Below are 111764 nucleotides of genomic sequence, written 5' to 3'. Positions count from 1 at the left end.
CTTGTGCGTGCGATTGGAGCCAAGCGACTATTCGGTCGTGCGTGACAAAGGCGAAGATCCCAGGCTCACCGACGGTTGTGGCCGAAGGGGGTACGGGCGACTTCGCCAAACCTCGAACCGGATGGCCATCCGGTTCGAGGTTCAGTCGCTGCAATCGCACAAAATCACTCTCGTGCAGATACAAGGGGGTGATGCCTTAGCGTCTCGCCGCAGGCGAGAAGCGGAGGATCATTCGTCAAGTCATAACACTGTCGGTGGCCGCCGACGTCCTCACCCCTTGAACGCCGGCAGCGTTAGTCCTTTCACGCCGACATCGAGCGCGAACAACCCGCCGGGATTCTTCTGGCCGGCGAAATGCTCGGCCGGGCGTTTCAGCACGGCTGTAGTGACATAGAGCACGTCGAGATCCTTGCCGCCGAACTCGCAGCAGGTCGGCAGGTCGGTGGGCAGCACCACGGTCTGCATCAGCTTGCCGTCGGGATCGTAGCGGCAGACTTTTGACGTGACCGGGATGGTGACCCAGTAGCAGCCTTCCGCATCGACCGTTGCGCCGTCGGCGACGCCGCCGGTGACCGTCATGTCGATGAAGGTGCGGCGGTTCTCGATGTCTCCTGTCGCGGGATCGAAGTCGTAGGCGTCGACGCGGCCGGAATGGCTGTCGGAGAAATACATGGTCTTGCTGTCGGGGCTGAAGGCAAGGCCGTTCGAGCAGCCGACGCCCTCGATCATCCTGTGGACCGACAGGTCGGGGTCCATGCGATAGAGCGAGCCGACGAACTCGATTTTTCGGCCTGGCACCTCGAACATCGAGCCCGACCAGAAGCGGCCCTGCCGGTCCGGCTTGCCGTCGTTAAAGCGGGTGTCAGGCATCGAGGCCTCCGGATCGGTGATCGCTTCGAACGTGCCGGTCTCGGGGTCGAAGAAGTGAAAGCCGTTGGCCATGGTGAGCACCAGCCCGCCTTTCTCGCGCAGGCCGATGCAGCCGAGAAATTCGGGAGTCTCGAACGTGTCGCTCTTGCCGGTCGTCGGATCGTAGCGGTGGATGTGCTTGCTCCAGATGTCGATCCACCACAGCACGCCGGCCTTCGGGTCCCACAGCGTGCCTTCGCCGAGTTCGGCTTTGGTATCGACGACGCAGGTGATCTCGACCATTCTTCAGCCCCTCATGTCTTGCGGGTGGATCGGCGCAGCGTGCCGGCGAGGCCGGCAAATGCCTCGCTGCCCAGCGAAACGGTGATCAGGATAACCGCGCCGTAGACGACCAGCAGCGCGCCGCTGGACAGGTTGAGTGCGGGCAGCAGCCCCGTCAGGATGGTCAGCACCATGGCGCCGGCGACCGTGCCGAGATAGTGGCCGCTGCCGCCCAGGATCGACGCGCCGCCAATTGCCACCGCGGCAATCGAGGTGAACAGATAGGCGTCGCCCATGCCGAGATAGGCGACGCCCGAATAGCCGGTTAGCAGCATGCCGGCGAGTGCGGCCGTGGTGCCGGAAATGACGTAGGTCAGCACCGTCGTGCGCGCCGTCGGCACGCCCGAAAATTCGGCGACGGTGGCGCTGGTGCCGAGTGCGTAGAGATGGCGGCCGAACGCCGCCTTGGACAGAAGCAACGTCGCGACCAGCGTCAGCGCCAGCCAGATCAGGGCGATGACTGGGATCGGCCCCAGCCTGCCGACCGACAGGAATTTGATCACCGCGGGTGCTGCCGGGCTGGGGGAGCCGCCGGTGACGACCAGGATCAGGCCCTGCAGGATGACGTTGGTGGCGAGCGTCATGATGATCGGCGGCACGCCGAACTGCGCGACGCCGAGGCCGTTGATCAGGCCGATCGCAGCACCCGCGGCGAGCACCATCGGCGCGACCCAGACCAGCGGCAAATCCTGGCCGGCGCAGAGCAGCGCCATGATGATCGCCGCCGAGTTCAGGACCCAGGGCACCGACAGGTCGATGCCGCCGCCGATAATGACAAAGGTCTGGCCGAGCGCAACGATGCCGACGAAGGCGGCGAGCACCACGGTCGAGCGCATGTTGGAGGCCGACAGGAAACCCGGCGAGAACAGCGCGGTGACCACGAGCAGCAGCACCATGCCGGCATAAGCGAGCAGGATCAGCCGGTTGCGGGCGAGGAAGGAACTCATGCCGACCTCCCGCGCGCCGCCTTTTCGGCAAGCGAGCTTGCCAGCACCGACAGCAGCAGGATGACGCCGGAGGCGACCGGCTGCCAGTAGCTGGAGATCTTCAGCACGAATACGAGGTTGCCGATGAGGGTGAGGATGAAGGCGCCGACCAGCGTACCGGCCAGATGCCCGCGCCCGCCGAATAGGCTGACGCCGCCGATGACGGCAGCCGCGACGGAGGGGAGGATGTAATCCTTGCCGATGGTCGGTGAACCGGCGCCGGTCTGGGTTGTGAGGTAGAGCGCAGCGCCCGCCGCGAACAGGCCGGAGAGGCCGTAGGTCAGCACGTTGATGCGGGTGATCGACACGCCGGACAGGAAGGCGGATTTCTCGTTCGAGCCGGTCGCCTGGATGGTGATGCCGAGCCGCGTCCAGCGGAACCACCACCAGAACAGGAGCAGGGCAAGCAGCATCCAGACCGGGCTGGAAAGGCCGAACAGGGTCAGGTAGCCGAAACCCAGCCACCAGCCCGGCACACTGCCGCCGTCGGTCGGCAGGATGATCATCGCCGTGCCGTTGAGGATGGACCATGTCGCCAGCGTCACCAGGAAGGGCTGCAATTTCAGCACGGAGATCAGCAGGCCGTTGAGCGCGCCGATGGCCGCTCCCAGCGCCAGCACGAGCAGCGACCAGAACAGCACGGTTGCCGGATCGTCGGTGAAGCGCGTCGCCGCGATCACGGTGCCGAGGCTGATCATGCCGCCGATGGAAAGGTCGATGCCGCCGCGCAAGAGCACGATGGTCTGGCCGGTCGCCGCCAGCATGAGCGTCATGGCGGCTGCGGTGTCGAGGTTCAGTTCGTCGAGCGTGAAAACGCCGGTCTGGTAGGACCCGTAGACGCCGACGATGACGGCAAGCATCAGGCAGGCGACGAGGAACGGCGCGCGGTCGAGCGCCCAGCCGCTCCAATCTCGCGTCGAGCTTTGTGTGGCGGCGTGTGGGGGCGCTTTTTCGGCGAGCAAGGTCACGCCGCCTCGCTCTCGAGCATGGCGGCGCCTAAAATGCCTTCCTCGGAGATGCGCTTGCCTTCCAGCGTCGCGGCGATGCAACCGTTGCGCATCACCATGACGCGGTCGGCCACGTGAACGAGTTCCGGCATATCGCTGGAATGGAAGAGGATCGCGTAGCCCTTGGCTGCGAGATCGCGCATCAATTGAAAAATCTCGCCCTTGGTGCCGACGTCGACGCCACGTGTCGGGTCGAACAACAGCAGCACGCGCGCCTCGGTGAGCAGCATCTTTCCGAAGATCACCTTCTGCTGGTTGCCGCCCGACAGCGTTCCGGCCAGTTGCTCCGGCGTCTGCGTCTTGATGCGCAGGAAATCGACCATCTCCTTGACCAGCGCCTCTTCCTTGCGGGCGCTGAGAAAGCCTTTTTCCGTGAAGCGCTTGATGACGGCCAGCGTCAGGTTCTCGCGCACGCTCTTGGTGAGCAGCAGGCCCTGGCCGCGCCGGTCTTCCGGCACAAGCGCGATGCCGTCGCGGCCGGTCAGCGCGGCGCGCGGATTGCGGATCGAGGCGGGTTTGCCCCAGAGTTCGATGCTGCCGCTCGCCTTGGCCGCGCCGAACAGGGCCTGGAACAGTTCGCGCTGGCCGTGGCCCTGCAGACCGCCGACGCCCAGCACCTCGCCCTCGCGGAGCGAAAAACCGACGCCGGAGAGCCGCCCGCTCGACAGGCCGTCGACGCGAAGCGCGATGCGGTCCGTGGCAGTGGGCACGCGCTCCGGATAGAGGCGATCGAGATTGCGGCCGATCATCTGCGTGACGATCTCGCCGTCGGAGACGGCGCCGGCGTCATGCGCGGCGACGGTGCGGCCGTTGCGGAAAATGGTGAGGCGGTCGGCGATGGCGCGCACTTCGGCCATGCGGTGCGAGATGAAGATGACCAGCCGGCCCTCGGCCGCCAGCCGCCGCGTCAGTCTGAGCAGCCACTCGGCCTCGCGCGCGGGCAGGGCGGATGTCGCCTCGTCGAGGATGAGCACGCGCGGCTCCTTGGCGAGCCCTTTCGCGATCTCGACGATCTGCCGTTCGGCGAGCGTCAGGCGGCGCAGTTCCTGATCGGGGCGGAGTGCGGGAAAATCGTATTTGCCGAGCAGGTCCAGTGTCTTGCGTCGCAGCACCGCGCGGTCGACCATGCCGACCAGCGTGCGCGGTTCACGGCGGAACCAGATGTTCTGCTCGACGCTGAGATCGGGGATGAGCGACAGTTCCTGGAACACCGCGGCGATGCCGCGCGCCTGCGCTGCGTCGGGGTTGGCCGGGCGATAATCCTGGCCGTCGACGAGAAGGGTGCCGCCATCATGGCGCACCGCTCCGGACAGGATCTGGATGAAGGTGCTCTTGCCGGCGCCGTTCTCGCCGAGCAGCGCATGCACCTCGCCGGCGCGGGCGCTGAACGCGGCCTCGCTCAGCGCGACGATGCCGCCATAGCGCTTCGACAGGCCGGTTGCGACGACGAGGTCCATGACTGTGCTCGAACCGAACGGAGTTACGAAAAACCTCCCGGCATTGTCATGCCGGGAGGTTTTGTCCGCAACCTGGATTACTTCGTTCCGGCGGCTTCCGCGGCGGTGATCTCCACCCAGTCCGGCGTGATCGGCAGCGTCAGGCCGGGCGCCTGGTCGGGGAAGGCGTTCTTGCCGACCTCGATGGTCTGCATCTTGGTGCCCGGGAAAAGCTTGCTCTCGAACGGCGTGGTGGTGACGAAATCGCCCTCGACCTCGATCGAGCGGTTTTCAGGCTTCTTGCCGGTGTCGAGGATTTCGACCGCGAGCTTGATCGCCTCGGACGAAAGATAGGCCGGGTTTGAGCCGAGAATGCATTTTGCGCCGCTCTCGACGCAGGTCAGTGCTGCGACATTGTAGGAGAAGCCGACAACCGGAACCATCGGCCGGCCGGCGTCCTTCAGCGCCTGGATCGCTCCGGACCCGTAGCCCTGGGTCAAAATACCGTCGACCTGCGGATTGGCCGCGAGAAGGGCCGCGACGCCGGCCTGTTCCGGGCCGAGCGCGTATTCGCCATTGTATTCGCCGACCACCTTGATGTCGGGATAGTTGGCGAGCACCTTCTGGTAGCCTTCCTGCAGCTGCGCCGAAATCGGCGCGCCGGCCAGCCCGCGGTCGAGCAGCACGTTGCCCTTGCCGCCGAGCTGCACGGCCATCCACTCGGCCATGACGGCCGGGATGCGCTCCCAGTTGGAGGCGAGCGTCAGCGCGCAGGGCTCGGTCACCACCTGGTCGAAGCTGATGACGACGATGCCGGCGTCGCAGGCCTTCTTGATGGTCGGGTTGAGCGCGGAATCGGACGCGGCATCGACCAGGATGGCGTCCGGCTTGGCGCGGATGATGTTGTTCAGCGAATTGATCTGCGCCTGCACGGTGCCTTCGGCGACCTCGATGTGCAGTTCGACCCGGCCCTTCAGCGGGCCCTTGTCGACCGACACCTGGGCGACGCGCTGCATCTGCTGGCGCCAGTCGTTGCCGACGAAATTGTTCGAGAGGTAGATGACGTAGGGTTTCTTGTCCTGGGCCACGGCCGGCGCCGTGCCGATGGCCGCGACCGCCGCGGCAAGCGCCGCGAAACCGGCGCACAAAGTCTTCAGTCGCATGGTTCTCCTCCTGCGTTTCCTCGACGCCCTCGGCGGACTGCGCCGCCTTGCCGGGCAATACATTGTATTGTTACCGGTACCAAAATCCAAAGTCAATTTCGCCCGGCGGCCGCGCTTTCGATCTCGACTCCCATGCGGCTGCAGCGGGTTGACGGAGCGTGTAGGCGCGCCAGGAGAAAGTCAAGATATAATGCTATTATAATTTTCAATACGTTTGATTTTGGCGACGTCACCTACCCTCGGCCTCGCATCCGGTTCTGGTCGGAGGCACCGGACGAGGGCAGCTAACCGGTTACGGCACTTGTCCCATTGGAAGTCGGATAGGGGATCCCGGTCACGGATGCATCGTTGACATGCCGTCGTTGACAGACAACTATGGTACCGGTAACAAGATCAAAAAAGACCGCTGGGAGGATGGTTTGTCGATTGCGGAAAACATCGCGCCGCGTGGCCGCGCGCTAATCACCGGGGCTGCCGGCGGCCTTGGCCGAGAGGTGGCTGCGCAACTGGCGGCGCGCGGCTGCCACGTCGCCATCGCCGACATCAACGCTGTGGGTACCGCCGAGACGGCACAACTGATCCGCGCGCATGGCGTCGAAGCCGAGGAGATCGTCGGCGATTTCACGCAGGAAGGCGCACCGGAAGCGGCGGTGCAGAAGGTGGTCGAGCGCTGGGGCGGCATCGACATTCTGGTCAACAATGCCGGCTACGGCGTGATCGAGCCGTTCCTGGAAGCCACGCATAAGGCCTGGACCCGCACGCTGGCGCTCAACGTCACTGCGCTCGCCATGGCCTGCAAGGCGGCAGGCCGCGTCATGCGCGACCAGCGGTCTGGCCGCATCGTCAACATCACCTCGCCGGGCTCGCGCATGGCGCTGCCGGACTACACGGCCTACACAGCGAGCAAGGCAGGCGTCGATTCCATCACCCGCGCCGCCGCCGTCGCGCTGGCGCCCTATGGCGTGCTGGTCAACAGCCTGGCGCCGGGCATGATGGACACGGAGATGCAGCGCTCGACCGAGATCGACCTCGCCCGCATTGCCGGCCGCAACGACATCCAGGCGTTCCTCGACGAGCGCACCCGCCGTATCCCGCTCGGCCGCCGCGCCGAGATCGCCGAAGTCGCCGAGGCGGTGGTCTGGCTGGCACTCGACGCCCCCGCCTACATGACCGCCGAACGGCTCAACATGTCCGGCGGCCTGGACAAGGACTGACGAACAATGCTGCGAAACTCTCCTCCCGGCGAGGCCGACATCGCCGCGCTGCGGCAGAAGGCGACACGACTGCGCCGCCATATGCTCACAATGGCCCGCGGCCAGGGTGCCGGTTACATCGGCCAGGGGCTCGGCATCGCCGACCTGCTGGCGGCGCTCTATTTCCACGAACTGCGCTACGATCCGGAAAACCTAACCTGGGCCGACCGCGACCGCTTCCTGCTGTCGACCGGCCATTATTCGATCGCGCTATGGGCGGCACTCGCCGAGGCCGGCATCATTCCGGTGGACGAACTTCGGACCTATGGCGCCGACGACAGCCGGCTGGAGATGTCGACGCTCGACACCACGCCCGGCGTGGAGGTGATCGGCGGCTCGCTCGGCCACGGGCTGGGGCAGGGGGTCGGCCAGGCGCTGGGCCTTCGCGTCCACCGGTCGGACGCGCGCGTCTTCGTCGAACTGTCGGACGGCGAAATGCAGGAAGGCTCGACCTGGGAGGCGGCCATGTCGGCCAGCCATTTCCGGCTGGACCGCCTCATCGCGCTGATCGACTGCAACGGCATCCAGGCTGACGGCCCGGTGGTGCTCGACATGGAACCGGTCACCGACAAATGGCGTGCCTTCGGCTGGGAGACTTTTGAGATCGACGGCAACGACATGGCGGCGGTGGTCAGCGCGCTCGCCTATGCCCGCCAGCGCAATGGAAAACCCAAGGCGATCGTGCTGCGCACCCTGCCCGGCAAAGGCGTGCCGCGCATCGAGACCAGCGAGAAGTCGCATTTCTTCCGCGTCGATATCGGCGAATGGGACGGCATCATCGCTACGTTCGAGCAGAGCGTGGGAGGCGCGGCATGAGCGGCAAACTGATGGAGGCGGGCCGCACGCTCGCCATGGGCGAGAACGAGGCGGCCGCGCGGGAGCGTGCGACGGTCGAGGCGCCGTTCGGCCGGGCGCTGGCGCGGCTTGGTCAGACGCGCTCCGACATCGTCGGGCTGACCGCCGACCTCGGCAAATACACCGACATCCTGCCGTTCCGTGACGCCTTCCCGCAGCGCTTCTTCAATGTCGGCATGGCCGAGCAGAACCTGGTGGCGGTCGCCGCCGGAATGGCGCGCACCGGGCTGACGCCTTTCGCTACGACCTACGGCGTGTTCGCCAGCCGGCGCGCCTTCGATTTCATCGCCATCGCGCTCGCCCACTCCAACCTCAATGTGAAGATCGTCGCCGGCCTGCCGGGCCTGACGACGGGTTACGGCGGCACGCACCAGGCGATCGAGGACCTCGCTCTCATGCGCATGATCCCCGGCCTGACGGTGATCGATCCCTGCGACGCCACCGAGATCGAAGCGGCGACCGAGGCGATCGCCGACCATCCCGGCCCGGTCTATATGCGCCTGCTGCGCGGCGTCGTGCCGGTCGTGCTGGAGCCGGGCCAAAAATTCGAGATCGGCAAGGCGCGAAAGCTGCGTGATGGCGCGGATGTCGGCATCGTCTCGACCGGCTTCATGACCGAGCGCGCGCTCGACGCCGCCGAGGTTCTGGCGGGTCGCGACGTGTCGGTCGCGGTGCTGCATGTACCGACGATAAAACCTTTCGACGCGCAGGCAGTAGCGGAATTCGCCGCAGGCGTCGGCCATGTGGTGACGGCGGAAAACCATGTCGTCGTGGGTGGGCTCGGCAGCCTCGTGGTCGAGACGCTCTTCGACGCGGGCGTGTCGCGAAAAGTGACCCGCATCGGCCTGCCCGACCGTTTCATCGAATGCGGCGCGGTCCCGACCTTGCAGGCGCGCTATGGCCTGACGACCGAGGCGGTGGTCGCGACAATCGCTGGATTGCAGTAGGTCGATATGAAAATCACCGAGATCGAAACCTTCACCGTCGGCGCCGGCTGGAAGAACTGGCTGTTCGTAAAAGTCCACACGGACAAGGAAATCCACGGCATCGGCGAGGGCACGCTGAACGGCTTCATCCGGACCACCGAAGCCGGGGTACATGAACTCAAGCATCTGGCGATCGGCCAGGACCCGCGCCGGATCAACGCGCTGTCGAAACGCATGCTGGACAGCGTGTCGCTCGATGGTGGCCATATTCACCGCACGGTGATCGCGGCGGTCGAGGTCGCCTGCTGGGACATTCTGGGCAAAAGCCTCGGCGTGCCGATCCATCAATTGCTGGGCGGGCAGGTGCGCGACACGGTGCTGGGCTACGCCAATGGCTGGTACCGCACCGAGCGCACGCCCGAAAGCTTCCTCGAAGCGGCGAAGGCTGTGCTCGAACAGGGCTTCAAGGCGTTCAAGCTCGACCCATTCGGCACCGCGCAGGGTTTCATCTCACGCGAGGAACTGGAGCTTTCCTACGAGATATGCCGCGCGTTGCGGGACAAACTGCCGGCCGACACGCGCATCCTGATCGACGTGCATGCGCGCTTCACCGAGATCGCCGCGTTGCAGGCGGCGCAAAAGTTCGCCGACCTCGACATCTACTGGTGGGAGGAGCCGACCTCGCGCGACCGGCAGGAGACGGTGCATGAGGTGGCGCATCGCTCGCCGATTCCTGTGGCGACCGGCGAGATGTACGACACGGTCGGCCAGTTCTACAGCCTGGCCGCCGGCGGTGGCGTCAACATTTTTCAGCCCGAACCAATGTCGCTCGGCGGCATCGCGCCGTCGATGCAAGTCGCGAACCTGGCCTTCGCCCATGGCAGTCACATCGCGCCGCACCAGAGCGGCGGCCCCGTGGCGACGGCGGTGTGCCTGCAACTGGCCGCGGCTGTTCCCAACTTCCTGATCCAGGAGCATTTCGACGCCTTCAACGACCCGTGGACACGCGATCTGGTCACCTGGCATCCGACCGTCGATGCGTCGAACGGTCATTTGTCGCTTCCCGACGCGCCCGGTCTCGGCATCGACCTGAACATCGACGCGATCAAGCAGCACCCCTACGACCCGCACGCCTATCTCAACGTGCATGCGGAGGGGTGGGAGAAGCGGCTGGGGACGCGGAAGGCGTAAAGTTGGCTCTCGGCCAATTCTTTGACGTGTTTACCACCAGGTAGGGTCATCCCCAGCCTGCGAAGGAGTCGATTGGCCGAACAGGCCGAGCCAGAACCCATTTCATTCGCCCGATCCATATCACGGCTGATTCCTACCGCTCCGCAAGGTCGTCTGCCTTCCTTTCGATAGCCGAACGAGGCATAGGAATAATTTCCTTGATCTTTATCCACTCTCTGTTATTGTCCTTGAACGGAGGACGGAATGAACAGCGGTGAGGTCGAGGAGGATCGGAAAAGGCTGAAGAGCATCTCGATCATGCTGCTTCGGCTGGCCGTTTTGGCCGAGCTTCTTTGCGTTCAGCCATTCTTTCTCCGCGTCTTGCTGCTGCCGCTCATGCGGCATGCCGAGGCCGTCGCGCGGGAATTTGCCATCCGGCGGGTCGGCGGTGTGCTTGCCATGCCTCCCGCGAAAGTCCATGCGCCGGATTTCGACGGTTGCCTCGAGGCGTTGCGGCTCGCGCGCTGCTTGCGTGCGCTGGCCGCATTTTTCGGCTGCTGGCAGGGTCTTGCTGGCCGGCTGTTTCGCGGCGGGCCGGACGAGCGTCATGCGCGGCGCGCGCCTGCGATTGGATGGGCCTGTCTCGTGACGTCTCAGCACGCAATCGCCCTCCACGCCGCGGGGCGAATGGATACGTCATGACCGCCGGACACGCTTTTGTCGGGGAATTGTAACGCCATGCGTCATGCGTTTGGCGATACAGGCGTTTTCGCGTTCTGATATCGAGGAAGGTCACGCTTGACCGCCACCGGTATCACTTGGCTTTTAAGTGATTTCATAGGGAGGCAATTTCAGGCATGCCGTCCTACGCACTCTCCCGGTCGACGATCTCGAACCCGAGACTGGTGATGGTCGGGACTTTTGCGTCGCCGGAAAGCCGGGCCAGCAGTTGGCGCACCGCGCGGCGGCCCATTTCGTAGCGGTTGACTTTTACCGTGGTGAGCGACGGCACGAGCTGCGCGGCGAGGTCCATGTCGCCGTAGCCGGCGATCGCGATGCGCTCCGGCACCGGCCAGCGGCGGCGGTGGCATTCCTGGATAGCGCCGACGGCAAGCGTGTCGCTGGAAAAGAAGATGGCGTCGATATCGGCGTGCCGGTCGGTCAAGGTGACCAGCGCTTCCGCGCCGCCCTGCGCGGTGATCGGCACCTCGACCTCCATGTCGCCAGAATTGTCGAAACCGAGTTCGGAGAGCGCTGCATGATAGCCGGTGCGGCGCTGTTGCAGGCGGTCGTTACCATGGATCGGCGTCGACACGAAGCCGATGCGTTTGTAGCCTTTGGCGGCAAGATGCATGGTCATCGCATAGGCGGTCTCGAAGTTGGAGACGCCGACGACCATGTCGAGCGGTTTTCGGCCCTTGATCTCCGAGATTTCCACGACCGGCGCGCCGCTGGAAAGCAGCAGGGCGCGGGCCGTGTCGCTTTGAACGAAACTCTGCAAAATCATGCCGGCCGGCCGCCAGCCGAGCAGGGTGCGGATCGCCTGTTCTTCGCCCTCCTGGGTGAACTCGCCTTGCACCAAGAGCATCGAATAGCCGCCTTCATGGCATTCGTCCGACATGCCCTGCACCTGCTCGGCGATACCGGAATTGATCAGCGGCGGGACGACGGTGCCGATCATCCGGCCGTTGCCGCGCATCGAGGAGGCCAGCCGGTTCGGCACGAAACCGGCTTCCTCGATGGCCTGCAGGACTTTCGAGCGCGTTTCGGCCGAGACGATGTCTGGATTGGACAGTACGCGCGACACCGTCATCGGCGCGACGCCGACGCGCCTGGCGATCTCGCGAACGCCAAGACGTTCGCCGGGTTTCCTGTCGCCATCGTCCGGTTTGCGAACCATCGCCGCCTCCCGCCTCAAGGCACCGTAGCGGCTGGCCCGCCCGGTTTACAGGCTATCGACGCGACGGCTTGCAAGGCGTCAGCCACGGTCGTTGGGCGCGTCATAGGTGATGGAAAAGCGATCGGCCGGGTGGCGGGCCACCGAGAGCTCAACGTTTCGGCCGTCGGACGCCTGGTAGAGCATCTCGACGATGAGCAGCGCCGAGCCCGGCTCGATATCCAGCACTTCCGCGGCGGTGGCGTCGGCCACTTCGGCGCGCACCGTCATATGCGCCACCGCCAGCCGCAGCCCGAACTTGCGCTGCACCGTATCGAAGATCAGCACGTCGGTGAAATCGCGGCGGCTCAGCCGCTCCCCGACCTCCGCGGGAAAATAGGTGGTGATGTAGACCTTTTTCTCCTCGCCCGACTTGAGCACCGAGCGAAGGCAGTATCCGGCCTCGCCCTTGCGGGCGCCAAAATACTGCTGGAGCAGGGGAGGGCTCTCTCGGCGGTAGGAAAGCACGTTGAGCGAGGCATCGCGCGCGAAGGCGGCGATGTCGGTGAAATTCGCCATATGCCAGACCGGGGCCTCCGCGTCGCGCGCCGCCACCACCGCCGGCTTGGCCGAGCGCTTCCTGATCAGGCCGCTGTCTTCCAGATCCCTCAGAGCGTGGCGCACCGTGATCAGGCTGACGCCGAAATGGTCGGCGATGCTGGCTTCCTTGGGCAGTTCCTCGCCGACCGCCAGCACGCCTTCCGCGATAGGCCGCCGAAGGATGTCGGCCAGTTGGCGATAGAGCGGTCCGCCCTCGCGGACGAGCGTGCGCCTGGGGAAGAGTTCAAGGAGCGAATTCGACTCGCGCATTTCCAGGTCCCATGACGCCTCGCGGCTTAACCCCATCACCCGTTTGTGACAAATCACGGAGGGAACGCAAGATCATAGAAGCGGCCGAAACGCCAGAAATATCGCGAAAATCTTGGGTGCCGGACGCTCCCACGGGCGTTTTTGGAGTGACTGGACGGTTGGCAGGCCACGGATCGGCATGGATTGCGGTTGGACGGGCCGGGGCGGCTGTATTCTCGACGGAGCGGCCGGCATGTGAGTCGCGATGACATGCCGCCGGCCTTGCATATTGGCCGGGCGGCATGCCGCAGCGAAGCGAAACCAGGGACACCTATGCGGCGCGCGGTTTCTGTCGCAGATACTCCTGGTTCACGCAGTTCATCAGAACGCCCTCACGCAGGTAGGTGACGATCACCTCGATCGCCTTGCGCTGCATGTCCTGCAGCGAGGACGGGCTGTAGAAAGCTGAATGCGGCGTGAGCGACAGTCTGCCCTCCGTCCACGGCTCGCGCGCCCGCCACGCCTTGATGAGCGGGTGGTCCGGATCTGCCGGCTCGCGCGGCAGCACATCGAGGCCCGCGCCCGCGATGCGGCCGGCCTTCAGCGCTTCCGTCAGCGCGTGGAGGTCGACGATCGGCCCGCGCGCCGTGTTGATGACGATCAGCTCGGGTTTCGCTTTGGCGAGCAGTTTTTCACCGACCAGCCCGCGTGTTTCCTCTGTGAGCGGCGTGTGAACGGAAAGAATGTCGGCGCGGGCTATGACCTCGTCGAGGCTGCGCACCCGCTCGTAGCCGACGGCGAGTTCCGTTCCGTTGGGCAGGTAGGGATCGTAGAAGATCACCTTCATGTCGAAGGCGGCGGCGCGCCGTGCAGTCGCGAGCCCGATGCGGCCGAGGCCAAGCACCGCAAAAGTCTGGCCGCGCAGGCGGCGTACCAGCGGTGCGGCGGCGTAGTGCCAGCCACCGTCCGGCCGATCGCGCACGGCTTCCTGGTAGCTGGTCGTGCCGCGCGTCAGCGACAGCAACAGGCCAAGCGCGTGGTCGGCGACTTCGGTGGTGCCGTAGTCGGGCACGTTACAGACCGGCACGCCGCGCGCGCCCCAGCCGGCAAGGTCGAGCGTGTCGTAGCCAACGCCCTCGCGCACCACGATCTTGCAGCGCTCGAAAGCCTCCACCGGAACGCCGATCTGCAAGGTCGCGGCGCAGTTGATGACGGCGTCCGCGGCGCGGCAGCGCTCCAGCGACGGCGGCTCCGTCGCTTCAGAGCCCGAGCGATGGATGTCGAAGACCACGTCCGGCCCGAACGCCTGGTAGAGCGCGGTGTCGGGGGCGTAGGTGTTGACTTTCAGGATGCGCATAGACCCTCTCTGCTTGCGGGGCCGACAGCGAAAGCTGGCGGATGTTTTTCGTTGATTGTATTCAATTGCCGATGAGCGACGATTCCTTCGATTTCTCGCCGACGCCGCGCCGCGTCCTGACCGACGACGTGGTCGACGCCATCCGCAACGCCATCCTCTCGGGAAAAATCCGTCCGGGCGCGCGGCTGATCGAGGAGGACCTGGCCGCCTCGCTGAAGGTGAGCCGGGGGCCTGTTCGGCAGGCGATTTTCCGGCTGCAGCAGGAAGGGTTGGTCGTCCACGAACCGCATCGCGGCGCCACAGTCGGCGAAGTCTCGGAGGACGACGTCGAGGCTATCTACAGTTTGCGCCTCGCGCTGGAGCGGCTGGCGATCGAGCAGGCGAGCCGCAAGGCTAGCCCCAAACAGCTTGCCGAAATCGAGGCGGTGCTGGAGCGCTTCAACGCGGTGCCGCGCGCCGAGGTGTCGCGCCGTCTGGTGGCCGACATAGACATCGAGTTCCACGACGCCATCTTTCGCGCCGCCGGAAGCTGGCGCCTCTACCGCGCCTGGGAGACGCTGCGCTCGCAACTGATGATGTTCCTGATGCTGCGCGACGCCTTGCCGGACGACTATCTCGACAGCTGGCATCGCGACCATGTTCACCTCATCGACGTGATCCGGGGCGGCGATACGGCAGTCGCGCAGGACGCCATCGAAACCCACATCAACGGCGCCAAGGGCCGGCTGCTCGCCAGCCTGCACGCCAGCGGCCTCGCATCTTCGACTTCGTGATTCCCGTTGCCTTGACATGTGCCTGCCTTGGACTCTACGCTGTGATTGTAAACAATAAACAGTTCTCGGCGCAACCGGTGTTCTTTGCCGGCGATGCCGGGGCAGCCAGGGAGGAGTGGCATGCCGAAGACACTGTACGGGTACCGCGGAGCAGTGGGCTTGAACGCCGGCATTTCGCGGCGTGGTTTTCTGGCGGGAGCAGCCGCGCTGGGCGCCGCGACGGTCACCACGACCAGGCGGACCTTCGCGCAGGACCGCGCGGTACTGAAGGTAATGAGCTGGGAGCAGTTCCAGCCGGGCGAGAAGGAGGGCTGGAACGCGCTCTTCGAAAAATTCAACCAGTCGCAGTCGAAATATCTGGTCGAATGGACCGGCTGGCCGGCCAGCCAGTTCGCCTCCAACGTCGTCATCCAGGCGCAGGCCGGCGGCATCGACGCCGACGTGCTTATGGCGATGCCCGACCTTGCCGCGCAAACCATCCGAAAATTCAAGCTGGCCGAGCCGCTTGACCCGATTGTCTCCGAACTTGGCATCACGCCGAGCGGCGGCCATGAATTCCTGAAGCAGGACGGAAAACTCTACGGCCTGTCGGCGATCGATGTGAACTTTGCGCTGGTCTACAACAAGAAGCTGTTCGCCGACGCCGGCGTGAAACCCGCGACTTCAGCCGACGGATGGGTGGAGACCACGGCCAAACTCACCAAGCGGCCGGAGCAGTTCGGCATCGCGTTGACCAACACCATCGCCGATGGCGGCGAGTGGTGGTTCCAGCTCCAGAATTTCTGCCTGCCCTTCGACGGCAAATGGGCAGAGGGCAAGACGCCGCTCGCCAATTCGCCGGAGACGGTCAAGGGTTTGGAACTGTGGAAGGCGCTGTACGAGGCCGGCGTGCCGCAGGGCACGGCGCAGGGCGCGATCATGAAGCTCGCCGCCGACGGGCGCGTCGCCCAGGCGTTCGGCGTCAACCCGACCGTGGTCGTGCTGCGCGCCACCAATCCCGACATCTACCCGAACCTCTTGTCGGCCGCGCCGCCATGGGCAAGCAAGCGCTCGCTCGACCGCATCCATCCGCTGATCGCGCTGAATTCGTCGAAGAACCTGGATGGCGCAATGGAATTCATCAAATTTGCCATGTCGCCGGACGTGATGGCCGACCTGATGGAGACCAATCTCTACGTCATCCCGCCCTACGACCTCACGGCGAAGTCGGAAAAGTTCAAGAATTTCCTGGCCGACAAGCCTTGGGTCACCGGCTACAACGAAGCAAAACAGGTGTCGCCGATCGACGTCATGGGCGAGTTCGCCTATGTCGACGACCAGTTTGGTCGCATCATCATGCAGAATTTCCAGCGCGCGCTACAGCCGGGAGGGTCTGTCAAGGACGCGATGGACGCGGCGCAGAAGCAGCTTGAGGCGCTGGCGGCGCGGATTTGAGGGGGGCAGTTCGCTCGATAAACCCGTAGTCGATGGATTCTTTCGCACCCCCCTCTGTCCTGCCGGACATCTCCCCCTCAAGGGGGGAGATTTCGCCGGCCGCTTGCTTTTCGCCAATCGCCAATGTCGAAGGAGTGTCGGCATCGCCGAAGCTGTCAATCTTCCCCCTTGAGGGGGAGATGTCCGGCAGGACAGAAGGGGGTGCGACAGACTACAAGCCTGACATTCTAGACATTCCCGTCGACTTCGGTTGACCGAGACCCGCGTGTCAGTCGCCGCCGCTTCCCCCGACACCACCCGCCCCTCGATCGTCGACGGCAAGGCGCTGCCTTATCTGCTGATCCTGCCGGCGCTGGTTCTGGAAATTGTCTTCATCCTCTACCCGATCGTCCGGGGCAGTCTGTTCAGCCTGGAAGGGCCTGCAGGCGATCTCGGCCTCGACAATTTCCGCTTCATGGTCGCCGATCCGTCCTTCTGGCAGATGCTGAAGGCGACCTTCATCTACGTGCTGTTCGTCGACGTGATCATCCTCATCGTGGCGCTTGCCGTCGCGCTGCTGATGAACTGGAGTTTTCGCGGGCGCGGCGTGGTGCGCTCCATCCTCACCGTTCCGTGGGCGATCCCCGACGTGCCGGTGGCCATCACCTTCGTGCTGATGCTCGACCCGACCTTCGGCGTCTTCAACCGGCTGGCGCGGCTGCTGCCCTGGGTCGGCGAAAACCAGCAATGGCTGCTTGACCCTACGCTGGCCATGGCGACCGTGATCATCGTCACAGTGTGGAAGGGTTTTCCCTTCTATTCGTTGGTTCTGCTGGCCGCCCTGCAGAATGTCTCGGACGAACTCTATGACGCGGCGCGGGTCGACGGGGCAGGGCCGATCGGCCAGTTCCTCCATGTCACGCTGCCCGGCATTCGCGACACCATCGCGCTTCTCGCCGTGCTCGCCTTCATCTTCTCCACCCAGCAGTTTACTCTGATCTGGCTGATCACCGGCGGTGGGCCGGTCGACGCGACGACCACGCTGGCGCCGGCGATCTATCTGCAGGCGTTCCGCTTCTACAATTTCGGATATGCAGGTGCTTTTGCCGTCATCGGCTTTTTCATCTCGGCGCTCGCGACACTGGCCTTCGTCGTCATCCAGCGGCGGCTGGCGAGGGAGGTGGATACGTGAGCGCGCTGCAGCACCCCCTCTCCGTCCGCTTCGCGGACACCTCTCCCCCCGTTCCGGAGGGAGAGGATGGGAGTCAAGCCGGACGCCCATCCTCTCCCCTCACGAAGTGGGGGAGAGGTGTCCGCGAAGCGGACGGAGAGGGGGTCTGCCGCCTTTCCAGAGAAAAGTCGGCACCCCGATGAGCACAACCTACCTTGGCGCACCGACTTCACGAGCAGCCGAATGGCTGCGCATCGCCACCCTGATCCTCGTCTGCGCGGTCGTCTTCTTCCCGGTCTACTGGATGCTGCTGTCGGCGATCCAGCCGGCGGAATTCTCGCTCTCCTATCCGCCGCCGCTCATTCCAAAAGGCTTCAACTGGGATGCCTATGCGCAGCTTTTCCGCGAGAAGCCGATCGCCCAGTGGCTGGTGAACTCCACCTTCGTTGCCGCGCTGGTGGTCCTTGGTACGCTCACCTTCGTCATCCCCGCATCCTACGCGCTGTCCGGCCTCAATTGGCGCGGCCGTTCAGCCTTCGGCCTGCTCCTGCTTTTCACCCAGATCATGCCGGCGGCGATCGTCGTGGCGCCGGTGCTGGCGCTCTACCGAGGCCTCGGCTGGACGGATAGCCTGCTGGCGCTCGCGCTGCTGCATGTCGCCTTCGTCGTGCCGCTCTGCGCCTGGGTGCTGAAGAGCGCCTTCGACGCGGTGCCGAAGGAGATCGTGGAGGCGGCGCTGATCGACGGCTGCAACCGGCTCAGCGTCCTGCCGCGCGTCTACCTACCGCTGGCGAGGCCTGGGCTGGTGGCCGTCAGTGTCATCGCCTTTTTCGCGAGCTGGAACGAATATCTGTTCGCCTCGACGCTGATCATCGACAATGATCTCTATACGGCCTCGCTCGGCATCGCGACGCTGATGACGCAGCTTGACACGCCGCTGTTCGTGCTGATGGCGGCCGGCGTGGTGTTTTCGGTGCTGCCCGTGCTTTTCTATATGGCGATACAACGGCACGTTCTGCGCGGCCTGACCGCTGGGTCGGTCAAGGGTTAGCAGCGGGAGGGGAGACGACATGAAGATCACCAAGATAGAGACCATCTGGTTCGAGGCGCTGCCGGCCGCCGAATGGCAGAAGCAGAACCCGAAGGCGCGGCAGGCGCTGCCCAACAATCTGTGGGTTCGCGTCCATACCGACACGGGCCTCTCCGGCATCGGCGAGACCTATTATCTGCCGCGCGCTGTCGCCTCGATCGTGCATGACGTCTATGCGCCACTGCTGATCGGCCGCGACCCGCGCGACATCGAAAACCACTGGCAGAACATGTTCGCGCTGACCAATTTCTGCGGCGTCATGGGCGCGGAGATGCGCGCCATCTCGGCGCTCGACGTCGCGCTGTGGGACCTGCTCGGCCAGATCGCCGGCCTGCCGATCTACACGCTGCTCGGTGGCCGCAGCCGCGACCGCATCCGCATCTACAACACCTGCGTCGGCTCGGGCCGCTATGCGGGTGATCTCGACGCCTGGCTGAGCGGCAAGGCCGGCGAACTGGCCGAGGACCTGCTGAAGCAGGGCATATCGGCCATGAAGATCTGGCCCTTCGACCAGTTCGGCACCGGGCTCGGCGGCCCCGGCAACGAGCGCGGCGACACCATGGTGTGGGGCGCAAAAACCGCCGCCGGCACGCGCGGGCTCGGCATCTCCAACGACGACCTCAAGGCCGGCGTGGCCATCGTGGAGGACATCCGGCGCGCCGTCGGCGACAGGATGCAGATCGCCATAGAAGGCCATTGCCGCTGGGACCTGCCGTCCTCGGCGAAGATCGCAAAGGCGCTCGAGCCGCTTGACGTGATGTGGCTGGAAGAAATCATGCCGCCCGACAATGTCGACGCCTTCGTGCGGCTGAAGGCCGAAACCACCGTGCCGATCTGCCAGAGTGAGCGCGTCTTCACACGTTTCGGCTTCCGGCCGTGGATCGAGAAGGCGGCGACCGACATCGTCATGATGGACCTGTCCTGGGGCGGCGGCCTGACCGAGGGCCGCAAGGTGGCTGCCATGGCCGACACGGCGATGCTGCCCTTCACCTGCCACGACACGATCGGCCCGGTGGCGCTGTGGGCTGCCACCCACATGATGGTCAACGCGCCGAACGGCCTGATCATGGAGATTGTGCGCGGCTATGTCGACGGCTGGTATGACGACGTGGTCGAGGACCGCATCGAAATCGTCGATGGCAATCTGGTCCTGCCCGACTGTCCCGGCCTGGGGACTAAACTGCGCGAGGATCTTTTCGCGCGGCCGAACGCGCGGATCGAGACGACCACGGAAGAGAGCTTGAAGGTGTGGTGATGAAGCCTTTTCGCCTCGCTCCCCCCTCTGTCCTGCCGGACATCTCCCCCTCAAGGGGGGAGATCGGCTATCAGCCGCGTTTGTACCAATCGCTAACGTTGAAAGGCGGCCGCCTCGGTAGACATCGCCGATCTCCCCCCTTGAGGGGGAGATGTCCGGCAGGACAGAGAGGGGTGCGAGGCCATGACACTCCGCTTGGCATCATATGACCCCCTTCACCGTCAACTACACTGGCGACTATCTCGACGAGCGTGGCAATCTCAGTGTTCCCGACATCGCGCTCGATCTTTATGCCGGCAAGCCGTTCCTCGCGCAGGGCTTTCTGACCGAGCAGAGCCCACGGCCAGGCGACGCGGCCTATTGGGACCGGCTCTATTCGCTGGAGGTCACGCCCGAACAGGTCGCCCGCTCCGAGGCGATCGTCATCTTCCGGCCGTGGGTGCGCGCCTCGGCCTTTGCACGGGGCGCGGAGCGGCTGGCCGTCATCGGCAGGGCAGGGGCGGGCATCGACAAGCTCGACCTCGCCGCCTGCACCGAAAACGACGTGGCTGTGTTCAACGCGCCGGACACGCTGACCCATGCCACGGCTTCCTCCGCCTTCCTGTTCATCCTGGCGCTGGCAAAACGCCTGACCGAGCAGGAGCGGCTGGTGCATCGCGGCAGCTGGGATCTGCAGCCACAGACCATGGGCATCGACCTGCCCGGAAAAGTGCTCGGCATTGTCGGGCTCGGCGCCAGCGGACGCGAACTGGCGCGGCTGATGCGGCCTTGGGGCATGGAGATCATCGCGTTTTCGCCGCGTGCCGGCGCGGATGACGCGAAGGCGCTCGGCGTGGCGCTGTTGCCGTCGCTGGACGAATTGCTGGAGCGATCGGACTTCGTCAGCCTGCATAACCGGCTCGACGCCTCGACGCGCGGCAGCATCGGCGCCGAGCATTTTTTGCGCATGAAACGCGGCGCCTATTTCATCAATGTCGCGCGCGGCGAGATCGTGCGTGAGCCCGAACTGGTCGAGGCGCTACGTAACGGCGTCATCGCCGGCGCCGGGCTCGACGTGTTCGAGCACGAGCCGATCCCGGCAAACCATCCGCTGACCAAGTTCGAGAACGTCGTCCTGACCCCGCACTGGCTGCCGTCGACGCGCGATGCAGCGCGGCTGACCATGGTGACCATGTCGAACGGAATTCTGCGCGCCGCTCAGGGTCTAGTGCCCGAGAACGTCGTCAACCCGCAGGTTCTCGACCGGCCCGGTTTTCAGGCAAAACTCGCCCGCTTCGCCGCCAATCGCTCATCCTGATCTCACCCCGAGGACAATCCAAAAATGTTTCGCCCCAACCGCCTAAAAGCCCGCGTCCGCGCCGGGGAAAAATCCATCGGCACATGGCTGCAGAGCGCCTGTCCGACCTTTGCCGAGATCGCGGCGGTGGCCGGCTTCGACTTCATCATCATGGATGAGGAGCATGGCGCCGGCGAGTTGCACCACGCCGTCGACATGATGCGGGCGGCGGCCTGCACCGACACAACCATGGTCATCCGCGTGCCCTCCGATAACCCGGTCTATCTGCGCCGGTTGGTCGAGTCGGGCTGCGACGCGCTGCTGGTGCCGATGGTGGAAAGCGCGAGTCAAGCCCGCGCTATCGTCGAGGCCGTGCGCTTCCCGCCACGCGGCAAGCGCGGCAATGCCTGGGACGCCGCGCGCGCCTCGAGCTTCGGCCTCTATCCGCATTATTACGAGGAGGCCGACGACAATCTGCTGATCATCGTGCAGATAGAGACCAAGGCGGGCGTCGAGAATGCGCGCGAGATCGCAGGCGTCGAGGGTGTCGACGTCATCTTCATCGGCCCGACGGACCTTTCCGGCAGCCTCGGCTTTCCCAACCAGACCGGCGCGCCGGAAGTCGACCGCGAGATCCGCCGCGCCATGGCCGCCGCGCGCGAGGCCGGAAAACCGCTCGCCACCGTGCCGCGCGTCGGCCGCAGCAGTTTCGAACTGTTCGATGAGGGGTTCTCGATGATCGCCTCGGGCAGCGAGCTTTATTTCTATCGAATGGGCATCACCCAGATCATGAAGGAATGGCGGGAGTATCAGGGCAAGGAGCCCGCACCCGTGGCGGTCGGCACGTCGTCCTACGGGCGCTAAGCGCCGCGGCCCACCTCCCCCTTGCGGGTCGCGCAGCGACCGGGTGGGGTCGCTGATGAAGTGCGCGACACCAAATACGCAGGCTATCGCTTCACGATGCCTGGAAGAAGAGACGTTGGCGAGGTGGGACCGACCCCACCCGGTCGGTGCGCGACCGACCTCCCCGCAAGGGGGAGGTGGGCGCTCGCGCTCAAAACATGAACCCGGCTGTCCAGCCGCCATCGACCATCATGAGATGGCCGGTCATGTAGGAGTTTTCCGGCGCGCACAGGAACAAAATACCTTCCGCGATTTCCTCGACATGAGCCGGGCGGCCGAGCGGGATGTGGTTCATGAAACCGGCCATCTGCGCCCGGAACGACCCATCGTCGCCGTAGAAGAGTTGCTTGGTGCCCTCGGTCAGCACCGAACCGGGGGCGAGCGAGTTGACCAGAATGCCTTTCGGCCCGAGTTCCAGCGCCATCGAGCGTGTCAGGTGGATCATCCCGGCCTTGGCGGCGACGAAGGCGCTTTGCAGCCGCATGGCGGTGACGCCGACCACCGAGGCGATGTTGACGATGCGCCCCTGGCCGCGCGCCACCATCGGCTGCAGCACCGCGTGGCTGACGATATAGAGACCATCGAGGTCGATGCCGACGATGCGGTGCCACTCGTCTTCCGGAAACCGGTCGATGTCGACACGGTCCTTGAACGTGTTGACGCCAGCATTGTTGACCAGCACGTCGATCTTTCCGAATTTTTCCAGGGCCAGATCGACGGCGCGTTTGGCGTCCTCGGCGCGGCGCACGTCCATGGAGACCGCGAGCGCGCTGGGTAGTTCGCCGGCGACGCGCTCCGCGCCGGCGGCGTCGATGTCGGCAACGACGATCGATGCGCCGTTGGCCGCCAGCCGGTGCGCGGTGGCGCGGCCGATGCCGCCGGCGGCGCCGGTGATGAAGATCACCTTTTCGCTGAGGTCAGTGCGCATGGGAGGGCCTTCCGAAGTGAAGCCTGGACGGAGGGAGAAGTGCCACCATCTCAGAAATTCCGCGCATAGCCGATCGCCCAGCCGCCATCGACGTTCAAAGTGTGCCCGGTCATGTAGGCATTGTCCGGATCGGCGAGGAACAACACGGCGGAGACGATCTCGTTCAGCGTGGCCGCCCGCTTGACGCCGGTATGGGTCAGGAAGCGCTGCGTCCGCACGTCGCCGTCGGCTTCGTATGCGCCGACCGCAACGGCGTTGACCATCACGGACGGGCCAAGTTCCATGCCCAGCGTGCGGGTTAGCGAGGCGAGCCCGGCTTGGTCGGCGGAGAAATCGGCAAACCCTTTTACCGGGACCTGCCCCGCCGCCGAAAACACCAGCACGACCCGTTTCAGCCTTGGCGCGGAATGCCGGATCGCGGCCACGAATTCGGCGCGCTCTCTGCCGAAGCCGGCGTCGGTCTCGGGCAACCCATTCGCGCCTTCGCTCACCAGCACAAGCACGAACGGCTCGCCCTGAGTTGCTCCTGCCGGCTCGGTTGCCGCAGGACTTGTCGGATCGATCTCGACGACGTTCGCGCCATTGTCGGCAAGTGCCCGGCGCAATGCCGAGGTCAATGCGCCCTCGGAACCGCCGACCAGTGCGAGCTTGCCGTCGAGGTCGATGTTCACGCCTTTGCTCCTGCGCTGCCGGACGTCTTGCGCTCTTCGGGAACGACTTGGCCGTAGCGCTGGGCAGCCTCCTTCAGCGCCGCCCAAGTCGTGCGGTCGATGGGAATGCCGTTCTTAGCCCGCCGCTCGGCCTCGGCCTTCTCGACATCGCCTGGCGCCATCACCTTCTGGCCCGGCTGTGACGGCTGCGCGCGAAGGTCGTGCAGGAAGGCGCCGACCCGCTCGTCGAAGGCGGCGAGCGCCTGGAAGATCACGGGATTCAGGATCAGGAAAAAATGGCCGATTGGGATCGGCTTGCTGTAGTCGCTTCCTGCCAGCGCGGGAATGGTGAAGCCATGGCCCATGCCGGAGAAGGCCGAGCACAATATGTCGACCACGGCGGCCAGCCCCGCGCCCTTGTAGCCAAAACCGGCGCCGCCGACCGGCAGCACGGCGGTCGCCTGGAACGGATCGGTAGTCATCACGCCCTCCGCCGTCATCGCCACTTCCGGCGGCAGCGGCTTGCCGGTGGCGCGGCGCAGGAAGATGCGGTTGTAGGGGATCGAACTGGTCGCCATGTCGAGCAGCATCGGCTCCTCGCCGGGTGCCGGCACCGCGAAGCTGATCGGGTTGGTGCCATAGAATGGTTTTGTGCCGCCGAACGGCACCACCGCCGGGTCCGCATGCGTCATGCTGATCGCGGCGAAGCCGGCGCGCGCCGCGGCCAGCGCATAGACGCCCGATGCGCCATGATGGGTCGAGTGGCCGACCGTGACAGCCGCGACGCCGCTTTCCTTTGCCAGTGTGATGCCTTCCTCGATGGCGCGGAACGAGGCCAGATGGCCGAACCCATTATCGGCATCGACATAGCCGACCGCCGAGGCTTTTTTCGCAAAGGTGACGTTCGGGTTCTTGTTGATGCGGCCGCCCTCCAGCATCTGGATGTACCAGGGGACGAGCCGCACGCCGTGGGTGTCGACACCGCGCGAGGAGGCGTCAACGACTGCCCTTGCCACGGCTTCCGCGCTTTCCTGGCTTGCGCCTCCGGCCTCGAGCAGACCGCTCACATAGGCCGCAAGGTCGGCCGCCGAACATAAAAATCCATCGATCGGCTCGATTGCCATTCAAACATCCTCCCATGGAGTTCCGCCGCGTCCCGGCCCTTTTACCGGCAGACCCTAGACCAGAAGGCGGAACGGCGTCTCCACCAGGTCGCGGAATTCAGCGAGAAATTCCTCTGCGCTTTCGTCGTCAACCCTCGCAGGATCGTAGCCGAGCAGGCACTCGGCGAAGCCGTCCTTTTCCTCCGCTCCGATGACCAGCCTTGCCGCGCCATCATCGATCAACCGCGCGGCGACCGGACGGATGCCGGCCCGGCCGAGGAAAGAGACCGCAAACGCGGCCGCGCCGTCCTCGCCGGCCGACAGCCGCAGTTTCGCAATGGCGCTAAGCGACGCATCCGCCAATCCATTGAAGCGCCGGCGCTTGCCGGAAGCGGTGAGCAGCACGAGCGCCTTGTCCGGGATGACGGAGGCAATGGCACCAGATGCGACGGCGGCCGCCTTGAGGCAGATATCCTCCCGCGACACATCCGGCCGGAGTTCACGGACCTGGGAAAGCAGCGCCTCCAGGGCTGAAAAGTCGACCCTGGCGACGATTGCCGAAGGCGCCGCCGCGACGGTGATTTTCAGCGGTTCCGCAATTGCCGGAGCGGGATCGGCGGAGACGGGGGCAAGAATTGCCGGCGCCGGCGGCGAAACGCTTTCGACTTGTGGGGCCCTGAAATTGATCAGGTCGTCGCCGGTGATGCGCCCGTTCGGCCCCGACCCGGTGATGGCCGAGAGCGAAAGGCCCCGTTCGCGCGCCAGCCGGCGGGCATAAGGCGTGGCGCGGATACGGCCCGACGGGGGCGCGGAGGCAATGGCAATCGCCATGGCGGGCCGCCTAGTGCACAGCGCCGATGCGGCCGCCCATCGGCACGACCGTACCGACCGCCTGCTCGATCGTCAGTTTTCCGTCCGCCGGTGCCTCGATCTCCACCACCGCCTTGTCGGTCTCGATCTCGGCTACCAGTTCGCCCGCTTTTACCGTGTCACCCTCGGCCTTGGCCCAGCGGATGATCGTGCCCTCGCTGACCGTCAGGTCGCCGAACGGCATTGTGATCGGTTCGCCGCCGCTGCCCGTCGCGGCACCGGGTGCTGGCGCCGGGGTGGGAACGTTCGTGTTCGCCGCGGGAACCGGCGCTGGCGTCGCCACTGCCGTTGCAACTCCAGCCGCCGCCGCGGGTGCGGCCGCCGCCAGCCCCGGATAGCGCCAGTGCCACGGCACCGGCGCGCGGCCGCCGAGCACGTCCTTGGCCGCCGCCACAATCTTCGCCGAATCGACCAGCATCATGCGCTCCAGCGAGGGCGCCAGCGGGTGCGACACCGGCTCGGTGTGCAGCCGCGCCACCGGCGCGTCGAGGTCGTCGAAGGCGATCTCGTTCATCGCTTGCCCAAGCTCCGCGCCGACGCCGCACATCGCCCATCCCTCGTCGACGATCAGCAGCCTGTGCGTCTTCGCGACGCTCTCAGCCACCGTCTTGACGTCCAGCGGCACGATGGTCCGGAGGTCGATTACCTCGCAGTCGATGCCTTGCGCGGCCAAGGTCTCCGCTGCCTCCAGGGTGCGATGCACGAGCTGCCCGGCCGAGACGATGGTCAGATCCTTGCCGGTGCGGGCGATGCGGGCGACGCCGAAGGGAACGAGGTGTTCGCCTTCGGGCACTTCTCCCTTGGTGGCGAACAGGGCCTTCATCTCCATCATCATCACCGGGTCGGATGCGCGCAGGGCCGTCTTCATCAGGCCCTTCGCGTCGGCCGGTGTCGAGGGGACGCAGACGATGAGGCCCGGCACGTGCGCCCAGACGGGATGATAGGCGCCCGAATGGTGCGGACCGGCGCTGCGCACCGCGCCGGCGCCGACGCGCACCACCATCGGCGCGTTCATCTGGTTGTTCGACATGTAGCGCAGTTTTGCCGCCTGCAGCACGATCTGCCCGCCGGCCTCGAACATGAAGTCGGCGAACATCAGGTCGGCCACGGTGCGCGCGCCGGTCGCCGAGGCGCCGACGGCGGCGCCGGTAAAACCCTGCTCGGAGATCGGCGTGTCGACCATGCGATTGGCGCCGAACTCCGCCCAAAGGCCCTTGGTGTGGGCAAAGGTGCCGCCCCGCTCGCCGGTGCCCTCGCCGAAATAGAGGATCGCCTGGTCGCGGCGCATTTCCTCGGCGATGCCGTCGCGGACCGCGTCGAGCCAACCGGTTACCGTCCCGCCTGTCTTCGGCTTCGCCGCCAGCGCCTCGGGCGGATTGATCGGCTCGGCGAAGACGTGGTGGTAAGCGGTGGCCGAGTCCGGCTCCGGCGAGCGCCGCGCGAACTCCAGCGATTCCTGCACGATCTTTTCGATACGCTCGTCGATCGCGTCGAGTGCGCCGGCGTCGGTCGCGCCGTATTCGTCGACCAGCGCCTCGCGAAACGTCTTGATCGGGTCCTTCTTCGCCCATTCGTCGACTTCCGCCTGGGTGCGGTAGGTGCCCGTCACCGGGTCGCCCTCGTGATGGCCGACCGTGCGGTAGGTTTTGGACTCGATCAGCGTCGGCCCATCGCCGCGCCGCGCCCGTTCCACCGCCTCGCGCATGACTTCATGGACGGCGAGCACATCGTTACCGTCGACGGCAATGCCGGGAATGCCGTAGGCGGCGGCGCGCGTGGCGATTTCCGGATTGAGTGTGGCAGTCTTCAGCGGCGTGGCCGTCGCGTAAAGATTGTTCTCGCAGACGAACACCGCGGGCGCCTTCTGGATGCCGGCGAAGTTGAGCGATTCATGGAAGCCGGCATGGTTGGTGGCGCCATCTCCGAAGAAGGCCACGCCGATGTCGTCGCGGCCCTGTGCCCGCGCGGAAATGCCGACGCCGGTGGCGTGGCTGATGCCGGCGGCGACGATGCCGTTGGTGCCGAAAAGCCCGACCGAGCGGTCGTAGAGATGCATGGTGCCGCCGCGTCCGCCGCAGCAGCCGTCACGCTTACCGAACAGCTCGGCCATCAGGATGTTGGGGTTCATGCCCTTGGCCAGCGCGTGGCCGTGGCCGCGATGCGTGGAGGTCACCCAGTCGGTGGGCCTCAGATGCGCGCACACGCCGACGGCGGTCGCCTCTTCGCCAATATAGAGATGCAGGAAGCCGGGCGTCTCGCCCTTGCGGCAGGCGATCTGCGCGACGCTCTCGAATCGCCTGAGCAGAACCATCTGCTCGTAGAGTCTCAGCAGCATGGGAACATCGAGGTTGCGCCTCGCGCGAGCGGAACCGTTGCCGGCGACGGCGATGTTTGAACGGGCCATTTCCCCACCTTTTTAGCGACATTGCGCCAAGCGCACTCTGTCGCATACTGTTATAATAGCATTATACTATCGAGATCGGTTTCGCAACGTTCGCCCGACCGGCAAAGGCTTCCTCGAAAACTTTGTAAACAGTTTCCAATGCGTGGACAACGGCAATCGATTATAATAGCATTCGTGTGCGACAGGGGGAGGACGCCTGCGCTTGGCGTTGTGCAAGCGCATCGAAAACTGACGCGAACAGACACGCCGCGGCCTCGTGCAGGATGCGGACGTAAGGCATCACATGCATGGGAGGAGACAACATGCGAGCATTGAACGGTCTGAAAAAACTAGGCGTCACGCTGGGCGCGTTGCTGCTGGTCGCCGCGACGTCGCTGCTGACGCCGGCCGCCGCGCAGTCGGTCGATGAGATCATCGCGCGCGGCAAGCTCATCGTCGCCATTGACACCACCACGCCGCCCTACGGCTTCCTCGACAAGGATTTGAAGCCCACCGGCTTCGACATCGAGGTCGCCAACAAGATGGGCGAGGCGCTCGGCGTTCCGGTCGAGTTCGTCACCGTGACGTCGCCGGGCCGCATCCCGGCGCTGCTCACAAAACAGGTCGACGCGGTCATCTCGATCTTCTCGATCACCCCGCAGCGCGCGATCCAGATCGACTATTCGATCCCCTATGCCGGCCAGTCGTCGGTGGTGATCGCGCCGAAGGGCACGGCGATCAAGGGGCCGGAGGATCTCGTCGGCAAGAAGGTCGGCGTCACCCGCGGCACTGGCGAGGACGGCCTGCTGACCAAGGCGGCGGAGAAGCTGACCGGCATCGAGATCCTGCGCTTCGACGACTATTCGTCGCTGATGCAGGCGGTGCTCTCCGGCCAGCTCGACGCGGTCGGCGGCGGCGACTACGGCGAGATTTATCTGAAGAAGAGTGCCAGCGGCGACGACTTCGAGCAGAAATTCATCCTCAAGTCCTTCTATTTCGGCATCGGCGTGACCAAGGGCAACGACAATCTGCGCCAATGGATCAACACCTGGCTGATGACCATCAAGGCCGACGGCACGCTGAACGACCTGTCGATGAAATACCGCAACCAGCCGCTTCCGGCGCTGCCGGTTTTCTGATCGGATGGAATTGCCGACATAAACGCCGGGGCCAGCGGATGGCCCCGGTTTCCCATTGCCACGCGACGGGATGTCCATGACGACCGCCCTGCAATTCGGCCCGGTTCTGGTGCATCTCGACAGGCTTCTATGGGGCCTGACGCAGACGTTGCAATATGCCGTGCTGTCCATCCTCTTCGGCACCATCATCGGCATTCTCGGCGCCGTCGGCCGCAGCTATGGCCCACGCTGGCTGTCCTGGCTGATCGCAGCCTATGTCGAGTTGATCCGCAACACGCCGCTGCTCATCCAACTCTACATCGTCTTCTTTTCGCTGCCGCTGATCGGGTTCAAGTTCACGCCGGGCACGTCGGCGGTCATCGCGCTTTCGATCCATCTTGGTGCCTACGCCACGGAAATCCTGCGCGCCGGGGTCGAATCCATTCCGGTCGGACAGATCGAGGCGGCGAAGTCCCTTGGCTTGAGCCCATACCGTATCATCCGCCATGTCGTGCTGTTTCCGGCCGTGCGCGCCGTCTATCCATCGCTCTCGGCGCAGTTCATCCTGCAACTGATGGGCACTTCGATCGTCGGCGCGATCGCGGCGGAAGAATTGACGGCCATCGCCAACAATCTGGTCATGCAGACGTTCCGCAGCTTCGAGGTCTATATCATCGTGGCCGTCATCTATTTTGTCGTCGTCCAGGCGGCGAGCCTGATGCTTGCCGGTCTCGGCCGCCTGCTGTTCCGGTGGAAGCAATGAGCCTGCGCGAATTCGGGCCGAACGAGCTCTGGTTCATCCTGCTGGCGACACGCTGGACGATCCTGCTTGCGCTGATCGCCTTTGTCGGCGGCGGCGTGCTGGGTATGGTCATCGCCGCCATCCGCGTCGCGCCGTCGAAATATCTACGCTGGTTGGCTGCGGCCTACATTCAGTTCTTCATGGGAACGCCACTGCTCATCCAGCTTTTCATGGCCTATTACGGCTCGTCGCTGCTTGGCTACCGGCCGGACCCGTGGACCGCCGCCGCCGTCACCTTCTGCCTCAACGGCGCGGCCTTCTTCGGCGAGATTTTTCGCGGCGCCATCGAGGCGATCCCGAAGGGCCAGTGGGAGGCATCGACGGCCCTCGGCTTCCGCTTCATCCGCACGCTGCGGCTTGTGATCGTGCCGCAGGCGGTGAGGCTGATGCTGCCGCCCACCGTCGGCTTCATGGTGCAGATCGTCAAGTCGACCTCGGTCGCCTCGCTGATCGGCCTGACCGAGCTTGCCCGCGCCTCCGTGCAGGTCAACACTGTCACCTTCGAGCCGGTTTATGTCTTCGGCACCGCATCGTTGATCTATTTTTCGCTGTGCTGGCCGCTGTCCCTCTATGCCAGCCATCTGGAACGGAAATTCGCGGTCGGCACCGTGCGCAAGCCGGAAACGCCGTTAATGATGACGGCTTGAAGCGGATCGGGGCAGGGTGCCGTCAGTTCCCGCCCGAAAGCAGTCCGCGCGCCACGACATGTGCTTGTATCTCGCCGGCGCCTTCGAAGATGTTGAGGATGCGCGCGTCGCACAGCACGCGGCTGATCTCGTATTCCAGCGCATAGCCGTTGCCGCCATGGATCTGCAGGCTGGTGTCGGCATTGCTCCAGGCGACGCGGGCCGCCAGCAGCTTCGCCATTCCCGCCTCGACGTCGCAGCGCCGGCCCTTGTCCTTCTCGCGCGCCGCGAAATAGGTCAGTTCCCGCGCCATGACGATCTCGGCGGCCATCAGCGCCAGCTTGTCCGAGACGCGCGGGAACTCGACGATCGGCCGCGCAAACTGCTGGCGCGCCATCGCATACTCCAGGCCAAGCTCGAAGGCGCGCCGCGCCACGCCGACGGCGCGTGCCGCCGTCTGGATGCGCGCGCTTTCGAATGTGCGCATCAGTTGCCGAAAACCTTCGCCCTCGACACCGCCGAGCAGCCCGTCCGCCGGCGCGGCAAAACCGTCGAAGGACAGTTCGTATTCGCGCATGCCGCGATAGCCCAGAACTTCGATCTCGCTGCCCTTCATGCCTTCGGCCGGGAACGGGTCCGCTTCGGTGCCGCGCGGTTTCGGGGCGAGCAGCATCGACAGCCCCGAATGCCCCTTCACCTCTGGTTTGGTTCGCACCAGCAGTGTCATCAAATCGCTGCGGCTGGCATGGGTGATCCAGGTCTTCGACCCGAACACTTGCCAGTCTCCTGTCGCGCTGCGGACCGCCCGTGTCGTCAAATTGCCGAGGTCCGAGCCCGTATCCGGTTCGGTGAACACGGCGGTCGGCAGGACCGCGCCGCTGGCAATGCCAGGCAGCCATTGCGCCTTCTGCGCGTCGGTGCCGGCCAGGCTGATCAATTCGGCGGCGATCTCGGAGCGAGTGCCAAGCGAGCCGGCGGGAATCCATCCCCTGCTCAGTTCCTCCGTGACGAGGCACATGGCCACCTTGCCGAGGCCCTGCCCACCATGCTTCAGGTCGATCGACACGCCGAATACGCCGAGGTCCGCCATCTCGTTGACAATCTCGTCAGGGATCAGTGCGTTTTCGAGATGCCATTTCTGCGCATGCGGAATGACGCGCTCGTCGGCGAAGCGCCGGAACTGGCCGCGGATCATGTCCAGCGTCTCGTCGCCAAGATCCTCGGTGATGCCGTCGCCGGATCGAAGTCCGGCGACGAGTGCGGTGCGGTTTTCGGCCGTGTTGCCGCTCCGGACCAGTGCATCGACATATTCGTCGCTCGCCAGCCGAGTCGCCGCCACCTCGATACCGAGATCAATCGGCCGCGCGATCTCGTTCTGGCTCATCGGCAGGCCGCCGATCAGTTGGGCGAAGTACTCGCCGACGCCGATCCTGAGCGCCAGCATCTCCATCTCGCCGAGCCGGTCGTCATCGGCCAACTGCTTCGCCCAGGCCACGGATTTTTCGATCGCGGTGACGGTCGTTGCGATCCAGGCAAAGCCATGCACAGCGCGCTGCTCGCGATCGAGGGCCGGAGCCGAAATCCGGCCATCGACGGTGACCCGTTCCGCCACCGCGCGGCCCGCTTCGGCGAGGTAGCGAGCGGCCGCCTCGCAAGCACCTGACAGCGTGTCGAGCAGAGCGGCGGGCTCTGACGTTCGCAACGGCGCGGACGCGGTCATGCCGCGTCATCCGCGCCAGCGACGATTTTCTTGTCGTGCAGCGTGCCGATCTCGGTTGCCGACAGGCCGAGCACCTCGGCAAGAACCTCGTCCGTGTGTTCGCCAAGCAGCGGAGAGCGTCCGGGCAGGTCACGCTCGGCGCCGCTGAAATTTGCCGCCGCCCCGGGCGTCAGATAGGCAGGACCGCTCGGATGTTTCACCTTTGCGAAGACCGGGTTTTTACTCGATAGGTCCGGATCGTCGGCGAGTGCCTGAGACAGCGTCCGATAGGGGCCCCAGCAAGCGCCGGCGGCATCCAGCGCGGCGGTGAGTTCGCCATGGTCGCGTCCTGCGATGGCGGCCGCCACCAAGGGATTCAGCGTCTCACGATGCTCGAAGCGCACCCCTTCGTCGCGGGCGAAGGATGCGCCCGCCGCCGTTTCGGCACGGCCGACCGCATCGCCGATGCCGAGCACTTCCACCAGCCCCGACCATTGCCGCTGGGTGATCGCCACGATCATGATCCGCTTGCCGTCGCGTGTCACGAAATCCCGGCCGAAGGCGCCGAACAATTCGTTGCCGTAGCGCGGCCTGTCGGCGCCGGAGAGCGCAGTCTCGGCGATCTGGCCGAGATGGCCGAGGCTGGCCATGGCGACGTCGCTCAGTGGTACACGGATCTCCTGACCCTGGCCGGTGTCGCGCCGATGGCGCTCGGCCGCCAGCAGGGTGAAGGCGCCGTAGGCTCCGGCCAGAAGGTCCCAGGCCGGCAGCACATGGTTGACCGGTTCGTCGCCCATCGAGGCCGGGCCTGTCATCTGCGGAATGCCGATGGCCGAATTCACCGTATAGTCGACGGCCGGCGTGCCGTCCGGCCGGCCCATGATGCGCAGCACGATCAGATCGTCGCGCTTCGCTTTCAGGCGTTCGTAGGAAAGGAACCCGGCTGCTGGGAAATTGGTGAGGAAAATGCCGCGCTCCGGGCCGGGCGCGGCGATCAGGCTGGCCGCCAGTTCGCGGCCTTGCGGGTTGCCAAGGTCGATGGCGATCGACTTCTTGCCCTTGTTCAGCCCTTCCCAATAGAGGCTGGCCCCGCCGGCGAGCGGCCAGCGATGAAAGTCCGGCCCGCCGCCGATCTGGTCGATGCGCACGACCTCCGCGCCGAGTTGCAAAAGGTGCAGGCCGCATGACGGCGCGGCGATGAACGACGCCGCCTCGACGATCCGCATCCCGTTGAGAAGTCTGTACATTTTCGTCCCCCGTCCGGTGTCCCGATCGAACGGCGCGGAGGGCCTTCCGTGATCGAGACGGTTTCCCACCCGGCGCGTCCAGACCGGAAAAACCGCCTGCGGCACAATGGCATCGAAGCCGCTGTCGGTAAAGTTTCCAAAGACCTCCAGCGCGGCGGCGCCCGGATGGAGGCATTGTCGTTGACTTGATGCGCGCAAAACGGGAACGTGGCACAGCCTAAAAATTTCGAACACGGGAGGGGGAGAAAGATGGCAAGCACCATTCGCGTCGGTGTCGTCGGTTGCGGCTTCTATGCGCAGAACCATTTGAATTCATGGCATGAATTGCGCCGGGAAGGTGCTGATCTGACCGCCGTCTGCGACGTCGATCCGGCCAAGGCCGAAGCGGCTGGCGGAAATTTCGGCGTCCCGCATTACACCGACGCGGCGAAGATGCTGGACGCGGAAAAGCTCGACGTGGTCGACATCGTCACCCGCCACGAAACGCACCGGCCGCTGGCGGAACTGGCGATCGGCAAGGGTGTCGCGGCCATCGTCCAAAAGCCGTTTGCGACAACCTGGGACGACTGTGTTGCGATCGTCGATGCCGCGGACAAGGCTGGTATCTGGTTGGCCGTGCACGAGAATTTCCGTTTCCAGACTCCCATGCGGCATGTCAAAAGGGTGATCGACAGCGGCGCCATCGGCCGGCCGACCTGGGCGCGCATCAATTTTCGCACCGGCTACGACATCTACAAGACGCAGCCCTATTTCTATAATGAGGAGCGCCTGGCGATTGCCGATGTCGGCATCCATGTGATTGATCTCGCACGCTTTTTCCTGGGCGAGGTGGCACATATCTCCTGCGAGACGCAGCGCCGCAACCCGAAGGTGAGGGCGGAAGAAACCGCCACCATGATGCTGCGGCATGAGAGCGATGCCGTCAGCGTGGTCGAATGCACCTACGGGGCGCGCAAATTGCCGGACCCTTTCCCCGAAACCCTGCTCGAGATCGAGGGCGAAACGGGCGCCATCGTCGTCGGCATCGGGCTCAGAATGTCGGTCACCAGCAATGGCCAAGTGTCTGAAGAATCAATCGGTTCTCCGCTGCGCTCATGGACCAGCGAGCCCTGGCATGCGAGCCAGGAAGGCGCCTTCAACGCCTGCCAGCATTTTCTCGACTGCCTGAAGCGCGGGGTGCCAGCGGACACGTCGGGAGAGGACAATCTGAAGACCTTCGCCCTGGTCGATGCGGCCTACAAGGCGGCCGAGGAAAAGCGCGCGGTCGAGCCGGAGAACTGGCGGCGCAAGGCTTGAGGGACGGCGTGCGCGAGACGGTCTCCCTGCGGCGGCATGGAAAACGCTGAACGATCAAAGGCTTAGACGTCCTCGGCAAAGCCGGCGCGGCGCCTCGCCAACCTGCGGCAAGTTCGGAAGATCGTTGTTTATCAAAGGTTTGGATGGAAAATAGCCTTCGGATTTCCGGTGTGCGCTGACGCGACCCCCTCGCGGACTTGCCGGAGCCACTGGAATCCGGCGACTATGGCTGACATGCCGTTCCGCCAGACTGCCGTTTCGGCGTTTGCCGGGACGGCCGAACTCTCGACGGGAATATTTGATGAGACGCTGGCAGCTTGCCCACGGAAGGCACCTCGACCTCGGGGACAAATCGATCCTGATGGGCATCCTTAATGTGACGCCGGACAGTTTTTCCGACGGGGGCGAATTCGACCGTCCCGAGCAGGCGATCGCCAAGGCGAAAAAAATGATGGAGGAGGGCGCGGCCATCATCGACGTCGGCGGCGAGTCGACCAGGCCGAACGCCACGCCGGTGTCGCCGCAAGAGGAGCAAAAACGCATTCTTCCGGTCATCGAGGCGCTGGCGGGCGAGGGGTTTCTGATCTCGGTCGACACCTACAGGGCCGAGACGGCGCGGCTGGCGGTGGCGGCCGGCGCCCACATCGTCAACGACGTGCACGGGCTGCAGCGCGAGCCGGACATCGCCAAGGTTGCAGCCGACACCGGGGCAGGGCTGGTCATCATGCATACCGGCCGCGACCGCGAAAAGCTGCCTGATGTCATCGAGGACCAGTTTTTCTTCCTCAGACGCTCGCTGGAGATCGCGGCGGCGGCGGGCATTCGGGACGACCGCATCGTGCTCGATCCCGGCTTCGGCTTCGCCAAGGATTATGAGGAAAACCTTCAGGTGATGGCGCGGTTCGGTGAGTTGAAAACGCTGGGCTTTCCGCTGCTGGTCGGCACCTCGCGCAAACGCATGATCCGCCACGTGGCTGGCGCCGACCGGCTGGCGCAGGACACCGGCACCGTCGCCACCAGCGTCATCTTGCGCATGAAGGGCGCACTGATCTTTCGGGTGCACAATGTGCCGATGAACCGCGACGCGCTGGCCTTCGCGGATGCGATGGTGGAGAGGGCTGCCTTTCACCCGTAGAGGCGATGTCTCGGGTCGGGATATCCCGACCCTGGTGGATGGAGATCAGCGGCAACCCCGTGGTCTTCGAAGACGAGTGCAGCGTCTCCAAAGCCGCCTTGATATTCCCTCAGTCTGGCCGGCAGTCATGCGGCGGCGATAGATGGCGAAAATGCCGCCAAAGATTCGCCGCCCGACTTGTCAATCCGAAGGGGCGCCGATTATTCCGAGATAGGCTCCGTTCTCTTCGAAGCGGCAGTCGAAGCCGGCGTCGCGGTCGTCGTCCTCGCTATCCACCGTGCCCAACACCAGAAGCTTTCCTTCACGTCGAATTGGCGGATCGGTCGAAATGTCCTCGGGTTGCGCCTCAAATTTCGCCGCTACCGCCTTCTGACAAAAGATAGTCATCTCGCCTTCGGGAACTATGGTTCCAAGCGCGGGTTCTTCGGCGGCGTTGCCGCTCCGAGCCATGACACAGCCAACGATCGCAAGCGTCAGCAGTATGCCCTTCGAGTGAAATGTCATCATCGTAGATCGCTCCTTGTCAAGACATGTCTCAAGCTTGCAATTGCTTTGCGAAGTCGGCGAGGGGACATTGCTCGCCTGACGTTACTTGATAGTGATCTTACGCTGGGGAAGCCATAGTGCTATTGTCCTTAGGTGAAGCTCGCCTTGAAATTTGAGATATCCTATCCCCTCGCTCGCTGCACCAGTTCCTTCTCCTCGCCACCGCTCCGATCCGGCGATTTACCAAGCTGCTCATCGCACCGGCTGGGCGGCTAGCTTGCTCGATGGGCGCCGCCAGGGGCATCGAGCGCAGGCCATGAAGGATATGGCTGGCGGCTACCGGGCGTTCGATGTCGGGGGGGAACATAGGTTGGGTTGGCGCAAAATGGATGGTTTCCGATCCGGACCTTGGGTAAGGATGGGTTGAGGGGCCGCACGGCCTGATTGCGGCAAAGGTGAGACCATGAGACGCTGCTTGAAGTTGACCACGCTGATCGCCGCTTTTGCCCTGCCTTCGGTAGTTGCCGTCGCGCAGGTGGCGCCGGAGACCGTCCAGTCTCTGGGCGCGCCAGACTCGGTGCGGACGCGCTTCGTCGGCTCGCTGGAGTTCAAGGACGGTGCGCCGACCGACGAAACCGCCCGCAAGATCTACGATACGCTCGATTTCACCCGCGCCCTCGACGTTTACAACAACAGCTTCCGGGGCGCATCGGCGCTGGCGATCGTCAAGGGCTTCGAGGGCATCGGCGCCAAGCCCGGCGATGTCGCGATCTTCTCCGAACTGATGGATGCGAACTCGCTGTTTCTGACGGCGAATGCCGACACGGTCTACTACCTGACCGCGCTCGATCTGAGCAAGGGACCGGTGGTCGTCGAACAGCCGTCGGACGCCGTCGGCACGATCAACGACATGTGGTTCTCCTGGATCATCGATATCGGCGCCCCGGGTCCGGACCGCGGCCTCGGCGGCAAGTACCTGATCGTGGGACCCGGCTATGACGGCCCGCTGCCCGAAGGCGGCTATTTCGTCGCGCATTCGAAGACAAACCTCGCCCTCTATGCCGCGCGGGCCTATCTCGTCGACAACGACCCCAAGCCGGCCGTGGAGAACGTCAAGCGCAACCTCAAGATCTATCCCTATCGTCCGGGCTCCTACGGGACGAGCATCGCACAGGCGCTCGATGGCACGGTGCGCATCGAAGGCGAACCGAAGATTCCAGAGACGAAATTCATGGAAGTCAGCGGGCAGTCGTTCAACACGATCCCGCCGAGCGATTACGGCTTCTTTGAACTGATCAACGAGAACGTGCAGAACGAGCCGGCCACGAGCTACGACATCGAGCTCGCCGGACAGTTGGCGGCCATCGGCATCGCGCATGGCAAGACGTTCGCGCCCGACCAGCGGATGAAGGATATCCTGTCGGAGGCTGCCATGGTCGGCCAGGCATCCGGCCGTGCGCTGAACTGGCGCTACGCGCTGAAACATCCGGATTGGGCTTACTACGAAGGCTCGCAATGGGGCAGCATGCTCTGGGAAGGCGGAGCGTTCTTCGAGACCCCGCCGCCGGTCTTCGAGAAAGGCATGTTCAAGCCGCTGCCGCCGACCGGCGCACGCACGCTCGATTCCCGCACGGCCTTCTATTACGGCTATACGCTGGACTCGCCCGGCATGATCATGCGCATTCCGGACGTGGGTTCGCAGTATCTCATGGGGTTCCTCGATGCCGAGGGAACGCCCTTCGACGGCGCCAAGACCTATAAGGTGACCTTGCCCAAGGATATTCCCGCCAGGGCGTTCTGGTCCTTCACGCTCTACGACAACCAGACCCGCTCCATGCTGCAGACGCCGCAGAAATACCCGCGCGCCGGCAGCCAGAGCTATCCCTCGCCGGCCGCCGAGACCGCGGCCGACGGCACGACGACGGTCTATTTCGGTCCGAAGCAGCCGGAAGGTGTCGCCCGCGGCAACTGGATTCAAACCGATCCCAACAAGGGCTGGTTCACGATCCTGCGCCTCTACAGCCCGCTGCCGTCGTTCTTCGACAAGACCTGGCGGCCAAGCGAGATCGAAGCGGTGAAATAGCCACGCCAGGCATGCGGAGATCGCGAGCGGGCGTGTTGGTGCGGCCTGCCCAGGCATTGCGGTGCCTGGGGCAGGACATAGGACTACGGCGGCCAGCGAGGGCCAGTCGCCGCTGCCGCTCGGTCAGGAACCCGGTCGGGTTGGTCGCCTCGTGCGAAATTCGCGTGGTCCAAGACCGGTCACCTTTCGGAAGGCCCGCGCAAATCCGGAGGGCGACGAGTAGCCCAGGTCTTGCGAAATGGTCGTGATCGACACGCTCATGTCTTGCAAAAGTTCGGTCGCGCGCTGAACTCTCACGACACCGGCGAGGCTGCGAAAATCTGTGCCCGCGTGATGAAGCTCGCGTTGCAATGTCCGCACGCTCGTGTCCAGAGATCGCGCGGCATCGTCGATCGAAACGGTGCCCATGAAAAGCTGGATACGGATCTGCTCGATCGCCACATCGAGCAGGCTTTGTGGGGCTCCGCCCACGCGGTCCCGCGCGACATCCTCGATGGTCACGATCGAGCGCGCCGGGCGCTTCGATACCGCCATCATGCAGTGCCGTTCAACGACGATGGCCACCGCGGGCGCGTTGAAAAGCACGGGGCATTGGAACACGTCTTCAAAACGCGCGCTTTGGCATGGCGCGGCCATGTCAAGCTCGACGCGGAGCGGCCGCCAGGTGTTGGGCAGATATGCCTTGAACAGGCTGAGCAGCACGCCGGCGGCCGCGATCGCGACGGCCCCATATCCCTTGGAACCAGCCAGGGCGAACGCATAGGTGTACCGGACTTCGTCGCCAAGATTTGCGGACGACAACCGGTCGCCGGTGCTATGATAATCCAGTGCGCCGATGCTGCGCCGGACGGCCTGGCCGAGGGTGTCGGCGCCAAACACGTAGCGTCCGAAACTGCCGTAACCTCCGAGGTTCATGGCGGGCGCGATGATAAGCCCGAGATCGGGCTCGCCAGCCTCTTTTGCCGCCGCTTCGAGAAAGTCGATCACCGACCGTTGAGGAATGAAGCAATGTCGCGCCTCAAGCAGTTCGACGTCGAAGCCCGCCGCGCGATTTGCGCGCTGCAGGGCCTTTTCCCCGATCCCGTCGCGGATGAATGTGGGCAGGCCTTGCAGGACGTGGCTGGAGATTACAGGAACTGCCACCATTTTCGACGGCGCTCCCGAACGCGGCCTTGGCGCAAAACGAGGGATTTCAGTATCGACTGCCGCCAAGCGGCGCAAGCGGCGTCCGTGAGCGCATCTCGTGCGACACGCGGCGAAGGACTTTGACTGCCGCTATCCTTGCACGCCGGGCGAACTGGACGGAGTCTGACCACGACGAAGCCCGGTCGACTGAAATAAGGCTTCAGGCAGGCTCACTCCACCAGTTCCCTCCGCCGCGCCGCCGCGCCGATGCGGCGGTAGACGAAAGGTTCGTCGCGCCTTACGCGCGCGCTCGCCTGTGCTTCTCCGATCAGACGGGCCATGCGGGCGTGCAGGGGTGATTTCGCGCAGGCGGGGTCTGTGGCGGCGGCGTCGCCGGCAATCGCCATGGCCTGGCAGCGGCAGCCGCCCCAGTCGATCTCGCGCCGCTCGCAGCTCTTGCAGGGGTTTTGCATCCAGTCGGTGCCGCGAAAGGAGTTGAAGGCGGGCGAATCGCGCCAGATTTCGGCGAGCGTGCGCTCGCCGAATTTTTCGAAGGTGAGATGCGGGATCGAGGCGGCGGCATGGCAGGGCAGCACGGTGCCGTCGGGGGCCACCATGAAGGCGTCGCGCGCCCAGCCGCCCATGCAGGGTTTCGGGTAGGTGGCGAAATAGTCGGGCGTGACCAAGTCGATGTTGAGGATGCCGATGAGTTTTTCGCGCGCTTCCTCGACGATTTCGGCCTGGCGGTCGACCGCCGCGCGGTCGGGCATCAGCGTGTCGCGGTTGACCAGCGCCCAGCCCGAATATTGCACGTTGGCGATCTCCAGCCGCTCGGCGCCCAGCGACAGCGCCAGCTCGATGAAGGCCGGCACCTCCTCGATGTTGTGGCGGTGGATCGGCGCGTTGACGGTGAGCGGCAGGCCGGCGGCGCGCGCCCGACGCGCTGTCTCCAGCTTCTTCTCATGGCTGCCGGCATGGTTGGATACGAGTTCGGTGGTGGCGGGTTTTGCGCCCTGGAAGCTGAGCTGGAGATGGTCGAGACCGGCCTCGGCCAGCGCCTCGATGCGGCCCTCGGCGATGCCGACGCCGGCGGTGATCAGGTTGGTGTAGACGCCGCGCGCGGCAAGGCCGGCGACCAACTGCTCGAGGTCGCGGCGCAATGTCGGTTCGCCGCCGGAGAGGTGGACCTGCAAAACGCCGAGATCGGCGGCCTGGCGGAACAGGTAGAGCCAGGTTTCGGTATCGAGCTCGCGATTTGCTTTGAGGAGCTCGGTCGGATTGGAGCAATAGGGGCATTGCAGCGGGCAGCGGTGGGTGAGTTCCGCCAGCATGCCGATGGGGGGCAGGAGCTCGGTCATAGCTTCACCAGAAGTTTGTCGGACCATTCCTGGAGGAAATTTATGACGTCGGCCGAGACGTCGGTTTCCGGAGCGTCGTATTCGGCGGCGAGGCCGGCGACGATCTGCGCGACCGTGGTGCGGCCGTCGCAGCGGCGCAGGATGTCGAGGCTGATATCGTTCGGCCAGAACACTTTTTCGGGCGAAAGCACCGCGTCGGCCTGGCGAACCGGGTCGTACTGTATGCGCACGTGGCGGGGCAGGGCAGGGATGGAGTGGAGCGAGACGAGAGCACGTCCGCGCGGGGAGGGCTGTTGGGGGATCATGGGAGGGGGCTCCCGTTTATGGTGGCATGCCCCCTCCACCGCCTTCGGAGGTCCCCCTCGCCCGTAAACGGGGGAGGATCAACCGGCACCGGCGGTTCCTCCCCTGCGAAGCGGTGGAGGGGGACCGCCGAAGGCGGTGGAGGGGGCGTGTGTCTCTCTATCACGTCCCATCCTCCCTGTACGCTCCCGGCGGGATGTGGCCGGCGCCGCCATAGGCGTGTTCCAGCGCGTCGAGCATGGCCCACAATATATCACATTTGAACACCAGCGCGTCGATCACGCTTTGCTGACGCTCCGGCGTGTCGGCGTGGCTGACGACATAGGCCAGCGCGAAGTCGGAATCGCGCGACGCCTGTTCGGGGCGTTTCTTGAAATAGGCGAGCGTGTCGTCCGTGATGTAGTCGTATTTCGCCAGCATCGCCGGCACGCGCTCGCCGATGATGACGGGGGAAAACAGTTCCGTCAGCGACGAGGCGACGGCCTCAAGCAGCGTGCGGTTGGCGCAGAAGGAGAGATAGGCGCCGACGGCGAAACGCGTGGCCGGCAGAGCCAAGCGCTCGCTTTTGACGGCGTCGGCGTCGAGGCCCAGCGAGGTGGCGAGATAGAGCCAGCGGGCGATGCCGCCGCTCCAGCCGTCGTCGCCGTCATGGTCCTCGATGCGCTTGCGCCATTCGGCGCGGAAGGCGGGGTCCTCGGCGCGGGCAAGAATTGTGGCGTCCTTGCGCGGGATCACAGCCTGGTAGCAGTAGCGGTTGAGCGCCCAGGCCCGCATCTCCAGTTTCGACAAGGCTCCGGAGGTCATCTTGTGATGGAAGGGGTGGCGGTTGTGGTAGCGCTCGGCGCCAACCTGGCGAAGAACCGTTTCGAGTTGGGCTGGTGTGAGGCCGTCCGTGGCGGCGTCGTGGAAGCTGCGGGGCGCGATGGTCATGACGTTCATGTGGACCTCCGCGCGCGACTCGGCAGGCGCACGTGCCGGGGACGGTTTGCTTTTTTCGGCCCGCGCCAGATCTGAACCGCTACCGCCTTTCGGCCGAAAGAAAGTAATACCCGGTCCACTCGGAAACCCGAAAACCGTTCGCGCGTGGCCGATGCTCGAAGGGTAGCCGCAGGGGACAGTCTACTTTCTTTCGGCAGAAAGGCCGCAGCAGTCCAGAAGTCGCGCGGGCCGAAAAAAGTAAACTGTCCCCTGCACTTGTGCCTGTTCGGCCGCATATCTCCCAGGCCGTTTTCGGGTTTCCGAGTGGACCGGGTAAAACTGTCCCCTCCGCCGATACTCACAGCACGATCTCCATGCCGTCGTGGGCGACGCCCCATCCCGCGGCGCGGAGCGCGGCGCGCTCGGGCGAATGGTCGTCGAGCGCCGGGTTGGTGTTGTTAATGTGGACGAAGACGCGCCGCCCGATCTTCAGCCCGGAAAGCGCGGCGACCGAACCATGTTCGCCCCACATGGCGAGATGGCCCATACGCTGCCCGGTTTTCTTGCCGACGCCCGCGGCGATCATCTCGTCATCGGTGAAGACGGTACCGTCGAACAGCAGGCAGGCAGCGCCGTCCAGGCGGATGCGCAGGCGCTCGTCGATGCGGGCGCAGCCGGGGATGTAGAAGGCGGACGGACCGGGGCCGTTCGAAACGCGCACGCCGATCGTGTCGCCGTCCTGCGAGCCGAAATCCGCGTCGGGACGGCTGATGTCCTCCAGGTAAAGCGCGATCTTCCCGGGGACCGAAAAGCTCTCGACGTTCACGCCCGTCTCCCGGTTCTGGGCGTCGCGGATGGGGACGGTCTCGTCGGGCGGCAGCAGCCGGCGCGGCACGATCTTCGGATCGAGCACGTTGAAGACGGAATTGGCGGCGAGCACGTCAAGCACCCGCCGGCTGGCGTAGATTGCGAACGGCTCGCGCTCGCGCAGGCTGAGCAGGCCGGCGACATGATCGACATCGGCGTTGGTAAGCACCACCGCACGGATCGGGGTCGAGCGCAGAGGCGCTTCCGGCGCGGGCTGAAGCTCCGGCGTGGCGGCGATCTGCTGGCGGACGTCGGGGGAGGCGTTGAACAACACCCAGCCGTTGCCGTCCGCCGAGGCGGCAAGGCTGGACTGGGTGCGGGGGACAAAACCCTGTTCTCCCGCGCGCGCGGCCCGGCTCAGACGAAAATTGCAGTTCCATTGCGGAAACCCGCCGCCTGCCGCCGATCCGACGATCTTCAGGCGCATGGCCGAAATCCATTCTCAGCTTGTGAACCGGCCAAAAACTCACGCCCCGCGAAAATATCGCGAGTTCATTCCTTGAACCAGTAATGCGGTAGTGGACGGCGCGTGGCCCTGCCGACAGGGCCACGCGCCGCAGCGGCTTATTTCTTGGGAGCGATCTCGGCAGGCAGATACCGCGAGATTTCCATGCCGGCGGCTACCTGGCACATTGTGGGCTTCTTCCAGCTTTTCTTCATGCGTTCCTCCTGTTGTTCCGGCCCAAGGGCCGGACCTCGCCATACTTGCCGCCGCGAGGCACCGTTACGCGGCGACCCGTCCATCAGTCGAAAATGGACAAACGAATAATTACGTGAGTGCAACTACGAAAACATACAAATGTGGCGTGTTTCAGTCTACTTTAGTTCCTTGATCTCATAGGGCCTGTTTTCCTCCAGCGGCAGGTTTGCGCCCTCCCATCCGTCCGAACCGGACGGATACCAGAGCACCGAAGCGTATCCCCATTCCACCGCCCGCTTCGCTGCGTTCCAGGACATCCAGCAATCGGTCATGCAATAGAACAGGATGGGCTTCGACTTGTCCGAGCCGGCATTCGCCTCGATTCCAGAGCGGAAATAGGCGGCCGTCTCCGCGTTGATCGCGCCGTAACCGACATTGGCCAGCCAGATGCTGCCCGGTATGTCGCGCCTGACCTTGTCCCGCCAGATCGTGCCTTTCGGAAGATTGGCCGGCTTGGGCGCGTTCGGCATGACGTCGAAGAACACCGCCTTCTTTTCCCGCCACAGCGTCTCGGCCTCTTCGGTCGTCACGACCTTGGCCCCTCGCAGCGTTTCCGGCACGGGCCCGCGATAGTCCTCCATCCGGTAGCCGGCAGGCTCCGGAACGCCGTCCGCATGGGATGGAGCGGCCCAGCCGAGGAGGCCGGCCGCCACGATCAGAAACGCCTCCTTTCTCCATCCTTCGCTCCTCATGCCGATCGGTCCGCCGCGTCTATTGCGTGATCGGTTTGTCCTGTTCGTCGATCAAAGGCACACCGTAGCCGAGCAACAGGGTGTTGATCTCCGCCTGGTTGTCCTTGATCAGCCGGTTTAACGTGCGTTTCCATTCCTGATCGGAGGGGCGCACGCCCATGGTGATGCGGTAGGCCATGCGCGAGCCGGCCTTGTCCTTGATCAGCGGCACCACGGCGATATCGGGATTGGACCTAGCGTAATAGCCGCCCATCGGACCCCACACCACAGCGGCATCGATCTCGCCGGACATAATGTCCTTGATCATCAGTTCGGCCGGCGAGTCGGTAAACCGGGTGTCGACCATCAGCCCGTACACCTTGGCCTTCTTCATGAGATGGGCCTTGGCCATGTTGGAGGCGGGCGGCGTGCTCTGCACCACGCCGACACGCTTGTCGGCAAGTTTCGGGTCCTCGAGCGTTTCGACGCCCTCGAGGCCGCTGCCCTTCTTGAACATCAGGACGTAGGCCGAGCGGTAGTAGGCGTTGGTGTTCTGCACCTGCTCGTCGCCCTGGGCGTAACCCATGATGATGTCGCAGCGGTTGGCGCGCAGCGTGTTGCGCACAAAACCCATCACCATCGGGAACCATGTGTAGGAGACGGATTTGCGGCCGGTCTTGGCGGCGACCAATTCGGCGAGCTTGTTCTCGAAACCCTGGCCGCTCTGGTCGGTGAAGGGCATGTTGGATGGATCGGCGCAGACGCGCAGCACATCGGGATCGACCAGTTCGCCGGCGGCGCCCACGCCCGCGCTTTGAGCGAACGCTGAACCCGGCACGGCCATCGCTGCGCTGAGCGCGAGCGATGCGATGAGCTTGGTGGCGCCGCGGAATGTCATTTCATCCACCCATGCAGGATGCTTCCGCATCCTTGGCCGCCTGCGGCTTGTCGGCCTTCTTGGCCGGCCGGCCGCGCGGCAGGTCGCCCACGGCGCGTGCGCGCAGGTAGATGTAGAGATCGTCCATGTAGCAATAAACGTTCTTGTTTTCACCGAAGGCCGGCATGACGTTTTCCTTGCCGCCGCCGACGTTCTTGCGGCCCTCCGCGACGATCGACAGGAATGTGCCGTAATCCATGACCTTGATGGATTCGACGAGGGCGGGGGCGTAGGTAGAGCCGACGCCGTCCGGCCCATGGCAGACGTGACAGTCGGAATTGAAGCGCCGGTAGCCGCTGAAGGTGTACCAGTCGACCGTGCCGTCGTCCTGGATCTTGAACGTCGGATTGCCGTTGGCGTCCGTATACTTGCCGCCGTCGTCGCCGACCGCCGCTGCCTTCTCCTTGGTATCGGGTTCGCTGGTGCTCTGCGCGAAGGCATGGCCGGCGACGGGCAACAGGAGACAGGCGAAGAGCGCGGCACGAAACTTCATTACGAACCTCTGAGTTGGTTTCGCCACGGACACAGCTTGGCTGTCGGAGTGCGGCGGTGACAGGTGCGTTGTGGTTGGCGAAATCGAGAGCCCGACCCATGGTCGTATCGAGCCGGGCTCTCGTTTCTCTGGCCTCAACCTTTACAAGGTGCAGGCGTGGTCATGGTTCCCGCCGAAGATCAGTCCGGGAGACCGAAGACGGTGAGCTGGCCGCCCAGCGTCGTGTATTCGGCGAGACCGGCGTAGCCGCCGACCGCACCCAGACCTGCGGTGCCGACCGATGCGGCCTCGTCGCCCTGCTCGCGGCCCTGGTCGACCGCGCCATGCCATGCGGCGGCGTTCTCGGGAGCGAGCAGACCGCCCGCAAGACCGATGCCTGCCCAGCCGCCGACACCCGACAGAATGGCGATGTACTGCTTGCCGCCATGTTCGTAGGTGTTGACGTTGCCGATGATGCCGGACGGAGTCTTGAACTTGTAGAGTTCCTTGCCGTCCTTATCGACCGCCTTGATGTAGCCTTCCAGCGTTCCGTAGAAGACGACATCGCCATCGGTCGCCAGAGCGCCTGACCACACCGAGAACAACTCGGGTTTCGACCAGACGATCTCACCCTTGGCCGCGTCCCAGGCAATGAAATTGCCCATGCCGCCATGGCTGTTCGGCGCCGGATACATGGCCACGGTTGCGCCGACATAGGGCTGGCCGGCCGTGTAGCTCACCTTGTACGGCTCGTAGTCCATGCAGACGTGGTTGGTCGGCACGTAGAACAGGCCGGTCTTCGGCGAATAGGTGGCCGGCTGCTGGTCCTTGGTGCCGAGTGCCGCCGGGCAGACGCCGGTGGTGTTCACGTCCTCGCCGTTCTGCTGGGTCGAGTATTTCGCGACGACCTGCGGGCGGCCATACTGGTCGCTGTTCTTGTCCATCACGACTTCGGTCGCCCAGTTCACGGCCGGATCGTATTTCTTGGCGACGAGCAGTTCGCCGGAGTTGCGGTCCATGGTGTAGGCGAAGCCGTTGCGGTCGAAGTGGACCAGAACGTCGTGCTTGGCGCCGTTCACTTCCATGCCGTCGACGAGGATCATCTCGTTGATGCCGTCATAGTCCCACTCGTCGTGCGGGGTCATCTGGTAGACCCACTTGGCGACACCGGTGTCCGCATCGCGGGCGAAGATGGTCATCGACCACTTGTTGTCGCCAGGACGCTGCACCGGATTCCAGGTCGACGGGTTGCCGGAGCCGTAGAACACCAGGTTCGACTTCGGATCGTAGGCATACCAGCCCCAGGTGGCGCCGCCGCCGGTCTTCCACTGCTCGCCTTCCCATGTGCCGGTGCCGGAGTCCTTTCCGACCGGCTTGCCGAGGCTGGTGGTCTTCTCGGGATCGAGAAGCGTATCGGCGTCCGGGCCCATCGAATAGCCGCGCCACACCTGCTTGCCGTCGGCCAGATTGTAGGCCGCGACCCAGCCGCGCACGCCGAACTCGCCGCCGGAGATGCCGACGATGACCTTGTCCTTGATCACGATCGGAGCATGGGTCGAGGATTCGCCCTTGCCGCCGTCGGTCTGGTCGCCGTTCTTGATCGACCACACGACCTTGCCGGTCTTGGCGTCGAGCGCCGTCAGCATCGTGTCGGCTTGGTTCAGGATGATCTTGCCGTCGCCATAGGCCACGCCGCGGTTGACGGTGTCGCAGCACATGATCGGGATGACGTTCGGATCCTGCTTGGGTTCATATTTCCAGAGGATCTTGCCGTCGTTGTTGAGGTCCAGTGCATAGACGATGTTGGGGAACGGTGTATGGACATACATGACGTCGCCGATCACCAGCGGCCCACCCTCATGGCCGCGCAGGACGCCGGTTGAGAACGTCCACTTGACCTGCAGATTCTTGACGTTGTCCTTGTTGATCTGGTTCAGCTTCGAGTAACGCGTATTGGCATAATCGCCTGTCGGCATCGCCCAGTTCTTGGGGTCAGAGGCAAGCTTCTGCAAGTCGTCGTTCGCCCACGCGCCAAAGGCCGAAGCGCTGCAAATCAGCGCCGCGGTCAATGGAACGAGGGTGGCTTTCTTAAGTACACGCATCGAAAATCCTCCCGGGGTTCACATGCAGGAATCGGTTGTCTTGCCACAAGGGCTCGCCCAAGCGATTCAAGTAGTGGGAAGTATTTCCGGCAGCGTGTCACGACCTAAGCCAATGAACAGAGGGCACCGTTACTGCCCATCCGCTTGGCCTACGAAAGACGGTCACCGCTCCCTATGACGGTGACGCCCTTTGAAGCCGGAAACACGAAAAACCTATGTCATTTGGATGAGGCAGGCAAGCAAAAAGCCCCCTGTTGGTGTTGCACTGCAATATCGGTGATTGTGCAGCGCAATATATGTCGAATAAAATCTAAAATTGTTTCGTTGTACTCTATCTCCACTGATGATGAGCTCCGGAGCGTATAACGCAAGTCCGAAACAGGTCTGGCTGCTGTATCTTGAACACTATCAAGGGACGGGTGGGCCTCCCGATTTCTTGGTGTTGCCTGGAAGCGTGGAGGATCACCGCGACGATGATTTGGACTGTATCGGGAAAGGCTCCGCAAGGACGTGTTCAACAGAGGCTGGCGCGCCAGCGCCGGCAGGAAAATTGGAAGCTGCGCCATTCCTCCTTTGGTCCTATAGCCTTTCGTCCTATCTGCCCCACATCATTGCCGCGGCGTTCCAGCGGCGAGCGGAAGCCGCTTCGCCGTAGCGATCCGCCCCGTCCCGCCCGGCGGCACGCCACGCAGTCCAAAGTGGAGGAATTTTCATGCGCTGGCCAGCAAAGCCCCTGTCGCTCTGCCTCGCGGCGAGTGTCCTTTGGTGCGTTCCCGCGGGCGCCGCAGGCGACTATCCGACCACCGCGCTTGCCGACTATGTGCTGGGCTGCATGCAGTCCAACGGCCAGACGCGCGATTCGCTGGAGCGCTGCTCCTGCTCGATCGACGTGATCGCCTCGATCATGCCCTACGCGGATTACGAGCGGGCGGAGACTTTTCGGCGCATGGCCCAGTTGAACGGCGAGGCCGGCGGGCTTTTCCGCGAGAGCGCGCCGGCCAAGGCGGCGGGCTCGGAACTGCGCCGGGCGCAGGCGGAGGCGGATGTGAGGTGTTTTTAACCGGCGCTCGTGCCGGATAGCTTTCTAGCCGTTCATCCGGTCGTCCTGAACTGGCCGATCGCGGTCAAAGGCCAGCCGCTTCCAGCGGCCACTCGTCCTTAAAAACCTTGCCGTCGGTGTCGACCGCCTCGACGCGGATATCGCCGGTTCCTTTGACGTCGAAGTCGAAGCGGAAGTTGGGATCCTCGGAGATCGAGATGCCGCCCTCCATCGACAGGATCGGCCGATCCTCCTGCGAGATCGACAGTTTCTGGACGAAATGGGCCGGAATGAAATATTGCGTCAGCGGGTCGCGCTGCAGTCCCGAATTGTTGGGGTGGCGGATCATCAGTTGCAGTTCCTCGGCCTTCGACATGGCTTCTTCAGCCGGGAACTGGCGCAGCTTCATCTGTCCCATCGAGGCCAGCGCCTCCTTGGAATTCTTCACCGCGGGCGCCGAACAGCCGCCGGAAGCCTTCACGAAAGTCTGCGCCATGTGTAGTTCGCCGCCGCCGGTCTCGGCGATGGCGCGGATCCACGAATAGTCGTTGACGCGCACGCGGGTCGACAGATGCGTGACGCCGGCATCCTTGCCGAAAGTGAAGGTCGCCGCCACGGGCGCGGGGTTGACGTCGATGATCATGGTGACGGCCTTCACGCCTTCGGGCGCCTTCGCTGGATCGATATAGATGTCGACCGGCACGAGGGCGGCGTCCTGCGCGCGCTTCGGCGCCTCGATGCGCACCAGGCCGGTGTCGGCCAATATGGCGCGGTCGCCGAACACGTCGCCCTTCAGGCCCGACCAGATTTTGTCGGAGGAGGCCATGGTCTGCTGGGCGGATGCCTTGCCGGAAAGGCCGGCCATTGCCAGAATGATCGCCGCGAGCAAAGAAAGCCATCGGAACCCGGAACGCCGGTCCGCGAGAAGTTGAAAGCGCATCTCATGCCTCCACCGGGAGAAAGGTGGTGCCCAGGCCGGTTTGAATAATAGGCCTCGGCGGCGGGATTGGCAAATCAGGGGAACGAGAGAGGGAGAGAGAAGCCAGGAGGTTCTTCTACTCCCACTCCAGTTCCGCATAGGCTGCTGTGGCGTTGCGGCCGTTGTAGTCGTCGAACAGCGCCCAGTTGCCACGCTCCGAGAGTCCGGCCGTCTCGACGGCCTCGGCCAGCGGCACGCCGTTTTTGATCGCCTTGCGCAGATCGGTCGCCAAAGCCTCGAAATAACGGCGCTCGGCGTCCAGCGCCTGCGGCCACGCCGACGGCACCGGCCCGTGGCCCGGCACCACGGTTTTGGCGCCGATGGTGGCGAGCGTATCGAGCTGCCGCATCCAGCCGAGCAGCGAGCCGTCGAGCGTCGGCAGGTGGCCGAGAAAGACGAGGTCGCCGGCAAACAGCGTGCCGGTGCTGACGTCGAGCACGGTGAGGTCGTTATCGGTATGCGCGGCCCCCCAGGCGCACAATTCGAGCGTGCGGCCGCCGAGGTCAAGCTCCAGCCGGTCCTGCACCAGCAGCGTCGGCGGGATGATCTCGATGCCTTGCATCAGTTTTTCGCCAAGCTGCTCGCGAAAACTGTGCAGGTAGAAGGCGCCGCGCGCTTCCAGCGCCGCCGGCAGGTTCTGGTGGCCGACCACGGTCGCGCCCGTCCTGCGGAAGGCGGCGTTGCCGAAAATATGGTCGGGATGCATGTGGGTGTTGATCAGGTAGCGGATCGGCTTTTGGGTGACGCCCTCGACCGCCTTGAGCAGCGCCTCGCCCTCGACAAGGCTGCCACCGCTGTCGATGACGGCTGTCGCCTCTGCGCCGACTACCACGCCGAGATTGGCGATTGCCCCGCGGTTTTCCGGCGTGGTCAGTTCGTTGACGCCCTGTGTCGCGAAGACGCCGTCGCCGAGCTCGACCAGCGCCAGGTCGCCGCTGGCCGCGCGTGCGCCAAGGCAGCAGGGCGGCAGCATCGCGCCTGCGGCGAGGCAGGCGAAGCCGCCCAGCAATTTGCGGCGGAGCGGATCGATGCGGGCGGCGAGCATCAGGCGCGCCCCGGAAACTTTTCGTAGAACGACCGCACGAGGTCGGTCATCACCGTCGGATTGCGAAAATTGCGCGGCAGGCGCACGTCGAAATAGCCTAGGACATGCGCCGGGCGCTGCGACAGGACGATGATGCGATCCGACAGCGTCAGCGCCTCGCGCAGATTGTGGGTCACCATCAGCGCCGTCGTCGGCCGTTCCGACCAGACGGAGAGCAGCAGGTGGCGCAGCCGCTCGGCGGTCGGCTCGTCGAGCGACACGAAGGGCTCGTCGAGGAACAAGATGTCCGGCTCCGTGGCGAAGGCGCGCGCAAGCGCGGCGCGGCGCGCCAGCCCGAGCGACAGTTCGCTCGGAAACAGCTTTCGCATTGCCGACAGGCCGAGCGTGTCGAACAGCGGCGTGAGATCCTTGCCGCGCAGCGGCTTCGGCAGGGCGAGACGCACATTGTCCCCGACGCTGCGCCAGGGCAACAGCGTCGGCTCCTGGAACACGGCCGCGATGCGGCCGCCCTCCGGCAGGCGGATAGAGCCGGAAAAGTCGCGGTCGAGCCCGAGCAGGATGCGCAAGGTCGTGGTCTTGCCGCAGCCGGAGGGGCCGAGCAGGCAGGCGAACTCGCCGGCGCGAACCTCGAAGGACAGATCTTTCAGGGCCGGCAGCGCGACGCCGTCCGTCGACACAAAGGTCTTGTCGGCGATGTCGACGGTGAGCGACGGTTTTGCCGCGGCTTGCGCATCGCCTCCTGTCTCGTCGTCTTCGCGGCTGAAATTCAACATCGTGCTACGCCGGCCGCCTGCGCCAGCGGGTGGCGTGGCGCTCGAAGGGCTGCACCAGCAAAAGTTCGATCAGGAGCATGACCGCCACGAAGGCCAGCGTATAAGCGAGGATGGCGGCGACGTCGAAGAGCTGGAAATAGAGGTAGATCTGGAAGCCGACGCCGTTGGAGCGGCCGAGCAGTTCCACGACCAGCACGATCTTCCAGATCAGCGCGATGCCGGAGCGTGACGCGGCGGCGATATAGGGCTGCAGCTGCGGCAGCAGGATGTGGCGCACTCGCTCAAGCGGGCTGAACCGGTAGACCGACGCCATTTCGGCATAACGCGGGTCGAGCGCCCGCGTGCCTTCGCGCAAGGTGACGATGACGTTGGGGATCTTGTTGACCGCCACCGCGCCGATTGCCGCCACCTCGTTCAACCCGAACCAGATATAGGCGAGCACGATGACGACCAGCGCCGGCACGTTGAGGAACAGGATGACCCACGGGTTGAAGAACCGGTCGGCGCGGCGGTGACTGCCGAGCAGGATGCCAATGACGGTGCCGACGACCATTGCGACGATGAAGGCGGCGGCGACACGCAGCAGCGTCATGCCGAGATGGAAAGGCAGCTCGCCGTTGATCGTGTCGTGGACGAACACCTGCCAGACGGCCGAAGGCGGGGGGAAGGCGCGGCTTGGCCAGAGTGTCGCGGCGAGTGCCCACAGCAGGCCGAGTCCGATCAACGAGACGGCGACCGTCAAGGCCGGCGTGAGCGCCGACCCTACGCCCGCCGCTGGTTTTCCGCCGCCGCCGGCCTGTGCAATCGTCATTTCACAAGGCCCGTCCAATAGGTGCCGGGCGCCATCTCGGTCGCCTTGCCGACCAGCTTTTCGCCGCCGATCTGTGCCAGAACGGCATAAAGCCTGGCGGCGTCCGCCATCTCGTCGGCAACAGGCCGAGTGGGAATGCCCTGCCGGTAGCGGTCGCGCAAGACTTCCAGTTCCTTGCCCTCGGCACGCATGACGGGCGCCAGCCGCAGCCACTCCTCGTCGGACGTGGCCATCAGTTTTTTCGCGTCAGCCGACGCCTTCAAGAAGCCGCGCACCGTATCGCCGTTGTTCGCGGCAAACTGGTCATGGAAGATGTAGCCGAGCGCGGAGACCGGCCCGGACGCGCCGAGCGCCAGCGCCGCGTCGTTGGCGCCGATCAGGCGGCGAAATCCGTTTGCCTCCAGCCGGGCGCAGAAATGCCAGAAATTCAGCACGGCATCGAGTTCGCCCTGCATCGCCTTCTCCGCCAGCAGCGGCGGCGCGCCATAGGCGACCTCGCAGGCGGTCGCGAGGTCGATGCCGTGGTCGCGGCTGGCAAGCGCCCGGATCAGCAGCCAGCTCTTGTCCAGCGGCCCGCCGGCGACGCCGAGTTTCTTGCCCTTGAGGTCGGCAAGGGTTTTGATCGGCGAATCCTGCCTCACCATGATCGCGCCGACGGCGGTCGAGTAGGGCGCCAGCGTCAGGTCGGTGCCTTCCGAGCGCAGCCGCGACACCCATAGCCAGTCCGATACGATCACGTCGATCGCGCCGCCGAGAATGGCGACGTTGGTGGCGTCCTCGCCGGCGAAGGGCAGGACGTCGAGCTTGACGCCGTTGGCGGCGTCGAAGCCGTGATACTTGATGGTATCGAGTTCCCAGCTCACGGTGCCGAACTTCAGCACGCCGACGCGGATTTTCGGGGCGGCGAGGGCCTTTTGCGCGGGCATGGCGGCGAGCGCGGCAATGCCGAGACCGGCCAGATGCAGGACTTTGCGGCGGGACAGGTTCATCGCGTTTGATCCTGCGCGATGGCAGGCAACGGACGGCGCCTCATATTTCCTTGCCCCTTTCGGGGAAGACGCATTTCCAGCGCACCACCTTGAGTTTCGGATGGCCTTCGGACCATTTAGCGATCTCGGGCGGGGCGAGAAACGTACACTGTATGAGGCCGCCGCGGCGCTCGAAATAAAGATGCTCGTCGTGGCAGGTGTCCGGATTGGTTACCAGGCAGACCGTGAGAATGAGATCGACAAGATCCATAGAGGCACCTCCCACCGCGTTCCCGCTGATATCGTCGGGCTGTCGACTCCGCCGGTCGGAGCTGTCAGCCGGACACCGCTTCCCGTAGGTGCCCGAACGGGAAGTTTTGAAAAGCTACGCGTTCGACGGTAGGGCGTCAACAAAGACGAGGGATCGGAGGGCGCTCATCCCATCACCTTTCCATCAGTCGGCGTGAAGGAACCGGCATACTGGACCTTTGTACGGTTGACATATGGCGGGCCGCATCTAGCTTCGGCGGCGGTCACTCAGGGCACTTTGAGGATCAACGAGGAAATGCCTATGCGCTTCACCCAAGTTTTGATCGCCGGCTCCCTGCTGGCTCTGGCAACGGGCCAGTCGTCCGCGCAGGACGCCGCCGCCGGGGAAAAAGTCTTCGCCAAATGCAAGGCCTGCCATGTCGCCGACACCGACCAGAACAAGGTCGGGCCGACGCTGAAGGGGCTGATCGGCCGCACCGCCGGCACGCATGAGGGTTTCAAATATTCGCCGACCATGATCGCGGCGGGGAAGGGCGGCCTGGTCTGGGACGAGGCCCATCTGGCTGACTACCTGACCAATCCGCGCGAGAAGGTGAAGGGCACCAAGATGGCCTTTGCCGGTCTCAAGAATCCCGACGACATCGCGAATGTGATTGCCTATTTGAAGCAGTTTCCATAGTGGCGCGGCGGCATCCGGCCGCCGCCAAGTCTCACGCCGCCGTCGGAAGCCGCTGCAGCGCCGCTGGCAGATCATGCAGCGTGTCGCAGACGAGGTCGGCACCGAGCTCCTCGACCGGCGTTTCCGTATAGCCGCCTCGGATCAGCGCCACCGGCATGCCGGCGGCGCGGGCGGATTTGACGTCCGAGATGCTGTCGCCGACCATCAGCGCGTCGGCAGGCGCGACGCCCAGTTTTTCCAGCGCGAAGAACAGCATGTCCGGCGCCGGCTTCGGGTTGGTCACCGCGTCGCCGCCGACCAGTGCGCCGAGCCGCTCCAGCAGGCCGAAATACAACAGGATTGTGCGTGCCGCCACCTGCGGCTTGTTGGTGGCGACCGCCATCGGGATGCGGTTGCCGTGGAAATGCGCGATTGCCTCGCGCGCGCCGGGCAGCAGCCGGGTCAGGCCGGTGAGATGGCGCAGATAGATCGGCCTCATGTCGCGATGCGCCTGCTCGAGCGCGGCGGGCGTGAGCGATGTGCCGGAGGCGGCAAAGGCGCGCTCCACCAGCTTGCGCACCCCGCCGCCGATCATCTTCGTCACCTGCGGCACCGCCAGCGGCGGGAGATTCGAGCCGGCGAGCAGTTCATTGACGGCGGCCGTTATGTCCGGCGCGGAATCGATCAGCGTGCCGTCGAGGTCGAACAGGATGGCTTTTGGCATCCGTACCGGCTTCGGCGTGCTGGCGTCCATGAATCGTCTCCTTAAAACCGTCACGCTCGTCGTTGAATCTAAAGAAATTTCCGGAAAGATTATGCGGCCTTGCTCAAGACCCCGTCAGCCGCTGCGCGGATGGCTTCGATATTGGCACGGTAGGCCGCTTCGGTTCCGCCCTTGAAGACAGCCGAGCCGGCGACCAGCACGTCGGCGCCGGCCTTGGCCACCAGCGGCGCGGTGTCGGGCGCGATGCCGCCGTCGACCTCGATGTGGATCGGCCGGCGGCCGATCAGCGCCTTGACCTTGGCGATCTTGCCGAGCATTTCGGAGATGAACGCCTGGCCGCCAAAACCGGGATTGACGGTCATCACCAGGATCAGGTCGAGCTGGTCGAGCACATTCTCGATCGCTGCAACCGGCGTCGCTGGATTGAGCGAGACGCCGGCCTTCTTGCCGAGATGCTTTACCGTCTGCAGCGAGCGGTGGAGATGCGGGCCGGCCTCTGCATGCACGGTGATGACGTCGGCGCCGGCTTCCGCGAAGGCGGCGATATAGGGATCGGCAGGCGAAATCATCAGATGGCAGTCGAACACCTTGTCGGTGCGGTCGCGGATGGCCTTCACCACGGGCGGGCCGAAGGTGATGTTGGGCACGAAATGGCCGTCCATCACGTCGAGATGCACCCAGTCGGCGCCGGCGCGAACCACCGTCTCGACCTCGTCGCCGAGGCGGGAGAAATCGGCTGACAGGATGGATGGAGCGATGATTGTCTTCATTGGTCGCCTTTCCCAAGGCCGGCTGCCTTGTTGCCGGGCATGGTGAACACCCGGCTTGCCAAAATATCCTCCGCCGAGATCGTCGACAACGCCTCGGCGTCGAGCGGCCCGTTGGCCGTTTCGAACAGTCGGTTTGCCTGCCTCAGCCGTGCCCGGTCAAGAGCGTTGCGGATCGAGCGTGCATTGGCGAAATGCGGCTGCGTCCGGCGTTTTGCGATGTAGCCGACCATCGCATCGGCGGCGGGCCTGTCGAGATGGTAGTTCTGGTGGCCCAGCATGGTCTCGGCGATACGGAACAATTCGTCGTCGGTATAGTCCGGAAAGTCGATATGGTGCGCAATGCGCGAGCGAAAACCCGGATTGCTTTCAAAGAAGCGGTCCATGCGCTGTGCGTAGCCGGCAAGGATGACGACGAGGTCGTCGCGCTGGTTTTCCATCACCTGCAGCAGGATCTCGATCGCCTCCTGGCCGTAGTCGCGCTCGTTTTCCGGCCGGTAGAGGTAGTACGCCTCGTCGATGAACAGCACGCCGCCCATCGCCTTTTTCAGGATCTCCTTCGTCTTCGGCGCGGTGTGGCCGATATACTGGCCGACGAGGTCGTCGCGCGTCACCGAGACGAGGTGGCCCTTGCGGATATAGCCCAGCCGGTGCAGCAGGTCGGCCATGCGCATGGCGACCGTGGTCTTGCCGGTGCCGGGATTGCCGGTGAACGACATATGCAGCGTCGGCGTCTCGTGGGCGAGCCCCATGCGTTTTCGCGCGCGCTCGACCAGCAGCAGGGCGGCGGTCTCGCGGATGCGTTTTTTCACCGGCGCAAGCCCGATCAGGTCGCGGTCGAGTTCGGCGAGCACATCCTTGACGCCGGAGGATTCGAATTCTTCGCGCAGGTCGATCGCGGTGGGGACGGGCTTGACCGGCTTCTCGGCTTCGATGGTAACAGACTGCGACATGGTTGCCTCACGGCCTCATTTATCATTTCGGTTGGAGGCCTGGCGCCCTCGCACCCCCCTCTGTCCTGCCGGACATCTCCCACTCAAGGGGGAGATTGGCCTTCCGCTTTGGTTTCGCTAACCGCCAGCGTTGCAGGACGAGCGGCAGCGGTGAAGCTGCCAATCTCCCCCCTTGAGGGGGAGATGTCCGGCAGGACAGAGGGGGGTGCGAAGGGCGAATACGTTCACCCGTACCTGTTCCCCGCTGGCCGGTCTGCCGCGTAAGGCGTGGTGGTGTAGTGCACCAGCCTCCCGGCGCCTTCCTGCCGCGACAGGCGGAAGCCGGGTTCGTCGACCGGGCGGTTGACTATGAAGGAGAGTTTCACCGACTCCCAGCCATGGCTGGCGTCGAAGGCGACGACGCGGATGTAGCGGTCGCCATAGACTTTCCGGCATTCCCGCAGTTCCAGCATGAGGGCGGCGGCGTCCGGATTGTCGAACATGGGATGGCCCCACATGTCCCAATAGGTGTTGCGCGGGTGGGGATCGTCGGTGAATTCGAGGCTGACGGCCCATTGATTGTCGATGCAGTACTGGACCTGCGAGCGGATCTGGTCGTCGGTCAGGTCGGGCAGGAACGAAAAGGCTCCCTGGGTGATGCGCATGGTGGTTGCTCCTGGTTGCGCCGTCTACCCTCCCCCTTGCGGGGAGGGTCGGCGAATGAACGGAGCGAAGCGGAGGTCATGGAGCCGGGGATGGGTCGGTGCGGGCGGCCTCAACGTTGCTAGGAACGTCGAGCACTGCCGCGATAACCCCACCCCGATCCGCTTCGCGAATCGACCCTCCCCGCAAGGGGGAGGGTAAGCGTTGGCGCTATTCCGCCGCTGTGGCCACCGGCACGAAGTCAGGCGAGTCGGTGGAGGCGTAGTTGAAGGTCACGTCCTTCCAGATATCCAGCGCCTGCTTCAGCGGCATGCAGTGGCGGGCGGCCTCGGCAAGGATTTCCGGCCCCTCGCGGACGTAGTCTCGCCCGGCGTTGCGCGCGAAGATCATGGCTTCCAGCGCGACGCGGTTGGCGGTGGCGCCGGCGGCGATGCCCATCGGATGGCCGATGGTGCCGCCGCCGAACTGCAGCACCGTGTCCTCGCCGAGCAGGTCGATCAACTGGTGCATCTGGCCGGCATGGATGCCGCCCGAGGCCACCGGCATCAGCTTGTTGAGCGAGGCCCAGTGTTGGTCGAAGAAGATCCCGTTCTCCAGCCGCATCGGGTTAAAGTCCTCACGGCAGACGTCGTAGTAGCCTTTTGTCGTCGCCGGGTCGCCCTCCAGCTTGCCGACCACCGTGCCGGCATGGATGTGGTCGACGCCGGCGAGCCGCATCCACTTTGCAATGACGCGGAACGACACGCCGTGTCCCTTCTGCCTTGTATAGGTCGAGTGGCCGGCGCGGTGGAGGTGCAGGATCATGTCGTTCTGCCGCGCCCAATGGGCCATCGACTGGATCGCCGTGTAGCCGATGACCAGGTCGATCATGACGATGTTGGAGCCGAGTTCCTTGGCGAAGTTGGCGCGGTTGTACATCTCCTCCATCGTACCGGCGGTGACGTTGAGATAGGTGCCCTTGATCTCGCCGGTCTCGGCCTGCGCCTTGTTGACGGCCTCCATGCACCACAGGAACCGGTCGCGCCAATGCATGAAGGGCTGCGAGTTGATGTTCTCGTCGTCTTTTGTGAAGTCGAGCCCGCCCTTCAGGGCCTCGTAGACCACACGGCCATAGTTCCGGCCCGACAAGCCGAGCTTTGGCTTGACCGTAGCGCCGAGCAGCGGGCGGCCGAACTTGTCGAGGCGCTCGCGCTCGACCACAATGCCGGTGGCCGGCCCCTGGAACGTCTTCACATAGGCGACGGGCAGGCGCATGTCTTCGAGCCGCAGAGCCTTCAGCGGCTTGAACCCGAACACGTTGCCGATGATCGACGCCGTGAGGTTGGCGATCGAGCCCGGCTCGAAGAGGTCGAGGTCGTAGGCGATATAGGCGAAGAACTGGCCGGGTGCGTTGGGCACCGCGTCGACCCGGTAGGCCTTTGCGCGGTATTTTTCCTTGGCCGTCAGCCGGTCCGTCCACACCACCGTCCAGGTGGCGGTGGAACTTTCGCCGGCGACGGCGGCCGCCGCTTCGATCTCGTCCACGCCGTCCTGCGGCGTGATGCGGAAGAGGGCGATGACGTCGGTGTCCTTCGGCTCGTAGTCGGGCTCCCAATAGCCCATCTTCTTGTATTCCATGACGCCGGATCTGTAGCGGGCGGCGCCTGTCACGGTCATTGACTTGGCCATTGCTCTGGGTCCTTTCCTTGTTTCTGGACCGCTTGTCAGGCGGCTTTGGCGGTGGCGATCAGCGGGTCGAGCTTTCCGGCGGCGTAGCGTTTCGCCATTTCGTCGAGCGGGATCACCTTGATCTTCGAGGCGTTGCCGGCAGTGCCGAAACGCTCGAACCGGTCGCGGCAGAGGTCGCGCATGGCGTCCATCGCCGGTTTAAGGAACTTGCGCGGATCGAACTCCTTCGGAGTCTCCGACGCGATCTTGCGGAACTGGCCGGTCATGGCCATGCGGCAGTCGGTGTCGATGTTCACCTTGCGCACGCCGTGGCGGATGCCGCGGACGATCTCGTCCACCGGCACGCCATAGGTCTGGGGCATCTCGCCGCCATAGCGGTTGATGACGTCCTGCAATTCCTGCGGCACCGAGGAGGAGCCATGCATGACCAGATGGGTGTTCGGCAGTTTTTCGTGGATCTCCTCGATGACGCGCATGGCCAGGATGTCGCCGTCGGGCTTGCGCGTGAACTTGTAGGCGCCGTGCGAGGTGCCACAGGCAATCGCCAGCGCGTCGACCTTGGTCCTCAGCACGAAGTCGACGGCCTGGTCCGGGTCGGTGAGCAACTGGTCGTGCGACAGCGCACCTTCGGCGCCGTGGCCGTCCTCGGCCTCGCCATGACCGCTCTCCAGCGAGCCCAGCACGCCGAGTTCGCCCTCGACCGACGCGCCGACCCAGTGGGCCATGCGCGCCACGCGCTCTGTCACTGCGACGTTGTAGTGGTAGCTCGCCGGCGTCTTGGCGTCCGCCTCCAAGGAACCGTCCATCATGACGGACGTAAAACCGTGGCGGATGGCGGACATGCAGGTGGCTTCGTTGTTGCCGTGGTCCTGGTGGATGCAGAGCGGTATCGCCGGATAGATGTCGGCCAGCGCCTCCATCATCTTCGACAGCATGATGTCGTTGGCGTAGGAGCGGGCGCCGCGCGAGGCTTGGATGATCACCGGCGCGTCGCAGTCTTTCGCCGCCTCCATGATGGCAAGGCCCTGTTCCATATTGTTAATGTTGAAGGCCGGCACGCCGTAGCCATGGTCGGCGGCGTGATCGAGCAACTGGCGCAGCGTGATTTTTGCCATGGCGCTTCAGCCCCTTTCGTTCGTGGTCTGCGTTGCGTGGTCGCCCGGCTTGCCGGCCTCCTTGCGCTCGCCGTCCGGCTTGGCGGCAGGCTCGGGCTTCTTCGGGGAGGGGCGTCCAATGCCAGTTTCACCGCCATACATGGCCAGTCTCCTCAGATGAGTTTCAGCGCGGTCGCCGCGACCGCCTCGGGCGTGATGCCGAAATGTTTGTAGAGGTCAGGCGCCGGCGCGCTGGCGCCGAAGCCGGTCATGCCGACGAAGGCGCCGGTCTCGCCGATCCAACGGTCCCAGCCCATGCGCGCGGCCGCTTCCACCGCGACACGCGGGACGTTGCCGAGGACGGCAGCCCGGTAGTCCGCGTCCTGCTCCTCGAACAGTTCCCAGCAGGGCATCGAGACGACAGCCGCCGCAAGGCCGTGATCGGCGTGGAGGATTTCAGCCGCCGTGACCGCGATCTCGACCTCAGAGCCGGTGGCGATCAGCGTCAGGTCGCGCCGGCCAGCGGGCTCGCGCAGCAGATAGGCACCGCGCGCCGAGCGGTTCTCCGCAGTATGCGCAAGACGCAGCATCGGCAGGTTCTGGCGCGACAGCACCAGCACGCTCGGGCGGTTCTCCGATTGCAGCGCCAGTTCCCAGCACTCCGCCGTCTCGACGATGTCGCAGGGGCGGAAGACGTCGATGTTCGGTGTCGCGCGCAGCATCGCCAGATGTTCGACCGGCTGGTGCGTCGGGCCGTCCTCGCCGAGCCCGATGGAATCATGCGTCATGACGTAGATGACGCGCTGGCCCATCAGTGCCGAAAGCCGCATCGCGCCGCGCGCATAGTCGGTGAAGCACAGGAACGTGCCGCCATAGGGGATGAAACCGCCATGCAGCGCGATGCCGTTCATCGCTGCCGCCATGCCGTGCTCGCGGATGCCGTAGTGGATGTAGCGGCCGGCAAAATCGTTGGGCGCGATGCGGCCAAGTCCCTTGGTCAGCGTCAGGTTCGAATGGGTGAGGTCGGCCGAGCCGCCGACGGTCAGCTCCGTCGCCGCATTGATGACGCCGAGCGCCATTTCCGAGGCTTTTCGCGTTGCGACTTTGGTCGCCTTCTCGACATGCTCCTTGCGGAAGGCGGCCAACGCCTCGACCAGGCCGTCGGGCAGTTTTGCGGCGATGGCCTCCTCGAAGGCTTTTGCCTGCGGCGAGGCTGCCAGCCGAAGCTCCCAGGCGCGCCGCGCGGCCTTGCCGCGCGTTGCGACCTCGCGCCAGGCGGCGACGATCTCGTCCGGCACCTCGAACGGCCCATGCGCCCAGCGGATGTTTTCGCGGGTTGCGGCGATCTCAGCATCACCGAGAGGCGCGCCGTGAGTCTTTTCCGTACCCTGCAAGGTGGGCGCACCCTTGCCGATGATGGTCTTGCAGGCGATCAGCGATGGCTTTTCCGACTGCCGCGCCTTCTCGATGGCCTCGGCCACCGCCTCCGCGTCGTGGCCGTCGACCGAAAATACCGCCCAGCCGGCCGCCCGGAAGCGGGCCGGCTGGTCCATCGACGTGGAGAGGGAGGTCGGGCCGTCGATGGAAATCGAGTTGTCGTCCCAGAACACGATCAGCCTGTTCAGGCCGAGATGGCCGGCGAGGTCGATCGCCTCGTGCGAGATGCCTTCCTGCAGGCAGCCGTCGCCGGCGATCACATAGGTGAAGTGGTCGACGAGGTCAGTGCCGTGGCGGGCGGCGAGCATGCGTTCCGCCAGCGCCATGCCGACGGCTGTGGAAATGCCCTGGCCGAGCGGGCCGGTGGTCGTCTCGATGCCTAGCGCATGGCCGTATTCGGGGTGGCCGGCGGTGCGGCTGCCGAGCTGGCGGAAAACCTTCAGCTGCTCGATCGGCATGTCCTCGTAGCCGATCAGATGATGCAGCGCGTATTGCAGCATCGAGCCGTGGCCGGCCGACAGCACGAAGCGGTCACGGTCGGGCCAGTCGGGTTTCGACGGATCGATGTTGATGAAGCGGTTGAACAGCACCGTCGCGACGTCGGCCATGCCCATCGGCATGCCGGGATGCCCGGAATTGGCCTTCTGCACCGCGTCCATCGCAAGTGCGCGGACGGCATTGGCCATGTCGCGCTCGGAGACGGCGGGCAGGACGGCATGCTTGATCGCGGCCTGGCTCATGAATTCCTCCCAACTTGGATGAAGGCACCCCCACCCCTAACCCCTCCCCACAAGGGGGAGGGGGACTTTGCGGCAGCGTTGACTGGCACCAGCCCATGAAGGTTGCCGCTGGGAAGGCGGCCACCTAATTCGCCTCCCCCTTGTGGGGATGGGTTAGGGCTGGGGGTAAAAACCTTCAGCAAGAACAACAGCATCATCTCCTCCTCACGAAACCCGCCGCTTGCGCTCGATGAGCTGCAGGATCAGCGGCGTCAGGATGAGCTGCATGGCGAGATCGAGCTTGTTGCCGGGCACGACGATGGAATTCGGCCGGGACATGAACGAGTCGTGGATCATCGACAGCAGGTAGGGAAAATCGATGCCGCGTGGATTGGCGAAGCGGATGACCAGCATCGATTCGTCGGGCGTCGGAATCCAGCGCGCGATGAACGGGTTCGACGTGTCGACGATCGGCACGCGCTGGAAGTTGATGTTGGTCAGCGCGAATTGCGGGACGATGTAGCGGACATAGTCCGGCATGCGGCGCAGGATCACGTCCACCACCGCCTCCGTCGAATAGCCGCGCGTCGCGCGGTCGCGATGGATTTTTTGGATCCATTCGAGATTGATGACCGGCACGACACCGATCTTGAGGTCGGCGTGCTTGGCGAGGTCAATGTCGCCGGCGACGGCGCAGCCATGCAGGCCTTCGTAGAACAAAAGGTCGCTCGGCGCGAAGTCGCGCCAGTCGGTGAAAGTGCCGGGCGGCGAGCCGAAAATTTTCGCCTCGTCCTCGTCGTGCACGTAGCTCCGCGTCTTGCCGCTGCCGCGCCGGCCATATTCCTCGAACACGCTTTCGAGAATGGCGAGTTCGTTGGCCTCCGCGTTGAAATGGGTGAAGTTGGGATTGCCCTTCTTCTCCTCCTCCGCGACCTTTTCCTTCATGCCGGCGCGGTCGTAGCGGTGGAAGGCGTCGCCCTCGATGAAGGCCGCCTCGATCTTCTCGCGGCGGAAAATCTGCTCGAAGATGCGCTTCACCGAGGTGGTGCCCGCGCCGGACGAGCCGGTGATCGAGATGATGGGGTGCTTGGCGGACATGGGACCGGTCCTCAGGCTCGGAACAGGCCGCGATTGCCGAACAGCGGCGCGCGTTCGCCGATGTTCGACGGCTCGGTGTGGTAGCGGCCGATGCGCTGAACCTCGCGCGCCGAGCCGAACACCAGGGGCACGCGCTGGTGCAGGCTGTCCGGCTCGATATCGAGGATGCGGCCGACCGTGTCGGTGGCGGCACCGCCGGCCTGCTCGACCAGCAGTGCGATGGGGTTGGCCTCGTAGACCAGCCGCAGCCGGCCCTGGCCGTAGCCGCGCCGCCGGTCGCCCGGATAGAGGTAGACGCCGCCGCGCATCAGGATGCGGTAGCAGTCGGCCACCAGCGAGGCGATCCAGCGCATGTTGAAGTCTTTTTCGCGCGGGCCTTCGCTGCCTTCCAGGCAGTCGTCGACATAGAGCCGCACCGCCTCGTCCCAGTGCCGGTAGTTGGCGGCGTTGATGGCGAATTCCTGGGTGCGCTCCGGGATGGCGCGGCTTTCATAGGCCTGCACGAAGGTGCCGAGGCGCGGCGAGGGCACGAAGATATGCGTGCCGCTGCAAAGCGTCAGCACCAGCGCGAATTGCGGGCCGTAGATGAAGAAGCCGGCCGCGAGCTGCTTCGATCCTGCCTGGAAAAAGGGGGCGGCCGGATTTTGGTCCGGCGCGCCAGTCGCAGGGAGGAGCGAAAAAATCGTTCCGATCGAAACGTTGACGTCGATGTTGGAGGAGCCGTCCAGCGGGTCGATGGCGATGGCAAGCGGGGCGGCCGCGTCGAGCAGCACCGGCTGGTCCAGTTCCTCCGAGGCGTAGAGAGCCACGGGCGCATGCCGCATGGCATTCAGAAAAATGTCGTCGGCAAAGACGTCCAGATCCTTTTGCTCGTCTCCGCCGGCATTGGCGCTGCCGCGTGTGCCGGCGAAGGCATGGCCGAGCACGCCCTGGTTGATCGTGCCGCGCACCGTCGTCGCGGCCTGCACCAGTTGCCGAATGGTCTCGGCCACGGCCGCACGGATCGGGCTGTCGGTCCCGGCATAGGAATTGAGAAACGCGTCGAGCGTTGCCGCAGTCATTGGATTGTCCTCCCGGACCGCCGACCTCCTCATGGTCGACGAGGCGATCACAACAGGCAGCGCGAGCTAAGTAAACTTTAATAACTTTACTTCCGAGCTAAATATCCCTTAGCATGCGCCATGCGTAACCTGACCCTCAAGCATCTGCGCGCCGTCCAGGCGATCGTTTCCAGCGGCAAAATCGTCAATGCCGCCAATGCCTTGGGACTTTCTCCTCCGGCGGTGACCATCCAGTTGCGACAACTGGAGGAGGAGATCGGGCTGGCGCTGTTTGACCGCACGACGGACGGCATGCGTCCCACTGCCGCAGGACTGGCCTTCGTTGAGACGGCGCGGGTCATCGACGAGCGGCTACGCATGCTGGAGGACCAGGTGGACGCCATAAAGGGCCTGCGCGCCGGCAGCCTGCGGCTGGGCGTGGTGTCGACGGCGAAATATTTCGCGCCGCGGCTGATGGCGGCCTTCATGAAGGACTATCCCGACATCGACATGCGGTTGCTGATCGGCAACCGCGCCGAGACCATCGCCAACCTGAAGAACCATGATGTGGATGTCGTTCTGATGGGCCGCCCGACCAAGGACGTGCCGGTGCGCGCCTCGGCCTTCGGCGACCATCCTCTGGTGATCGTGGCGCCGCCCGACCATCCGCTGGCGACGGTGCGCGACATCTCCAAGGAACGCATCGCGGAGGAACATTTCCTGATCCGCGAACCGGGGTCGGGCACGCGCATCTCGCTGGAGATTTTCTTTAGCGAGATTCCCGGCCGCATCGACGATCTCGGCGTCGAGATGGGATCCAATGAGACCATCAAGCAGGCTGTGATGGCGGGGCTGGGGATCGCCTTCATCTCCGCCCACACCATCGCGGCGGAGGTTGAATGGGGCCGGCTGGTGGTGCTCGACGTGGCCGGCATGCCGATCCGTCGGCAATGGTTCGGCGTGATGCGCGCCGACCGGGCGGTGTCGCCCGCCATGCAGACGTTCCATGATTTTCTGATGCGCAAGGGCGCAATGTATCTGCCGCTGCTGGGGAAGCTATATCCGGACAGCCTGAAGTAGTGGCTGGCTAGGCCTTCAAGGCAACATCCCAGGACGTCAAAGGCGTCTCGGGATGTTGCCTTGCCGTCTGAAGTCGGCCGCCTGCGAGCTCAAGGCCGCCGGATCGACAGGATCTCGTAGAACTGGCCACCCATCATCCCTCGCTTGGGATAGCTGGATATCCGCACCCGATTGCTTTGATTGCCGCCGAGAATAGACACATGGCTGGTCGTCTCTGACAGCCAGAATGCGACGTGACCTCCGGCGACCGGGCCGCTGGCCGAGCCGTTGCGGCGACGAAAGACAACGATGTCGCCATCTCTCGGATTGTTGGTCACCTCGGCGCCCCAATCCATTTCGTGCCATGACATGGCCCATTTGCTGTTGGTGCCAGTCATGCCCGCCTGCTCGACGCAATAGTTCATGAAGGATGAGCACCACGCCACCTCGTCTCCTGCGGCGCCGGTGCTGGTCGTGGCGTGGTACATGACGATCCTACGGTTGCTCCCCGAACCAGGAACCTCCCTTACGTCCAGAGCCAGTTCCTCGCGCGCAACGTCGATTGGCCGTCGGGTGCCCGTACCCGGTCCTTCCTGTGGGAAACCGCCAGAAGTGACTTTCAGGAAGTCGCCATGCACGAAACCGTCGGCAGCACCATCGCTTTCCAGGTCGACGCGCACCCAGCTTCCGTTCCGGCTCAGTGCGGTCACCAATGTTCCGAAAGGCAGGGTTCTCACCACGTCGAATTCTGTGCCGGGACCCCGCCGTACGTTCAGGCCCGACCTGGCGATGACGGTCATTATGGTCGTAGCCGGCACCGGTCGTTCGTGAATAGCCGCAGGACCCAAGGTGAATTGGCCGAAATCGGCGAAGCGCGGGTTGAGCACGTTGCCGTCATAGGTGAATTCTCCGCCCGGCCAGGTTTTATCCAGTTCTTTCTGAAACAGCGCCCAGGCATCGGTTTCGAGCATGTCGCGGGTGCCCGACCAGCCGGTCGCGCCGGCGAGCCAGATCAGGTCGACGAAGCCGGCGCGGACCATGGCCCCTCCGACAGTACCGGAGCCGTAGCAGCCCACCCGGAACGCACCGTTGACGGTCTCTCTGACCGCCTGGAAATATGGGGTGATCCTTGCGATCTCGGAATTCCGGAAATAGTCGTGATCGACGGCGAAATAAATGGCCGAGCCATGCGGCTGCCCCAGTTGCTGGGCCAATTCCAGGGCTCGCCTTGCGTCCGCCAGGCCGTTTTCGCGGTCCAGGTCCTCGATATGGCCCTCCGCTCCGCCGCGCTGCTGAAAGACGACGGCCAGGGACATCCCGGCTTCCGTTATGGCCTCCGCTTCAGCAGGTTCAATGCGTTTGGTCGGAAGGCGCGTACTGTTGCGATGATTGTAATATCGGAAGATAGTCCTGACGCCTGACTGGCGAATATCCCTGGCATGATCACTTACATTGGATGGGACGTCGATTATGCCCTGCATAATTTACCTCTCTCGTTCCAATTTTGATGAAAACCTGAAAATATTAGATCAACATATAAAAATATGTCAATAGATATTATGTAAAAATGATCGTCTAGCTGCAACAATCTACAGGATAATCTTTTCATAGTCGGAAAATGGAGGGTTGGTGGAGATCAAGTATAGAGGATTATTTTCCACTGCGGTCCGCGCCATCTTTCTCAGGCACATCAGCTGGTTGTCCGGCAGGTTTGGTTCATTCGCGACATTCTTGATGTCGCGGCGATGGAAGCCTTGTGCCCTCTCGAACTTGCGCGAAAAAAAGCGAAGCGATTTTTGCGCGCCTCTTCAAAGTCTTGCCGGTGACGGCAGAAAAAATGATCGTGGCTTGACTGTCCCTCCCTCCGGGCGTCTTTCACGATCCTCTGCGGTTTCTGATGAGGCCGCCATCGCAAGGGGGATCTGCGGCGGGGGAACGGCGCGTTCCAGGCAAGGATCGTTTTTATGCGCGATCCTTGTCCGGATGGGACAAACAGGGCATGGCGCCGACGAGGCCGCGTGCATGAACGGTTCACTCAAGAAGGCCTCGGCCACGAACAGGTTGGCTTGAGGAGATAGAAGTGAGCTGTTCCGGGGCGAACCCTGATGGGTCTACTTTTCCTTCATCTCCTCCGCAATCACCTTCGCCAGCGCATAAAGCCGTTGCTCGATCAGCGTCGGCACCTCGCAGACATAGGTCAGCGACTGAACCCGCTCCTCGAAGATGCGGGTTTCGAACACCAGCCGGTCGGTCAGCCGCGCGATCTCGGCATGATCGGCGTCGGGTTTGGCGCTGAGCGCGTCGACCTCGGAGCCTTCCTTGCGCAGCCGCGCGGCAAGCTGCACCTGGTTGCGCGCGTAGCGGCCGATGCCGGACATCACCTGCGCGCGCTCATTGTTCATATGGTCGAACAGGCCCTGGAACAGTTTTGCGAGTTGCTCCTGTGCCCTGTCCTTTGGCAGCGCGGCGGCGAAATCGCGGATCTCCTGCTCTGCCTCGGGGATCGGCACGCGCCGCGCGGCCAGTTCGCGCACGAGGTCGGGAATGTCGGGGTCTGTTGACCAGTCGGCGGCGGAGGCCGGTAGGTCCGGACCATTCCAGATCTGGCCGAGCGACAGTTCCGGCACCTTTCGCTGGACACAAGGCCAGTCGGGGTCCTGGTTCTGTGCGGCGAGGGCTGAGGCGGGAAGAGCGAGCAGGATGATACTGGCGACCACCCGAGCGCCAGCCCATGTTGCGCCGGCACTGCCCCTCACCCTTACCCGTTCCTGGGCGAGCCACTGGTCTCGCCCGTCCTTAGGACCCCCGTGAAGAACGGGGAGAGGGGGGCGCCGATGGTGCAGGCAGCCCCCTTCTCCCCGTTCTCCAAGGGGAGAAGGTCCCGGCAGGGGGGACCGAAGGACGGGCCATCTTCCGATCTTTCTCATCAGCCGTTTCCTCCCGTATCCTGTTTGCGGATGACCAGCCCTCGCGAAGGGTCGTAGGCGACGATCGCCGCGGCGAGGAAGACTGCCGTAAAGCCGACGACAACGGCCAGCGAGGTCCATTCGATCTGGCCGTAGAAGGCGAAGCGGATCAACTCGACCGCGTAGGTGAACGGGTTGAGCTGACAGATCTTGTGAAGAAGCGGGCTGGATTCCTGCACCCGCCAGAGCGGATAGAGCGCCGGCGAGGCGAAATACATCGGAAAGATCACGAAATTCATGACGCCGGCAAAGTTTTCGAGCTGCTTGATGACCGACGACAGCAGCAGCCCCAGCGCACCCAGCATCAGCCCCGCCAGGAACAGCGCCGGCAGCACCATGAGATAACCGATCGGCGGGGCCTTCACGTCCCAGAACCAGGCGACGGCGAGGAACACATAGACCTGCGCCAGCGATACGACTACGCCGGCGAGCAGTTTCGACACCAGCAGGAACCAGCGCGGAAAAGGGCTGACAAGCAGCGTGCGCATGTTGCCCATCTCGCGGTCGTAGACCATCGACAGCGACGACTGCATGCCGGAAAACAGCAGGATCATGCCGCACAAGCCCGGCGTGATGTAGACCTCGTAGAGCACGTAGGTCTTGTAGGGCGGGATGATCGACACGCCGAGCACCTGGCGGAAGCCGGCCGCGAAGATGAATAGCCAGAGCAGCGGTCGCACCAGCGACGAGATGAAACGTTCGCGCTGGTTGAGGAACCGCAACCCCTCGCGAACCAGAACGCCCTTCAGGCAGACGAGGTAGTTGTAGAAGCCGAAGGCTGGCGCCTCGACGGGAGTGGCGGAGAGGGTGATGGATTCTCCGGTTGCCGGCGCGTTCATGCTGCGGCTCCCGGTGTAACTGCCGACGCCTTGCGGCTGAGCGTGGTAAACGCCTCGCCGATCGTGGCTGTGCACGTCTCGCGGATGACATCGGCGACGAGGCCCTTTGCAACGACCTTTCCGTCCGAAAGCACCACGACATGGTCGCTCATGTCCACTTCGTCGATGAGATGCGTGGCCCAGAAGGCGCTGATGCCTTCGGTCGCCACCAGCCGGCGGATATCGGCAAGGATGCCTGCGCGCGACTGAACGTCGAGCCCGACGGTTGCCTCGTCGAGCAGCAGCAGGCGAGGGTGGTGCAGCAGGGCGCGCGCGATCTCGACGCGCCGCATCTGGCCGCCCGACAGGCTGCGCGCCTTGTCGTGCAGGCGGTTCGTCATGTCGACGGTCTCCAGCACCGCATCGATTCGTTTTCGCGCCTCGCGCGCCCCGATGCCGTGCAGCGAGGCGTGGTAGGAGAGGTTCTGGTGCACGCTGAGGTCGAGGTCGAGCGTGCGTGCCTGGAAGACGATGCCCAGCCTGCGCAACGCCTCGCCGGAGGCCCGCGTCACATCATGGCCGAAGATGCGGATCGCGCCCTGGCGGGTGTCGTAGAGATGGCTGATCAGCGAGAACAGCGTGGTCTTGCCGGCGCCGTTGAGGCCGAGCAGCACGGTGAAGGTGCCGGGCGCGATGGCAAAGGAAACGTTGTCCAGCGCCTTCTTCGGTCCATAAGAATGGCTGACGGCGGCGACGTCGAGCGCCGCGACCGTATCGCCGCCTGTCTTCACATGCTGCACGCCGGTTTCCTCCCTGCCGCGACCACAGACATAGCGCGGCAGGCTGCCTCGCGTAGTTTCTACTTTATGGTGATCGTGCCCTTCATGCCCTTGTCTGCAAGATCGGGGACCGACCAGGTGTAAGTACCCGGGCGCACCGTGGTGAACTGCACCTGTATGGTGCCGTCGGCGTCGAATTCCAGCCAGGCCGGCGCGCCGTTCATGTGCACTTCGAGGTCGTTGATGACGATCTGGTTGTTCCAGACATTGCGGAACAGGTCGGTGTTGAACTTGTATTCGAGCCCGCCGGCGGCGGTGATCTTCCAGCGGTAGCCTTGGCCTGCGATGAGGTTAAAGTCCTTCTGGTTGACAATGAACTGGTCTTCCTTCGAGCCGAGGATGAGTTCCGGCACGTCCTTGCTGGCGCGCGTCGGCTTTTCGGCGGCGGCAGGCGCAGCCTGTTCGGTGGCTGCCTCCTTGTCGTCGTCATCGTCGTCGGTGTCCTGCGCCCAGACCTGCCCATGCGCGAATGCCAGCCCGATCAGCGACGCGAATGCGACTGCCCGAAAATTCCTCATGATTTCCTGCCCTTTTGCTCTTTGCTTGATTCTTTTTGTCAGTTCGGTGAGACGACGACGCCCCATGGCAGCGCCCCCACAGTAACCGACTGCACCGGCTCGTCGGTGGCGACGTCGATGAAGGTGATGTCGTTGGACACGCCGTTGGTGCTGATGATGATCTTCTGGTCCGGCGTGAAGGCGAGCTGCCAGACGCGCTGGCCGACCAGCACGTATTTTTCGACCTCGTAGGTCTCGGTGTTGATGACGGCGACGCGGTTGGCCGGCCCCAGCGCGACATAGGCCTTCTTGCCGTCGGCGGTGATGCGGATGCCGACGGGCTGGATCGCCTCGGCGCGCAGGCCGGGAATCTCGAACATGATCTTGTGCTTCACCTCGCGCGTCGCATTGTCGATGACCGACACGGTGCCGCCGATCTCAGCGCTGACCCATGCCTCGGAGCCGTCCGGCTTGAACTCGACGAAGCGCGGCCTGGAATCGACTAGCACGTTGTCGGTGATCTCATGCGAGGACGTATCGATGAAATGCGCCATGTTCGTCGTTTCCGACGTGTTGACGATGGTCTTTCCGTCGGGGCTGACGCCCATGCCCTCCGGCTCGACACCGACCGGAATTTCCGTCACTACGGCTTTCGATTCCAGGTCGATGACCGTGACGAGATTGTCATCCTCGTTGGCGACGTAGAGCGTCTTGCCGTCGGGCGAGAGCACGAACAGTTCCGGGTCTGGGCCGGAGGGAAGTGTGTCGACGATCTGCAGAGTTGCCGTGTCGATCACCTCGATCGTGTCGTCGTCGCTGGCGCAGAGATAGACGAATTTTCCGTCATGCGAGATGGTGATGCCGCGTGGCCGCTGCCCCACATTGATGGTCTTGGTGACCTGCATGGTCGCCGAGTCGAGCACGGTGACGGTATTGTCCTTTTCGTTGGAGACATAGACCGTGTAGGCCGATGCCGGACTGGCCAAAAATCCCAGCCCCGCCATGAGGGCGATGGCGGAAAGGCTTCTTCGCATCAAATTCCTCCCGTTAGTCATTGTTATTTCAGAACGCACTTGGTCTCTGGCTGATCGACGCCCAGCGTGTCCAGCTCGGAGAACTGGTGCAGAAAGCCCTCCTGCGGCGAGGTCGTCACCACCGAGCGGCCATCGCCCAGAAAGATCGGCTGGCGCAACTGCCAGTTCCATTTGCGGAAGGTCAGCCTCTGGCCCTTGAAAGCGGCGATCGAGAATTTGTCGTCGCGGATGAACGCCTCGATCTTCTTCTCGTCATTGCTCTGCGTGCGGGTCGCGGCGTCGCCGATGATGCGCGCCGCCGTCCACGCCGCCATGTCTTTCGACAGCATGCGCCGGCCGCTGGCTTTCGCAAAACGGTTCTGAATCTGCGAGCCGCCCCATTGCTCGCTGGCCGGATGCCAGCCGGACGGGGTGAGCCCCGCCGTGCCGGCCACCGGCCGCGGTATCCACGTCCGGAACGGCACATACGTGCCGAACACCTCGCTTTCGTCGGCGACCAGCACCACATCGTGGTCGGGCAAGTCCTGCATGAAGACGGGCAGTTGGCGCTGGATCTGCACCACGCCGGAATCGGTGCGCCGCGCCGTGCCAGTATCCTTGAACTCCTTCTCGGCGACGATCTGCCCGCCGAAACGGGTGGCGGCGCGCCGCAGCGCATCTGCAAAAAGCTGATCGCGCTCATGTGAGCCAAAGACCAGCACCCATCGGGGCCACTGCTTCCAGATCAGGTACTGCGCCAGCCCGTCGGCCAGCATGCTGCGGGTTGGCGCGGTGTGAAAGACGTTCACCCGGCAGTCTTCCTCGCGCAAACTGTCGTCGGTGGCGCCGACATTGAACAGCAGCACGCCATTGTCGCGGGCGATGTCGGCGATCGACAGGAGCTGCTTTGCCGACAGGTCGGTGAGCACGTAGCGGTCGCCCTTGGCGACCATCTCGCTGAAAACTGGCACCACGTCGGCGTCCGGCTTTACCTCCGTCACGTCCAGCGTGAACTTCTGGTTGAGAAATTTTCCAGTCGTGTTGTTGTCGTTTATGGCTACGTTGGCGCCGGCGACGCCCTGGTCGCGCGGCGGAACATCGAGGACCGACAGCGCCAATTGCGGCTCGTAGGCGCGCAGGTAGCCGAGCTTTATGTCGAGTGCAGGTTTCTCTGTCTTCTTCGTCGGGCTGTCAGCCTTGGGCTGCGGCGCGGCTTCCTGGGCCGCGACGGCGCACACATTGACGCTGGCTAAAAAAAGGCCGATGAAGACCGCGAGAGTGTTTGGCACCATGCTCTTCATAGTTCCGCGTTCTTTCCGCGCGCTCCGCCTCCCCGCCTAAGTGGGGCAAAAACGTTGCGAAATTTCGGTGCCGTCATGACCTTAACCAAGCTTCATACAATCGCAACCCTGAAAACTTCACTTTTTGCGGCAGCTTTCGTCATCGCAGGAGGGGCTGGAGTGCAAGCTGCCGGGAAAGCGGCGGTCTTCCCCTTCGAACTGCAACGGGGCGACGTCGTGCCCGGGGCGCCAGACAAACACGAGGCGGAACAGAAACGATTGGCCGAGGTCACCCGGAGCTTGCGCGATCTGCTGGCTAAGTCGGGCTTCGAGGTCGTCGATGTTTCGCCCGTGGCCGAAAAGGCAGCGGCCGCCAATCTGCAGTCCTGCGGCGACTGCGCCGACGAGTTTGCACGCCAACTCGGCGCCGACTATGCGGTAACCGGCGTCGTCTTTAAGGTTTCGGAACTGGTGCTGAGCATGAACGTTCGCGTCCATGACGCCGCCGATGGCAGGCCGCTGACAAGCGCTGTCGTCGACATGCGCGGCAACACCGACGAGTCCTGGCGGCGGGCTATCAGCTACCTATATCGCAATGTGCTGTCGCCCAGGCTGGAGAAGCTGACGAAATGACAAAGATGCTGGCCAGCGTCACCGGCGTTGCCGAAGCGGAGATCGCAATCTCCGGCGGCGCCGATATTATCGATCTGAAGGACCCGAAGGCCGGCGCGCTGGGCGCGGTGGCGCTGGACGAGATTCGCAGAACCGTCGCCGCCGTCGGAACGCGCGCCGAGACCAGCGCGGTCTGCGGCGACTTGCCGATGCACCCCTATACGATCCGCACCTGTGCGGAGGAGATCGCCGCGACAGGGGCCGGCTACGTGAAGGTAGGTTTCTTCCCGTCCGATGAGGCCGCGGCATGCGGCCGTACGCTTGCACTTCTCGCACGGCACACGAAGTTGGTCGCTGTTCTGCTCGCCGACCGCGCGCCGGATTTCGACCTGCTGCCCGTCTTCGCACAAAGCGGCTTTTTCGCCGTGATGATGGACACGGCCGGCAAGCGCGAAGGGCGCTTACTCGATCACATGCCGCCTGAGCGCATTCCTGCCTTCATCGCGGAGGCGCGCCGCCTCGGTCTGAAGGTCGGCCTTGCCGGTTCGCTGGAGGCACCGGACATTCCCCGCCTGTTGCCATTTGGGCCAGATTTTCTCGGCTTTCGCGGCGCGCTGTGCGATCAGTCGCAGCGCACCGCCGCTATCGACGCCGAGGCTGTCGCCGGTATCCGCGCGCTGATCCCGGAGGAACGGCAACTCGACCGCTCGGCGTCCGTCGACTACCGCCTGCTGGCGGCCCGTGGTTACTCGCCGGGCGCGGGCGACCCGGCGCTCGGCACCGACAAGATTTTCGTGCGCGACTTTGTCCTTCCGGTGCAGATCGGCGCCTACAGTTTCGAGCATGGCCATACGCAGAAGGTCCGCTTCGACGTGACCGCCGACGTGCAGCGCGTCACCAGCAATCCCGAAGACATGCGCCATGTCGTCTCCTACGACCTGATCACCGACGGCATCCGCGCGATCGTGGCGCGCGGCCATGTGCAGCTCAGCGAGGCGCTGGCCGAGCAGGTGGCGGCCGTTGTGCTGGAGGATCCGCGCGTCGTGAAGGTCACGGTCAGCGTGCAGAAGCTGGAGCTTGGGCCAGGTGGCGTCGGCGTCGAGATCGAGCGCAAGCGGGCGAAGTCGTCCATCCTCGCGCCAAGCGGAACGTCGGGTGGCATGGCCGGTGACGACAAGGCGTTTTCCGGTTTCGGCCAGAAAGGCATCGGTTCGTGAAGCCAGCCGTCGTCAAGCTCGGCGGCAGCACGGCGGGGGCGGCGGAACTCGACCTCTGGATCGCCGCCCTGGCCGGCAACGCGATGCCGCTCGTCATCGTGCCCGGAGGCGGCCCTTTCGCCGACACGGTGCGGAAAGCGCAGCGCGAGATGGGGTTTTCCGATACGGCCGCGCACAGAATGGCGATCCTCGCCATGGAACAGTTCGGGCAGGTCATCCTCGACCGCCATCCGCGTTTCCTTGCCGCCCGTTGCGAGCGCGACTTCGATGAGACATTGGCTGCGGGGCGTATCCCCGTCTGGCTGCCGTCGGAACTGGCGCTGTCTGTGCCAGAAATCCCGCAATCCTGGGACGTGACATCGGATTCGCTCGCCGCGTGGCTTGCAAGCCGGCTTGGGGCGGAGACGCTGCTATTGATCAAGCAGACAGACGATTTTTCCGATTCGGACAACGTTGCCAGCCTGTCGGCGCGTGACATGGTCGATGCGGCGATTCCATCGATGCTGCCACAAAACGTAGCACTTCGGCTTGCCGGACCGCGCGACGCGACGACCGCCGCGGCGGATTTTGGGTCGGGAAAACTGCCCGGCACTTTGGTCGCTCTTGCATCCGGGGCGCTTCGCAGGACAGCTTAGCGCATGACCAAACTGCATATCCCGCGCTGGGCCTGGGTGCTGACCGGCTCCGGCCACTTCTTCACCGAGAGCTTTCAGATGATCCGCGATCTGGAGCATTGCGACGTGTTCGTGTCGAAGGCCGCGAACGAGGTTCTGCGCATGTACAAGCTGAAGCTGGATTTTCCGGACACGATGCGCGTGCTGCACGACAAGACAGCCAGCGCCATTCCGGTCGGCGAGTTCTATCACGGCGTCTACCACACGGTGGTGGTGGCGCCCGCAAGTTCCAACACGGTGGCGAAATGCGTCTGGGGCATTTCCGATACGCTCGCCACCAACGTGTTCGCGCAGGCCGGAAAGTGCCGCGTGCCGTCGATCGTCTTTGCCTGCGACACCGCGCCGGAACTGGAGACCATGGCCCCGCATGGGCTGGTAAAAGTCTATCCGCGCAAGATCGACCTCGACAACACCGAGCGGCTGAAAGCGTTCGAGCGCACGCAGGTGGTGGAATCTCTGGCCGAATTGCGGGCGGCGGTGGAGCGACGCAGGGCGGAACTAGATGCCGATGGATAGGCGGTGCTCGGTGCTGGGGGACAGTTTACTTTTTTCCGCCCGAGCCAGCCTTGAAGCGGCCGGGCCTTTCTGCGGAAAGAAAGTAAACTGTCCCCGGCGCTCTTCCTCCCGGCTCACCTATGCCTGAGCGGCTGGTCTTTATCACCGGCCATCTGGCCAAGGCGCGGCTGGAGCGGCTGCTGACGGGCCTCGGCGAGACGGCGTTCTCTTGGGAGATCATCGACATCGGCGTGAAGGTGGCCGCGCTGATGACTGAAGAAATCATCAAGCGCCGGCTAAAGCTGCCGGAGGGCGCGGACCGCGTCATCCTTCCAGGCCGCTACCGGGGCCATCTCGACGCGCTGTCCGCGCATTTCGGCGTGCCCTTCTTGCGCGGCCCCGACGAGATCGCCGACCTGCCGGCATTTCTGGGCCGCGCCGGCCAGCCGCCTGATCTCACGCGCCACGCCATGCGCATCTTTGCCGAGATCGTCGACGCGCCTAGCCTGACGCTGGAAGCGCTGCTTTCGCGATCGAGAAAACTCGTGGCCGCCGGCGCGGACGTCATCGATCTCGGTTGCCTGCCGGAAACGCCTTTCCCGTTGCTGGCCGAAGGCGTGCGCATGCTGAAGGGCGCAGGTTTTTCGGTCAGCGTCGATTCCGCCGATATCGAGGAACTGCGTATCGGTGCACAGGCCGGCGCTGATTTCCTGCTCAGCCTGGACGAGAACACGCTGCCGCTCGCCCTGGAGCATCCCGTCACGCCCGTGCTGATCCCTGCAATCCCCGGCGATCTCGATTCGCTCGGCCGGGCGATAGAGGCTGCGCAAGACGCTGGACTAAATTTCATCGCCGACCCGGTGCTCGACCCCATTCATTTCGGTTTTGCCCATTCGCTCGGACGCTTCATTGAGGCGCGGCGGCGCTGGCCGGATATCGAACTCCTGATGGGCACCGGCAATCTGACCGAACTGACCGACGCCGACACGTCAGGCATTACGGCGGTGCTCGCCGGCATCTGTTCCGAACTCGGGATCCGCAACGTTTTGACGGTGCATGTCAGCCCGCACACGGTGCGCACGCTCGAGGAACATGACCTTGCCCGCCGCGTCATGTTCGCCGCGCGTGCCGACGGCGCGCTGCCGCGCAGCTACCATCCCGGTCTGCTGCAGGTTCACGACCGAAAGCCGTTCCCGGCGACCGTCGCCGACATCGAGGCGCTGGCCGCAGACGTGCGCGACGCCAATTTCCGCATCCTCACCGCCGAGGACGGCATCCACATCTTCAACAGCAAGGGCCACGCGGTCGCCACCGACGCCTTTTCGCTGTTTTCCGGCCTGGGCGTCGAGGCAGACGGTGCGCATGCGTTTTATCTCGGCGCGGAACTGATGAAGGCCGAGATCGCGTGGCGGCTGGGAAAGCGCTATGTGCAGGATGAGCCGCTGGCCTGGGGTGTCGCCTCGCCCGCGCCGGAGGAGGACCGGACGCGGCTGGCGGAAGCGGGTCATACGCTGAAGGCGAAGAAGGAGCGTTAGGCGTGCCCTATATTCGCGAGTCGATTATCACCACCGTCGATCTTGTTGGAAAGGTCCATATCGCGCCGATCGGCATTATCGCCGAGGCCGACGGCTGGGTCATCGCTCCGTTCCGCCCCTCAGTGACGCTTGACAATCTGACCGCTGTCCCTTTCGCCGTCGCAAGTTACACGGACGACGTGCGCATCTTCGCCGGCTCCCTGACCGGCCGCCGCGACTGGCCGCTGGCACCGGTGGAAGATTGCCCGGTGCCGCGCCTCGAAGCCGCGCTCGCCCATTCCGTGCTGAAGGTCGAGACCGTGTCCGACGATCCCGTGCGCCCCCGCCATTTCTGCCGTGTCCTGGGCCAGGGCACGCATGCACCTTTCACCGGCTTCAACCGCGCAAAAGCCGCTGTGCTGGAACTGGCGATCCTTGTCAGCCGGCTGCATATGCTCTCGCGCGAAAAGATCGAGGCCGAGATCGGCTACCTGACCATCGCCATCGAAAAGACCGCGGGACCGGAGGAGCGGGAGGCATGGGGCTGGTTGATGGAAAGTGTGACAAAGCATCTTGCCGGCGAGGAGCACGGAAAGCCAGCCTCTTCATAGAGCAGGCGCCGCTTCTTTCACCCGCCCGACTTCAGGAACTCGACGATCACCTTCCTTTGTGCGGCATCATTGATGCCGCCATAGGGCTTCATCGTATTTCCGTTTACGACCTGCTCGGGATTGGCGATGAACTTGTCGAGATAGGCCTCGTCCCAGGTGATGCCGGATTGCTTCATCGAAGGCGAATAGTTGAAGCCTGCCGCCAAACCGGCCTTGCGGCCGAAGACGCCGGCAAGGCTGGGGCCTTGGCGGTTGTCGCCTTCCTTCATCGTGTGGCACATGCGGCAATTGGTGTTGAAGGCGGTCTGGCCGTCATCCTGCGCCATGGCGGGAGCGGCGGCTGCGGCAGCCAAGAACGCGACAGCGAAACGTTTCATATCCGTTCCTCCTGCCGCTGCAACGCAGGCGGCGAAGTCCTGTTCCGTTACCCTGACATGCCCGCAAGCAACGCCACCGCCATTGCCGGGCCGGCATTGCTGGATTCGCCCCGCACGGATTTGTCGGCCGGGATGATTTCGGCGAGATCGATGAAGCGGCGCTCCATGCGTGCCGCCAGCCGCGCGATCTGCCAGCGGCCTGTGCCCGCGGCGACGATGGGCGCATCGTCCGGCAGCGTGCTCGCAACTCGGAACGCTGCGTCGTGCATCATGCGCAATTGCTGTTCGCTGAACCAGCGGGCGATGTCGCGCCATTCGCGCGGCGAAAGATCCCCGGCGTCGCGCCCCACCATTCGTGCCAGCCGGGCGGTCGAGCCGGCGACCGTCTTCTCGCGGCCGTCGGCGGAAGAATGTTTGTCGCTCGCCTCGTCGAGCACACCAAGGATGCGGTGCGCATCGGCGATCGAGGCGAAATACTCATTCATCAGCGGCGTCATCTGTCCGCGCACCGGCGCCGACGATGCCACGCCGAACAGGAAGGTGCGGGTGAAGCCGGTATAGACAAGCTCGCCGGTCAAGAGCCGCTCGGCATCGGTGTAGCCCCGATTGACGACCGCGCCTTGGCGGATCGGGATGATGTCGGTGGTGGTCGAGCCCATGTCGACGAACAGAGCGTCGCCGGCGAGCCGCCCCACAAGCGAGGCGGTCGCATGCCAGTTGGCCGAAGCGACGTCGCCCGGCAGTGTAGCGGCGCGGTTGACGCCGACGAAGCCGGAGCGGCCGGCATAGATCAGCTTCTCGCTATCCGGGAAATGCGCGGCGATCTCGGCAAGCAGTGCCCCCACGCCCTCGTCGCGCGACGGAAAAATGTCCACGAGTTCGCCCGTCATGGTGATGGCCAAAGCATCGCTGCCCGCACAGAGCGGCGCAATCTCGTGCAGCGCCCGATCAAGCTTGTCCAGCCCTTGCCAAAGCGGCATGGCGACGGTTGCCGCCGCAACGATGCGGCCATTCTCCGCGCGCGCCACTTTCAGATGCGCGCCGCCGACATCGAAGCCGGCGACGACCTTGCTTGCTTTTGCCATGCTTCAGGCTTTCATGCGGAAAATTGATCGGACATAAGGTGGGAAGGCTTTGCGTATCATTCCGGTTCTGGACTTGAAAGGCGGCTTGGTCGTACGCGCTGTAGGCGGGCGCCGCGATGAGTACCGGCCGATCGTCACACCGCTGAGCATCGGTCCGGACCCCGTAGACGTGGCCGCAGGACTGCGCACGCTTCATCCATTTTCCACCTTCTACATAGCCGACCTCGACGCGATCGAGGGGCGTCCTTCGAACGCGGCGGCAATCGACCGGCTTCGCGCTATGCAAGACCCGCCGGAACTCTGGGTCGACGCAGGTCTCGCAGGCGAAGCAGCGCTTGCGGCGGCACTTGGCGAGCCAGGCGTATGCGCAGTGGTGGGTTCCGAATCGCAGCAGGACGACACTCTCTTGCGGCGCTTCCGCCACCGTCAAAATCTCATCTTGTCGCTGGATTTCTTCGCCGACGGTTTTCGTGGGCCGCAGCAAATCCTCGATCGGCCGGAAAACTGGCCAGCGCGCGTGATCGTGATGACGCTGGCGAAGGTCGGCGGGGGTGGCGGCCCGGATTTCGACCGGCTGCGAGAGGTGCAAGCGAAGGCTGGAGACAGAATCATCATTGCAGCCGGCGGCCTCCGCGACGCCGCCGACATCGAACATCTGAAATCGCTTGGCGTGGCGGCCGCGCTGGTCGCCACCGCGCTTCACAACGGAAAACTCAACGCCAAACGGCTGGCGCCGTTCGGCGATTGAGATCGACATCAAATCCATCCAGAGGCGTTGCGCGCCTCCGGATGGCATTCACAGGCCCAAGAGCTTTTTCAACCGACGCAGCAGACCCTCCGGCTCCGCTGGGGGTTTTACCTGTGCGGGGTTGTCTCTTGTCTAGGCGCCGAACGGATGCTTGACCTTGTCGCGTTGGGCAGTCGCCTCGGCGGCGGTCGGCTTGCCGGTCACGGCGCGCTGGATCGCCTCCTTGGTGGCGCGATAGTTGAAGTCCTGGATTTTTGCGTCGTCGTTGGCTTCCCAGTGGATGAACACGCCGACGCAGATGAACACGTCGTCGGCTTCCTCGGCGGGGATCGTGCCATCCGCGACGCTGTCCTGCACCGCCTTGGCGACCGCGAACTGCGCCGGGCCGAACATCTGCACCGCCTGCTTGGCGCCCTTGATCGTGACCTTGTTGAACATCACGGTGTTGGGCTTGCACTGAAGATTGGGTGCGATCACTGCGAGCAGGGAGGTAAAGCCGTCCTTGTTGTTGGTCAGCGCGTTGCAGAACGCCGATTCGACCGCGCTTCCCCGCGGGCCGATCAGAAGGTCGATATGGGCGACTTCATTGCCGTCGCCAATAAGCGACTCGCCGACCAGAACTTTAGAGATCTTTGCCATGCCAGTTTTCCTCCAGGACATAATTTTTGGAGTCCAAAGACGCCGCAACCGAGCGGGCGCTCGATGGACGACTATCCTTGTTGGCAGCATCCGGACGAGCCGGACCGGTTGGCTAGATAGCCGCGAAGGGATATCCCCCGCTGGCAAAATTCAATCATCAACCCTGTGCTTGTGCAAGTTGGTGAAAGGCAATGTGGACTAAAAGACTAGCCACCGTGAGGTCGGCGGAGGTGCCTGGATTGATGCCACGCGCTTTGAGGTAGGCATCGAGCGTCATCAGCCGTTGAATGCGCGTGTCTTCATCGGGGTCGGTCTCGAGCGAAGCCTGGAAGGCGGCCGCCTCGTCACGCAGTTCCCGCGCGGTCTGCTCGCCATGCTTGCGGGCGACGTGGCTGTCCGGAAATGTCGTCAAGAAAGCCATGTAGGCGCGAATCGCCGGCCACATTCCCGTCTCGCCCGCTGCTCGTGAAGCTTCTATTGCCGGCAATCCAACCCCGAAAACGTCCGAAAAGCCGTTTGCATACTGCCGGGCAATCAGATCGCGTCCCGCCGCCTCGCGCATCGCCTCGACCAGCGGGGTCTTCGGTTCTTCGCGCACGTCGTTGCCGTCGGCCGAGCCGAGCCCCCCGGGCGAAGCTGCGACGATCGCCTCGAACACCGCGTGCGTGTCGTCCATGTCGAGGCCTGCCAGCACCGAGTTCAGGCCGGCGCGAAGATCGTCGGGCGACAGCTCGGCGGCCTTGATGATGGGACCGCAAAGCAGGACGATGCCGAGATTGGTGTTGGTGGCGACCGCCCGCCGCGTGGCGCGCACAGCCCCCAGCATGCGGCGCCCGACCGGAAGGGTGGGATCGGTCAGCGGGCTGGAAGAGACGCGGGCGCTCTCCAGGAACTGGGCGGCCGACATGCGGTGGCCGCCGGCGAAGACATGCACGTTGCCGGGTTTCAGCGCCTCGATTTCGAGGCGGCACGCATCTTCGTAGGCTTCCCGCAGTGTCTCGCGCGAAAGTGGCATTTCAGGAGTTCGCGGGCGAGGCAAAACGGTAGGGCCGCTGCGCAGCCGTCTGTTCGGCACGGTCGGCGAGGAACTTCAGCAGCGCGGAGGCAATCGCGTCGGCAATATCGACGCTGACCACCGATTGCAGGCCCGACCAGGCCGGCATGCTGTTGACCTCCAGCACGGTCAGTTGGCCCTCGGCGGCGCGCATGATGTCGATGCCGGCAAAATCCGCGCCGACAGCAGTCGCTGCCGCGACCGCGAGATCAGCCAGATCCGCCTTGTCCGATCCTGGGATCGACTCAGGAATAGCTCCCCGATTGACGTTGGTGATCCAGTCGCCGCCGCGGCGGCTCATCATCGCCACGGCCTCGCCGGCGCAGACGAAAACGCGGAAATCGCGAAAAGGCGGGCCGGGACGCGGCACGTAATGCTGGAGATAAAAGACGTCGCCCACTTCTTCCGACACCGGCAGATCGGAAAGCGCACGGATCAGTTTTATGCCACGGCCCTGCGCGCCGAACAGCGGCTTCAGCACCAGCGGATTCATCGGCAGTTCACGTTGCACGATTGCTTGCGCGGCTGCCATCCCCTCGACCGCGAAAGTTTGCGGCGTCGGCAAGCCGGCGGTCTTCAAAAGGAATGTGGTCATCGACTTGTCGACGCAGCGCTCGATGGCTTGTGCCGAGTTCCAGACAGGCACTCCCAGTTTGGCGAAGGCATGCAGCAGGCCCAGCCGCCGCGTCACCGCCTCGAACGAGCCGCCGTCGATCGAGCGCACCAACACGGCATGCGGCAGCGCGCCGCTGAAGGCGGGGATGGCGAGGCCGGCGGGCGCCTGCGTGTCGAAGCCGATCGCGGCTAGCGGCACGCTACGGACGATCGCGCCGCGCCGGCGCAGTCGTGAGGCCAGTCCCTTGGAGCGCGCGCCCGAACGGTCGCTGACGATGAGGATGCGGGGGATCATATGGTGATTGCCATAGGAGGAATGCGAAGCGCTGCCGGCAACCTTCCAACAGTTCCCATCCTACCCAAGGCTTCGCTCCAGCATTTCCGCATCGATCCGACCCGTCCGAAACGTCTCGCCGCTGTCGATAGCCGTGACGATCGCCCGCGCGGGACTGAACAGCAGCGGGTCGATGGCATAAAAATCGCCCTTGAACTGCTTGAAGATTTCCTTGAACGGCTTTCCATGGTCGCGCGAGGTATGGCTGGGCAGCCGCTTGGCCAGTTCGCGTGCCGCATCGGCCGAGCCGCGCACGAAAAGCTGGACGCTGCCGCCGTAGATGATGGCGTCGTTGGTGCGGCCCATCGCGGTCAGAAAGTCCGGATGCGGCGCGGGCAGGGGAGCCGCCGCAATCCCGTCGACGATGTCGGCAATCGGGAATTTCAGGTCGTTGGCCTTATGCAGGGCGACTTCCAGCGAGCGGGCGACGATCTGCACGGTGCCGGCGAGGCTCTGCGTCGGCGCGTAGAGGAAGGTCAATTTGTCCGTTGGCAGGCCCGTTGCCTTGGCCACCTTTTCCACCACCGTCTGTGGCGGCGGCGAGGCGGTCTCGAGGATGAGCACCGCGGACGCTGCTTCGTCGCGATAGGCCAGCGTCTCATAAAGCGGCTCGACCCGAGCGAGCGCCCGCGCCGGGCCGGAGCCCATGGCGAAATAGCCATCGGTGGACAGGTTCCAGCCGGCATATTGAGCGCCGAGACAGGCGATCACCGGCTGCGACGAGCGCACCTCGATCGAGTAAGGCCAGCGCTCGGAATTCCGATCCATCAACGCCGTGATCGTGCCGAGCCCACCCATCGAGGCCTCGGCCATGCGCAACCCGGCCTCGATGCTGCCTTGCGTCTTGGCCCCGGCATCGATCAGCGTCTCGCCCAGCGCACCGGTCGAGACGGTGACGCGCAGCCGCTCGGCGTCGCGGATCATGGTTTCGGCGATGCGTCGCGCATTGTCGTTCAGGAAAGCGGTTCCGTCGTTCATCTCAGAACTCCTTCCCAATGACGGCTCAAACCTGCGGCCTGTGCCTCGGCGGCTCGCCGCGTGGCCGTGGCGCTGGCGCCTCGGGCAAAGACGGTGCAGACCGGGTCGCCGGCAGCCAACGCAGTGCCGGCCGGTTGGCGATCCGCCGTCCAGTCCGGCCATACGAATTTCGGAAACCCTTCGATCGCACGTGACGCATAGGTGACAAGCGCGGCCGCGCAATCGTCGAAACGCGGCACACGAAACGGCTTTTTGCGGCAAGCGTCGATATGAGCTTTCAACAGCGGTGCCTCCGGGCTGTCGAAAATGTCGAGCGTCGCACCGGGCCGAGGGTTGATCTCGACCAGATGAAAGCCGGCTTCGTTGGGAATGAAGTCGGCGCTGTTGAGGCCGATGAGGCCGGCACGCTCGGCCAGACCGGAGAGCCATCGCCCGATACGCGTCGCATCCTGCCGGCCGAATCGCCGCAGCCGCACCGCGCCGCCGTAACGGTAGGGCGCGCCGGGCGCGGGCGAGGCCCACTGCCGGCTGAAGCCGACGACATGTGCTCTCTCTCCGTCGGCGAGGAAGAGCGCCGAGACGCTTTGGCCTCGAATGAAGCGCTGGAAATAGCGGCCCGGCTTTGCGGAGGCGCCATTCGCCCGAGCGACATGCCCGCCGCCGGCGCCACCGGCCGACTTCGTCAGCCAGTTTTCCGGATCGGGCGGTGAATCCCAGCGGAGTTCCGGATGCGAGATGCCGAGTGCGGCGCAGTCCTCGGCCAAGCGCCGCGGGTCCTTGACGCGGGCGACCGTTACCGCACTGTTGCCGGCGAGTGGAAAATGCCGTGCGAGGTCGTCGACGATAGCGGGATCGTGCTCGAACCCCGAGCCGAGCACCAGCGCCTCGACGGGCTCGCCTGCCGCCAGTTCCAACAAGGCTTGCGGCAACCGCTTGTGGTCGATGCCTTTTCGCAGGTCCCCGGCCAGCATGGTCGCGCGCTCCGACAGCGCCACCATGTCGTTGTCACAGAACAGGTCGGCGACAAGCGGCCGGTAGCCGGCACGCCTTGCGGCGGCGGCAAGGGCGCGTCCCGAGATCGCGGCGATCATGACGGCGCCGGCGTTATTTGGCCAACTCGCGGGCAAGGGAGAATGCATCCTGGAAATCGTAGGTGACGGTCTTTTCGGCTTCTATCATCCTTTTGAAAAGACCGGATTCCACCTTGTATTTCACATTGCCGATGGCGAGCGGCCCGATGCCGAGCGCCGTTCCGCCGTCGATGGCCTCGCCATTGGCATGCACGCCGAGACCTTCGACTCCGGCCGGCGGCACGGCGTTGACGTCGGCCGCGATCAGCAGGCTGCCGGCCTTCGCCAGTTGCGCCTTGGATATCACCTGCACGCCGGCTTTGGCCGCGGTGAGGATCACTTCGGCAGTCTCCACCAGCACTGCCTTTTTCGCCTCGTTCGACCCGTCGGCAGGTTCGACCGTGACGCCAAAACGGCTTTTCATCTCCTTGGCCACCTTGCCGACCCGCTCAAGCCCGTCATGGCCGGCAATGGTGACTTTTGCGCCTTCCTTGGCGGCGATTACCGCCGTGCAGAAGCCGACTACGCCGGTGGCACCGAAAATCGCAATCTTCGTATCCTTCAGCCCGCGCGAAAACGTCTTCGCCAGCGCCTTCTCGACCTTCGCCACCATTGCCGCCGCCGTGGTGAACGAGCCGGCCGGGTCGGCGAACACCGAGACCTGGAACGGCGGTACCATGGATTTTTTCGCCGCATCGAACATGTCAAGCGCCAGCGATACGTCCTTGCCGGCGATGAAGATGCCGGTGTCGGACCCGGCATCCGGCGGCCGCGAGAAGATTGCGTCCTGCACCAGCCCTGTCACCTCGTCGAGACCGACCCCGACATAGGGGACGACCGCGTCGAAGCCCGCGTCGAGCGCCATGTTCACGTCGAACGGGCTCATATGCCTGAGCGGCGTGATCATGTGAAGGATGTGTTTTCGCGCCATGTTTTTCTCCCAGACTGCGGGATGTGTCGTCAGCTGCCGACGAGGTTGAGGCCGGTGGTGCTGATCGTCGCACCGGCGTTCCTGCCGCGCACGATCCGCATCTCGACGCCGTCCCTCGCGAGCGGGGCGGCTGCCGCGACCATCTGTTCGGCGGCGGCCTGCGACGGAGCGAAGGCAAATCCCGTCGGCCCCCATGAACTCTGGCCGATGCCGACCGCGCCTGCTTCGGCCAGCGCATGGATGACCGCTTCGACGCGCTTCGAGGTGAAGACGCCGCCTTGAGCCGGAGCGAAATGGCTGCCGACAAGCTGCTGGATCGACGAAATGCCCGCGCCGAATCCTCTTATGTCGTGATCGAGCAACGCCGGCATGACTTCTGTCAGCACAAGCCGGCAGATTTCGCCGGTGTCGGTGATGGGGAAGGGCGGCAGCATGCGGAACGCCTGCATTTCCGCGTCGCCATGCAGCCCGTCGAGGGCGTCGTCGAGCACCAGTATGGCGCGCCATGTCTCTGGGAAGGGTATGCGCGCCACCACCGGCGGCGGCCGGCCGCTGCCGTCATTGCCGGCATCGACGATCAGGCCGCCGGTGTCGAAACTGGCGATGCCGATGCCGGAGCGTCCGCCGCGTGCCAGCAGGACCGCGTCGTCCTCCACATCGAGCGGCATGCCGTGCAGCGTGCGCAGGGCCGCCGCTACAGCCAGCGCTATCTGCGTGCCAGAGCCGAGCCCGGCATGGCGTGGAATGGCGTCCAACACCACCAGTCGGTGCTGGGCGCGGATGGCGAGCCGTTTTGTCAGCGCCGCCAGATGCGAAGCCGCGCGCTCGCTCTCGGGACCGATGACGATGGTCTCGACGGCTCGCGACAGAGTGATCACGGTTTCCGGCTCGCTCAGCGGCAGGCCGATGCTGCCAAACCGGCGCCCACCGGCGCCGCTGGGATCGAGAAAGCCGAGATGAAGGCGCGCGGGCACCCTTATGGTAACAGAATTCGACATCCGCCCCTCGATGGGTGCATGATGCATGCATCACGGAAGTTTAGGTGCCCGCGACCATGATAACCGCTTTCGCCCGCCGGGCAAGCGGCAGGGAGCCGACAGGGCTCCCCTACTTTGGTGCCGGGCACCACGCCGCAACGCGGGAAGAGGGAGGCGAATATGAGCGAAACGTCGAAGGAAAAGGTCTACACGGAGGCGGAAATCGCCGCGCGGCTGGAAAAGGATCTGCCGAAATGGCGCTACGAAAACGGCTGGATCAGGCGAAAGTACAAGACGCATAGCTGGAAGGGTACGTTGATGGTGATCAACACCGTCGGGCACCTGGCCGAGGCTGCCTGGCACCACCCCGACATCGCCGCGTCCTATGCCTTCGTCGAGGTCAAGCTGCAGAACCATGCGGCGAAAGGGATCACCGACAAGGATTTCGAACTGGCGAAGAAGATCGACGAGGTGGTGTTGTGGCAGCCTGCCAAGGAAGCCGGCGCACTGGAAGGCACCCCGCCGACGGACCAGCGGTTTGCGTATATCAAGTATGATTGAGCTCCTGGCTTGAACTGCGGCTCGTGACTTTTTGGGGAAAAATGATCAAGATTTCGCTTGTAGGTTAAGCATCGGCTCAAACGCCGATCATACAATTGCAAAATGGTATGGTGGATTGGATTCTGGGCCGCCGCCGGTAGTCTTTATGCGCTGGCGCTCGACTATCGAGGCCGCAAACAAACCGGTCGCCCTTGGCTGCCTGAAGGATACGGGACGAGACTGCCATTCTATGCCCTCTTTGGTGGGGCATCCGGCGCACTACTCGGGTGCATTCCGGTCATGGTGTTCGATTTCGGCGAGGCCATCGTCCGCCTTGTCATTGATCCGCCACCACCCCGTTTGCTGCTGGGTTTGCCGCCTATCGCCGCAGGCGTTGCCGCAGGTCTTGTTCTGGTCACTGCAGCCAAAAAAAAATGGCAAACAGGTATTCATTATCTTCGATCTGACAGGGCTGCCCAAGGAATTGGAAATCTGACGCTTGCGGCGTGTCTCTTTGCCCTCACCATTTTGGCCCTATGGCTGGGCACCTTCATGAGCTTCCATATCATGCGGGATGTGTGACAGCTCTCAATTATCCGAGATCGAAGCGGAGCCGCCTCGCAGCTCGGCAAACTCGCGCCTGCCACCCGGTGTCAAGTTTTGATAGCCTGCCTTATGGTGGGGGTTTTCGGCTCGGTGGCTTTCGTCTAGAGTCCGGTTGGCACCAGAAAGTAGCGTAGTGAATGGCGGTTGCGTGGATCGGCAACCGGGAAGCGCAATTGCAGGACGCGGCCGGGGAGACCGCGAAACTTCTGCAATCTAGCCGGTGCCCGGTTTTCAGTTTTGACACGGATGTGCACGGCACGCGGGCGGCGATAGCGTTGGCCGAGCGCGTGGGTGCGGCTTATGACCATATCGACGGCGCGGTGCTGGCGCATGAGACGGCGCTGTTCACCGACAGGGGCGGCATGACGGTCGCGCCCGGCGAGGCGCGCCGGCGTGCCGATGTCGTGGTTGTCGTCGGCGAATTGCCGAAAGCCTATGGCCGCTTCTTGCTGGAACTCGCCGCGACCAAGCCGGACTTGCCCGTTGCGGGCGAACGCGCGTTCTTTTCGGTCGGCGATGTCACTCCGGCGCTCGACGGCAAGCGCGAAGCGACGCCGCTTGTCTGCGAGGGCCAAGGGCTTGCCGCGACGCTCGCCGCGCTGCGAGGCCGTTGCGCCGGCCGGCAGGTCTCCGCGCCGGTCAAAAACTTCGAAAAATTTGCCGCCGCGCTGGCGAAGGCGCGCTATCCGGTCTTCTTTTATTCCGGCCAGTCCGCCGCCGCGCTGGCGCTGGAAATGCTGCAGGGCCTGATTTCCGACCTGAATGCCACTGGACGCGCTTCCGGCCTGCTGCTGCCCGCCAGCGAGGGCGGCTGGGGCGCGGCGCTGGCGTCCGGCTGGATGACCGGCTTTCCGCCGCGCACCGGGTTCGGGCGCGGCTTTCCCGAACACGATCCGTGGCGCTTCGACGTGGCGCGCATGATCGCCGACGGCGAGGCTGATTGCCATGTATGGATTTCTGACGATCCGCAGCGGCGGCCGCCAAAGGCGACAAACGGCTGTGCCTTGATCGCCTGCGTCCGCACGGACGGACCCGTGGCTGGCGCGGCCGTCACCATCGGGATTGGCCAGGCCGGCCTCGACCATGATGGCGTCGTCTATTCCGCGCAGGTCGGCACTTTGATCGCCGTCGACGGCAGTTCGCGGTCGGACAGCGTCGCGGCTGCCGATATCCTGCGCGCGATTGCGGCCGGCGTTGAGGCCGAGGCGGCGCTGCCATGCTGACCAAAATCGCCGGCGGCGACATTATCGATCCGGTCAATGGCCGCTCCGGAAAAGGCGACCTCTGGATCCGCGACGAAGAGATCGTCGAGCCGCCTTCAGGCGGCAAGGCCGACAAGATTTTTGACGCCTCCGGCTGCGTCGTCATGGCCGGCGCCATCGATATCCATTCCCATATCGGCGGCGGCAATGTGAACACGGCACGGCTGCTGCTGCCGGAACAGCATGCCGCCCACCTGCCGCGCCCCTCGGCCACGCCGCTGTCCAACGCCGGGTGGTCGACCTTCGAGACCGGCTGCCTCTACGCCAAGATGGGGTTCACCACCGTGGTCGAGCCGGCGATGAATCCGGGTGCCACACTTCACACCCATCTGGAACTCGCCGACATCCCGATCATCGACAAGGCGACGCTGGCCATCCTCGGCAACGACGATTTCCTGCTGTCGCTGATCCGCGACGGCGCGTCGGAGCAGATGATCGACGACTATGTCGCCTGGACGGTCGGCACCACGCGGGCGCTTGGCGTCAAGGTGATCAATGCGGGTGCGGCGGCGGCCTTCAAGGAGAACGTCCGCAATTTTTCGCTGGACGATGTCGTGCCGTCCTACGGGGTGAGCTCGCGCAATATCGTCAAGACCTTGCAGGCCTCGGTCGGGCGGCTGGGTGTGCCGCATCCACTGCATGTCCATTGCAACAATCTCGGCGTCGCCGGGGCCGCCGACACCGCCGCCGCGACGATTGCCGCCGCCGAGGGGCGACCGCTGCATCTCGCGCATCTGCAGTTCTACGGCTATGGCAAGGAGGGCAAACGCGGCTTTTCCTCGGAGGCGGCGCGGCTCGCCGAACTGGTGAACGCCACGCCGGAAGTCACCATCGACATCGGCCAGGTGATGTTCGGCCAGACCGTCACGGTCTCGTCCGACGTGATGCGGCAGTTTTCGGCGCGCGGCTCGGCGCATCCGAAGAAATGGGTGATCTGGGACGGCGACGGCAATGGCGGCGGCATCGTGCCCTACCGCTACCGCGAGGATTTTTACGGCACGCTGCAATGGGCGATCGGCCTGGAACTGTTCCTGCTGATCACCGACCCGTGGCGGGTTTTCTTCACCACCGACCATCCCAACGGCGCACCCTTCACTGCCTACCCAAAGCTGTTCGAACTGCTGATGCGCCGCGATGCGCGCGCCGCCATGGCGGAGGGGCTGTCCAAGCCGGCGATGGCGCTGTCGACGCTGTCGTCCATCGACCGCGAATACACATTTGACGAGATCGCCATCATGACGCGCGCCGCGCCGGCGAAACTGCTGGGGTTGAAAGATCGCGGCCATCTCGGCGCCGGCGCGCTGGCCGACGTCGCGGTCTACCGGCGCGGCGAGGATATCGCGAAGATGCTTGGTTCGGCCGCGCTGGTGTTCAAGAACGGCGACCTCGTCGTGCAGGATGGCGCGGTGACCCACTATCGCTGGGGCAAGGCGCTGCGGCTCAACCCGACGCCCGACAAGGCGATCGTCAAGCGCCTGGAGGATTTTCACCAGAGCCGCTACGGCCTGTCGCTCGACTGGTTTTCCTTCCCCGATTCCGCGATCGCGCGCGAAAATCCGTTCGCGGAGGTCGCATGAACACGCTGGAGGTCAACGGCGTCACGATCGACGACACTTTTGCCGAGGCGTTCGGCATGCGCGCCACGGCGATCATCATCACAGGCCCGAACCGCAAATGGGCGCGGCAGGCGGCGGTCACCATGACCGGCTTCGCCACCTCGGTCATCGGCTGCGGCTGCGAGGCGGCGATCGACCTCGACCTTCCTGCCTCGGCGACGCCGGACGGAAGGCCCGGCTGCCGTGTGATGATCTTCGCCGTCAGCACCGACGAATTGCAGAAACAGTTGCAGAACCGGCTCGGCCAGTGCGTGCTGACCTCGCCCGGCAGCGCCTGTTTCGCGGGCATGGAGGGCGCGAACCAGCTCAATCTCGGCTCGGCGTTGCGTTATTTCGGCGACGGATGGCAGATATCGAAGAAACTTGGCGGCAAGCATTTTTGGCGCGTGCCGGTGATGGACGGCGAGTTTTTGTGCGAGGCGACCACCGGCATGACCAAGGAGGCGGTCGGCGGCGGCAATCTTCTGTTGCTCGCCGGCAGCAATGCGAAGGCTCTTGCAGCGGCCGAGGCGGCGGTCGCAGCGATCGAAAAGGTGCCGGGCGCGATCATGCCGTTCCCGGGCGGCATCGTGCGCTCGGGCTCGAAGGTCGGCGGCAAATACAAGGGCATGATGGCCTCCACCAACGACGCCTTCTCGCCGACGCTGCGCGGCGTGACCCGCACCGAATTGGGGCCGGACGTCAACGCGGTGCTGGAGATCGTCATCGACGGCGAGACAAGCGACGCCGTCGCCGCCGCCATGCGCGCCGGCATCAAGGCTGTCACCGGGCTCGGCCCGGAGAACGGTGCGAGCCGCATCAGCGCCGGCAATTACGGCGGAAAACTCGGAAAATTCCACTATCACCTGAAGGAGCTGCTGCCGTGAAAGCGCTGACCTTCAGGCTGAAGGAAGAACCGCCGGAGCGGCTCGATCTCTCGCCGCTCACTCCGCAAAAACTCGCCGGCATGGCGCGCGGCGACATCGAGAAAATCCGCATCGGCATGTCGAAACGCGGCCTGCTGGTCGGCGACGTTTTCAAACTGTCCGGCTCGGATGCCGGTGCCCTTGTCTTCGAGGGCGGCAGTGGGCGTTTCGACCGCGTCGGCGCGGATTTGACCGAAGGGTCCATGCGCGTCGTCGGCGATGCCGGCGCGCAGGCGGGACGGCTGATGCAGGGCGGGATGCTGACGGTCGAGGGCAACGCCGGGCCGCATGCCGGATCGGGCATGCGCGGCGGCCGGTTGGAGATAACAGGCGACGCCGGCGACGGCCTTGGCGCCCCGCTGGCCGGCGAAATGGCCGGCATGAAAGGCGGTGTGCTCGTCGTGCGCGGCAAAGTGGGCGCCCGCGCCGGCGACCGCATGCGGCGCGGCCTGATCGCGGTGCTGAAGGGCGCCGGCGACTATGCCGGCTGTCGGATGATCGCCGGCACGCTGGTCGTCACCGGCGGCGTCGGCGACCTGCCGGGCTATTTGATGCGGCGCGGCTCGATCCTGCTCGACCGCGCGCCGCAAAACCTGTCGCCGAGTTTCGTCGAGAGCGGCGCGCCCGACATCAGTTTTGCCGGAGTGCTCGACCGCCACCTGATCGCCGAAGGAATCTTGAGGCGCCCGCTGCTCGGCCGCGCCCCGCGCAAATATGGCGGCGACAATGCGGTGTTGGGGCTGGGGGAGATTCTTTTTCCGAGGTGAGGAATTTCATCGGAATACCTGCCGATGAATCTTCTGTCGCCACTAATCACGACGGGATGTGTTGGAGGTGGTATCCGAAGCGCGCTTCGGGTCACCGACAAGTAATCGCAACTCTTTTGGCGTTGGCCAACCGCGCCCACCTTTTCTGCCTTCAAGGTCAATCAGATAGTACAGCCAGGCTAGGTATGCCGGAATTCCGACGCCTGCGACGAGAAAAGCAGGTGCGATCCCGAACCAGCGATATGTCGCCAGGGCAAGCCCAGGAAGCAAAACCAGCCCGGCGATACTGACGATAGTAGGCATGTCGTTTTCATAGCAGCGTTACTGCTCGATGTAACGTCCTTTGGCTACATATATATCGTCGGTAGAAAGCGTCAGAGAATAGGCGCAAACTCGGCGATGTCCGCCCTTGGACCATCGCTCAACATCGTTCGCCGCAGGCGCACTGCATTGCCCCAAGACTCACCCATTCCGCGCGACAATCTCCTTCAGCGCCACCTCGAACCGCAAAATCTCCTCGACCGTATTGTAATGCACCAGCGAGGCGCGGATGCAGCCGCTGTCCATTGAGAGGTTGAGCCGCTTCATCAGGCGCGGGGCGTACATATGGCCGTCGCGGATGCCGATGCCGCGCGCGGCCATTTCTTCGACGACCAGTTGCGGCGACAGCTTGCCGATATTGAAGCAGAAGGTCGGCACGCGCTGGCCGACACGTTTTTCGTCGCCGATGCCGTAGATCGTGGCACCCACGCCGCTCAGCACGCGCAGCATCTCGCGGGCCAGAAAGATCTCGTAGGCGCGGATTTCGGCCATGCCCGCAACAATGTTTTCGCGGCGCGAGCGGTTGTTGGCGGGCGCGAAATTGCGGCCGATCGATTCGAGATAGCGCACCGCCGCGTCCATGCCGGAGACGTTTTCGTAGACGAAGGTGCCGGCCTCGACCTTGTAGGGCGGCTCGTCGGGAATGAAATCCTCGCGAAAAGTCGGCAGGCGCTTCAGCGTTTCGAAGCGGCCCCACAGGAAACCCATGTGCGGAGAAAAGTTCTTGTAGCCGGAGCAGACGAGGTAGTCGCAGTCCCACATCTGCACGTCGATCAGCCCGTGCGGGCCGTAATGCACGCAGTCGAGAAAAACTTCGGCGCCCGCCGCGTGGGCGATTGCCGCCACGGCCGCGACGTCGACGATCGAGCCGATCGAATGCGCCGTCACCGTGCAGGCGACGAGGCGCGTCCGCTCCGACAGCAGCGGCGCGAGGTCGTCGACATGCAGATTGCCGTCCTCGCGCATGCGCCACCACTTGAATTTCGCCCCCGCCGGTTCCAGCGCCAGCCAGGTGGCGATGTTGGCGTCGTGGTCCATGTCGGTGACGATGATCTCGTCGCGCCCGTCTTCTTTGGCATTGGCCAGCATCTGGCCGATGCCCAGGCTGACCAGACGGATGAAGGAGGTGGCGTTCATGCCGAAGCAGATTTCCTCCGAACTGTAGGCGTTGATCAGCAGCGCGACGCTCTCGCGCGCCTGCGCCACCGACTGGTCGACCGTAACGCTGCGCCCATAGCGGCCGCCGCGCTGCACGTTGTGGCCGACCAGATGGCCGGTGACGGCATCGAGCACGCTTTGCGGAATCTGCGCGCCGGCGGCATTGTCGAAGAAGATGAAGTCGCCGGCCTGCTTCAGCGCCGGAAACATCGCGCGGATGTCTTCGACGGGAAAGGATGCGGCGCTGTCCGCTTTGGCGGTCTGGTGCTGGTTCACGGGATTTCCTCGATATCGTTAAGGCAGGGAGAAAGACTTCAGCGCGCGGCGGCCTTGGCGCGTTTTTCGACGTAGCCGACGAGCCGGACCATGGGCCACAGGAAGGCGAGATAGACGAGTGCCGCGCCGATCAGCGGCGATGGGTTGGCGTAAAGCGCCTGCGCGTTGTTGGCCTCCTTGAGCAGTTCCGGCAAGGCGACCACCGAGGCCAGCGAGGTGTCCTTGAACATCGACACGCAGTTGCTGGTGGTGGGCGGGATGACGAGGCGCACCGCCTGCGGCAGCACCACCTTGCGCAGCGTCAGCAGGAACGGCAGGCCGAGCGCCTGCGCCGCCTCGAACTGCCCCTTCGGGATGCTTTCGATGCCGGATCGGAACACTTCCGCCGAATAGGCGGCGAGAACCAGCGAGAACGCCATGATGGCCGACGCCCAGGAGGACAGACGGATGCCGACGAAGGGCAGCGCATAGTAGATCAGGATCAGCACCACCAGAATCGGCATGGCGCGAAAAATGTCGATGTAGCCGATGGCGAGCCAGCGCACCGGCTTCGGCGCATAAAGCCGCACCAGGCTGATCAGCAGCCCCGCCGGCACTCCGACGCCGATGCTCATAACCCCGAGCAGCAGCGTGTTGAAGAGGCCGCGCATGAGCGCCGGAAAAGCCGAGACCAGCACGTTGGCGTTGAAGAAGGTGTCGAGCAAGGTCATCGGCATCCCCGGAAACGGCGCTTATGTCCGAAACGATCGTGCCGGCGGGAAGCCGGCACGACACGGTCCTGCGATGGTATCGGGAAATCAGGGCTTCGGCACAGGGGCCTCTTTGACGGTCGACGAATCGGCCGGTGCGTCGGTGCCGAACCACTTCTTGTGGATCGCCTGCAGCGTGCCGTCCTTCTTCATCTCGGTCAGCGCGCCGTTCAGCTTTTCGACCAGCGGCGAGTCCTTGGTGACCATCAGCCCGTACTGCTCGCCGGTCTTGATGCGCTCCACGACGGCCAGGCCCTGCATCTTGGTGAAGGCATATTCCATGCCCGGGACGTCGCTGACCACGCCGTCGACGCGGCCGGCGGAGAGGTCGAGCAGCACTTCCTGCTGGGTGTTGTAGCCCTTGACCTCGCTGAAGCCGTGGGCGTCCTTGTTGTCGTTGGCGTATTTCTCGCCGGTGGAGCCGGAGAGCACGCCGACGATCTTGCCCTTGAGGTCGGCGAGGCCCTTCACCGCGCCATCCTTCTTGGCCGCGATGCCCATGTCGGAGTCGTAATAGGGCTGGGTGAAGGACTGCGAGCCGAGCCGCTCCTTGGTGATGGTGATCGAAGAGATCGCCACGTCGACGCGGCCGGAGCTGGTGGCCGCGAACAGCGGCTGGAAGTCGTAACCCTCGATGTTGACGGTCATGCCGTTGCGTTTCGCCGCCTCGGTGACGATGTCGACCTCGAAACCCTCGAAATTGCCGCTCTCGGCCTTGAATTCGAAGGGCGGGTTGTTCGGATAGGAGGCCACGTTCAGCACGCCCTCGGCCTGGGCGGCGACCGGGCCGGCGGCAAAGCCGACGGCGGCGGCGAGGATCAGAAGACTGCGGCGTGTTATGCTCATTGTACGTTCCCCTGGTTGTTGATCCGCGCGGATTCTCGTCCGCCCGGGTTGTTGCCGTCCCGCCTTTTTTAGCGGGACGTCATTTCATGGCCCCGACCATGCGGTCGAGCGCCGTCTCGATCTGGCCTGCGTCGCGGCACACGCACATGCGCAGGAAGGCATTGGCCGAGCTGCCGAACAGATAACCCGGCGCCAGCCCGACATGCGCCTTTTCGAGGATGTCGGCGCATACCTTGCGCGAGTCGTCCTGGCCCTCGAAGGCGAAGAAGGCGTACATGCCGCCGCGTGGTTTTGTCGGCAGGATGATGCCCGGCAGTTGCGCCAGCTTGCCGTAGGCGAGGTCAAGCCCGGTCCTGATGCGCTCCCGGATCTCGTGGACCAGCGGCTCTCCCTGGCGGATCGCCGCGTTGGCGCCGGCCTGGATCGGCCCGGCCGACCCGCTGTTGATATATTGCGTCATCGCGCCGAGCTGGTCGGCGACGCCGGACGGGTGGGTCAGCCAGCCTAGCCGGAAACCAGTCATCGCCCAGGCCTTCGAAAAGCTGTTGACGGCGAGCACGCGGTCGCCGTCCTCTGCGACCTGCAGCATGGACGGCGCTACCTCGCCGTCGAAATAGAGCCGCGCATAGACCTCGTCGGAGATGATCCAGATGCCGGTTCGCCGGCTGAATTCCAAGAGCGCCAGCATCTCCTCGCGGCTCGCCATCCAGCCGGTCGGGTTGGAGGGCGTGGAGAGAAAAATGGCGCGCGTGCGCGCGTTGCACATGGCGAACAGTTTATCGAGATCGAGCCGCCAGTCGCCGTCGAAATCGAGATGGCAGGGCCGCGGCTCGCCGCCGATCAAATGGATGGCGTTGTGGATATTGGGCCATTGCGGCGCGACATAGACGACATTGGTGCCGACATCGACCAAGAGTTCCAGCGCGAAATACAGCGCCTGCATGCCGCTCGGCGTCACCGTGGTGCGCGGGATGCCGATGTGCTGGCCATGCAGGCGGGTCTGGTACTCCGACAGCGCCTCGATCAGCGGTTCGTAGCCGCGCATGTTGGGAATGTAGAAGGTCAGGCCGTCGTCGAACGCCTGTTTTGCGGCGTCGCGGATGAAGGCCGGCGTCACCATGTCGCCTTCGCCGTACCACAGCGCGATGACGTCGCCGATTTCGCGGGCGCGCATGGCGAGGTTGGCGATGGTTTCGGTGTGCAGGTCGCGCATCTGGGCGCGGATGCCGTCGAATGCGTAGCGCGCCTTGGCCACGGACGACGACTGAGGCGGCATGAAAGACAAGGACGAAAACCCTTCAAACGTACGGGACGCGTGTCGCTTCCGTCGGATGAAGTTCTCACGCGGCTGACGCGACTGACCGGGAAATGCTTATCCGAAGCGTGGCGGTTTTCAAGATCAAAATTTCAAGCTTAAAACAAGCGGGCGGTTCTGCCGTCGCTTTCGACATGCTCATCGTTCTTGCTGGGTCTGGAAACTTGCCTTCGGCTCGACCCGACGCCAAGCTGGCCGCCCGCGATATCGACGATCGGGCAGGGTGATGCGATGAGCATGATAGAATTGGACGAAGCGCTGAAGATCATCGCCGAAAATGTTGATCGGGCCTTCTTTGTCGGACCGCGTGATGAAACTCTCATCTTATCCGCAGAGGATGCGCTCGCTGGCAGTTTGCCGCCCACCTATCGCGCTTTCGTCGGTAGCCTCGGTGCCGGCAACTTCGACGCGTTCGAAGTCTATGGCGTCATAGACCGGAATTTTGAGGACTCGACAATTCCAAATGGCGTTTGGCTTACACTAAGCGAACGCCAACAAAACGGTTTGCCTAGCGAGTATGCCATCGTCAGCGCCAGTGGCGACGGCGGGTGGTATTGTATCGAGCTTGGCGACCAGGAAAGTCCGGTGTTCCTCTGTCCGGTGGGCTCCGCACCCCAAGCGAGGCAACGCGTCGCCACGGATTTTGGGACGTTTTTCCTCAACGGTGTTTGTGGGCAGAACTGAAAGTGCCAGCATAATTATGTCGGTCAATTGGCTCTGCTCAAGCCGCAGTCTCTCGCCGTTATCTTTCCTCCCTTGGTCATCTCGACTGATTGATAAGCCCAGACGCCTCCGCTGCGAAGCAGGCAGACGTTTCATGCTTGAAATATTTTCGTCAGCCCGTAGCGTGCCGCCCTGGAGGAACAATCCCATGGCAAAATCGCATCCGCTGAAAGGCCCGAACCGGCTGAAGCTCGGCGTCTTCTCGACCAATGCCGATGGTGGCCTGGCGATCACCGACGTTCCGGAGCGCTGGACGGCGAGCTGGCCGGACAATCTGACCGCTGCGCAGATTGCCGACCGCGCCGGGCTGGATTTTTTCCTGCCGATCGCCCGCTGGAAAGGGTTTGGCGGCAGGAACAAGGTGCGCGAGCATTCCTTCGAGACCTTCACCTGGGCGGCGGGGCTGGCGGCGGCGACCGAAAACATCGGCCTGTTCATGACCGTGCATGTGCCGCTGGTGCATCCGCTCTACGCGGCGAAGGCGCTGGCGACCGTCGACCACATCAGCCAAGGCCGCGCCGGCCTCAACATCGTCTGCGGCTGGAATCCCAAGGAATTCGGCATGTTCGGCACGCCGCTGGTCGAGAAGGGATATGACCAGGCGGCCGAATGGATCGAGATCGTCGAAAAACTCTACGCTTCCGACGAGCCGCTCGACTATGAAGGCGCCTATTACCACCTCAAGGAAGCCGTCAGCCGCCCCGCCAGCCTGCAGGCGCCACGTCCGGTGACGATGAACGCGGCCTTCGGCGGGCCGGGCCGCGATTTCGCCGCCGCCCATTGCGACTTTCTTTTCACTACCTTTTCCGAACTTGCCGATGCTGGAAAGCATGTCGCCGACATTCGCGAGCGTGCCGACAAGGCCGGCCGCACCGTTGGGTGTTACACGGTGGCCCACGTCGTCTGCCGCGAGACGGTCGAGGAAGCGCGCACCTATTACGACCGCTATGCGGTCACCATGGCCGACCACGCGGCGGTCGATGCCCACATGGCCGGCAAGAAGGAATTCTCGCGGTCGCACGACGCCCATGCCTACGACCGCTATCGCCAGCGTTTCGCCGGCGGCGCGGGCAGCTATCCGCTGGTGGGCACACCGGAAAGCATCGCCGAGGAGATGGTCGCCATAGCCGGGCAGGGCTATGAAGGCATTGCCCTGTCCTTCGTCAACTACACGCAAGAATTGCCCTATTTCTGCGACCGCGTCCTGCCGCTGCTGAGGAAGGCGGGGTATCGGGAGTAGGGCTAGGTTACAGAGATTGCGATTGGGTTTGGCATTCCGTCCAACACCCCTCATCCGACCTCGCTTCGCGAGGCCACCTTCTCCCACAAGGGGAGAAGGGAGAGCACTGCCGCTTCGCCTCTGCAAATCGCCAACGTTGGCGATTAGCGGCGAGGCGGGCGCGAAACTCCCCCTTCTCCCCTTGTGGGAGAAGGTGGCCTCGCGAAGCGAGGTCGGATGAGGGGTGTTGGACGGAGTGCAACCAACCAGACAAATCTCTCTAAGGCGCGGGGCTCGCCAGCGGTTTGTCCGCCTCGGCCACATAGGTGGCCAGTGCCTTGCTGGGACCGTTGCCGATCGCCTTCACGTCATGCACGACGCCGGCCGGGATCAGGTAGGAATCGCCTGCCTTCAGTGTCTGGTCCGGCTGGCCGTCGACTGACATCAGCACCTCGCCTTCCAATATGTAACCGGTCTCGATGCCTGGATGGGTGTGGCTTCCCGAAGATGCGCCCGGCGCGATCTCGGCCAGCCCCATGACGGTGCTGTAGCCTTCGGGGAAGGCGATCTTCTGCAACGGCGTGCGCTTGATGCCGGCGGGCGCGTCCTGTGCAGCCGAAACCACTGTCAACATGGCGAGCGAGACAGCGATGAGAGCCATTCTCAGCATTGCGATTTCCTCCTCGGAAAGTGGCGCTGGCAGGCCAGTTTATGATCGAACGCCTGAGCCCTAAGGCGCCGGGGTCGACAGCGGCTTGCCTCGTTCGATGACATAGGTCGTAATGATCTTGGCCGCTTTGTCGCCCACGGTTTTCACACTGTGCACCGTGCCTGCCGATATCGTGTAGGACTCACCGGCCTTCAGGACGATGTCCGCCTTGCCGGCGACGGTGATCGTCACCTCACCATCGAGAACGTAGCCCGTTTCAAGGCCAGGATGCGAGTTGGGGCTGGATTGCGCACCGGGTGGAACGTCGGTCACGCCGAGCAATGTCTCGTGTCCATCCGGAAAGTCCACGGATTGCGGGGGTGTGCGCTTGATGGCGGCGGGCGCGTCCTGCGCAAGCGCGGCTGCCGGCAGCAGCGCCAGCGCCAGTGCGGTCAAGAGTATCTTCAGCATGTGTCCTCCTCCTTGATGATCCCCGGAACCGTCTCTCTATTCGGCCCGCGCGACGTCTGAACTGCCTCGCCGTTCTGCCGAAAGAAAGCAAAAATCGTCCCCTGCGCTTCCTCTTGCTACCGCCTCGGCGCCTTCCTCCGTCCCGCTTCATCTCGGCCGATGGCGGTGTGTCGCGGCATTGCGTGCCGCCTGCTCGTAGATGCCAGTCATGGTGTCCAGCGTGCGCGCTGCCTCCTGCATGCCCTTGGCGAGTTCCTGCACCCTGCCCACCGGGTCGATCAAAAGGTCGGCGCGCACGTCGGCATAGCGGTCGCACACGTCGCGGCCAAGCTCGGTGGTCTCGTAGGTGACGCCGGAACGGCCGCTGCCGCTGCGCACAACCAGCCCGCCCTTGATCAGTTTTCGCAGGCTGTACTGGATGTTGGGAACGTCCTGGCGATTGGCCATGTGGGCAAGATCACGCACGCTTTTCGGCCGGTCGTTCATGCGGATCATGTGCAGCAGCGCGTTCTCCGGGCCGCTGGCGGAAAAATCGGCGACCGAGGCCAAGCACTCCGCCTGCCAGTGTCCGAACGCCTCGAAGCAGCGGATCAGCGCGTATTCGATTTCCGCGACATCCATCTCCTGCGGCGTGCGGGCGAGGTGCCACGACCGGTCGAGCATTTTTTTCGGCGGGTCGGCGGGCGTGGCGCGGCGTGGCATCAAGGGTCTCCTCCGGGCGGAAGATGCCCCAGCCCTGACCTTGCGTCCACTTTGAAAATCAAATAGACTTTCTATCATAAAATTGAACATAAAATGGGGTTTGAGATGGAGGAGAGTGTGATGACCCGCAACCGCATGTTCGACCGCGACCAGTTCCTGCTCGGCACGTTCGCGTCCAACGGCTCGGGCGGCATGACGGTGACAAAGCTGCCGGAGCGCTGGAAGAGCACCTGGGACAACAATCTGAAGCTGGCAAAGCTGCTAGACGCCGCCGGCATCGATTTCATGCTGCCGATCGCCCGCTGGATCGGTTATGGCGGCGAGACGAATTTCCACGGCAACGTGCTGGAGACCATCACCTGGGCTGCCGGACTGCTGGCGCACACCAATGACATCACCGTCTTCGCCACGACGCACACCGCCGCCAACCACCCGGTCGTGGTCGCCAAGCAACTCGCCACCATCGACCAGATCAGCGGCGGGCGCATCGGCCTCAACATCGTGGCCGGCTGGAACAAGCCGGAATACGAGGCGCTCGGCCTGACGCTGCCGGACGACCACGAGACGCGCTACGGCTATGCGCAGGAATGGTTCGACATCGTCCGCGCGCTCTGGAGCCGCGAGGAAGCCTTCGACTGGGACGGAAAATTCTTCACGCTGAAGAACGTGCTCGGCGACCCGCGCCCGTCGGCGCCACTGCCGATCCTCAACGCCGCCGGCTCCGAGCAGGGCCGCAAATTCGCGGTTCGCAACGCCGATTTTCTGTTCACGCCGGCCATCGACCTGTCACGCTCGGCGGAAGAGATCGCCGCGCTGAAGCAGCAGGGCAGGGAGGCCGGGCGCGACATCGACGTGCTGACCTTCTGCCACGTCGTCTGCCGTCCGACCGAGAAGGAGGCCAATGACTACCTCCATCATTTCGGCCAGGCCAACGCGGATTGGGAAGCGGTGGATAATCTGGTGCGCCTGCAATTCGCGCATGCGCAGTCCTTCCCGCACGACCTGCTGGCGCTGATCCGTGACCGCATGGCCGCAGGTCATGGCGGCTTCCCGCTCACCGGCACACCCGAGCAGGTGGCCGACGGCATCGCCTCGCTGCATCAGGCGGGCTTCAAGGGGACGACGCTGTCCTTCGTCGACTATGTCGAGGAGTTTCAGTATTTCCGTGATCACGTGCTGCCGCTGCTCGAACAGCGGGGCATCCGCATCGCGCGGCAACAGGCTGCCGCGGCGGCTTAGGAACTGACGGGGACAGTTTACCTTTTGCCGCGGAAAAGCTGAGGCATTTCAAGGCTTTCGCAACAGGCAAGAAAGTAAACTGTCCCCAGCGCCGAGGCCTACTTCGCCATTTCGCCCTTGATCTTGTCGACTTCCTCCGCACTCATCTCGCCCACCGTCGTCACCTGGCCGTCCTTGATCCGCCACAGGCGGAACGGGCCGGTGATGTCGCCATACTGGTCGAAGGTGACCGGGCCGATGACGCCCTCGTATTTGATCGGCTTGCCTTCCTTGATCAGGCCGAGCGCCTTGCCGAACTCGTCCTTGCCGGCATGGATCGGCTCGCCGCCGGCAGCCGTGACCTCCGGAATGGCCGCCTTGATCGCGGCGGCGTCGCCCTTGCCGGCCTTGGCGATGGCCAGCGCCACGATCGCGCCCGCATCATAGGAGCGGTCGGCCGCGGGCGCATCCGGCTTGATGCCGCCCGAGAAGGCTTCGTAGCCGCCGTAGAAATAATCGGTGGAGGCGGTCTTGGCGGTGCCCGACGATGTGCCGAAGGCATCGTTCAGATATTGCGCGCCGACCGCGTCGATGAATTCGGAAGAATTCATGCCGTCGTTGAGCAGGAATTTCGCCGCGCCGCCGCCGGAGATCCAGGCGCGTGCGATGGTCGCGCCGTCGACGGGGTAGCTGACGAGGTAGAGCGCTTCCGGCTCGCCGGCCATGGCCGCACTCGCCTCCGACGAATAGCTCGCCTGCTTCTCGTTGTAGGGCGTCGTCGAGGTGATGGTGCCGCCGAGTTTGGTGAAGGCGGCCGAAAATTCCTTCATCATGTTCACGCCGAAATCGTTGTTGACGTGGATGATGGCGAGTTTTTTCAGGCCCTGGTCGATGGCGTATTTCGCCGCCGCCGTGCCTTGCAGCGCATCCGATGTGATGGTGCGGAAGAACACGCCGTTGGTCTTGCCGTCGCGGGCAAGCTGGGTGAGCGTCGGCGAGGAGGAGGCGGGCGATACCTGCACGACGCCGGCGGGCGCCGTCACCGAGGTCAGGATCGGGATCGACACCGAGGAGATGATGCCGCCGATGACTACCGGCACTTTCTTGATGTTGACGAGCTGCGTTGCCTGGTCGACGGCGACGTTGCCCTGGCTCTGGCTGTCGCGCGTGTCGGTCAAGAGCTTGCAGCCGCCGACACCGCCGGCCTCGTTGAAGTCGCGAAAAGCCATCTCCACCGACTTCGCGCCGGCCTGGCCGTAGGCGCCGGCCGGGCCTGTGAGTTCCATGACGACGCCGACGGTGATGTCGCAGTCGGCGGCCATTGCGGGCAGGGCCGAAACGCCGGCGAGCAGCGCGGTGGCGAGCAGTAGTTTTTTCATGTCGTATTCCCCTTCTGGTTCTGGCCGACTCCCGGCGGCCGTTGGTTCATTTGCAGGCAAAAGTCAGTCCGGGCCGCCGGCGCGGGCGTCAGGCGGCTCCCTTGTTCAGATTGTATTTCATGATCGAGCCGTGGCGGCCGTGGCGGTCGCGCTCCAGCGCATAGACGTCGCCGTCCAGTTCGCTGGCATTGGCCAGCACGGCGTCCATCTCTTGCTGATCCTGCGCCGTCAACTCCAGGTCGGAGATTGCCAAGTTTGACGTAAGATGGTCGCGGGTGCGCGCACCGACGATGACGCCCGCCACGGCCGGCCGTGACAGCATGGCGGCGCTGGCGACGGTCGCGATGTCGACGCCATGCCGATCGGCGATGCCGCGCAGCGTCCGAAGCAGCGCCTGGAAAAGATCCCAGCCGCCGATTTCGTCGATGATGAGTTTGTATTTGACCAGCGAGCGGTTCTCCAGCCCGTCATCCGGTTCGGCCGCGCCCAGCCAGCGGTCGCCGAGGAAGCCGCCCGCCACCGTACCGTAGCAGAGCAGCGAGACGCCATGCTCGATCGCGGCTGCGGCCTTGCGTTTTGCCGGGCGGTTGTCGAGCAGCGAATACTGCACCTGCATGGAGGTCAGCGGCACGCCGGCATCGATCATCGCCAGCATGCGGTCCGTGTCGAAATTGGTGGCGCTCACCTTGTGGATTTTTCCGGCGCGGCGCAACTCTTCCAGCCACACCGACGTCTCCAGCCAGCGGTCCGCCGCGTAATCCCACCAGTGGAACTGAACGAGGTCGAGGCGCTCCATCTTGAGCCGCCGCAGCGACTGGTCGATGACGCTTTCGACGTAGGATTTGGAGATGCGCGGCAGGATTTCGAGGTCGGGCACGAATTTGGTGTGAACCTTGATCCGGTCCAGCGCCTGCTGCCCGCGCAACTCGCGAAAACGCAAGCGGAAACGGCCGATCAGGTCCTCGACGCCGGTATAGATATCGGCGCAGTCGAAGGTGGTGATGCCGGCATCGGCGAAGGCGATCAGGTCGGAAACGGGATCGTCGCTGCGAACCGAGCCGTGGCCGGTCGCCATCTGCCAGCCGCCGCGGATCACCCGCGAGATCTCGTAGTCCGGCGCGAGTTTAATGCGCTGCATGTCAGTCATCCCCAAGCGGCACGGCCGTTGTCTCGGCATGGCTGAATCTGCGCAGCCCCAGCCGCGTGATCCTGAGCCGCGAGCCGCAATGCGGGTCGGGACAGGCGATCTCGGCATCCGTGGTCATCCAGTCGTTTTTGTGTGTCGGCCGCTGCTTGGCAGCGAGAAGCGGCAGCACGGACGACAGCGAATAGATCGAAATCCCCTGGCCGGGCGGCAGGTGCAGCATCTCGCCGCGCATTTCGAAATGGTCACCGACCTTCGCGCCGCAATAGATTTTCGCGCCTTCATCGGCGACGACCTCGACGCGCAGGTCGAAGAGCTCAAAAGTGTCGTCCTTGCGCTCAGCCATAGGCCCGTTTCTCCTCGGCCGGATCGTCGGCGGGCAGCCGGCCACGCACCAGGTTGAAGGACCGCGTGATGTCCTCGGTCAGCGCCTTCACCGCCCGCGCCTTGGCACCAAGCTCCAGCGCCTCGATCAGCGCCCAGTGGTGATGCGTGCCAGACATGTCGCGCAACTGGTCGTGGATCTGCGCGGCAGCCCTCACATAGGGGCCGGATTGCAGCCACAGGCTCTCGACCACCGGGATCAGCACCGGCGAGCCTGCCGCGCGGTAGATGGAAAAGTGGAAGGCATGGTTGAGTTCGGAGGTGCGATGAGCCTTGTCCGGCGCGTTGTCGGTGAACGCCGCATCGCATTCGCGCGTCAGGTCCTTCAGCATGTCGAGATCGTCCGCCGTGATCCTCGGCAGCGCAAGCGCGGTCAGTTCGCCCTCGATCAGGCAGCGCGCGCGGGCGAGGTCGTCGAGCTTTTCGCGGTTGATCAGCGGTACGCGCACCGAGCGGTTGGGCAGCGCCTCCAGCGCCTGTTCTGAAACCAGCCGCCCCAGTGCCTCGCGCACCGGCATGGTGCTGGTCTGCAAGGTCTCGGCGAGGTCCTGGATGCGCAGCATCTCGCCGGGGTCGAACATGCCGTGGATCAGCGAGCGTCGCAGTTCAGAATAGACGCGATCATGCAGCGTCTCGCGTCCGACGGGGGAAAGCGCGCGGCGCTGGGTCATGTGGAGTGATCCGCAGTACTCCGTCCAACACCCCTCATCTGACCTCGCTTCGCTCGGCCACCTTCTCCCACAACGGGAGAAGGGGAAATCTCGCGCAGGTGTCTCCGCCAACCTTCGACGTTGGAGATCGGCAGAGGCGAAATTGCCGGGCTCTCCCTTCTCCCCTTGTGGGAGAAGGTGTCGAGGCGAAGCCGAGACGGATGAGGGGTGTCGGACGGAGTGCGGCATTTAATTAATCCGCGGACCGGAGCACCACGGATAACCGGACACTCACCGTAAACTTCGCGGACTGCGTTTCGCCGATCGCGCATCAGGTCGCCGCCATTAGAGCCGACAATCCCCAATTTTCTAGTTGCAATGTTTGTCGATGTAAAGTTTGATCAAACATCACCTATCAAAAATTTCCGGTCCCAGCCTCATGGCCACCACAGGAGCCCCAGCCCGTGCGAACACCCCGCTCATCGAAGGGCGGGGGCTGGTAAAGCAGTTCGGCGGGCTGCGTGCGGTGGATGATATGTCGATCGCACTGCGTCGTGGCGAGATGCTGGGGTTGATCGGCCCGAACGGCGCCGGCAAGACGACGCTGTTCAGTCTGCTCGCCGGCAGCCTGAAGCCCACGTCCGGCACCGTGACGATTGCCGGACATGACGTTTCGCGCGGCGGGCCGGAGCGCCGCATCGCACACGGCGTCGGCCGCACCTTTCAGATCCCGAGACCTTTCGCCGAGATGACAGTACTGGAAAATGTGCTGGCCGGCGGCCAGCGCCAGGCGGGCGAGAGCATTTTCATGAATTTCCTGCGGCCGGGCCGGGTAGCCGCAGAGGAGAGGGCGGCGGTCGAGAAAGCGCGGTCGCTGCTCGACTTCGTCACCCTGTCGCATCTGGAGGGCGAGCCGGCGCGCGTGCTGTCGGGCGGCCAGCGGAAGCTGCTCGAACTGGCGCGCATCCTGATGGCCGACCCGCAGGCGATTCTGCTCGACGAGCCGGCGGCAGGCGTCAACCCGACGCTGCTGGAACTGATCATCGACCGCGTGCTGGAGCTTAACCGCCAGGGCAAATCCATCCTGCTGATTGAGCACAATATGGACATGGTGGCGCGGCTCTGCGGCCGGGTGGTCGTGATGGCGGGCGGCCGCTTTCTGACCGAGGGCGCGCCAGACGATGTGTCGCGAGACACGACGGTGGTCGAGGCCTATCTGGGCGGGGTCGCGGCATGACCAACCCCCAGCAGGCGCTTTCCACGCAGAACCTCGTCGCCGGTTATGAGCGAGACCTGCCGATCGTGCGGGGTGTGGATTTTTTGGTGGCAACGGGCGAACTGATTGTTATCCTCGGTCCGAACGGGGCCGGAAAATCGACCTTCGTCAAGGCCATAGCCGGTCTCGTGCCGGTGCATTCCGGCACGGCGCTGCTGGGCAGTGCGGACATCACCCATGTTCCCGCGCACGAAAAAATCCGGCATGGCCTGGCCTTCGTGCCGCAGACCGAGAACATTTTTGCGACGCTGACCATCGAGGACAATCTGCGGCTGGCCGCCGACATCCTGCCAAGGGAGCGGCAGGCGCGCCGCATCGCCGAACTCTACACGACGTTTCCCGACCTCGCGGCGCGCCCATCGCTGCGCGCCGGCCAGCTCTCCGGTGGCCAGCGCCAGATGCTCGCCGTGGCCCGCGCGCTGATCGTCGAGCCCTCCGTGCTCATCCTCGACGAGCCGTCGGCCGGCCTGTCGCCGAAAATCGTCGCAGAAGTTTTTTCGCGGCTGAAGGCCATCAACAAGACCGGCGTCACCATCGTGTTGGTCGAGCAGAATGTGAAGGCGGCACTTGCGATTGCCGACCGCGCCGTCATCCTGGTCGAAGGCCGCGTGCGCCATGAAGGCCCGGCCGCCACGCTTGCCGACGATCCGGTCGTCGCCGAACTCTATCTCGGCGCGCGGCACGATCGGAGGGCGGTGTCATGAATCCGCAGGCGCTGATGGACGGGCTGATCACCGGCTCGATGATCGGGCTCGGCGCGGTCGGCGTGACGCTGACCTATTCGATCCTGCGCTTCGCCAATTTCGCGCATGGCGAGTTCATCTCCTGGGGCGCCTATTTCGCGTTCGCCGTTGCCGGCGCGCTCGGCGCCGTTTCCGGCGCGATGCTGGCGCCGATCGGCCCCTTCTCTTTCGGCTGGGCACTGCCGATCGGCCTGCTCGCCGCCTTGGCGCTCACCGGTGGGCTCGCGCTGGTGGTCGACGCGCTGCTGTTCGGCCGCCTGCGCCGCCAGCGCAGCACCGTCATCATCATGGTCATGGCGAGTTTTGGCGCCGCGCTTACGCTTCGCAGCCTGCTTGAATTCATCTTCACGTCGAAGCCAGCCTATTACACCAAGGCCTTGCAAATCGCCCTGCCGCTCGGCGGCGGTATCCGTGCCACGCCCGATCAATTGTTGTCGCTGGGGCTGGCCGCCGTGCTGGTCGTCGCCATCCATCTGCTTCTGACCCGCACGGCGATAGGCCGTTCGATGCGGGCGGTCAGCGAGAACCCGCAACTCGCCGGCGTCGTCGGCATCGAGGTGCGCAAGGTGATCCGCGTCGTCTGGGTGCTCGGCGCAGGGCTCGCGGCTGTGGCCGGCGTCATCGCTGGCCTGCTGGTTCAAGTGCGGCCGCAAATGGGGCTCGACCTCCTGCTGCCGCTGTTCGCCGCCGCCATCCTCGGCGGCATCGGCAGCGTGCCGGGCGCCATGCTTGCCGGCGTCATCGTCGGGCTCTCCGAGGCGCTCGCGGTGCAACTGATCGGTGCCGAATGGCGCGCAGCGATTGCCTTCATCATTCTTGTTCTCGTCCTGCTGATCCGCCCGCAAGGCATTTTCGGGAGGCCGGAATGAGCGTCGAGTTTTTCGCCTACGCTGCCTTCTTCCTGACCATGGCGCTGACCTATGCCATCATGTGCCTCGGTCTCAACGTGCAGTGGGGCCAGACCGGCCTGTTCAATGTCGGCGTGGCCGGCTTCGTGGCCATTGGCGCCTATGTCTCGGCATTGCTGACGACGCCGGACACGCACGAGCGTTTCGGCGGTTTCGGCCTGCCGATCGCGGTCGGCTGGTTCGGGGCCGCACTCGCCGCTGGTCTGATATCCTTCCTGATCGGTGCGCTGACCATCCGTCTGCGCGCCGACTATCTCGCCATCGCCACCTTCGGCGTCGCCGTCACCGTGCAACTCGTCGCGCTCAACCTCGAGCCGGTGACGGGCGGCCCGTTCGGCATGGGCTTCATTCCCCGCCCGTTCGCCGGCCTGGCCGGCAATCCGCTTGCCTTCAGCCTTTCCAATCTGGCGCTGCTCGCCGCCGTCGTGATCGCGCTATATCTGGCGCTCGAACGGCTGGTCCGCAGCCCGTGGGGGCGCGTGCTGCGTGCCATCCGCGAGGATGAGGCGGCAGCGCGCGCGCTCGGCAAGAATGCGACAAAATTCCGCTTGCAGGCTTTTGCCATCGGTGGCGGCATCATGGGGCTGGCGGGCGCCGCGCAGGCGCATTTCATCGGCTTCATCGCCCCGGAGAACTACGTGCCGATGCTGACCTTCCAGGTCTGGGCGATGCTGATCGTCGGCGGCTCGGGTAACAATCGCGGCGCCATCCTCGGCGCGGTCCTTGTCTGGGGCATCTGGGCCGCATCCGCTGGCGCCTTCGCGGCGCTGTTCCCGCCGGGCGAACAGGCGCGCGCCGCCGCCTTGCAGATCGTCATGATCGGCGTTGCGCTCTGTGCCATCCTGCTGCTTCGCCCGCGGGGCATTCTCGGCGAGGAGCGCGTCGTGTCGCGCCATCTCGGCCGGCTGGCGGGCCGCGCGGCCCCATCGACTACAGCTAATCAGGAGACGACCCGTGCCGGCAGCGCCTGAACGAATATTGCTCGGCGACGGGCTCTCCGTCAGCCGCCTGCTCTGCGGTCTGTGGCAGGTGGCCGACCTGGAGAAGGGCGGCGCGCCGCTCGATCCAGAACGCGGCGCTGACGCGCTTGAGGCCTATATCAGCGACGGCTTCGACACATTCGACATGGCCGACCACTATGGCAGCGCCGAACTGATCGCCGGCCGGCTGCTGGCGCGCCACAGGGGCGCTGAAAAAAGACCGCTCGCCTTCACCAAATGGTGTCCCGAGCCTGGCCCCATGACCGCCGAGATTGTGCGCAAGGGCGTTCAGGAGCGACTCGACCGGCTAGCTGTTGAGAAGGTGGATCTTTTGCAGTTCCACTGGTGGACCTTCGAGCATCCGGCTTGGCTCGACGCCCTGCACGAGATGAGCCGGCTGAAGGACGAGGGCCTCATCGGCGCCATCGGCGTCACCAATTTCGATGCCGCGCATCTGGCGCTGGCGCTGGCCGACGGCGTTCCGCTGGTCAGCAACCAGGTGTCGTTCTCGCTGGTCGATCGGCGCGCCGCCGGCCCGCTGTCGGAGGTCTGCCGCGCCCATGGCGTGAAACTGCTCGCCTACGGCACTTTGTGCGGCGGCTTTCTTTCCGGCAAATGGCGCGGACAACCGGAGCCCGCCACGATCCCCGACTGGAGCCGTTCGAAATACAAGCGCTTTATCGACGCCGCCGGTGGCTGGGACGTCTTCCAGGGCATTTTGCGCACGGCGGGCACCATCGCCCAAAAACACGGCGTGTCGATCTCCAACGTCGCGACGCGCTGGGTACTTGATCACGCGGCGGTGGCCGGGGCCATCGTCGGCGCGCGCCTCGGCGAGAGCGAGCACCGCGCCGATAATCTGAAGGCTTTCGGCTTTTCGCTCGACGCCGAGGACCGGGCGCTGCTGCAGGAAGCCTTTGCCGCCTCCACGCCGATACCCGGCGACTGCGGCGACGAATACCGCAAGCCGCCCTATCTCACCGCCTCCGGAGATCTTAGCCATCACCTCGACGCCATCCCGTCGATTTATACGGCCGAGCCGGTGCCCGGCCGGCCGGGCCGCAGCCGCGTCTCGTCGGGCAGCGTTTGGGAGCCCATCGCCGGCTACAGCCGCGCTGTTCGCGTCAAGGACACGATCCGCGTCTCAGGCACCACGGCCACGCACGCCGCCGACCGCTGCGTCGCGCCCGGCGACGCCGGCGCGCAGACCACCTACATTCTCGACAAGATCGCCGCCTCGATCCGCGCGCTCGGCGGCTCTTTGGAGGATGTCGTTCGCACCCGCATCTATTTGCGCGACGCGGCAGCTTGGGAACCCGTCTCGCGGGCCCATGGCCGGGTCTTCGGCGACATCAAGCCGGCCAACACTCTGATCCAGGCCGGCGGACTGGTCGGCGGCTACGAGGTCGAGATCGAGGCGGAAGCCGTGGTAGGTTGAGCCGATAGCGCTCATCCGGAAATGGATCAGGGCGAGGCGAAAAAATTGTGTTGTGAGTACCAGAGCGGAGCGTACATTACGTAGGTGAGCACCGGAGCGCAGCAAGGCGGCGTTTGCAGCCCTCATCCATCTCCGTCAGTCGGGTATGACGGCAATAGCCTGAATCTCCACTTTGGCGCGGTCCTCGACCAGCGCCACGACCTGCACGGCAGCCATCGCCGGAAAGTTGCGGCCGATCACTTCGCGATAGGCTTGGCCTATGCCCTTGAGATTGCCGAGATATTCGGCCTTGTCGGTGAAATACCAGGTCATCGACGTGATGTGCTCCGGTCCCGCGCCCGCCTCGGCAAGCACCGCCACCACATTCTCCAGCGTCTGTCGCACCTGTGCGGAAAAGTCGTCGGTCTCCCACTGGCACTGGCCGTTCCAGCCGACCTGGCCGGCGACATAGATCTGCCGTCCGCGTGCCGAGACGCCGTTGGCGTAGCCCACCGGTTTTGCCCAGCCTTCCGGCTGCAGGATCGTGTGCATTTCCACTCCTAGACGTTCAAAATTCTTCCTTGCCGCAACGGATTAGAGTTCCGTGCGGACCTTCCACAGCT

Annotated in this window: 115 protein-coding genes (1 of these 115 cut by a window edge); 44 read left to right on the top strand and 71 right to left on the bottom strand. The window is 64.4% G+C overall.

Translation table 11 applies throughout. The annotated features are described in order from the left end of the window. Nucleotides 1–270: 270 nt before the first annotated feature. The 5 genes from ABMA59_RS07195 to ABMA59_RS07175 form a co-directional block, all read right to left on the bottom strand. The gene (locus ABMA59_RS07195; protein ID WP_349004628.1) at nt 271–1152 is read right to left on the bottom strand and encodes an SMP-30/gluconolactonase/LRE family protein; all 882 of its coding nucleotides are present in this window, start codon (nt 1150–1152) and stop codon (nt 271–273) included. 11 nt (nt 1153–1163) lie between these two features. Continuing rightward, nucleotides 1164–2138: an ABC transporter permease gene (locus tag ABMA59_RS07190; protein ID WP_349004627.1), complete on the bottom strand. Its 975-nt coding sequence runs from the start codon at nt 2136–2138 to the stop codon at nt 1164–1166. Beyond that, nucleotides 2135–3139 carry an ABC transporter permease gene (locus tag ABMA59_RS07185; RefSeq protein WP_349004626.1) on the bottom strand — a complete coding sequence of 335 codons (1005 nt, stop codon included), beginning with the start codon at nt 3137–3139 and terminating at the stop codon, nt 2135–2137. The genes ABMA59_RS07190 and ABMA59_RS07185 overlap by 4 nt, the downstream gene beginning before the upstream one ends. Before the next feature lie 2 nt (nt 3140–3141). Next, on the bottom strand, nt 3142–4641 hold the full coding sequence (locus ABMA59_RS07180; RefSeq protein WP_349004625.1) for a sugar ABC transporter ATP-binding protein: 1500 nt from the start codon (nt 4639–4641) through the stop codon (nt 3142–3144). A gap of 77 nt (nt 4642–4718) precedes the next feature. Further along, complete coding sequence (locus tag ABMA59_RS07175) at nt 4719–5783, bottom strand: substrate-binding domain-containing protein (RefSeq protein ID WP_349004624.1); 1065 nt, start codon at nt 5781–5783, stop codon at nt 4719–4721. A gap of 353 nt (nt 5784–6136) precedes the next feature. Here ABMA59_RS07175 and ABMA59_RS07170 point away from each other — a divergent pair, with 353 nt between their 5' ends. The 5 genes from ABMA59_RS07170 to ABMA59_RS07150 all read left to right on the top strand — a co-directional run bounded on the left by ABMA59_RS07170 (nt 6137) and on the right by ABMA59_RS07150 (nt 10689). Next, on the top strand, nt 6137–6997 hold the full coding sequence (locus tag ABMA59_RS07170; protein ID WP_349004623.1) for an SDR family NAD(P)-dependent oxidoreductase: 861 nt from the start codon (nt 6137–6139) through the stop codon (nt 6995–6997). A 6-nt stretch (nt 6998–7003) separates the two neighbouring features. After that, entirely contained in the window at nt 7004–7852 is an 849-nt protein-coding gene (locus tag ABMA59_RS07165; RefSeq protein WP_349004622.1) for a transketolase, read from the top strand. Next, nucleotides 7849–8838 carry a transketolase family protein gene (locus ABMA59_RS07160; protein WP_349004621.1) on the top strand — a complete coding sequence of 330 codons (990 nt, stop codon included), beginning with the start codon at nt 7849–7851 and terminating at the stop codon, nt 8836–8838. The genes ABMA59_RS07165 and ABMA59_RS07160 overlap by 4 nt, the downstream gene beginning before the upstream one ends. Nucleotides 8839–8844: 6 nt before the next feature. After that, complete coding sequence (locus ABMA59_RS07155) at nt 8845–10008, top strand: mandelate racemase/muconate lactonizing enzyme family protein (protein WP_349004620.1); 1164 nt, start codon at nt 8845–8847, stop codon at nt 10006–10008. Between the two features lie 297 nt (nt 10009–10305). Beyond that, complete coding sequence (locus ABMA59_RS07150) at nt 10306–10689, top strand: hypothetical protein (RefSeq protein WP_349004619.1); 384 nt, start codon at nt 10306–10308, stop codon at nt 10687–10689. Between the two features lie 163 nt (nt 10690–10852). On the opposite strand, the gene ABMA59_RS07145 is transcribed toward ABMA59_RS07150, so the two are convergent. The 3 genes from ABMA59_RS07145 to ABMA59_RS07135 form a co-directional block, all read right to left on the bottom strand. Then, nucleotides 10853–11887 (bottom strand): LacI family DNA-binding transcriptional regulator, encoded by a 1035-nt coding sequence (locus ABMA59_RS07145; protein WP_349004618.1) that lies wholly within the window; start codon nt 11885–11887, stop codon nt 10853–10855. 78 nt (nt 11888–11965) lie between these two features. Then, on the bottom strand, nt 11966–12733 hold the full coding sequence (locus ABMA59_RS07140) for a GntR family transcriptional regulator (protein WP_349004617.1): 768 nt from the start codon (nt 12731–12733) through the stop codon (nt 11966–11968). Between the two features lie 310 nt (nt 12734–13043). After that, nucleotides 13044–14069 carry a C-terminal binding protein gene (locus ABMA59_RS07135; protein WP_349004616.1) on the bottom strand — a complete coding sequence of 342 codons (1026 nt, stop codon included), beginning with the start codon at nt 14067–14069 and terminating at the stop codon, nt 13044–13046. Nucleotides 14070–14140: 71 nt separating this feature from the next. Between ABMA59_RS07135 and ABMA59_RS07130 the strand changes: the two genes are divergently transcribed. From ABMA59_RS07130 to ABMA59_RS07100, 7 genes are all read left to right on the top strand, one after another. Further along, nucleotides 14141–14842: a GntR family transcriptional regulator gene (locus ABMA59_RS07130; RefSeq protein WP_349004615.1), complete on the top strand. Its 702-nt coding sequence runs from the start codon at nt 14141–14143 to the stop codon at nt 14840–14842. A 120-nt stretch (nt 14843–14962) separates the two neighbouring features. Next, a complete protein-coding gene (locus ABMA59_RS07125) occupies nt 14963–16276 on the top strand; it encodes an extracellular solute-binding protein (RefSeq protein ID WP_349004614.1) in 1314 nt (437 codons plus the stop codon). Between the two features lie 265 nt (nt 16277–16541). Next, nucleotides 16542–17447 (top strand): carbohydrate ABC transporter permease, encoded by a 906-nt coding sequence (locus ABMA59_RS07120; RefSeq protein ID WP_349004613.1) that lies wholly within the window; start codon nt 16542–16544, stop codon nt 17445–17447. 178 nt (nt 17448–17625) lie between these two features. Further along, nucleotides 17626–18477 carry a carbohydrate ABC transporter permease gene (locus tag ABMA59_RS07115; protein WP_349004612.1) on the top strand — a complete coding sequence of 284 codons (852 nt, stop codon included), beginning with the start codon at nt 17626–17628 and terminating at the stop codon, nt 18475–18477. Between the two features lie 19 nt (nt 18478–18496). Continuing rightward, a complete protein-coding gene (locus ABMA59_RS07110; protein WP_349004611.1) occupies nt 18497–19771 on the top strand; it encodes a mandelate racemase/muconate lactonizing enzyme family protein in 1275 nt (424 codons plus the stop codon). Between the two features lie 205 nt (nt 19772–19976). Further along, nucleotides 19977–21068, top strand: a complete 1092-nt coding sequence (locus ABMA59_RS07105; RefSeq protein ID WP_349004610.1) for an NAD(P)-dependent oxidoreductase — start codon at nt 19977–19979, stop codon at nt 21066–21068. A 24-nt stretch (nt 21069–21092) separates the two neighbouring features. Beyond that, the gene (locus tag ABMA59_RS07100) at nt 21093–21911 is read left to right on the top strand and encodes an HpcH/HpaI aldolase family protein (protein WP_349004609.1); all 819 of its coding nucleotides are present in this window, start codon (nt 21093–21095) and stop codon (nt 21909–21911) included. A gap of 190 nt (nt 21912–22101) precedes the next feature. Here ABMA59_RS07100 and ABMA59_RS07095 read toward each other — a convergent pair whose 3' ends face one another. From ABMA59_RS07095 to ABMA59_RS07075, 5 genes are read right to left on the bottom strand one after another with little or no spacing between them, the layout of a single operon-like run. Continuing rightward, nucleotides 22102–22878: an SDR family NAD(P)-dependent oxidoreductase gene (locus tag ABMA59_RS07095; protein WP_349004608.1), complete on the bottom strand. Its 777-nt coding sequence runs from the start codon at nt 22876–22878 to the stop codon at nt 22102–22104. A gap of 50 nt (nt 22879–22928) precedes the next feature. Next, complete coding sequence (locus ABMA59_RS07090; RefSeq protein WP_349004607.1) at nt 22929–23549, bottom strand: SDR family oxidoreductase; 621 nt, start codon at nt 23547–23549, stop codon at nt 22929–22931. Beyond that, nucleotides 23546–24652 carry an Ldh family oxidoreductase gene (locus tag ABMA59_RS07085; RefSeq protein ID WP_349004606.1) on the bottom strand — a complete coding sequence of 369 codons (1107 nt, stop codon included), beginning with the start codon at nt 24650–24652 and terminating at the stop codon, nt 23546–23548. Before ABMA59_RS07085 ends, ABMA59_RS07090 begins: the two co-directional genes overlap by 4 nt. A 54-nt stretch (nt 24653–24706) precedes the next feature. Continuing rightward, nucleotides 24707–25462 (bottom strand): E3 binding domain-containing protein, encoded by a 756-nt coding sequence (locus ABMA59_RS07080; protein WP_349004605.1) that lies wholly within the window; start codon nt 25460–25462, stop codon nt 24707–24709. 10 nt (nt 25463–25472) lie between these two features. Then, complete coding sequence (locus ABMA59_RS07075) at nt 25473–27905, bottom strand: pyruvate dehydrogenase complex E1 component subunit beta (RefSeq protein WP_349004604.1); 2433 nt, start codon at nt 27903–27905, stop codon at nt 25473–25475. Between the two features lie 302 nt (nt 27906–28207). Here ABMA59_RS07075 and ABMA59_RS07070 point away from each other — a divergent pair, with 302 nt between their 5' ends. The 3 genes from ABMA59_RS07070 (at nt 28208) to ABMA59_RS07060 (ending at nt 30451) form a co-directional block, all read left to right on the top strand. After that, nucleotides 28208–29023 (top strand): transporter substrate-binding domain-containing protein, encoded by an 816-nt coding sequence (locus ABMA59_RS07070; RefSeq protein ID WP_349004603.1) that lies wholly within the window; start codon nt 28208–28210, stop codon nt 29021–29023. Between the two features lie 76 nt (nt 29024–29099). Continuing rightward, on the top strand, nt 29100–29765 hold the full coding sequence (locus ABMA59_RS07065; RefSeq protein WP_349004602.1) for an amino acid ABC transporter permease: 666 nt from the start codon (nt 29100–29102) through the stop codon (nt 29763–29765). After that, complete coding sequence (locus ABMA59_RS07060) at nt 29762–30451, top strand: amino acid ABC transporter permease (RefSeq protein ID WP_349004601.1); 690 nt, start codon at nt 29762–29764, stop codon at nt 30449–30451. Before ABMA59_RS07065 ends, ABMA59_RS07060 begins: the two co-directional genes overlap by 4 nt. A 22-nt stretch (nt 30452–30473) precedes the next feature. On the opposite strand, the gene ABMA59_RS07055 is transcribed toward ABMA59_RS07060, so the two are convergent. Together ABMA59_RS07055 and ABMA59_RS07050 are read right to left on the bottom strand one after the other, a co-directional pair. Next, entirely contained in the window at nt 30474–32150 is a 1677-nt protein-coding gene (locus tag ABMA59_RS07055) for an acyl-CoA dehydrogenase family protein (RefSeq protein ID WP_349004600.1), read from the bottom strand. Then, entirely contained in the window at nt 32147–33376 is a 1230-nt protein-coding gene (locus tag ABMA59_RS07050) for a CoA transferase (protein ID WP_349004599.1), read from the bottom strand. Before ABMA59_RS07050 ends, ABMA59_RS07055 begins: the two co-directional genes overlap by 4 nt. A gap of 48 nt (nt 33377–33424) precedes the next feature. Here ABMA59_RS07050 and ABMA59_RS07045 point away from each other — a divergent pair, with 48 nt between their 5' ends. From ABMA59_RS07045 to folP, 3 genes are all read left to right on the top strand, one after another. Beyond that, the gene (locus ABMA59_RS07045; protein WP_349004598.1) at nt 33425–33565 is read left to right on the top strand and encodes a hypothetical protein; all 141 of its coding nucleotides are present in this window, start codon (nt 33425–33427) and stop codon (nt 33563–33565) included. Between the two features lie 60 nt (nt 33566–33625). Beyond that, nucleotides 33626–34672, top strand: a complete 1047-nt coding sequence (locus ABMA59_RS07040) for a Gfo/Idh/MocA family protein (protein WP_349004597.1) — start codon at nt 33626–33628, stop codon at nt 34670–34672. 301 nt (nt 34673–34973) lie between these two features. After that, complete coding sequence (gene folP, locus ABMA59_RS07035; RefSeq protein WP_349004596.1) at nt 34974–35807, top strand: dihydropteroate synthase; 834 nt, start codon at nt 34974–34976, stop codon at nt 35805–35807. 180 nt (nt 35808–35987) lie between these two features. Here folP and ABMA59_RS07030 read toward each other — a convergent pair whose 3' ends face one another. Next, entirely contained in the window at nt 35988–36314 is a 327-nt protein-coding gene (locus ABMA59_RS07030; RefSeq protein WP_349004595.1) for a hypothetical protein, read from the bottom strand. A gap of 442 nt (nt 36315–36756) precedes the next feature. Here ABMA59_RS07030 and ABMA59_RS07025 point away from each other — a divergent pair, with 442 nt between their 5' ends. Next, nucleotides 36757–38376 carry a DUF1254 domain-containing protein gene (locus ABMA59_RS07025; protein ID WP_425475868.1) on the top strand — a complete coding sequence of 540 codons (1620 nt, stop codon included), beginning with the start codon at nt 36757–36759 and terminating at the stop codon, nt 38374–38376. Nucleotides 38377–38499: 123 nt separating this feature from the next. Here the strand turns inward: ABMA59_RS07025 and ABMA59_RS07020 are convergent, their stop codons facing one another. From ABMA59_RS07020 to ABMA59_RS06980, 9 genes are all read right to left on the bottom strand, one after another. Continuing rightward, a complete protein-coding gene (locus ABMA59_RS07020) occupies nt 38500–39597 on the bottom strand; it encodes an AraC family transcriptional regulator (protein ID WP_349004593.1) in 1098 nt (365 codons plus the stop codon). Nucleotides 39598–39731: 134 nt separating this feature from the next. Next, entirely contained in the window at nt 39732–40859 is a 1128-nt protein-coding gene (gene pqqE / locus ABMA59_RS07015) for a pyrroloquinoline quinone biosynthesis protein PqqE (RefSeq protein WP_349004592.1), read from the bottom strand. Continuing rightward, entirely contained in the window at nt 40856–41164 is a 309-nt protein-coding gene (gene pqqD, locus ABMA59_RS07010; RefSeq protein ID WP_349004591.1) for a pyrroloquinoline quinone biosynthesis peptide chaperone PqqD, read from the bottom strand. The genes pqqE and pqqD overlap by 4 nt, the downstream gene beginning before the upstream one ends. 160 nt (nt 41165–41324) lie before the next feature. Further along, complete coding sequence (gene pqqC / locus ABMA59_RS07005; protein WP_349004655.1) at nt 41325–42092, bottom strand: pyrroloquinoline-quinone synthase PqqC; 768 nt, start codon at nt 42090–42092, stop codon at nt 41325–41327. Nucleotides 42093–42438: 346 nt separating this feature from the next. After that, nucleotides 42439–43374: a pyrroloquinoline quinone biosynthesis protein PqqB gene (gene pqqB, locus ABMA59_RS07000; RefSeq protein ID WP_349004590.1), complete on the bottom strand. Its 936-nt coding sequence runs from the start codon at nt 43372–43374 to the stop codon at nt 42439–42441. Between the two features lie 389 nt (nt 43375–43763). Then, nucleotides 43764–44339, bottom strand: a complete 576-nt coding sequence (locus tag ABMA59_RS06995) for a PQQ-dependent catabolism-associated CXXCW motif protein (protein WP_349004589.1) — start codon at nt 44337–44339, stop codon at nt 43764–43766. A 19-nt stretch (nt 44340–44358) separates the two neighbouring features. Beyond that, nucleotides 44359–45216 (bottom strand): substrate-binding domain-containing protein, encoded by an 858-nt coding sequence (locus tag ABMA59_RS06990; protein WP_349004588.1) that lies wholly within the window; start codon nt 45214–45216, stop codon nt 44359–44361. 1 nt (nt 45217) lies between these two features. Then, nucleotides 45218–45748 carry a c-type cytochrome, methanol metabolism-related gene (locus ABMA59_RS06985; protein ID WP_349004587.1) on the bottom strand — a complete coding sequence of 177 codons (531 nt, stop codon included), beginning with the start codon at nt 45746–45748 and terminating at the stop codon, nt 45218–45220. A 179-nt stretch (nt 45749–45927) separates the two neighbouring features. Continuing rightward, complete coding sequence (locus ABMA59_RS06980) at nt 45928–47829, bottom strand: methanol/ethanol family PQQ-dependent dehydrogenase (RefSeq protein WP_349004586.1); 1902 nt, start codon at nt 47827–47829, stop codon at nt 45928–45930. A 712-nt stretch (nt 47830–48541) separates the two neighbouring features. Here ABMA59_RS06980 and ABMA59_RS06975 point away from each other — a divergent pair. After that, nucleotides 48542–48889 (top strand): hypothetical protein, encoded by a 348-nt coding sequence (locus tag ABMA59_RS06975; RefSeq protein ID WP_349004585.1) that lies wholly within the window; start codon nt 48542–48544, stop codon nt 48887–48889. A gap of 64 nt (nt 48890–48953) precedes the next feature. Here ABMA59_RS06975 and ABMA59_RS06970 read toward each other — a convergent pair whose 3' ends face one another. From ABMA59_RS06970 to ABMA59_RS06945, 6 genes are all read right to left on the bottom strand, one after another. Beyond that, nucleotides 48954–49808 carry a quinoprotein dehydrogenase-associated SoxYZ-like carrier gene (locus tag ABMA59_RS06970; protein ID WP_349004584.1) on the bottom strand — a complete coding sequence of 285 codons (855 nt, stop codon included), beginning with the start codon at nt 49806–49808 and terminating at the stop codon, nt 48954–48956. Between the two features lie 115 nt (nt 49809–49923). Then, complete coding sequence (locus tag ABMA59_RS06965) at nt 49924–50892, bottom strand: quinoprotein relay system zinc metallohydrolase 2 (RefSeq protein ID WP_349004583.1); 969 nt, start codon at nt 50890–50892, stop codon at nt 49924–49926. Continuing rightward, nucleotides 50892–51665, bottom strand: a complete 774-nt coding sequence (locus tag ABMA59_RS06960) for an ABC transporter ATP-binding protein (RefSeq protein WP_349004582.1) — start codon at nt 51663–51665, stop codon at nt 50892–50894. The genes ABMA59_RS06965 and ABMA59_RS06960 overlap by 1 nt, the downstream gene beginning before the upstream one ends. Nucleotides 51666–51669: 4 nt before the next feature. Then, on the bottom strand, nt 51670–52476 hold the full coding sequence (locus tag ABMA59_RS06955) for an ABC transporter permease (RefSeq protein ID WP_349004581.1): 807 nt from the start codon (nt 52474–52476) through the stop codon (nt 51670–51672). Beyond that, nucleotides 52473–53465: an ABC transporter substrate-binding protein gene (locus tag ABMA59_RS06950; protein ID WP_349004580.1), complete on the bottom strand. Its 993-nt coding sequence runs from the start codon at nt 53463–53465 to the stop codon at nt 52473–52475. The genes ABMA59_RS06955 and ABMA59_RS06950 overlap by 4 nt, the downstream gene beginning before the upstream one ends. Before the next feature lie 40 nt (nt 53466–53505). Next, nucleotides 53506–53715: a hypothetical protein gene (locus ABMA59_RS06945; protein ID WP_349004579.1), complete on the bottom strand. Its 210-nt coding sequence runs from the start codon at nt 53713–53715 to the stop codon at nt 53506–53508. 300 nt (nt 53716–54015) lie between these two features. Between ABMA59_RS06945 and ABMA59_RS06940 the strand changes: the two genes are divergently transcribed. Further along, nucleotides 54016–54393 carry a c-type cytochrome gene (locus ABMA59_RS06940; protein ID WP_349004578.1) on the top strand — a complete coding sequence of 126 codons (378 nt, stop codon included), beginning with the start codon at nt 54016–54018 and terminating at the stop codon, nt 54391–54393. 31 nt (nt 54394–54424) lie between these two features. Here the strand turns inward: ABMA59_RS06940 and gph are convergent, their stop codons facing one another. The 10 genes from gph to ABMA59_RS06890 form a co-directional block, all read right to left on the bottom strand. Continuing rightward, nucleotides 54425–55126, bottom strand: a complete 702-nt coding sequence (gph, locus tag ABMA59_RS06935; protein WP_349004577.1) for a phosphoglycolate phosphatase — start codon at nt 55124–55126, stop codon at nt 54425–54427. Between the two features lie 59 nt (nt 55127–55185). Then, entirely contained in the window at nt 55186–55866 is a 681-nt protein-coding gene (gene rpe / locus ABMA59_RS06930) for a ribulose-phosphate 3-epimerase (RefSeq protein WP_349004576.1), read from the bottom strand. Beyond that, nucleotides 55863–56816, bottom strand: coding sequence for a CbbX protein (cbbX, locus tag ABMA59_RS06925; protein WP_349004575.1), 954 nt, complete (start codon nt 56814–56816; stop codon nt 55863–55865). The genes rpe and cbbX overlap by 4 nt, the downstream gene beginning before the upstream one ends. 224 nt (nt 56817–57040) lie before the next feature. Further along, entirely contained in the window at nt 57041–57460 is a 420-nt protein-coding gene (locus ABMA59_RS06920; RefSeq protein WP_349004574.1) for a ribulose bisphosphate carboxylase small subunit, read from the bottom strand. Nucleotides 57461–57668: 208 nt separating this feature from the next. Then, on the bottom strand, nt 57669–59126 hold the full coding sequence (locus tag ABMA59_RS06915) for a form I ribulose bisphosphate carboxylase large subunit (RefSeq protein WP_349004572.1): 1458 nt from the start codon (nt 59124–59126) through the stop codon (nt 57669–57671). Between the two features lie 35 nt (nt 59127–59161). Continuing rightward, entirely contained in the window at nt 59162–60241 is a 1080-nt protein-coding gene (gene fba / locus ABMA59_RS06910) for a class II fructose-bisphosphate aldolase (protein ID WP_349004571.1), read from the bottom strand. Between the two features lie 6 nt (nt 60242–60247). After that, nucleotides 60248–60382 carry a hypothetical protein gene (locus tag ABMA59_RS06905; RefSeq protein WP_349004570.1) on the bottom strand — a complete coding sequence of 45 codons (135 nt, stop codon included), beginning with the start codon at nt 60380–60382 and terminating at the stop codon, nt 60248–60250. An 11-nt stretch (nt 60383–60393) separates the two neighbouring features. Continuing rightward, entirely contained in the window at nt 60394–62397 is a 2004-nt protein-coding gene (gene tkt / locus ABMA59_RS06900; RefSeq protein WP_349004569.1) for a transketolase, read from the bottom strand. A gap of 204 nt (nt 62398–62601) precedes the next feature. Continuing rightward, nucleotides 62602–63474 (bottom strand): phosphoribulokinase, encoded by an 873-nt coding sequence (locus tag ABMA59_RS06895; RefSeq protein WP_349004568.1) that lies wholly within the window; start codon nt 63472–63474, stop codon nt 62602–62604. Between the two features lie 11 nt (nt 63475–63485). After that, nucleotides 63486–64535 (bottom strand): class 1 fructose-bisphosphatase, encoded by a 1050-nt coding sequence (locus ABMA59_RS06890; RefSeq protein ID WP_349004567.1) that lies wholly within the window; start codon nt 64533–64535, stop codon nt 63486–63488. A 120-nt stretch (nt 64536–64655) separates the two neighbouring features. On the opposite strand from ABMA59_RS06890, the gene ABMA59_RS06885 reads away from it, so the two are divergent. After that, nucleotides 64656–65594, top strand: coding sequence for a LysR family transcriptional regulator (locus ABMA59_RS06885; protein WP_349004566.1), 939 nt, complete (start codon nt 64656–64658; stop codon nt 65592–65594). 89 nt (nt 65595–65683) lie between these two features. Here ABMA59_RS06885 and ABMA59_RS06880 read toward each other — a convergent pair whose 3' ends face one another. The 7 genes from ABMA59_RS06880 to ABMA59_RS06850 form a co-directional block, all read right to left on the bottom strand. Further along, a complete protein-coding gene (locus tag ABMA59_RS06880) occupies nt 65684–67054 on the bottom strand; it encodes a TIGR02594 family protein (RefSeq protein ID WP_349004565.1) in 1371 nt (456 codons plus the stop codon). 630 nt (nt 67055–67684) lie between these two features. Beyond that, nucleotides 67685–68290, bottom strand: a complete 606-nt coding sequence (locus ABMA59_RS06875; protein WP_349004564.1) for a hypothetical protein — start codon at nt 68288–68290, stop codon at nt 67685–67687. A 209-nt stretch (nt 68291–68499) separates the two neighbouring features. After that, nucleotides 68500–69378, bottom strand: coding sequence for an ABC transporter permease (locus ABMA59_RS06870; protein WP_349004563.1), 879 nt, complete (start codon nt 69376–69378; stop codon nt 68500–68502). Further along, nucleotides 69375–70157 carry an ATP-binding cassette domain-containing protein gene (locus ABMA59_RS06865; protein WP_349004562.1) on the bottom strand — a complete coding sequence of 261 codons (783 nt, stop codon included), beginning with the start codon at nt 70155–70157 and terminating at the stop codon, nt 69375–69377. The genes ABMA59_RS06870 and ABMA59_RS06865 overlap by 4 nt, the downstream gene beginning before the upstream one ends. Nucleotides 70158–70216: 59 nt before the next feature. Continuing rightward, a complete protein-coding gene (locus ABMA59_RS06860) occupies nt 70217–70714 on the bottom strand; it encodes a cupredoxin domain-containing protein (protein WP_349004561.1) in 498 nt (165 codons plus the stop codon). Nucleotides 70715–70752: 38 nt separating this feature from the next. Next, a complete protein-coding gene (locus tag ABMA59_RS06855; RefSeq protein WP_349004560.1) occupies nt 70753–71727 on the bottom strand; it encodes a YVTN family beta-propeller repeat protein in 975 nt (324 codons plus the stop codon). Nucleotides 71728–71750: 23 nt separating this feature from the next. Continuing rightward, a complete protein-coding gene (locus ABMA59_RS06850) occupies nt 71751–72998 on the bottom strand; it encodes an ABC transporter substrate-binding protein (RefSeq protein ID WP_349004559.1) in 1248 nt (415 codons plus the stop codon). Nucleotides 72999–73166: 168 nt separating this feature from the next. Between ABMA59_RS06850 and ABMA59_RS06845 the strand changes: the two genes are divergently transcribed. The 6 genes from ABMA59_RS06845 to ABMA59_RS06820 all read left to right on the top strand — a co-directional run bounded on the left by ABMA59_RS06845 (nt 73167) and on the right by ABMA59_RS06820 (nt 78109). Next, the gene (locus ABMA59_RS06845) at nt 73167–73619 is read left to right on the top strand and encodes a DUF3280 domain-containing protein (RefSeq protein WP_349004558.1); all 453 of its coding nucleotides are present in this window, start codon (nt 73167–73169) and stop codon (nt 73617–73619) included. Next, complete coding sequence (locus tag ABMA59_RS06840) at nt 73616–74815, top strand: (5-formylfuran-3-yl)methyl phosphate synthase (protein WP_349004557.1); 1200 nt, start codon at nt 73616–73618, stop codon at nt 74813–74815. Before ABMA59_RS06845 ends, ABMA59_RS06840 begins: the two co-directional genes overlap by 4 nt. Then, nucleotides 74812–75450, top strand: a complete 639-nt coding sequence (locus ABMA59_RS06835; protein ID WP_349004556.1) for a dihydroneopterin aldolase — start codon at nt 74812–74814, stop codon at nt 75448–75450. Before ABMA59_RS06840 ends, ABMA59_RS06835 begins: the two co-directional genes overlap by 4 nt. A gap of 3 nt (nt 75451–75453) precedes the next feature. Further along, nucleotides 75454–76005 carry a flavoprotein gene (locus ABMA59_RS06830; protein ID WP_349004555.1) on the top strand — a complete coding sequence of 184 codons (552 nt, stop codon included), beginning with the start codon at nt 75454–75456 and terminating at the stop codon, nt 76003–76005. Between the two features lie 119 nt (nt 76006–76124). Then, the gene (locus ABMA59_RS06825) at nt 76125–77519 is read left to right on the top strand and encodes a DUF6513 domain-containing protein (protein WP_349004554.1); all 1395 of its coding nucleotides are present in this window, start codon (nt 76125–76127) and stop codon (nt 77517–77519) included. Between the two features lie 2 nt (nt 77520–77521). After that, on the top strand, nt 77522–78109 hold the full coding sequence (locus tag ABMA59_RS06820) for a DUF447 domain-containing protein (RefSeq protein ID WP_349004553.1): 588 nt from the start codon (nt 77522–77524) through the stop codon (nt 78107–78109). A gap of 17 nt (nt 78110–78126) precedes the next feature. On the opposite strand, the gene ABMA59_RS06815 is transcribed toward ABMA59_RS06820, so the two are convergent. Beyond that, nucleotides 78127–78486, bottom strand: a complete 360-nt coding sequence (locus tag ABMA59_RS06815; protein ID WP_349004552.1) for a c-type cytochrome — start codon at nt 78484–78486, stop codon at nt 78127–78129. 47 nt (nt 78487–78533) lie between these two features. Beyond that, entirely contained in the window at nt 78534–79571 is a 1038-nt protein-coding gene (locus ABMA59_RS06810; RefSeq protein ID WP_349004551.1) for a hydantoinase/oxoprolinase family protein, read from the bottom strand. Nucleotides 79572–79620: 49 nt separating this feature from the next. Between ABMA59_RS06810 and ABMA59_RS06805 the strand changes: the two genes are divergently transcribed. Further along, nucleotides 79621–80319 carry a HisA/HisF-related TIM barrel protein gene (locus tag ABMA59_RS06805; RefSeq protein ID WP_349004550.1) on the top strand — a complete coding sequence of 233 codons (699 nt, stop codon included), beginning with the start codon at nt 79621–79623 and terminating at the stop codon, nt 80317–80319. 132 nt (nt 80320–80451) lie between these two features. Here ABMA59_RS06805 and fae read toward each other — a convergent pair whose 3' ends face one another. The 7 genes from fae to ABMA59_RS06770 form a co-directional block, all read right to left on the bottom strand. After that, nucleotides 80452–80958 carry a formaldehyde-activating enzyme gene (gene fae / locus ABMA59_RS06800; RefSeq protein WP_308060837.1) on the bottom strand — a complete coding sequence of 169 codons (507 nt, stop codon included), beginning with the start codon at nt 80956–80958 and terminating at the stop codon, nt 80452–80454. A 157-nt stretch (nt 80959–81115) separates the two neighbouring features. Further along, the gene (locus ABMA59_RS06795) at nt 81116–81973 is read right to left on the bottom strand and encodes a triphosphoribosyl-dephospho-CoA synthase (protein ID WP_349004548.1); all 858 of its coding nucleotides are present in this window, start codon (nt 81971–81973) and stop codon (nt 81116–81118) included. Nucleotide 81974: 1 nt separating this feature from the next. Beyond that, nucleotides 81975–82922, bottom strand: coding sequence for an ATP-grasp domain-containing protein (locus ABMA59_RS06790; protein WP_349004547.1), 948 nt, complete (start codon nt 82920–82922; stop codon nt 81975–81977). Between the two features lie 60 nt (nt 82923–82982). Next, nucleotides 82983–83939, bottom strand: a complete 957-nt coding sequence (gene mch, locus ABMA59_RS06785) for a methenyltetrahydromethanopterin cyclohydrolase (protein ID WP_349004546.1) — start codon at nt 83937–83939, stop codon at nt 82983–82985. Next, nucleotides 83936–85030, bottom strand: a complete 1095-nt coding sequence (locus ABMA59_RS06780) for an ATP-grasp domain-containing protein (RefSeq protein WP_349004545.1) — start codon at nt 85028–85030, stop codon at nt 83936–83938. The genes mch and ABMA59_RS06780 overlap by 4 nt, the downstream gene beginning before the upstream one ends. A gap of 13 nt (nt 85031–85043) precedes the next feature. Beyond that, the gene (locus ABMA59_RS06775; RefSeq protein WP_349004544.1) at nt 85044–85940 is read right to left on the bottom strand and encodes an NAD(P)-dependent methylenetetrahydromethanopterin dehydrogenase; all 897 of its coding nucleotides are present in this window, start codon (nt 85938–85940) and stop codon (nt 85044–85046) included. Nucleotides 85941–85969: 29 nt separating this feature from the next. Next, entirely contained in the window at nt 85970–86938 is a 969-nt protein-coding gene (locus tag ABMA59_RS06770) for a beta-ribofuranosylaminobenzene 5'-phosphate synthase family protein (RefSeq protein ID WP_349004543.1), read from the bottom strand. Nucleotides 86939–87097: 159 nt separating this feature from the next. Between ABMA59_RS06770 and ABMA59_RS06765 the strand changes: the two genes are divergently transcribed. The 6 genes from ABMA59_RS06765 (at nt 87098) to ABMA59_RS06740 (ending at nt 92613) form a co-directional block, all read left to right on the top strand. Continuing rightward, nucleotides 87098–87478 (top strand): 4a-hydroxytetrahydrobiopterin dehydratase, encoded by a 381-nt coding sequence (locus tag ABMA59_RS06765; RefSeq protein ID WP_349004542.1) that lies wholly within the window; start codon nt 87098–87100, stop codon nt 87476–87478. 102 nt (nt 87479–87580) lie between these two features. Next, nucleotides 87581–88039 carry a hypothetical protein gene (locus ABMA59_RS06760; RefSeq protein ID WP_349004541.1) on the top strand — a complete coding sequence of 153 codons (459 nt, stop codon included), beginning with the start codon at nt 87581–87583 and terminating at the stop codon, nt 88037–88039. A 161-nt stretch (nt 88040–88200) separates the two neighbouring features. Beyond that, nucleotides 88201–89286, top strand: coding sequence for a tungsten formylmethanofuran dehydrogenase (locus ABMA59_RS06755; RefSeq protein WP_349004540.1), 1086 nt, complete (start codon nt 88201–88203; stop codon nt 89284–89286). Further along, nucleotides 89280–90902, top strand: a complete 1623-nt coding sequence (locus ABMA59_RS06750; protein ID WP_349004539.1) for a formylmethanofuran dehydrogenase subunit A — start codon at nt 89280–89282, stop codon at nt 90900–90902. The genes ABMA59_RS06755 and ABMA59_RS06750 overlap by 7 nt, the downstream gene beginning before the upstream one ends. After that, nucleotides 90899–91807, top strand: a complete 909-nt coding sequence (fhcD, locus tag ABMA59_RS06745; protein WP_349004538.1) for a formylmethanofuran--tetrahydromethanopterin N-formyltransferase — start codon at nt 90899–90901, stop codon at nt 91805–91807. Before ABMA59_RS06750 ends, fhcD begins: the two co-directional genes overlap by 4 nt. Continuing rightward, nucleotides 91804–92613: a formylmethanofuran dehydrogenase subunit C gene (locus ABMA59_RS06740; RefSeq protein WP_349004537.1), complete on the top strand. Its 810-nt coding sequence runs from the start codon at nt 91804–91806 to the stop codon at nt 92611–92613. Before fhcD ends, ABMA59_RS06740 begins: the two co-directional genes overlap by 4 nt. 42 nt (nt 92614–92655) lie before the next feature. On the opposite strand, the gene ABMA59_RS06735 is transcribed toward ABMA59_RS06740, so the two are convergent. The 5 genes from ABMA59_RS06735 to ABMA59_RS06715 all read right to left on the bottom strand — a co-directional run bounded on the left by ABMA59_RS06735 (nt 92656) and on the right by ABMA59_RS06715 (nt 97239). Then, a complete protein-coding gene (locus ABMA59_RS06735; RefSeq protein WP_349004536.1) occupies nt 92656–92916 on the bottom strand; it encodes a hypothetical protein in 261 nt (86 codons plus the stop codon). A gap of 159 nt (nt 92917–93075) precedes the next feature. After that, nucleotides 93076–94368, bottom strand: coding sequence for a cysteine desulfurase-like protein (locus ABMA59_RS06730; protein ID WP_349004535.1), 1293 nt, complete (start codon nt 94366–94368; stop codon nt 93076–93078). A gap of 38 nt (nt 94369–94406) precedes the next feature. Then, nucleotides 94407–95078 carry an amino acid ABC transporter permease gene (locus ABMA59_RS06725; protein WP_349004534.1) on the bottom strand — a complete coding sequence of 224 codons (672 nt, stop codon included), beginning with the start codon at nt 95076–95078 and terminating at the stop codon, nt 94407–94409. Between the two features lie 87 nt (nt 95079–95165). Continuing rightward, nucleotides 95166–95963 carry an ABC transporter substrate-binding protein gene (locus tag ABMA59_RS06720; RefSeq protein WP_349004533.1) on the bottom strand — a complete coding sequence of 266 codons (798 nt, stop codon included), beginning with the start codon at nt 95961–95963 and terminating at the stop codon, nt 95166–95168. Between the two features lie 79 nt (nt 95964–96042). Further along, nucleotides 96043–97239 carry a pyridoxal phosphate-dependent aminotransferase gene (locus ABMA59_RS06715; RefSeq protein WP_349004654.1) on the bottom strand — a complete coding sequence of 399 codons (1197 nt, stop codon included), beginning with the start codon at nt 97237–97239 and terminating at the stop codon, nt 96043–96045. A 107-nt stretch (nt 97240–97346) separates the two neighbouring features. On the opposite strand from ABMA59_RS06715, the gene ABMA59_RS06710 reads away from it, so the two are divergent. The 3 genes from ABMA59_RS06710 to ABMA59_RS06700 all read left to right on the top strand — a co-directional run bounded on the left by ABMA59_RS06710 (nt 97347) and on the right by ABMA59_RS06700 (nt 99241). Continuing rightward, nucleotides 97347–97505 (top strand): hypothetical protein, encoded by a 159-nt coding sequence (locus tag ABMA59_RS06710; RefSeq protein ID WP_349004532.1) that lies wholly within the window; start codon nt 97347–97349, stop codon nt 97503–97505. Nucleotides 97506–97509: 4 nt separating this feature from the next. Then, nucleotides 97510–97962, top strand: coding sequence for an SMI1/KNR4 family protein (locus tag ABMA59_RS06705; RefSeq protein ID WP_349004531.1), 453 nt, complete (start codon nt 97510–97512; stop codon nt 97960–97962). A gap of 187 nt (nt 97963–98149) precedes the next feature. Then, entirely contained in the window at nt 98150–99241 is a 1092-nt protein-coding gene (locus tag ABMA59_RS06700; RefSeq protein WP_349004530.1) for an LLM class flavin-dependent oxidoreductase, read from the top strand. Between the two features lie 259 nt (nt 99242–99500). On the opposite strand, the gene ABMA59_RS06695 is transcribed toward ABMA59_RS06700, so the two are convergent. From ABMA59_RS06695 to ABMA59_RS06685, 3 genes are all read right to left on the bottom strand, one after another. Further along, entirely contained in the window at nt 99501–99890 is a 390-nt protein-coding gene (locus ABMA59_RS06695; protein ID WP_349004529.1) for a cupin domain-containing protein, read from the bottom strand. A gap of 60 nt (nt 99891–99950) precedes the next feature. Beyond that, nucleotides 99951–100340 (bottom strand): cupin domain-containing protein, encoded by a 390-nt coding sequence (locus ABMA59_RS06690; RefSeq protein WP_349004528.1) that lies wholly within the window; start codon nt 100338–100340, stop codon nt 99951–99953. A gap of 147 nt (nt 100341–100487) precedes the next feature. Further along, complete coding sequence (locus tag ABMA59_RS06685; protein WP_349004527.1) at nt 100488–101042, bottom strand: winged helix DNA-binding protein; 555 nt, start codon at nt 101040–101042, stop codon at nt 100488–100490. 120 nt (nt 101043–101162) lie between these two features. Between ABMA59_RS06685 and ABMA59_RS06680 the strand changes: the two genes are divergently transcribed. Next, nucleotides 101163–102281 (top strand): LLM class flavin-dependent oxidoreductase, encoded by a 1119-nt coding sequence (locus ABMA59_RS06680; protein ID WP_349004526.1) that lies wholly within the window; start codon nt 101163–101165, stop codon nt 102279–102281. Nucleotides 102282–102379: 98 nt separating this feature from the next. Here the strand turns inward: ABMA59_RS06680 and ABMA59_RS06675 are convergent, their stop codons facing one another. From ABMA59_RS06675 to ABMA59_RS06660, 4 genes are all read right to left on the bottom strand, one after another. Next, on the bottom strand, nt 102380–103639 hold the full coding sequence (locus ABMA59_RS06675; protein WP_349004525.1) for an ABC transporter substrate-binding protein: 1260 nt from the start codon (nt 103637–103639) through the stop codon (nt 102380–102382). Nucleotides 103640–103727: 88 nt separating this feature from the next. Beyond that, nucleotides 103728–104777 carry an aldo/keto reductase gene (locus ABMA59_RS06670; protein ID WP_349004524.1) on the bottom strand — a complete coding sequence of 350 codons (1050 nt, stop codon included), beginning with the start codon at nt 104775–104777 and terminating at the stop codon, nt 103728–103730. A 1-nt stretch (nt 104778) separates the two neighbouring features. Further along, entirely contained in the window at nt 104779–105129 is a 351-nt protein-coding gene (locus ABMA59_RS06665; RefSeq protein WP_349004523.1) for a TIGR04076 family protein, read from the bottom strand. Further along, on the bottom strand, nt 105122–105838 hold the full coding sequence (locus ABMA59_RS06660; protein WP_349004522.1) for a GntR family transcriptional regulator: 717 nt from the start codon (nt 105836–105838) through the stop codon (nt 105122–105124). The genes ABMA59_RS06665 and ABMA59_RS06660 overlap by 8 nt, the downstream gene beginning before the upstream one ends. A 418-nt stretch (nt 105839–106256) precedes the next feature. Here ABMA59_RS06660 and ABMA59_RS06655 point away from each other — a divergent pair, with 418 nt between their 5' ends. From ABMA59_RS06655 to ABMA59_RS06635, 5 genes are read left to right on the top strand one after another with little or no spacing between them, the layout of a single operon-like run. Continuing rightward, entirely contained in the window at nt 106257–107054 is a 798-nt protein-coding gene (locus tag ABMA59_RS06655; protein WP_349004521.1) for an ABC transporter ATP-binding protein, read from the top strand. Further along, nucleotides 107051–107797, top strand: coding sequence for an ABC transporter ATP-binding protein (locus ABMA59_RS06650; protein ID WP_349004520.1), 747 nt, complete (start codon nt 107051–107053; stop codon nt 107795–107797). Before ABMA59_RS06655 ends, ABMA59_RS06650 begins: the two co-directional genes overlap by 4 nt. Then, nucleotides 107794–108705, top strand: a complete 912-nt coding sequence (locus ABMA59_RS06645) for a branched-chain amino acid ABC transporter permease (RefSeq protein WP_349004519.1) — start codon at nt 107794–107796, stop codon at nt 108703–108705. The genes ABMA59_RS06650 and ABMA59_RS06645 overlap by 4 nt, the downstream gene beginning before the upstream one ends. Further along, on the top strand, nt 108702–109715 hold the full coding sequence (locus ABMA59_RS06640; RefSeq protein ID WP_349004518.1) for a branched-chain amino acid ABC transporter permease: 1014 nt from the start codon (nt 108702–108704) through the stop codon (nt 109713–109715). Before ABMA59_RS06645 ends, ABMA59_RS06640 begins: the two co-directional genes overlap by 4 nt. Continuing rightward, nucleotides 109699–111162 carry an aldo/keto reductase gene (locus ABMA59_RS06635; RefSeq protein WP_349004517.1) on the top strand — a complete coding sequence of 488 codons (1464 nt, stop codon included), beginning with the start codon at nt 109699–109701 and terminating at the stop codon, nt 111160–111162. The genes ABMA59_RS06640 and ABMA59_RS06635 overlap by 17 nt, the downstream gene beginning before the upstream one ends. A gap of 135 nt (nt 111163–111297) precedes the next feature. Here the strand turns inward: ABMA59_RS06635 and ABMA59_RS06630 are convergent, their stop codons facing one another. Both ABMA59_RS06630 and kynA read right to left on the bottom strand, forming a co-directional pair. After that, the gene (locus tag ABMA59_RS06630; RefSeq protein ID WP_349004516.1) at nt 111298–111693 is read right to left on the bottom strand and encodes a RidA family protein; all 396 of its coding nucleotides are present in this window, start codon (nt 111691–111693) and stop codon (nt 111298–111300) included. A gap of 42 nt (nt 111694–111735) precedes the next feature. Beyond that, nucleotides 111736–111764, bottom strand: partial view of a tryptophan 2,3-dioxygenase gene (gene kynA / locus ABMA59_RS06625; protein WP_349004515.1) — the 3' portion only. 811 nt of this gene lie beyond the right edge of the window; 29 of the gene's 840 nt are visible here — the last part of the coding sequence; its start codon lies beyond the right edge, outside the window — the gene reads right to left on this strand; its stop codon occupies nt 111736–111738.

Origin of the sequence: Mesorhizobium yinganensis (genome assembly GCF_040081985.1) — a bacterium.
GTDB lineage: Bacteria > Pseudomonadota > Alphaproteobacteria > Rhizobiales > Rhizobiaceae > Kumtagia > Kumtagia yinganensis.
The sequence above is the reverse complement of the archived record's forward strand: the minus strand, read 5'-3'. Positions and strand labels throughout refer to the sequence as shown.

Bases quoted from the DNA above. Each gene is read 5' to 3' on its own strand.
- ABMA59_RS07195 (WP_349004628.1), bottom strand. From the start codon at position 1,152: ATGGTCGAGATCACCTGCGTCGTCGATACCAAAGCCGAACTCGGCGAA.
- ABMA59_RS07190 (WP_349004627.1), bottom strand. From the start codon at position 2,138: ATGAGTTCCTTCCTCGCCCGCAACCGGCTGATCCTGCTCGCTTATGCC.
- ABMA59_RS07180 (WP_349004625.1), bottom strand. From the start codon at position 4,641: ATGGACCTCGTCGTCGCAACCGGCCTGTCGAAGCGCTATGGCGGCATC.
- ABMA59_RS07175 (WP_349004624.1), bottom strand. From the start codon at position 5,783: ATGCGACTGAAGACTTTGTGCGCCGGTTTCGCGGCGCTTGCCGCGGCG.
- ABMA59_RS07170 (WP_349004623.1), top strand. From the start codon at position 6,137: ATGCCGTCGTTGACAGACAACTATGGTACCGGTAACAAGATCAAAAAA.
- ABMA59_RS07165 (WP_349004622.1), top strand. From the start codon at position 7,004: ATGCTGCGAAACTCTCCTCCCGGCGAGGCCGACATCGCCGCGCTGCGG.
- ABMA59_RS07160 (WP_349004621.1), top strand. From the start codon at position 7,849: ATGAGCGGCAAACTGATGGAGGCGGGCCGCACGCTCGCCATGGGCGAG.
- ABMA59_RS07155 (WP_349004620.1), top strand. From the start codon at position 8,845: ATGAAAATCACCGAGATCGAAACCTTCACCGTCGGCGCCGGCTGGAAG.
- ABMA59_RS07150 (WP_349004619.1), top strand. From the start codon at position 10,306: ATGCTGCTTCGGCTGGCCGTTTTGGCCGAGCTTCTTTGCGTTCAGCCA.
- ABMA59_RS07145 (WP_349004618.1), bottom strand. From the start codon at position 11,887: ATGGTTCGCAAACCGGACGATGGCGACAGGAAACCCGGCGAACGTCTT.
- ABMA59_RS07140 (WP_349004617.1), bottom strand. From the start codon at position 12,733: ATGCGCGAGTCGAATTCGCTCCTTGAACTCTTCCCCAGGCGCACGCTC.
- ABMA59_RS07135 (WP_349004616.1), bottom strand. From the start codon at position 14,069: ATGCGCATCCTGAAAGTCAACACCTACGCCCCCGACACCGCGCTCTAC.
- ABMA59_RS07130 (WP_349004615.1), top strand. From the start codon at position 14,141: ATGAGCGACGATTCCTTCGATTTCTCGCCGACGCCGCGCCGCGTCCTG.
- ABMA59_RS07125 (WP_349004614.1), top strand. From the start codon at position 14,963: ATGCCGAAGACACTGTACGGGTACCGCGGAGCAGTGGGCTTGAACGCC.
- ABMA59_RS07115 (WP_349004612.1), top strand. From the start codon at position 17,626: ATGAGCACAACCTACCTTGGCGCACCGACTTCACGAGCAGCCGAATGG.
- ABMA59_RS07110 (WP_349004611.1), top strand. From the start codon at position 18,497: ATGAAGATCACCAAGATAGAGACCATCTGGTTCGAGGCGCTGCCGGCC.
- ABMA59_RS07105 (WP_349004610.1), top strand. From the start codon at position 19,977: ATGACCCCCTTCACCGTCAACTACACTGGCGACTATCTCGACGAGCGT.
- ABMA59_RS07100 (WP_349004609.1), top strand. From the start codon at position 21,093: ATGTTTCGCCCCAACCGCCTAAAAGCCCGCGTCCGCGCCGGGGAAAAA.
- ABMA59_RS07095 (WP_349004608.1), bottom strand. From the start codon at position 22,878: ATGCGCACTGACCTCAGCGAAAAGGTGATCTTCATCACCGGCGCCGCC.
- ABMA59_RS07085 (WP_349004606.1), bottom strand. From the start codon at position 24,652: ATGGCAATCGAGCCGATCGATGGATTTTTATGTTCGGCGGCCGACCTT.
- ABMA59_RS07080 (WP_349004605.1), bottom strand. From the start codon at position 25,462: ATGGCGATTGCCATTGCCTCCGCGCCCCCGTCGGGCCGTATCCGCGCC.
- ABMA59_RS07075 (WP_349004604.1), bottom strand. From the start codon at position 27,905: ATGGCCCGTTCAAACATCGCCGTCGCCGGCAACGGTTCCGCTCGCGCG.
- ABMA59_RS07070 (WP_349004603.1), top strand. From the start codon at position 28,208: ATGCGAGCATTGAACGGTCTGAAAAAACTAGGCGTCACGCTGGGCGCG.
- ABMA59_RS07065 (WP_349004602.1), top strand. From the start codon at position 29,100: ATGACGACCGCCCTGCAATTCGGCCCGGTTCTGGTGCATCTCGACAGG.
- ABMA59_RS07060 (WP_349004601.1), top strand. From the start codon at position 29,762: ATGAGCCTGCGCGAATTCGGGCCGAACGAGCTCTGGTTCATCCTGCTG.
- ABMA59_RS07055 (WP_349004600.1), bottom strand. From the start codon at position 32,150: ATGACCGCGTCCGCGCCGTTGCGAACGTCAGAGCCCGCCGCTCTGCTC.
- ABMA59_RS07050 (WP_349004599.1), bottom strand. From the start codon at position 33,376: ATGTACAGACTTCTCAACGGGATGCGGATCGTCGAGGCGGCGTCGTTC.
- ABMA59_RS07040 (WP_349004597.1), top strand. From the start codon at position 33,626: ATGGCAAGCACCATTCGCGTCGGTGTCGTCGGTTGCGGCTTCTATGCG.
- folP (WP_349004596.1), top strand. From the start codon at position 34,974: ATGAGACGCTGGCAGCTTGCCCACGGAAGGCACCTCGACCTCGGGGAC.
- ABMA59_RS07030 (WP_349004595.1), bottom strand. From the start codon at position 36,314: ATGATGACATTTCACTCGAAGGGCATACTGCTGACGCTTGCGATCGTT.
- ABMA59_RS07025 (WP_425475868.1), top strand. From the start codon at position 36,757: ATGAGACGCTGCTTGAAGTTGACCACGCTGATCGCCGCTTTTGCCCTG.
- pqqE (WP_349004592.1), bottom strand. From the start codon at position 40,859: ATGACCGAGCTCCTGCCCCCCATCGGCATGCTGGCGGAACTCACCCAC.
- pqqD (WP_349004591.1), bottom strand. From the start codon at position 41,164: ATGATCCCCCAACAGCCCTCCCCGCGCGGACGTGCTCTCGTCTCGCTC.
- pqqC (WP_349004655.1), bottom strand. From the start codon at position 42,092: ATGACCATCGCGCCCCGCAGCTTCCACGACGCCGCCACGGACGGCCTC.
- pqqB (WP_349004590.1), bottom strand. From the start codon at position 43,374: ATGCGCCTGAAGATCGTCGGATCGGCGGCAGGCGGCGGGTTTCCGCAA.
- ABMA59_RS06995 (WP_349004589.1), bottom strand. From the start codon at position 44,339: ATGAGGAGCGAAGGATGGAGAAAGGAGGCGTTTCTGATCGTGGCGGCC.
- ABMA59_RS06990 (WP_349004588.1), bottom strand. From the start codon at position 45,216: ATGACATTCCGCGGCGCCACCAAGCTCATCGCATCGCTCGCGCTCAGC.
- ABMA59_RS06985 (WP_349004587.1), bottom strand. From the start codon at position 45,748: ATGAAGTTTCGTGCCGCGCTCTTCGCCTGTCTCCTGTTGCCCGTCGCC.
- ABMA59_RS06980 (WP_349004586.1), bottom strand. From the start codon at position 47,829: ATGCGTGTACTTAAGAAAGCCACCCTCGTTCCATTGACCGCGGCGCTG.
- ABMA59_RS06975 (WP_349004585.1), top strand. From the start codon at position 48,542: ATGCGCTGGCCAGCAAAGCCCCTGTCGCTCTGCCTCGCGGCGAGTGTC.
- ABMA59_RS06970 (WP_349004584.1), bottom strand. From the start codon at position 49,808: ATGCGCTTTCAACTTCTCGCGGACCGGCGTTCCGGGTTCCGATGGCTT.
- ABMA59_RS06965 (WP_349004583.1), bottom strand. From the start codon at position 50,892: ATGCTCGCCGCCCGCATCGATCCGCTCCGCCGCAAATTGCTGGGCGGC.
- ABMA59_RS06960 (WP_349004582.1), bottom strand. From the start codon at position 51,665: ATGTTGAATTTCAGCCGCGAAGACGACGAGACAGGAGGCGATGCGCAA.
- ABMA59_RS06955 (WP_349004581.1), bottom strand. From the start codon at position 52,476: ATGACGATTGCACAGGCCGGCGGCGGCGGAAAACCAGCGGCGGGCGTA.
- ABMA59_RS06950 (WP_349004580.1), bottom strand. From the start codon at position 53,465: ATGAACCTGTCCCGCCGCAAAGTCCTGCATCTGGCCGGTCTCGGCATT.
- ABMA59_RS06945 (WP_349004579.1), bottom strand. From the start codon at position 53,715: ATGGATCTTGTCGATCTCATTCTCACGGTCTGCCTGGTAACCAATCCG.
- ABMA59_RS06940 (WP_349004578.1), top strand. From the start codon at position 54,016: ATGCGCTTCACCCAAGTTTTGATCGCCGGCTCCCTGCTGGCTCTGGCA.
- gph (WP_349004577.1), bottom strand. From the start codon at position 55,126: ATGGACGCCAGCACGCCGAAGCCGGTACGGATGCCAAAAGCCATCCTG.
- rpe (WP_349004576.1), bottom strand. From the start codon at position 55,866: ATGAAGACAATCATCGCTCCATCCATCCTGTCAGCCGATTTCTCCCGC.
- cbbX (WP_349004575.1), bottom strand. From the start codon at position 56,816: ATGTCGCAGTCTGTTACCATCGAAGCCGAGAAGCCGGTCAAGCCCGTC.
- ABMA59_RS06920 (WP_349004574.1), bottom strand. From the start codon at position 57,460: ATGCGCATCACCCAGGGAGCCTTTTCGTTCCTGCCCGACCTGACCGAC.
- ABMA59_RS06915 (WP_349004572.1), bottom strand. From the start codon at position 59,126: ATGGCCAAGTCAATGACCGTGACAGGCGCCGCCCGCTACAGATCCGGC.
- fba (WP_349004571.1), bottom strand. From the start codon at position 60,241: ATGGCAAAAATCACGCTGCGCCAGTTGCTCGATCACGCCGCCGACCAT.
- ABMA59_RS06905 (WP_349004570.1), bottom strand. From the start codon at position 60,382: ATGTATGGCGGTGAAACTGGCATTGGACGCCCCTCCCCGAAGAAGCCC.
- tkt (WP_349004569.1), bottom strand. From the start codon at position 62,397: ATGAGCCAGGCCGCGATCAAGCATGCCGTCCTGCCCGCCGTCTCCGAG.
- ABMA59_RS06895 (WP_349004568.1), bottom strand. From the start codon at position 63,474: ATGTCCGCCAAGCACCCCATCATCTCGATCACCGGCTCGTCCGGCGCG.
- ABMA59_RS06890 (WP_349004567.1), bottom strand. From the start codon at position 64,535: ATGACTGCGGCAACGCTCGACGCGTTTCTCAATTCCTATGCCGGGACC.
- ABMA59_RS06885 (WP_349004566.1), top strand. From the start codon at position 64,656: ATGCGTAACCTGACCCTCAAGCATCTGCGCGCCGTCCAGGCGATCGTT.
- ABMA59_RS06880 (WP_349004565.1), bottom strand. From the start codon at position 67,054: ATGCAGGGCATAATCGACGTCCCATCCAATGTAAGTGATCATGCCAGG.
- ABMA59_RS06870 (WP_349004563.1), bottom strand. From the start codon at position 69,378: ATGAACGCGCCGGCAACCGGAGAATCCATCACCCTCTCCGCCACTCCC.
- ABMA59_RS06860 (WP_349004561.1), bottom strand. From the start codon at position 70,714: ATGAGGAATTTTCGGGCAGTCGCATTCGCGTCGCTGATCGGGCTGGCA.
- ABMA59_RS06855 (WP_349004560.1), bottom strand. From the start codon at position 71,727: ATGCGAAGAAGCCTTTCCGCCATCGCCCTCATGGCGGGGCTGGGATTT.
- ABMA59_RS06850 (WP_349004559.1), bottom strand. From the start codon at position 72,998: ATGGTGCCAAACACTCTCGCGGTCTTCATCGGCCTTTTTTTAGCCAGC.
- ABMA59_RS06840 (WP_349004557.1), top strand. From the start codon at position 73,616: ATGACAAAGATGCTGGCCAGCGTCACCGGCGTTGCCGAAGCGGAGATC.
- ABMA59_RS06830 (WP_349004555.1), top strand. From the start codon at position 75,454: ATGACCAAACTGCATATCCCGCGCTGGGCCTGGGTGCTGACCGGCTCC.
- ABMA59_RS06825 (WP_349004554.1), top strand. From the start codon at position 76,125: ATGCCTGAGCGGCTGGTCTTTATCACCGGCCATCTGGCCAAGGCGCGG.
- ABMA59_RS06815 (WP_349004552.1), bottom strand. From the start codon at position 78,486: ATGAAACGTTTCGCTGTCGCGTTCTTGGCTGCCGCAGCCGCCGCTCCC.
- ABMA59_RS06810 (WP_349004551.1), bottom strand. From the start codon at position 79,571: ATGGCAAAAGCAAGCAAGGTCGTCGCCGGCTTCGATGTCGGCGGCGCG.
- fae (WP_308060837.1), bottom strand. From the start codon at position 80,958: ATGGCAAAGATCTCTAAAGTTCTGGTCGGCGAGTCGCTTATTGGCGAC.
- ABMA59_RS06795 (WP_349004548.1), bottom strand. From the start codon at position 81,973: ATGCCACTTTCGCGCGAGACACTGCGGGAAGCCTACGAAGATGCGTGC.
- ABMA59_RS06790 (WP_349004547.1), bottom strand. From the start codon at position 82,922: ATGATCCCCCGCATCCTCATCGTCAGCGACCGTTCGGGCGCGCGCTCC.
- mch (WP_349004546.1), bottom strand. From the start codon at position 83,939: ATGAACGACGGAACCGCTTTCCTGAACGACAATGCGCGACGCATCGCC.
- ABMA59_RS06780 (WP_349004545.1), bottom strand. From the start codon at position 85,030: ATGATCGCCGCGATCTCGGGACGCGCCCTTGCCGCCGCCGCAAGGCGT.
- ABMA59_RS06775 (WP_349004544.1), bottom strand. From the start codon at position 85,940: ATGGCGCGAAAACACATCCTTCACATGATCACGCCGCTCAGGCATATG.
- ABMA59_RS06770 (WP_349004543.1), bottom strand. From the start codon at position 86,938: ATGTCGAATTCTGTTACCATAAGGGTGCCCGCGCGCCTTCATCTCGGC.
- ABMA59_RS06765 (WP_349004542.1), top strand. From the start codon at position 87,098: ATGAGCGAAACGTCGAAGGAAAAGGTCTACACGGAGGCGGAAATCGCC.
- ABMA59_RS06760 (WP_349004541.1), top strand. From the start codon at position 87,581: ATGGTATGGTGGATTGGATTCTGGGCCGCCGCCGGTAGTCTTTATGCG.
- ABMA59_RS06755 (WP_349004540.1), top strand. From the start codon at position 88,201: ATGGCGGTTGCGTGGATCGGCAACCGGGAAGCGCAATTGCAGGACGCG.
- ABMA59_RS06750 (WP_349004539.1), top strand. From the start codon at position 89,280: ATGCTGACCAAAATCGCCGGCGGCGACATTATCGATCCGGTCAATGGC.
- fhcD (WP_349004538.1), top strand. From the start codon at position 90,899: ATGAACACGCTGGAGGTCAACGGCGTCACGATCGACGACACTTTTGCC.
- ABMA59_RS06735 (WP_349004536.1), bottom strand. From the start codon at position 92,916: ATGCCTACTATCGTCAGTATCGCCGGGCTGGTTTTGCTTCCTGGGCTT.
- ABMA59_RS06725 (WP_349004534.1), bottom strand. From the start codon at position 95,078: ATGACCTTGCTCGACACCTTCTTCAACGCCAACGTGCTGGTCTCGGCT.
- ABMA59_RS06720 (WP_349004533.1), bottom strand. From the start codon at position 95,963: ATGAGCATAACACGCCGCAGTCTTCTGATCCTCGCCGCCGCCGTCGGC.
- ABMA59_RS06715 (WP_349004654.1), bottom strand. From the start codon at position 97,239: ATGCCGCCTCAGTCGTCGTCCGTGGCCAAGGCGCGCTACGCATTCGAC.
- ABMA59_RS06705 (WP_349004531.1), top strand. From the start codon at position 97,510: ATGAGCATGATAGAATTGGACGAAGCGCTGAAGATCATCGCCGAAAAT.
- ABMA59_RS06700 (WP_349004530.1), top strand. From the start codon at position 98,150: ATGGCAAAATCGCATCCGCTGAAAGGCCCGAACCGGCTGAAGCTCGGC.
- ABMA59_RS06695 (WP_349004529.1), bottom strand. From the start codon at position 99,890: ATGCTGAGAATGGCTCTCATCGCTGTCTCGCTCGCCATGTTGACAGTG.
- ABMA59_RS06690 (WP_349004528.1), bottom strand. From the start codon at position 100,340: ATGCTGAAGATACTCTTGACCGCACTGGCGCTGGCGCTGCTGCCGGCA.
- ABMA59_RS06685 (WP_349004527.1), bottom strand. From the start codon at position 101,042: ATGCCACGCCGCGCCACGCCCGCCGACCCGCCGAAAAAAATGCTCGAC.
- ABMA59_RS06680 (WP_349004526.1), top strand. From the start codon at position 101,163: ATGACCCGCAACCGCATGTTCGACCGCGACCAGTTCCTGCTCGGCACG.
- ABMA59_RS06675 (WP_349004525.1), bottom strand. From the start codon at position 103,639: ATGAAAAAACTACTGCTCGCCACCGCGCTGCTCGCCGGCGTTTCGGCC.
- ABMA59_RS06670 (WP_349004524.1), bottom strand. From the start codon at position 104,777: ATGCAGCGCATTAAACTCGCGCCGGACTACGAGATCTCGCGGGTGATC.
- ABMA59_RS06665 (WP_349004523.1), bottom strand. From the start codon at position 105,129: ATGGCTGAGCGCAAGGACGACACTTTTGAGCTCTTCGACCTGCGCGTC.
- ABMA59_RS06660 (WP_349004522.1), bottom strand. From the start codon at position 105,838: ATGACCCAGCGCCGCGCGCTTTCCCCCGTCGGACGCGAGACGCTGCAT.
- ABMA59_RS06655 (WP_349004521.1), top strand. From the start codon at position 106,257: ATGGCCACCACAGGAGCCCCAGCCCGTGCGAACACCCCGCTCATCGAA.
- ABMA59_RS06650 (WP_349004520.1), top strand. From the start codon at position 107,051: ATGACCAACCCCCAGCAGGCGCTTTCCACGCAGAACCTCGTCGCCGGT.
- ABMA59_RS06645 (WP_349004519.1), top strand. From the start codon at position 107,794: ATGAATCCGCAGGCGCTGATGGACGGGCTGATCACCGGCTCGATGATC.
- ABMA59_RS06640 (WP_349004518.1), top strand. From the start codon at position 108,702: ATGAGCGTCGAGTTTTTCGCCTACGCTGCCTTCTTCCTGACCATGGCG.
- ABMA59_RS06630 (WP_349004516.1), bottom strand. From the start codon at position 111,693: ATGCACACGATCCTGCAGCCGGAAGGCTGGGCAAAACCGGTGGGCTAC.